The organism is Actinopolyspora biskrensis, assembly GCF_013408175.1.
Lineage (GTDB): Bacteria > Actinomycetota > Actinomycetes > Mycobacteriales > Pseudonocardiaceae > Actinopolyspora > Actinopolyspora biskrensis.
Window position 1 is genome coordinate 346,029 of record NZ_JACBYW010000002.1, and the last position, 115,343, is coordinate 461,371.

The window sequence follows — 115,343 nt, forward strand, 5'->3', positions numbered from 1 at the left end:
TCCGACTCCGAGTCGGTGTCGATCGCGGGTTTGACGCCGAGCGGGAGCAGGCCGACCCGGCTGACCGTGGGAAGATCTCCGGAGACGAGGTGCAGGGCACGACCGGGCAACACATCGGGTGGGGTTGGTGGATCCGTCTCGGGGGGACCGTTCACTCCGGTGAGTCGGTGCCACGTCGCTGCGGTCCCGGCACCGGCAACACCGAGCATTCCGAAGATCCAGCTCAGCGCCTCGAGCATGTTGCGGACGGGACTGCTGTCCTCGAACAGCCAACCGGGGCGGCTCAGCAGGAATCCCGCGACCGTGACGGTCAGGAGACCACCGAGCAGCAGTACCCGGAACCACCGACTCCGCATGATCGCAGTTTCGCACAGGAGCGGGTGCTTTCGGCCGGGATTCGGTGGTCGTGCCGGAGAGATCCAGGAGTGCGCGCGATTTCCGGAGACGGTTCGCAGGCGTACGAGCATGCTGGTTCCGGAAGGGCCGCTCGGTTCGGCCCAGCGTCCGCGTATTGGCCGCGCATTCGCCGTGAACACTCGCACAGGCCCGCGCCGAGCCGGGCACAGCCGCAGAAACCATGATCGGCCGCTGTTCGCTTCGCCCCAGCGCAGCGGCCGTTTTCGGGTGGTGGTGCAGGGTGCCCCCGGTCCGACTCGAACGGACACTACACGGATTTTGAGTCCATGCGTGATCTGGCCCGTGACCTGCGATGTTGCTTCCGCTTGGCTCGGTTTGTCCGTGCATTGGCCGTGTAGCGGGGTGGTGCCGGGGCGCCACTCGTGTTTCTCGCTCGATCGGAACCCTCGGACGGACGTCGATGTGATCATGATGGCCGTGCGAACGACAGCGGTGTGGAAGGCGCTGAATCGAGCTGGGCGATTGCTGCGGCGGGTTTCATGGTCGACGTGGCTGTTGGTGGCCGCAGTGGTGCTGCTGGCCGAGGGAGCCCTGACGTGAGTGCCGCTGGACTGCTCGAAGCTGCTGGCCGGGGTATGGGGCGCCCCGGCTTGGCTACGTGGGGCTTGCTTCGGTTGCCGAGGCTGGCGACTCTCGTCAGCGTCGTGTTGCTGGGTGTCGTTGTGGCGGTGAAGTTTCCCGTTCGACCCTGGCGAGGTGTTACGGCCGATGAGTCGCCGTCGCAGGTAAAGCCGTTGCGGAGGTGGCTGATGGCCCTGGCCGCGCTGGGTAGTGCGGCCAGGGCTGCCACTGCGGGGTGGTTGTTGCTGGATGTGGCGACTCAGGCGCAGGATCCGGCCCTGGCTCTGTCCATGCGGTGTAGGTTGCTACGACTATCGTTTCTGGGGTGATCGGGACAGTGGTGCTGTGGCTGATCGAACGAAAGTGGTGGTGGGCAGAGCATAGATGAGGCAACATCGAAAGATCACCACCGAAAAATACCGCCCAGGGTACTGTCAGACCTTACTAACCGGAACAGTTACCACTTTGTAGTAAATGCTCATTTGGGAGGTTGAAATGGACAATACAGGAGCAATAACCGGAAATATTCAACTCCGACCTGCCCGAATAGGTTTTGTGTTTTGGCCGGACATGGAGATACTCAGATCCACAATAAGATGCCTCACAATAGCTTGGGGTGGAATCTACTGCCCACTTATATCATCTGAATCGCCTGAATTGGCTTCCCGTGTTGCAAAAACACTAGACGTTGACGCCTTGTATCCACTCGACAATTATGAAGCAACGAATAATATTTGTGAAGAAATAGGCTTTACATGGCTAGGAAGGAACCAATCAGGGCCGATTAACCTTAAGGAGCAAGATAATTATATTAAACAGCTAGCAACCCCATATTGGCCTGACCTCCAAACGGAAATGAGTCGAAAGTTTATTCCTGAGTGGGAAGAGTCGGACCCACTTGCCATGCTTTTTTCTGCATGGTTTGGCGAATTTGGAGAATCCGAATTTCATCAAAAATACAGAGATAAATTTCAGAGAAATGCTAGCGTGTTACAAATAGAGGAGAAGTTGGGGCGACATGTAGAAGGGCGTGACAATTCTCCAATTAGATACACGTCCCGCAGTGTTTACAATAATTCTATGCCAGTGCAGTCTGGAATTTATGTCGTAGATCCAGATAATCCATCGGACTTGATGGAGTATTGGAACACGAGAGCATCGGGGCATGATGTATTTCCCTTGCCTAAGCGTTACAGCAGTAGGATTATGGGGGCGCTCAGAAATTGGGTTAATAGTCGATCGGAAGAGGTTTTTGTTTGGTCAAGTCGTATTTATAAAGAGGAAAATTTTGAAGTACACGATGTTCTATCGGAGGTCGGGAAAAGTATTGATGCGGTGGAATGTTCGCCGGAAGTATTTGGGTGGCAAGGTAGTTATCATCCTTTGAGTACCAATTTTGAATCATCTTTTTCGGTGTCAGTTCAAAAACGAAATATGAAGTTCAAGGCGCCCATAAATACGCCGTTTGTGTTCGACAACAAAGATGAACTATTGGAACAGTATAGAGTTGCCGCCGCTCAAATTAGTATCTCATCCGAGCAAGACGTTGATCCACGAATAACTTACAGCGTTCCGAATATACGCAGTATGTCGAGGATTATACCTAGGGACTTGGAAGGGCCAGATGTATTTTCGCGGCCTGCAATGGGAGGTCGAGCTGAAGGTGTCCATATCGGGACTCAAGATATTCAGTTGACTGGACTGAAAATTGAAAATATATTCAGCACTGTATTTGAGAGTGTCGGGTGGAGCAGTGCTCAAACAGACAATGGTAAATTTGCTTCCCGTTTGATAGACATTTTGGGGGGAGTAGAATCCAATGCAGCGAACCAGCCAGGGGTTCGTGCCGTCCTTGATGATGCCGCTCGGACTCCAAAAGGAAAGCCGATCGCAGCCCTTATCCAAAGTGCCAAGAATTACCGTGGTGACTGGCCGTCCACGATCGCAAACGAGAGTATGATCGAGAGGTATCCGACCGACATAGTATATAGTTTGCTTGATAAGCGAATACTCAGACCAGTTCTTCCGGTTTCTTGTCCTAGATGTACGACGCAAGCTACATTGAATCCTGATGAACTAAGTAGCGACATAGTTTGTGACTTTTGTCGCGAGACTTTTCCGCTTGGGTTGGCTTTGGGGACACAAAAGAAAAGCAATTCCGGTTGGCTATATCGCCTTGCTGGAAAGATCCCAAGTGCACAGTTGCAAGAGACATTGCCTGTGATGGCTGCTATTTCCACTTTGGCAGAATTTCATCATCCTTTCAGTAGTTACCATAACCTCCTTGGGGTTGAAGTTGAGAAGCAAAAAAATCCGCTTGAAATAGACATTGCGATGTTTGTTTCAGATCGAGGAAACCCCGCTTTGCTAATTGGGGAAGCGAAGAGTTATCGTGATGACATTACGGCACGTGATCTGGCTAATTTGGGTAGAATGCAGCGCGACCTCAAGGAGAGTAATATTGAATGCCTTGTCCTGGCTGCCTCTTTTCATGAAAATTTTACGGAACAGGAAATAGAGGCGCTTCGTGAGTTTTGCAATAACTCCGCTTACCTAGTTTCAGAGGCTAATCCTAATAGTCCCGTTCTTCCTATAGTGTTAACAGGGCCAGATCTATCGTCACTGCCTCTCAGTGAAGGTCATCCGCAAACCTGGAGAATGTACTCTCATGACAAGGATATATACTCTCTCGCTGTAGAATCATGTAAACGTAACTTAGGGCTTGCTTCCTTTCGGGCACTTACAAATGATCGGGGGATGTACTGGGATTTCGAATGGAAATAATAGTGATTAAAGCTGGTTTTTGGTGGCTACGCATGTAAGATCGGAAATACGAGGGGTTACCCAACAGAAGGGGTAACTAACGACCTGTCGCGAACCGTGCCGAGGAGCTGCGGCACGCTGTGGCTCCCAACGAGCGGGCAACGCTCGTGGTCGCCGCGTGGCTGCACGACATCGGCTACGCCCCTGAGATCGGGCACACGCTGTTTCACCCGCTCGACGGTGCCCGGCTACCTGTACGAGCAAGGTTGACCGGAGACGGTCGTTAACCTCGTGGCTCGTCGCTCCGGTGCCCGTTTCGAGGCGGAGGAGCGCGGGTTGTCGGCCGAGCTGGCCGAGTTCCCGTTCGAGGATTCGCCGCTGCTCGTCGCTGCCGATCTGACCACCGGCCCGGCCGGTGAACGCTTCGGCTACGACGAGCGTATGGACGAGATCCTGAGCCGTTACGCTCCCGAGGATCCGGTGCACCGGACGTGGACACGGGCACGGAGGGAAGACAAGCTGTTGGTGCGTCCTCAAGTCCCATGCGTGCACGCATGAGCGTTATGCATGCATGGAAGCATAATGTTTCCAGGGAAGGAACAGACGCTAGTGAGGGGCGAGCGTGGCTGACCGTGGAACGTACCGCGTGATCGCGGCGGAGCTGGAGCGGCAGATCAAGTCAGGACACTACGCTCCTGGAGCTCTGCTGCCGTCAGAGTCGAGTCTGGCCGGTGAGCACTCGGTGGCTCGGAACACGGTTCGCTCCGCGCTCGAGGTCCTGGAGGAGTCCGGGTTTGTCGAGGTGTTGCCCGGTCATGGCCGTCGAGTCGTAGGGGAGCCCGCATCGCCCGGTGACGCCACGACTGCGTACGAGCGATTGGCCGCTGAGTTCCGAGAGCGGATAGCAGCCGGGGAGTTTCGATCTGAGATGCCGCTTCCCGGCGAGGCACGGTTGGCCAAACAACACGGTGTCTCGCGGAATACGGTCCGCCGGGCCTATCGCTTACTGGCAGACGAAGGCACGATCGTCATTCGGCACGGGGCTGGTGCCTTCGTGGCCCAGCCGGACAAGTGATGTGGCCGCACAGCGGCAGATCGGTGGGAAGCATTCCGATGGAGCAGCCGGGCAAAAGCGGTGAATGGCTCGTACACGGGGAACGGACGATCTACGACAGCGAGTGGGTTCGCCTGGACATGGCCGACATCACTGTGCCGTCCGGGGAGCGCTTCGAGCACCACAAGGTGTGGCTTCCGCCGGCTGCGATGGTCCTCGTGCTGGACGAGGACGAGAGTCACGTCTTGCTCTCGTACCGCCATCGGTTCGTGTCGAACGTGTGGAACTACGAACTTCCCGGCGGGCTGCTCAACGATGACGAACCCGCGTCCGAGACAGCAGTGCGCGAGCTCGAAGAGGAAACGGGATACCGCGCCCGTTCGATCGAACACCTCGTGACGTTCGAACCGATGATCGGGACCGTCACCAATCCGCACCACGTCTATCTCGCTCGGGGCGTCGAGGCGGTTGGCGGCGTTGTGGAACTGGACGAGGGGAAGTTCCAGTGGGTTCCAGTCAGTGAGCTGCGGAACCTGGTCTCAGTCGGTCAGATCGTCAACTCCGGAACGTTGGTCGCGGTGTTGCACTACTTGGCTTTCAACCCCGGGTGAATCCCTAATTCTGCAGCTTCTCGATACGAGCGCGCTGTCGAGCTGATCCGGTGTTCCCGGCCAGCTCCTCAGCGCGTTTCGCATGTTTGCGCGCTTCGTCTTCCTCGCCGCGGGCTTTCAGGGCCAACGCGAGGTCCACACGCATACCGGCTTCCGCACGTCGGAAATCGCCTCCGGCCAAATCGCCCAGCGCGGAGTTCAGGTCGTTGACCGCTTCATCCGCTCCGAGGCGCGCCAGGCAGTGTCCCCGCCAGCGGGCCAGATGCGTGCTGTTCAGGGCGAGGAACGGGAGCTCCGGATCGCTATCCCCGGGTTCCTTCGGCAGCAGCCGCTCCGCCTCGTCCAGAGCTTTGTGCGTACCTGCGTAGTCACCGGTCGCCGCGCGCATCTCTCCCTCCGCGGCGGCGAGCCAACTGCGCATTCGAGGATGTACTCGATTGATGTCCTTGGATCTGGCTCGTTGCACGAGCGAAAGGGCTTCCGACGGGCGTTCGGAGTCCAGCAAGACGTAGGCCTGCTGGGCCGTCACATGGGCGAGGATGGAAGGGTTATCCGACTCGCGTGCTCCGGTTTTCGCCAGTTCGTGCATGCGCCAAGCATCCTGCACATTGCGCATGTCCAGAGCTTGCCAGCCCGAGAGAGCCGAAGCCTCGGCCAGAGCAGCGGCCAGCAAATCCCGTTCGTCTCCGGGAACTGCGTACTTCAGCATTTCCTCGATCTGATGGACATGGCTGCTGGTCTGAGAAAAAAGCCGTTCTGCTCCCAGCCTGCGGTCGAGCAATCGGAAGTTCTGTGTTTGGCTCTCGAAAAGCTCGACAAGCGAGGAATCCACTTCGGAGAAGCGGAGCCTGTCGTCTATCTCGGCTGAGGTCTCTGCGTAGTCCGATGATTCGATCGGCGTGAACCCGAGTTCAGCGGGAGAGCGTCCGTAAGCAGCGCAGAACGGTGCGTGGTACTGCTCCGGGACGATACGAGAACCCTGCTCCCAATACCGCATCTGGCGATTGATGCTTTCGTCGGTGACGAACAGAGGTTGGCCCAGGTCCTCAGCGGAGCGCTTCAGTTTTCGTATGGCCTGCTGCTTCGTGAGTCCAAGTTCCTGTCGCACACGCAGCAGTGGCGTGGCCTCCATGGATCCCTCCAGTCACTCGTCCGGTCTCACTCTGCACAAGGGAGGACTCGGCAGGCAAGCCAGTCCGTCCCCTTTGGTCCCCCTCTCGTCCCGTGTTGGGAAGCCGCCGAGGTCGACAACCTTGGAGATGTCAACGCGATGCGCTTGCTCAAGCCACAGGGTTGACAACCCAAGAAGGCATGTGCCCTACTTGTTCTCAACAGGTTGGGTACCTGTTCAACATAAAGGGTTCCCCGCAGCCGCCACTGCGAGGAACCGATATCGGGCCAGACGAGAGGAGCCGACCCGATGGAGATCTTCCCAGGACGACCGGACCGGGCAGAAGAGCAACTGCACCCGGAGGTCGTGGAACCGACGGCCGAGGAGCTCGCGGCGGTGGAGTCGCCGTTGCCGGAGTGGGAGAGGCTGCGTGTCCAGCGGTTTTACGCGGAGATGATCGAGCAGGAGCTGGGACCGGACCTTCCGGAGGACGTGCCGGCGCGGCGTACTGCTTCGGGAGCTGTGCTGTGGCTGGTGCCTGGCGAGACCGGTCGCTGCGGTGACGAGTTCGCCGGGGGTGAGGCGGCATGAAGGTCGAGGTGTCGTTGGCGCCGCTGGTGCACACCAGCTCGGGCAGCTTCGGGATGTCAGTGCCGGTCGAGGTGGGCGACACGGTGTATCGGGTTCCGCGTCCGATGTCGGTGCTTGAGGGCCCCGTGGTGCTTACTCCGGAGGTCGAGGCATCCGCGGACGCTCGTGCGGTGTCGCTGCGGATGGATCGCTGGATCGTGCTGCACGTGTTCGCCAAGACGACGTTGCCGATCACGACGCCGGATATGGCCACGGCCGTCCGCGCGGGACGGGAGTTCCTGGCCGATCCGGGGATCGGATGGCAGTCCAGCGAGGCCGATCTGTACGCGTGGGCTGCCGCGTGGGCGGAGCGGGCCAACACCGCTGGGGGAAGTGAGCAGTGATGGCGACGGCGGTGCGGATCGCGACGTTTCCGTTTCGGGTGTTGGGGCGGCTGGTCAAGCTGCTGTTTCTGCCGGTGCTGATCGTGGCTGCCACGTGGCTGGTCACCGGTGTGCAGTCGGGGTGGTTCCTCGGCGTTGCCGGTTTCTGTGGCCTGTGGACGTTCGTGGTGGTGCGGCTGTGGTGGCTGCAGACCGTGGGTGAGCTGCGCTCCCTGGGGCGGGGAACGGTGGATGTACGTACCCGCTCCCGCAAGCATTCCGGCTTCCGAGAGGAGGAACGGCGATGAGTGGGCTGTCCACAGCGAGCCGGGCGCTGCTGGAGCTGTTGGGAACGATGCCGAAGCCGTTCGCCGCGGCGGCCGAGCGTGCGGCGTGGCTGCGGGAGAAGGCTCGGGTGTTGGAGCTGATCGCGGCCGACTACGACGTCGGGGCCGCCGCAGGCTCCGAACTTGCCGCCCGGGAAGCCGAGCGGAGCAGGCAAGCAGCGGCCGAGGCCCGCAGTAGGGCCGATCACGTGGCAAATCCTGTCGGTCTGGGAGGTGAGCAGCGATGACGCAGATGCGGTATCGGGACCCGCGTGCGGCGCGGACGGAGGCCAAGGCCGAGGCGGAACGGGCCCGGGCGGATGCCGAGGCCACCAGAGCCGAGACTCAGCGTGCTGCGGCTGAGGCAGCGGACGAGCGTCGGCGGGCACAGCGGGCCGAACGTGCCGAGCGGGCACGGCAACGACGGCACGAGCGTCGGCAGTGGCTGGCCACGGTGGCCCAGTGGGCGGGTTCGCATCAGATCGAGCTGTTGATGAGCCTGATCGTGGTGGTACCGGGGATGCTGGCGTGGTCGGCGATGGCCGCTTACGGCGTCGACATCTACGGCCCGCTCGGCGGGGTGTTGCCGCTGTTTTCCGAGGGCGCGATGTGGGCGTTCGCGTTCGCGGTGCACCTGGCTCGTCGGGAAGGACGCCCGGTGGGTTGGCTGCACGTCGGGGTGTGGACGTTCGCCGCGGTCAACGCGACGTTGAACTTCCTGCACGGTCTCGACGTCTCCAGTGTGCTCGTCGGTGTGGTCATGGCGCTGGTCGCGGTCGGCGGTGTTGTGGCGCATCAGTTGATTACGGCCGCACCGATGCGCACCCGTCGTAGCCGGGCGGAGAAAGACCAAGCCCGAACGCAACGGATCGCGCACCGGCGGGCGGTTCGCATGGAACGGGCCGCGGTGCGGCACGCCATCGGCGAACTGTCCACCGACGGCTCGGTACGACTGCGGTACGCACCCGGTGTGGTCACCCTGCCCCGGTGGGGCCGGCGGCTACGTCCGGCGGTGGTTCCGGGACTGGTTCCTCGCGGTTCCCACCAGACCGAAGAACCCGACACGGGCGAGCAGTTGGCCACCGAGATCACCGACTGGTTGGCCGCCTCGCCCCATGAGCTGACGGGGGCGGTGGAACCGTCGGGAACAGCGAAAACGAGCCCGCAGAGTGCTAGTGAGACGCAGCCGGGAACCACCGAGTACCTGGCCGAGATTCGGCGAGCCATCGCATCCGGCGAGCTGGAACCGAGCCCGACCCGACGCCGGGTGCAGCAGCACCTCGGAGTACGCGCGACTACTGCCCAGCGGGTGCTACGAGAACTGCGCCGGAACCGGGGCGACGGACCGGCCGAGGTCGCCGCGTAACCCACTCCGCTACGGCGGATCCCCACAGATTCGGCAGCCGCTCGGGCTGTCTGGTCGGTAAGTCCCTGGTGTTTTTCGAGAAAGGCGGGTTTGTCATGGCAGAGCAGAGTTTCAGCTTGGGTGATCCGGAGTTCTTCTCGCCGCGGGCGATTCGGGAGTACTGCGAGAACGGCCGCAAGTTGATTCGGCCGCTGTATCACGAGTTGCACGTCTCGGCGGAGGAACTGGAGATGGTGCTGCGCGACGTGCAAAGCAGCAACCCTCAGATGTTCGGGCAGGACTCGAAGGTGCGGGCCCGGATCGTGGCCAAGCATCTGCGGCAGTCGGCCGAGGCGGTCGAGGTGGCCTCTGCCTCGCTGGCGCGGACGTATCAGTCCTTCCGCAAGCACTACCTGGCCGAGGCGAACGCCAAGTCGCGGCCACGCCGTCAGTTCGACGTCACCGACCAGTAAGCCAGTGATCGCGGTGACCGCGAGGCCATCGGGAAAGGAGCGTGCGAACAATGGCCAGTCAGCGTAAGCGTGGCGGTGACCCTGCGGTCACCGGCGGCACCAACTCGGAGTTCGGGTATCAGAAGCCGAAGGGCCACTGGGCCTCCCGGTTGGCTCCCTACGCCCCGGAATGGGTGGGTGGCCTGACGCTGTGGCCGGTGGCGGCCGGAGCGCACCTGTGGTTCGCCTCGGCCGAGGCGATGCCCTGGGCCAGTTCGGGGCTCACGCTGCTGGGCGCTGGGCTGACCGGGTTGACCTACTATTGCTCCCGAGCACGGGCGGCACTGGTGCGCCAGTTCGCCACCGCCACGGTCGGGGTGACCGCCGCGTGGACCACCGCGGCCACCATCGCCGGGCCGTGGCAGACTCCGCTGCTGGAGCTGTGGGCATTCGGCGGTGGTGGTGTCGCGGTGGCCTGGAGCATCCACAAGGCACTCAAACGCGGCGGCGACTCCGACGAAGGATCGTCGAACACCACCTCGGATCTGTTCGACAAGGTCAAACTCTCCGGTGTCAAACCGGGGAAGATGGAGGTGCAGCCGAACAAGGTCACCGGCCCGTTGCAGCTTCCCGCCGGAGAGGTCGACGTATCGGACGTGCAGAAGGCCTCGGACAAGATCGCGGCGATGCTGGGGCTGCGCAAGGGAGCGGTCCGCATCACCGAGAACCCCGACGACGCCTCCAAGGCGACCATGACCGTGGTGGCCGAGGACGTGCTCAAGGATCCGCAACAGTGGCCAGGACCGTCCCACCCGGGCGAGTCCATCCTGAACCCGGTCGAGTTGGGAGTCTACGAGAACGCCGAGGTGGTGCGGCTGTGGCTGCCCGGTGACAAGTCCACCTCGCGCAATGCCACCCACGTGCAGGTCAACGGGATGAACGGCTCCGGCAAGTCCGGAGGGTTCAAGCTGGCCGCGGCCGAGATCCTCACCCGCAGGGACGCGGTACTGATCGTGCTGGATCCCTCCAAAGGCGACCAAACGGTCCAGTTTCTGCAGAACTCGGCGGCGCACCTGGTCACCGACGCCGGGGGCTGCAAGAAACTGCTCAAAAAGCTCCCGCAGGTAATCACCGACCGGGCCTCCCAGCTGGGGCAGTGGGGCATGGATCAGTGGGAACCGGCCGCGTACGAGCAGCACGGCATGCCCTATGTGGTCCTCTGGATCGAGGAGGCCTCCAAGCTGCTCAAGGACGTCGACCAGTTCGACACCATCGCCCAGGAAGCCCGATCCGCGGGGATCTCGTTGGTCATCTCGCAGCAGAAGTCCAGCTTCCGGCAGATGAGCACCGACGTGCGCTCCCAACTCGGCGCGGCCCTGTGCTTCGGAGTGAAATCCACCGAAGACGCCGGATACAGCCTCTCCGACGAAACTCTGGAGGCCGGGGCGCGGCCCGAGCAGTGGCAAAACCGCCGTCCGGGCTGCCTGTACCTGGAAGGCCCCGGCATCGACGAGGAGCTGTTCGCCACCCCGGGCCGTACCTACCTCCACTCAGATGAGGCCCTGGCCGTCGACATCGCCGAACACACCCCCAACGCCGCCGAGTTGGAAGCCTCCACCGCCAAGACCCTCGGCCTGCCGACCAAGTCACACCACGAGAACCACTCCAGCGAGCACAACACGACCGAGCAGGAAGGAGGAACAGTCGTGCCCCTGCACAGCCCCAGCCGCACAGCAGAGCCAGCCAACCACGACTCGGTCGAAACCGATCTCGAACAGCTCGACCAACTCGAAGACGACGACGAAGACGACACCGACGAGAACGTACTCGCGCTGCCCGAACCCCACGAACCCGAACTAGAGGTCGACCCCGACGCCGAACTACCCGCCGAAACCAACACCACCGCGCTTCCACAGCCCCGGCCGAGCCTGACCGAAGCACGGGCCAACCTGCACGACTGGATCGGCCGGCAAACCACCGTGTTCGGCCCCAAAGACGTGCCCACCGAGCTGCACGGCCGCGACCGCTCCTGGTCCTCCCGCGAGCTAGCCCGCCTGGCCGAAGACGGCGTGATCACACCCGCCGACGAGGCTGGCAGCTACTACCCACACCCCGACGACGAGCAACACGCCGCGTAGCCAAGCAGCCGGTGGTGGCTGTGTACACAGCCTGCACAGCCACACACCCCGCCAGCCCGGCCCAACGCGCGAGCGCGCGCACGCGCGCGAAATCCCCTAGTTGATCATGCACACCCGATGTGGTGGCGGCACTGCACACCCCAATGCATACACACATAGTAATCAAACTGGTGACGGAAAGGAGTCCGATCATGCCGGGACTGCCCGAGGTGACCGTGGCCGGAACACTGACCGCCGACCCTGAGATCAAGTACTTCGACTCGGGCGTGTGCGTCGCCAACTTCACCGTGGCGGCCAACGACCGGCGATTCGACAAAGACCAAGGCCAGTGGGTAGACGCTTCGGCCACCTTCCTGCGCTGCCAGATCTGGCGCCAAGAGGCCGAGCACGTCGTCGAATCGCTGTCGAAGGGCAACCGCGTGCTGGTCACCGGAGCGCTGAAACAACGCTCGTGGGAGACCGAGCACGGCGAGAAACGCACCGTCATGGAACTGGCCGTGACCGAGATCGGGGCCAGCCTGAAGTTCGCCACCGCGGCCGTGCGCAAAGCCACCCGCGAAGCGGCCACCGGTGAGCCCGCGGCGCAGCCAGCCGGGCCACCCCCGTTCTGACCACCTGCTGGTTTGTACAGCCCGGCCAGGCCCAGGCCTGACAAGCAACGGCCTGGCCGGGTTCCCACCCCTACAGGAAGGGAAATACCCATGCTGCCAGACATCGCCCTGACGCTGGGCACCGCCGGATGGGCCACGGCCGCCACCACCCTGGCCTGCCGCTACCGCACCCGACTGCACACCGACCCGCTGACCGGGCTCGGCAACCGCACGGCGCTGTACCGCACCGCACGGCGTCCCTGGCGTCGCGGCTTCGTCGGCGTGCTGTTGGTCGACCTCGACCAGTTCAAAGCGATCAACGACGCCCACGGCCACGACACCGGCAACCGCGTGCTGGCCGCCGTGGCCACCCGGCTGGCCGAGACCACCCAGCACGGCGAGCGCGCCGTACGACTGCACGGCGACGAATTCGCCGTCTGGCTCGGAACCACCCCCACCACCGACCATGCCGAAGCCCGCGCCGAGGCCATCACCCACGCCCTGGCCGAACCGCTCTGGATCGACGGGCACCGACTGACCGTGCTCGGCAGCGTCGGCCTGGCCACCGGTCCCGCGCACACCCCGGTGAGCGACCTCCTCAGCCAAGCAGACACGCACATGTACCAGGTCAAAACCACCCGACAACTGACCAGCCTGCCCACCTACTCCACCCGACCCCGTGACCAGCATCCCCACGGAGGTCACGCCGCATGAACCCCAGCCGTCCCCACACAGCCCTGTTCACGGAGGTGAACCGCAGTGAGTAGCCCCTACGATGTGGCCTGTTGGCTGGCCGGACACGACTTCGCCGTGTTCCCGCTACGACCGCACGGTAAGCGTCCGTTCGGCAACTGCCGCTCCTGCGGAAACGGCCGGTGCACACTCCACGAATGCCCGTGCCTGGCGAACGACCGACCTTGCCACGGCCTGCTGGCTGCCACCACCGATCTCGGGCAGGTCACACGGTGGTGGCGCTACACCCCGAAAGCCAACATCGGCATCCACACTGGCCGTTCCGGGCTGGTGGTACTCGACCTCGACCGCAAACCCGGACCACCCGCACCGGCCGCCCGTGACGTGCCCACACCGGTCACCGACGGGCTGCAAGCCCTGCACGCGATCACGGCCGCCGAGCAGGTGCCCTGGCCGGACACGCTGACCGTGTGCACCCCCAGCGAGGGCAGGCATCTCTACTTCCGGTGCCCCGAAGGCCTGTCGGTTTCCAGTGACGCAAGCGGGCGGATGGGGCACCAGATCGACATCCGTGCCGAAGGTGGCTACGTGGTCGCCCCTGGATGTGAAATCTACTCTCCACCCGAAGATCGGGAAGGAACCTACCAGCGCTGCTCGCACACCACCGGCATCGCCGATCTTCCCGAGTGGCTGTGCAACCGGGCGCTGCCACCGCCGCCGGCCCAGCCTGAACCTCGGCAGGCTCCCAACCTTCCCGCGGCGCTGCCGGGGCGGCACACCGAGACCTACTGGCGCCGCATCTGGCACGACGAACTCGACAAGGTCGAAACCCGCCCCGGGGAACGGTGGCGACTGCTCTACGCCGCCGCACGCAGGCTGGCCAACCTCGCCACCCACGACCAAGCCCCCTGGAGCGAAACCGAGGCCACCGAGGCACTGCTGGCCGCCGCACTGCGGCGCCGACAACACACCGGCAAACCCACCGAGGAAGCCATTGCCCGTCGCAACATCACCCGCGGCTGGCAACGCGGCACCCGCGACACCCCCGACAGCCTGCACGGACTCGGCCGCACACGGCCTTCCGGCCGGGCCGAGACACCGGCTGAACCTTCCCGAGGCGGCACAGGCCAACTCAGGAAGCAATCGAGCGGGGCGTGCGGACGGCTGAGCGGCTCCACAACGGACACCGCCGGAAGGGGCGGGTCATCGGACCAGCGGCCAAACACCCCGCCGACAGACCAACACAGCTCCCACGAGGGGGCCGCGTGAGCCTGCCACAACCCCAAACACCCGGGCTGGGGCGCATCCAGCGTCCCAGCCCGGTACCCAAACCCGACGAGGACACCACCACGACCATGCCCACACATCTCACCGCCATCCCCACCCCAACCGAAACAAAGCATGTCCCGGCGTCTCCCGCGGCCGCCGCGGGTTGGGAGCCTCCGGTGCCGCTGGGCGAGACCCGCGCGCGGCCGGAGTTTCCCACCGACGCCCTGACCGGCTGGCTCGGCGACATGGTCGAGGCGGTGGCCGAAGCGACCCAGACACCGCCCGATCTGGCCGGTTGCGTGGGGCTGGCCGCGTTGTCCACCGCTGCCGGAGGCCGTGCCCTCGCGCGCCCCCGCACCGGCTGGGATGAGCCGGTCAACATCTACACCGTGGTCGCCCTGCCCCCGGCAACTCGGAAAACACCGGTGTTTCGAGCCATGACCCGCCCGTTGCAGCGAGCCGAGTCCGAACTACTGGAAAAGGCGCGCCCGCTCATCGAACAAGCTCGGCTGGAACGTAAAACCGCCGAGGCCAACCAGGAAAAGGCCGAACGACAGGCGGTGAGCAAGAACGGTGACGAGCACGAGCAGGCCATGGCCGATGCCCTGGACGCCGCCCTGCAAGCCCAGGACACCGACGTGCCCGCCGAACCGCGGTTGATCGCCGACGACCTCACCCCGGAAACCGCGGCTTCGCTGCTGTCCCAGCAGAACGGGCGCATCGCGGTGCTGTCGGCCGAAGGCGGCATCTTCGCCATCCTGGCCGGGCGCTACTCCGGTGCCCCCAACCTCGACGTGTTCCTCAAGGGCCACGGCGGTGACATGATCCGCATCGACCGCAAGGGGCGTCCCTCGGAATGCATCGACAACCCCGCCATCACCCTAGGACTCACCGTGCAACCGGCCATCATCGACGAGCTGTCCCACACTGCTCTGTTCCGCGGTTCCGGACTGCTGGCACGGTTCCTGTACTCCCTGCCCGACAGCCGCGTCGGCCAACGCCTGGCCGACCCGCCACCGGTGCCCGAGAACATCGCCACCACCTACGACGAACACCTCCGCGGACTCGTCCACACCCTGCACGCCTGGACGGATCCGGCCGTGCTGGCTTTCACGCCGGAGGCCAACCAGATACTCGTCGAGCTGCACAACGAGATCGAACCCAAACTTGACCCGCAACGGGGGGAGTGGGCTCACATCGGTGACTGGGCGGGCAAGCAGATCGGCCAAACCGTGCGGCTGGCTTCGCTGCTGCACCTGGCCGCTCATCCGAGCGAGCCCTGGACCATCCCGGTGGCCGCGGACACCGTCAAACGCGCACGCAGGCTCGCCCGCTACTTCACCGCGCACGCCCTGGCCGTGTTCGATCGGCTCGGAGCCGACCCCGACCTGGAAGCCGCCCGCATCCTGCTCGACTGGATCCAGCGCACCGGCCCGGAAAGCTTCACCAAGCGCGAAGCCCACCGGGCCAACCGCGGCGAACGCTTCCGCCAGGCGAATGACCTCAACCCGGCACTGGCGCTGCTGGAGGACCACGGCCACATCGCCTACGTCGAACCCACACGAACCGGACCGGGACGCCCACCGAGTCCGCGCTACTACACGCACCCCACCTACCGACACCAGACCCCTGGACAGAATGGACACAATTGACACAATCCCGTCAGCAGCGGCGAATATCCAGCGCACAGGCTTACAAAGCTACCGGTGGTTCGCTGGACACAACTGGACAGAATTTGGACACAAATCACCGGCCGCCCCCGTGGGAGGGGCACCGTGTCCAGTCCGAGCCAGCCACCGCGCGGGCCTCGACCTAATTCTGTCCAAATTCTGTCCAATACTGTCCAAACCGGCGCCCGCCACTCCGTGGCTTCGTGACCAGTACAAACGGAGCTGAAACCCGAGTTCTGTCAATTCTGTCCATTCTGTCCAAGCCCCGCGTGTGCTCACCGACCGGGAGACACCTGTGCTCGAACGCCGCTACCGGACGAGCCTCGACTGCTACGACCCGAACGCCGAACACCACCCGATCCCGACGTACCCGTGGAAACGGGCACCGGTGCACCTGGTCACCCGCCGCCAGCTCCGCGAGGCCGGACTCTGCCCCGGCGAGTACCCACCGGTGGCCCAGTGCCTGCGGCCCCGCAAGCGTCGCCCCACCGAACCGCTCCGAGCCTGGCTCTACGACGGGCGGCTGGCAACCGAGAAACGTACTCCCAGCCCCGCCCAACTGACCGCCGTATCGGCCATGAATCGGGCACATCGCATCTGCGGCACCTGCCAGCGCGACGTCGGTTACCGCATTCCGACCACCCCGCCACTGCGGGGCGAATGCCTCGACTGCCACGAGACCCGCACTTGCCTCAGCCAGGCAGCAGCCTGACCGGAAAGGAGACACCCATGCCCAAACGCAGCGGCACCTGGATGACCGTCACCGAATTCTGCGAGGAGATGAGCGTCTCCCGCTCCACGTTCGACGACTGGCGTGCCAAGAACCGCGCTCCCAAGTGCGTCCGACTGCCCAACGGATCACTGCGCATCCGCCGCACCGACTTCGACAACTGGCTCGAGACCCTGGAGGACGACGCCGCATGACCGAGACCACCTACAACGTCCGGGTCTGGAAGATCCAGACTCGTAAGAACGCCAAGGGCAAGGTCACCAGCTATCGAGTCCGTTGGGAAGTCGGTGGGCAAGATCGAGCCGACTCCTTCAAGAACAAGGCCCAAGCCGAGAGCTTCCGCTCGGGTCTGGTCAGTGCTGCACGCAAAGGAGAGGCGTTTCGAGTCGATACCGGTCTGCCGGTCTCGATGAGCCGCACTGTTGAAGAGATGTCATGGTTCGACTTCGCGTGTGCCTACGTGGACATGAAGTGGCCGGAGCAGTCGGGCAACTCTCGGAAGGGCATCGCGGAGACGCTGACCACGGTCACCCCAGCTTTGCTGAGCACCGAGCGGGGCAAGCCCGACGACAAGACACTGCGGGACGCGCTGTTCGGGTGGGCGTTCAACCGGGACCGTCGGGACACGATCGAGCAGCCTCGGCGAGTGCGGGCAGCGCTGAAATGGGTGGCGGCCAACACCAAGCCGGTCAACACGCTGGCCGAGCCCGCGATGCTGCGTGAGACGCTGCAGTTGATCGCCACCTGGTTGGACGGCAAGCCCTCAGCGGCTTCGGTGGTCAGCCGTAAGCGGGCGGTGCTGCACAACGCGCTGGACTACGCCGTCGAACGCGGGCTGCTAGACCGCAACCGGCTTCCGGAGCTGAAGTGGTCGCCGCCGAGGAACGTGCAGGCTCTGGACAAGCGCACCGTGGTCAACCACCAGCAGGCCCTGCGGTTGTTGGAGGCCGTGCGTAGCCAGGGGCCGAGCGGGCCGCGGCTGGTGGCCTTCTTCGCGGTGCTGTACTACGCCGCCGCACGCCCGGCTGAGGCGGTCAACCTGCACCGGCAGGACGTGACCCTGCCGGAATTGGTCGCCGACCCCGACACAGGGCAGTGGCGAGAGCCCGAGGACGAGTGGGGCGAGCTGTTGCTGTCCGAGTCGGCCCCGGAGACCGGGGCGCGCTGGAGCAGCACCGGCAGGCGTCGGGACCGGCGACAGCTCAAACACCGGGGCAGGGGAGACACCCGCCCGGTGCCCTGTCCGCCGCCGCTGGTGCGACTGCTGCGCGAGCACATGCGGGCCTACCCGCCACGGGCCAACGGGCAGCTGTTCTACGGGCTGCGCGGTGGGGAGCTCTCGCAGAGCACCTACGGCCACGCCTGGGAACGAGCCCGCAAGGCCGCGCTGACCCCGGACGAGTTCGCCTCCCCGTTGGCGAAACGCCCCTACGACCTGCGGCACGCGGCCGTGTCCACCTGGCTGGCCGCCGGAGTACCGCCCACTCAGGTCGCCGAGTGGGCCGGACACAGCGTCAACGTGCTGCTGCAGATCTACGCCAAAGTACTCACCGGCCAAGAAGACGCCGCGCGGCGACGCATCCAGCAGGCTCTTGAAGGGAATTAGGCGTTAGCACCACCTGCCGTGATCGACCCACGGACAGGGCCATCGGTGTGATCATGGTCGGGTGCGGGTGGTGATGCAGCGTTCCTGGCAGTGGCTGCGACGGGTACGAGCGTCGAAGTGGGTATTGGTGGCCGCGGTCGTGGCCCTAACGGGTGGGGTGGCCGCCTCGGTGCCGGTGCCTTGGCCGGCGTTGGCCGCGTGGGTCGGAGGCGTTCTCCTCGCCTGGGGCCTGCCGGGGCTGGTCACCCTCGGCGCCACCGGGGTGCTGGTGGTTCTCGCGGTGTTACGGGGTCGCGCGCGAGTTCGAGAGCGGGGCAAGAGGACCGCTGCGGGCTGGGGGCCGGTGCGGCCGATCCCGGGCTGGGCGATCTGGGTTGGCCTGGTCCTGGTGCTGTCTGTAGGCACGCTGACGGCTTGGGGGCTGGTGACAGCCTTCGGCAGCGGTAGTCCGCAGGACAAGGCCCACTTGGAGGCCATCAAGCTGGCCGGCAGCATTGCCGTGGGCACCGGCGGGGCGGTCGCTCTGCTACTGGCGGCCCGGCGGCAACGTGCCACCGAGGTGGGATTGCTGCAGCAGGAGCAGAGAGACGCCAGTGTCCGCCACGATGCCGATGAACGGCGCGCGACCGAGCTCTACACAGCCGCCGCTAACCAGCTGGCCTCGGACAAGGCCCCGGTGCGGCTGGCCGGTTTGTATGCCCTGTCCCGGCTGGGCCAGTACAACCCCACTTACCGGCAAACCATCGTCGATTTGTGGTGTGCCTACCTGCGCATGCCCTACACCCTACCCGGAGTCAAGCCAGACCAGGAAGACAGCTCCGAGCAGTCCGTCCAGGACGAAGCGGGGCAGGACGGTGACAACCAGCCGTTGCTGCTCGATCTCGCCCCCACCCTGGCCGAAGCCGCCGGACTGTCGCTGGACGGGGCCGAGCAACACCAGCAGGAACGCCAAGTACGACTCACCGCCCAACGTCTACTCGCCCACCACCAACAACCCCACCGGGATGAACACGACCAGCCCACCAACCCCGCCTTCTGGGGCGGCGACGACGGAACCGGCCTGGACCTCGACCTGACCGGAGCCACCCTCGACCACGGGAACTTCCGCGGTTGCTCCGTCCGGGCTGCCCACTTCGACGAGGTCCACTTCCATGGCCTCGCCCGATTCGGCGGGGCGCGGTTCCACGGCCGCGCCGGTTTCCGCATGGCGCGGTTCCACGGGTCCGCCCACTTCGGCATGGCGCGGTTCCGCGGGTCCGCCCACTTCGGCATGGCGCGGTTCCACAGCCGTGCCAACTTCGACGGGGCGCACTTCCACGGCCTCACTACCTTCGACGGGGCGCGGTTCCACGGCCGCGTCGGCTTCCTCAGGGCGCGGTTCCACGGCCGTGCTCGCTTCGCCGAGGTGTGGGCACGGCTCGATCACGAAGACTTACTTAGATCGACGTGGCCGAAAGGATGGACAGTGCGCAAGGCCGAGCCCGGCGACGGCCGCCAGGGCCGCTGGGGCAAGTTCGTCCCTGTCAACGACGCGGACCCCGTGACGACGGAGGCAGCGACGGAGTCGGACGTGCCGGAGCCGGGTGGTAAGTAACCCGCAGGGCGGGTCCTGCCGCGGCCGGGCTCAGAGGGTGCTGGATCGCTTACTCGTGCATGACACTTTTATGGCCGGTTGAGGAGCCGCTGTGCTTACGCGAGGGGCTGCCCTGCAGTTACTCAAGCCCTTGATGTGCTTACTGGATCGGTGAGGTCTCTTCCCGCTTGAAGCCGCCTTCTGCTGTTTCGTAGACGCAGGCGATGTTCAGGCTGTGCAGCAGCTTGACGACGTCGTCGCTGGGCCGGTTCGGCAGGAGCAGTGCGAGTTTGAGAGCTGAGCGGGGGATGTGTCGGCTGTAGTCGAGGAGCTGGCCAATTCCGCGGCGGATGTTGTCGCGCGTGGCGTTGCCCTTGGCTTCGTAGAGCTCGTTGGTGTGCTCGTCGTAGACGTCGGTCCAAAACGGGCGTAGTTCTCCGGCCGGTCGGAGTTTCCACCTGTGCAGAACGCCGGCTGGGCGGGCCAAGTGCTCGCGGAAGCGCTGGACGAGCTCGCTCTCTCGCCGCTCGCCCTCGGCGGGGGCTGACCCGGCCGTGGTGAATGTGCGTGTGTCGTGGTTTTCGAGTTCCGCGAGGGTGGCCTCGGAGCCGGTGGCTGGTTCACCTGCTTGACTTCGGTCATCCTCTCGGTGAAGGGCTTGGCCGGCGGGGCGAAGGTGGAACACGATGACCGTGCGCTGCTCACCGGCTGTGTCGGGCGCTTCGAGCTCGCGGTAGGGGTCCTGCTGGTCAACTTCGAACTCGCCGAGGTACCGGTGGTTCTTCTGACTGGTCCTCGGCACAACGCCGTCCGCCACGAACAGGCGGAGAGCCCGCCCGGCACGCTTGTGGTTGAGAACAGAGAGGTTCCGTCTCCGCATGGTCTGTGGGCCTCGCTGCCCATCACCCGTGTAGCGAAATACGGTCTCGTCGTCGGTCCAGCCGTCGTAGCTGTAGCCGAACGCTGCAGCGCGTGCGGGATCTGAGTACAGGAAGATGTTCGGAGTGGTGGTCGACGGCTCAATGCCGCCTTGCACGCTGCCTCCGTACCGGCGCTGGCGCTCCGCGCGGCTCAGCAGGCTTCCGACAGGCACATCCCAGTCCTGGCTCATGCGTCGACCCTATGATCATGAGGCGCAAGCTTGGGGCCGAATCAACCAATCAACTGTGGCCACGCATTGGCCAGAGAGACTCGCACAGGCCCGCACCGAGCCGGACACAGCCGCAGATACCGTGATCGGCCGCTGTTCGCGTCGCCCCAGCGCAGCGGCCGTTTTCGGGTGGTGGTGCAGGGTGCCCCCGGTCCGACTCGAACGGACACTACACGGATTTTGAGTCCGCCGCCTCTGCCTATTGGGCTACGGGGGCCGCTGTTGACGCAAGCATACGACACCGCTGATCACTGATCGCGGGCGGGGTGGCCGCGACCGGCCCGGAAGGGTGATGAAGCCTCCGCCGGATCACGTGGATCGCGCGGCGGCCCGTGCGCGTGGTCCAGCTCTCATCACCCTCCTCGCGCGGCCCCTGCCGCCTTCACCGGGGTGCGCAGGACGATAAGCTGCACTCTCCGGTGCGACCGCACCGGCAGACCCGAGAACCATCCAGGAGGATCCGGTGACCACGCCGGCTGCCGAGGACCCGAACGCGGCGACGAATGCTGCTCAGCACCGCGTGCTCGTGGCCGAGGACGAGGCGCTGATCAGGCTCGATCTTGTGGAGATGCTTCGCGAGGAGGGATATCAGGTCGTCGGTGAAGCCGGTGACGGAGAAGAAGCGGTCCGTCTCGCGGAGGAGCTGCGTCCCGATCTGGTGATCCTGGACATCAAGATGCCGAAGATGGACGGCATCGAGGCGGCCTCCTCGATAGCGGGGGAGCGAATCGCCCCCGTCGTGATTCTGACCGCGTTCAGCCAGCGCGACCTGGTCGAGCGGGCGAAGGAGGCGGGGGCCATGTCCTACCTGGTCAAGCCCTTCGCCAAGCGGGACCTGGTGCCCGCCATCGAGCTCGCTGTCTCGCGCTTCACCGAGGTCCAGGCGTTGGAGGCGGAGGCCGCCAACCTCTCCGAACGTCTCGAGTCGCGCAAGGAGATCGAGCGTGCCAAGGGCCTGCTCATGAGCAACCACGACATGTCGGAGCCGGAGTCCTTCCGCTGGCTGCAGCGTACCGCGATGGACCGGCGCACCACCATGAGGGCGGTTGCCCAGGCAGTGCTCGAGAGCCTGGAGTGAGGGCCCCGGTCTCCGCGGCCCCGCCGCCAGGGCTTGTCCGCACGGACCCGGCCCCAGCGCCGGTTCGACACAGCACCGGTCCGCAAGGACTCCGCTCCCGGACCGGTGCCGACCAGCTCACTCGGAGGGCGGCTTCTCGCGGATGAGGCAGGTCAGCCGTGCCGAACAGGTTCGCCTGTCCTGCTCGTCGGTTATGACGATCTCGTAGGTGGCGGTGCTCCCGCCCCTGTGCAGCGGGGTGGCCACCCCGGTCACGTTCCCCTCGGTGGCGGCGCGGTGATGCGTGCACGACAGTTCCAGCCCCACCGCGATCCGGTCGGCCCCGGCGTGCAGCGCCGCCGCGATAGACCCCAGCTGCTCGGCGAGCACGGCGTTCGCGCCCCCGTGCAGCAGACCGTAGGGCTGCCTGTTGCCGGACACCGGCATGACTCCGACCACACGATCGGGGGCGTATTCGGTCATTCTGATGCCCATCCTGCTCCCCAGCTGCTCCTGCTCGGAAACGGTGGGCATCGCTGCCGGCCCGTCCGCGCCGGACAGCACCGTTCCGTTCGTGTCCTCGGCCACTTCTCACTCTCCTGCCCTGTGCGTAACCGTTGACGGGGGTTGAGCCTAGACTCGCACGCCGTGATGGCATCCGAGCACCGACGCCTGCTGCTGATCGACGGCCACTCCATGGCCTACCGAGCGTTCTACGCCCTGCCCAAGGAGAACTTCCAGACGGGCACCGGACAGCACACCAACGCGGTCTACGGCTTCACCTCGATGCTGATCAACCTGCTGCGGGACGAGCAGCCGACGCATCTCGGGGTGGCCTTCGACGTATCGCGTCAGACCTTCCGATCCGAAACCTATCCGGAGTACAAGGCCAACAGGGGCTCGACCCCCGAGGAGTTCCGCGGTCAGGTGAGCCTGATCCAGGAAGTGCTCGGTGCGCTGAACGTTCCGGTGCTGAGCAAGGACAACTACGAGGCCGACGACGTCATCGCCACCCTGACCAGCCAGGCGGTCGCCGAGGGGCTGGACGTCAGCATCTGTACCGGTGACCGGGACGTCCTGCAGCTGGTTTCCGAGAGCGTCACCGTGCTGTACCCGAGCAAGGGCGTCTCCGAGATGACCCGTTTCACCCCGCAGGCGGTACAGGACAAGTACGGCCTGACGCCGGTCCAGTACCCCGATTTCGCGGCGCTGCGCGGCGACCCCTCGGACAATCTGCCCAAGATCGACGGCGTGGGGGAGAAGACCGTCACCAAGTGGATCCAGCAGTTCGGATCGTTGAACGAACTGCTGGACAGGGTCGACGAGGTGAAGGGCAAAGCGGGCGAGAAACTGCGCGATCACGTGGCGCAGGTGCTGCGCAACAGGGAGCTGACCCAGCTCGTCTCGGACGTCGCGCTGGATGCGCGCCCGGCGGACCTCGAGATGAGGCAGTGGGACCGCGACGCCGTGCACCGGGTGTTCGACGACCTGGAATTCCGGGTGCTGCGTGATCGTCTGTTCAGCACGCTCTCGCCCGAGGAACCCGAGGTTTCCGAAGGGTTCCACGTGTCCGGCGGGATCGCGGAACCGGGGACTCTGCGGGACTGGCTGGACAACCACGCCCGGGACGGTCATCGGGTCGGGCTGGCCTGCACCGGAACCTGGTCGCAGGGCAGCGGGGACCTCGACGGGATCGCCGTGGCCACCGCGTCCGGCGCGGGGACCTACGTGGACGTCTCGGAGCTGACTCCCGAGGACGAGAGCGCTTTCGGCGCGTGGTTGGCGGACGAGTCCGTTCCCAAGTCGGCCCACGACGTCAAGGTTCCCGTGCACGCGATCCGGGAACGCGGCTGGGAACTGCGCGGCGTCACCAGCGACACCGCTCTGGCCGGTTACCTGGTGCGTCCGGGGCAGCGTTCCTTCGAACTTCCCGACCTGGTCGTGCGGTACCTGCAGCGCGATCTCAGCGTGCGCGGCGGCGAGGACAGCGGTCAGCTCTCGTTGCTGGAGGACGAGGACCAGGCCAGGAAGGACGCCGCCGCGGCCGAACTGGTGCGGGCGAAGGCGGTGCTGGAACTCGCGGACGCGCTGGACGGCGAGCTCGAGGAGATCGAGAACCGTGGGCTGCTCACCGATCTGGAGCTGCCACTGCTGTGCGTGCTGGTCGACCTGGAGGAGGCCGGTATAGCGGTGGACCGGCAGCGGTTGGAGGAACTGGGCGACCGCTTCGTCGCGCGAGTGGACGAGGCGGCCGGGCAGGCCTATTCGGTCATCGGCAGGGAGATCAACCTCGGCTCGCCGAAGCAGCTGCAAACGGTGCTTTTCGACGAGCTGGGGATGCCCAAGACGAAGCGCACCAAAACCGGTTACACCACCGATGCCGAGGCGTTGCAGGGGCTGTACGAGAAGACCGAGCACCCGTTCCTGCGGCACCTGCTGGAGCACAGGGACGCCACCAAGCTCAAGACCACAGTGGAAGGCCTGGTGAAGGCCGTCGCCGCGGACGGGCGGATCCACACCACCCTGAACCAGATGATCGCCTCCACGGGCAGGCTGTCGTCCACGGAACCGAACCTGCAGAACATCCCCGTCCGCACCGAGGAGGGGCGGCGGATCCGGGAGGTGTTCGTCGTCGGTGACGGCTACGAGACGCTGCTCACCGCGGACTACAGCCAGATCGAGATGCGGATCATGGCTCACCTCTCCGGCGACGAGGGGCTGATCGAAGCCTTCCGGAGCGGGGAGGACCTGCACAACTACGTCGCCTCCCAGGCGTTCGGGGTGCCGATCGGAGAGGTCGACCACGAGCTGCGCCGTCGGGTCAAGGCGATGTCCTACGGGTTGGTCTACGGGCTGTCCGCCTTCGGGCTGGCTCAACAGCTCCAGATCTCCAACGAGGAGTCCAAGCAGCAGATGGACGCCTACTTCGCCCGGTTCGGTCGGGTGCGCGACTACCTGCACGAGATCGTCGAGCGGGCGCGGAGGGACGGCTACACGTCCACCATCCTCGGGCGACGTCGTTACTTGCCCGATCTGACCAGCGACAACAGGCAGCGCCGGGAAATGGCCGAACGTATGGCGCTGAACGCCCCGATCCAGGGCAGCGCCGCGGACATCATCAAGGTGGCGATGCTCGGCGTGCACCGCGCGCTGGCCTCCGAGGGGCTGTCCTCCAGGATGCTGTTGCAGGTGCACGACGAACTGATCATCGAAGTGGCCGAGGGGGAGACCGCGGCCGTCGAGCGGCTGGTTCGTGAGCAGATGAGCTCCGCGGCGAGCTTGGACGTTCCGCTGGAGGTTTCCGTGGGAACGGGGAGCTCCTGGGACACGGCGGCGCACTGACCCCTCCACCGGGCGACGGGGCCATGCGGTTGTTCACCGGGCGTTTCCGTCCGGGCGACGCCCGGTGAACCGTGCCAGCCGGTTGTCACTCCGAAGAGGTCATGCGGTTAGGCTGCCCCGGATTCAGTTGTGCATCGGCGGTACAGACTCCGTCGGGGGTTCGTTAGCTGTCCCAAGCAGGGGATTCGAGCCGCCGGAGAACTGGCGTACCACGACACGAGAAACCGCGGATGGTCGACGCGTGGTGTTGGGGGCTCCCCGACGTCGGCGAAGGAGGATCATGATCAGCATCGACAGACTGGACCACTTGGTGCTCACCGTGGCCGATGTCGATCGTGCGTTGGACTTCTACGAGAACATTCTCGGTATGGAGACCGTGACCTTCCGGGGGGAGCGGCACGCGGTGCGCTTCGGTCAGCAGACCATCAAACTGCACGCGGCCAGCGACCTGGTGGAACCCACGGCGACGCATCCGGTTCCCGGATCGGCGAACCTGTGCTTCGTCACCGGCAACGTGCTCAGCGAGGTTCAGGAACACCTGAGGGCGAACGACGTGCGCATAGAGGCCGGTCCGGTCGTTCGGACCGGGAGCGTCGGTCCGATCACCTCGTTGTACCTGCGCGATCCGGACGGCAACCTGATCGAGATCGCCCGCTACGACGAGCCGGAGCAGTCGGCGCGGGAGTGACCCGGTGGCCCCTCGGCAGAGGGCCGGTGACGAGTGCCGTGGCATCCCGTCACCGGCTCCTCCGGGGTGCGACCGTGCTGTTTCAACGGTGCGCTCGCGGCGGTTTCACAGTGCCAGTTCCGGCCGGAGCCTGGAGGCCGTCCAGATCCGCTGCCGCATGGCGGCGACCGTGCTCAGCAGCAGTCCACCGACCAGGTAGCAGGCGAGTACCAACGCCGCCTGCGCCGCGTTGTCCGCGCTGCCGCCGTAGAGCAGGTGCCGCAACCCGTCCACGACGTGGCTCAGCGGCAGTATCCGGTGCAGTGGGTGCAGCACGTCGGGGATGGTCTGCCAGGGGAAGGTTCCCCCTGCCGTGACGAGCTGCAGAACCAGGAACACCAGGGCGAGGAATTTCCCGCGTGGACCGAACGCGGCGTTGAGCGAGTGCACCACACCGGTGAACGCGAGCGAGGTCAGTACCAGGAAAGCCAGGGTCAGCCACGGGCGCGCGGGGTGGACCCCGACGCCGAAGACCACGACCAGGTACAGCAGCACGGCCTGGACCGTCCCCACGATCGCGGCAGGCAACCATCCTCCGAGCGCTGTGCGCCACGGTGCGACACCGGCAGCCAACGCGCGGTTCGAAAGGGGACGCATCAGCAGGAACAGCACGAATCCGCCGATCCACAGGGCCAGCCCCATGAAGTAGGGGGCGAGGCCTGCCCCGTAGGTTCCCGCGTCGGTCTGCGCCCGCTCGTCCACGGTGACCGGGTTTCCGATGGTCTCGGCTGTGGCTTCGCGCGTGGACTCGTCCGGGGCCGGGATGTCCGCGGCGCCGTTGTCGAGCTTGTCGGCGAGTTCGTGCGAGCCGCTGGCCAGCTCGTCCGAGCCGCTGGCCAGCCGAGTGGTGCCCGAGGCCAGTTCGTCGGCCCCCGTGGCGAGTTCCTCGGCGCCGGCCACCGCCTCCCGTTGTTTGTCCCGTAGCTCGGTGGCCCCGGAGTGGACCTCGGCCGAGCCGTCCGCGAGCTTTTCCGAGGCCGTGTCCAGCTTCGCGATGCCGTCGGTCAGTTCGGGGGTCCTGTTCGCGAGTTCCCGCGCGTGCGTGGCGACCTGCTCCGCTCCGTCCGAGAGCTTGCGGACCTTGTTCACACGTTGCTGGACCTCCGAGTTGGCCTCGTCCACGGGCTGGTCGAGCTCATCGATCGACTGGGTGATGCGCTCGATCCGCTGCTCCGACAGCCCGAGGCCGCGCAGTTTCTCGGCTATGTCGCTCTTGGCCCCGTCCAGCCCGTCGACTATGTGCTGCGACACGCTCCCGAGCTTCGTGGCCTTCTCGGCGAGTTCGGCGTTGCCCTCGGCGACGCGTTCGGCGCCGTCGGCGAGTCGGTCGCTCTTCTCCGGGAGCTCGGCGGTTTGGTCCCGCAGGCGGCTCAGCCCGCGGTGGAGCTCACCGCTGCCGTTCGCGACCTCCCCCGCCCCCTCGGCGAGCTGGGTCGAGCCGTCGGCCAGCCGGCGTTGGCCGGTTAGCAGTTCGTGCGTTCCCCGGGAAAGCCGCGCGGCGCCGTTGTTGGCGCTGTCCAGCCCTTCGTCCAGGTCCCCGGCCCCGCTCGCGAGTTCTCCGGCGCCGTCGGCCGCTCGTACCGTCTTGTCGTGCACGGTGCTCAGACCGAGCAGCAGCTGTCGCGCGGCGTCGCTTCCCGCGTCGGCCGCGACCCCCTGGCGGACCCGGGTCACCACCTGGTCGGCGATCGTTCCGGCCAGGTAGTTGTTCGCGTCGTTGGTGATCAGCCGGAGCCGGGCCCGCTCCGGGTCGAACTCCCCGGGGGAGAGCAGTGCTTCGGAGAAGCCCTTCGGGATCACGAGGGCGAAGGTGTAGCGCCCTTCCGAGACTCCGTTGGTCGCCTGCTCACTGCTCACCCGGTTCCAGTCGAAGTCCCCGGATTCGGTCAGGCGGTTGTAAACCGTGCTGCCCGCCGTGAGCCTGCTCCCGTCGTCTCTGGTGGCCCCCGTGTCGTCGACTACGACGGCGGCGGGCACGGAGTCCAGCTCTCCGTAGGGGTCCCAGTTGGCGTAGATGTACATCGCTCCGTAGAGCAGCGGGACCAGGGTGACCGCGACGAGAGCGAGCTTGGGCAGTTTGCCGGACGTCAGCCGGCGTAGTTCGGTCCTGGCCAGACGAAACGTGGTCATGGTGCGGTCCTGAGGGGGGTTCCGGCGGTGGGAGCGGTGTGGGGGTGCTCGGATGTGGGCTGTTCGGTGCCCGGGACCTGATCGGATCCGATGCGGAGCGGGCGCACGTTCAGTTCCCGCGCGGTCTGCGGCGCGCACAGCGCCACGACCGCGTATCCGTGGGTGGCCGCTTCGTGCGCGGCGGTGTACCAGCTCAGCGGGTCACCGCCGTGGCGGTCGGGGCAGTCGAGGATCAGGGCCTCGGTGCCGCGCGCGACACGGGCCAGGTCGAGCAGCACCCGCGTCCGGCATTCCGGTGCGAGCTGCTCGAAGCGTTTCCGGGCCGAGCGGTGCAGTCCGTGCTCGGACAGCCACCGGTTCACCGCTCGCTTGCCGAACGGTCTTCCGGCGAGGCCGAGCCCCTCGGCGACCGCTTCGGAGAGTTCGACGGCCCCTTCCGGCTCGGTGATCCCGGCGGAGTCCACCACGGCTGTGGCCCGGCGTAGTCGGGAAGGGGCCGCGTGCCCGTTGCGCAGCACCGTTCCCTTGTCGGGGCGCAGGCGTCCCGCGAGCGCGAGCGCCAGTGCGGTGCGTCCCGATCCGGGCGGCCCCGCGATGAGCAGCAGTTCTCCCGAACGGATGTGTAGCGAGGTGGGTTCGAGTAGCGGCCCGTGCGGACCGGCGACCTCGACCCCCGTTGCGACGATCTCCACGGCTCGGCGTTGCCTTTCGCGTCGCGACCGGCTCCGCCGTCCGAGGCTCAACGCAGCGCGGTAGCCGGTCTGATCTCCCATATCGTCCACAGCGGCCGGTAGCCCTGGCGGTGCCAGAAAACCGGGGACACCGGGTTGGCCGGGTTGTAGTACAGGAAGCTGCCCACGGCGCCCGCCGCCGCGAAGTCGTTGTGGGCCATCGTCATCAGGTCGTGACCGATGCCGGTGCCCCGGTGCTCTTCGCGGACGGAGAGGCAGTTGACGTAGCCCCAGAGTCCGTTGCCGAGTCGGTGTCCACTGTGGTGGTTGTCCGCGTCGACCCAGCCGCACTCGGCGAGTCCGAGCGGGATTTCGCCCCGCTCGGCCAGCCAGACCGGATCGCCGCCCGCGTTGCTGCCCGGAACGTCGGTGTCTCCGGGCGTGCTCCGCGTTCGCAACCGGACTCCGGCGGCGCTGCGCTTGAGTCCGGCCGCGTCGGGACGCAGGACGGAGGCCCCGACCAGCGCGGCGTACTCGAGCTCGGCCATGGCCAGCTCGACGACCCGGTCCAAATCGGGCGGTCCGGCCCGACGCATCTTTACGGTACCAGACAGTTTCGTATCTACTTCCGGAGCCGGTGTTCGCACGGCGAGGCAGGACAACGGGACGAAACCGTGGTCGAGCAGGGACCGGGTGGCCGACACGTCCCGGCTGGGCCAGGTGACCAGGCAGGCGGAGTCCCGTTCGGGGACCGCGCGGGTCGCGAGTTGTTCCCTGAACGCGCGCAGCAGCGCGTCCATGCCCGCGCGCGGGTGCTCGCCGAGCAGGGGGAAGAGTTCGTAGGTGTCAGCCGTGGACCACAGGCTCGGCAGGGAACCGGGGGGCTGGTGCGCATGGGCGGAAAGCCCCGCCACCGCCTCCCCCGCGTCCAGGTGAGCCAGGACCGGTTCGCCGTCGCGCGGCAGCGGGTAGGCCGCGGGCAGGGCGGGGTCCAGCCGCCGGAACCGCTTCTGTTGGGCCTCGAGCAATTCCTGTGCGTTGTTCACGGCGCTTCCGGTGCCTTTGCTCGTATCGGCTCGCGCGGACGCGAGCGGCGGTCGTGGTCCGCTCCGCCCCCGTTACTCCGGTCGTTCGGGAAGCAGGCAGCGAAAGATCACGGTGCCCGGAAGCGTCCTGCCGCGCAACGGACTCCACTGCCCCCACACCTCGGTGTGGTCCTCCGGCCATTCCGGCTCGATCAGGTCCAGCAGGCGGAATCCGGCGGAGGTTATCTGGCTCACGTAGTCGCCGAGCGTGCGATGGTGCTCGACGTAGGTGGCCCTGCCCGTGGCGTTGATCTCGACGTACGGACTGCGATCGAAGTAGGACTGCACGGCCGTCAGGCCGTCCGGCCCAGGGTCGTCCGGGAACGCCCAGCGAATGGGGTGGGTGACCGCGAACACCCAGAGCCCGCCCGGGCGCAGCACTCGGGCGACCTCACGCATCGCCTGCCCCGAGTCGGCGACGAAGGGCACGCCGCCGAAGGCGGAGCAGACGGTGTCGAAGGAGCCGGCCGCGAACGGGAGCATGTCCGCACTGCCCTGGACCAGCGGAACGCTCCGCCCGGAACGTTCGTTGCCTGCGGCGGCGTGGCGCAACATGCCTCCGGAGATGTCCAGGCCCACGGGGCGGGCTCCCCGGGAGGCCAGCCACCGGGAGCACGAGGCCGCCCCGCAGCCGACCTCGAGGACGTGCTTCCCCGCGACGTCGCCCAGCAGGTTCGCCTCACGTTCGCGCAGGCGCTCCGGGCACCACAGGAATTCCACGTCCCCCAGGAACGGGCCGTGCTCGGCCTGGTAGTCGTCGGCGTCGGCGTCCCACCACAGCTTGCTGGCCGAACGGGACTCTGTGGACCCCGCGGCCCGGTCCGCCGTTCCGATGGTTCCGAGAACGCGCTCGGCGGTGGTGTGCTCCGGATCCCCGCCGGAACCGTGCTGCCCCGCTTCGGGAACGGCGGCGGAGGCCGCGGCCCGCCGCCTGTCGTCCTGGTCGGATCCGGTGGTGGCGCGATCGGTCACTGTTGCCTCCGTGGAGTTTTCTCGGTGTTCTCGTGGCTGATCCGGCAGCGGCGGCCACGGAATCGGTGGGGCGATTTGCTCCGCGATCGCCGGGGCGGGTACGCTATCGCTCGCACCAGGAGTATGTCTCCGCCAGGGCCCGTGTTCGAACACGGTGCCGGGGTCACCGTTTTCGCGTGGTCCGTCCACCCACCGGGGCTGGTTCCCGGGGTGGTCATTCTCCGGAAAATACCGCGTGGGAAGCCACCGGCCGTGCTGCTTCCCGCCGGGAGCTGCGGCTTCCGGGTGGTTGGAAAGCGGCCGGGGACAAGGGCCCCGAACGCCGTTCGGACTTTCGGCGTCGTGACGGGCGGGTCCCGTGCGGGGCCACTTCGGGTGCATGAGAACCTTAGACCCGACAACCTACCTATCCGTACCGGAGCAACCCACCTGATGTCCACCGACACCACCACCGTCCCGACTGCAGCCGCCACCAAGCCGCAGGTCGCAGTAAACGACGTCGGGACGGAGGAGGACTTCCTCGCCGCCGTCGACCAGACCATCAAGTACTTCAACGATGGCGACATCGTCGAGGGCACTATCGTCAAGGTCGACAAGGACGAGGTCCTGCTCGACATCGGCTACAAGACCGAGGGCGTTATCCCGTCCAGGGAACTGTCCATCAAGCACGATGTCGATCCCGCCGAGGTCGTGGCCGTCGGCGACTTTGTCGAAGCCCTTGTCCTGCAGAAGGAGGACAAGGAAGGCCGCCTCATCCTGTCCAAGAAGCGTGCGCAGTACGAACGCGCCTGGGGGACGATCGAGGACCTCAAGGAGAAGGACGAGCCCGTGCGCGGCTCCGTCATCGAGGTCGTCAAGGGCGGCCTCATCCTCGACATCGGCCTGCGTGGCTTCCTGCCCGCTTCGCTGGTTGAGATGCGGCGTGTTCGCGACCTGCAGCCCTATGTCGGGCGCGAGCTCGAGGCCAAGATCATCGAGCTGGACAAGAACCGCAACAACGTCGTTCTTTCCCGCCGGGCCTGGCTGGAGCAGACCCAGTCCGCCGTCCGCAGCGAGTTCCTCAACCAGCTGCAGAAGGGACAGGTCCGCAAGGGCGTCGTTTCCTCCATCGTCAACTTCGGTGCGTTCGTCGATCTGGGTGGGGTCGACGGTCTGGTGCACGTCTCGGAGCTCTCCTGGAAGCACATCGACCATCCGAGCGAGGTCGTCGAGGTCGGCCAGGAAGTCACCGTCGAGGTGCTCGACGTGGACATGGACCGCGAGCGGGTCTCGTTGTCCCTGAAGGCGACCCAGGAGGACCCCTGGCGCCAGTTCGCCCGGACCCACGCGATCGGCCAGATCGTGCCCGGTCGGGTCACCAAGCTCGTTCCGTTCGGTGCCTTCGTCCGCGTCGACGAGGGGATCGAGGGCCTGGTGCACATCTCCGAGCTGGCCGAGCGGCACGTGGACATCCCGGAGCAGGTTGCCCAGGTCGGTGACGAGGTCATGGTCAAGGTCATCGACATCGATCTGGAGCGCAGGCGCATCTCGCTGTCGCTGAAGCAGGCCAACGAGGGCTTCACCCCGGACTCGGAGTTCGACCCGACCCAGTACGGCATGGCCGCCGAGTACGACAACGAGGGCAACTACATCTACCCCGAGGGCTTCGACCCGGAGACCCAGGAGTGGCAGGAAGGCTACGAGACCCAGCGCGAGGAGTGGGAGCGGCAGTACGCCGAGGCCCTCGAGCGCTACGAGGCCCACATGCGCCAGGTCGCCAAGGCCGCCGAGGCCGACGCCGCCGCTGCCGCCGCAGGCGGTGGGGAGGAGGAGCCCCAGGAGGGCAACTACACCTCCGCCGCGGAGCCCGCTGCTGAGGAGGAAGAGCAGGAGCCGAGCGCCATGGCCAGCGACGCGCAGTTGGCCGCTCTCCGCGAGAAGCTCTCCGGCGGTGCGTGAACGAACCTCCGGTCGTTGACCGGTTGACCGATCGGTTCGTGGGCGGCCCCGCACCCGGGTGGTGCGGGGTCGCCCTTTTCGTGGTCTCCGACGAGGCTCGTGCGGGGGTTTCCGGATGAGCGGAAACCCCGGCCGGGGCCTCGCCGTGGGAGCCGCGGGGACCGAGGAGACGGCCGCGGAGCTGTGGGTGCGGCGGCCCCGCCGCTCGGTTCTTCCGGAGCTGGCAGGATGGGGCGGATGTTGCGCGTTGGTCTCACAGGAGGAATCGGATCGGGGAAGTCGACGGTCGCGAACAGGCTGGCCGAGCACGGTGCCGTCGTCGTCGACGCGGACCTCGTTTCGCGGGAGGTCGTCGAACCGGGGACCGAAGGGCTTTCCGAGATCGTGGAGCACTTCGGTGCGGAAGTTCTCGACGAGGACGGGACGCTGAACCGTTCCGCGCTGGCGCGGGTGGTTTTCGGCGACGACGCGGCCCGGAGCGTGTTGAACGGGATCGTGCACCCCAGGGTCGCCGTCCGCACCGCCGAGTTGATCGCCGCGGCGCCAGAGGACGCCGTCGTGGTCCACGACGTCGCGCTGCTCGTCGAGAACGGCTACCAGGCCGACTACCACCTGGTCGTCGTGGTGGACGCCCCGGTGGAGCAGCGCGTGCGACGACTCGTCGATCGGGGGCTCTCCGCGGAGGACGCACGGTCCCGTATCGAGGCGCAGGCCGATGAGCGGCAGCGGCGCGCGGCCGCCGACGTTTGGCTGGACAACGGTTCCGAGCAGTGGGAACTCCGCGCCGAGGTGGATCGGTTGTGGGAGACGCGCCTGGTGCCTTTCGAGGCCAACGTGCGGGACCGCGTCCCGCAGTGCCCGAGTGGTCCTCCGGTGCTCGTCGCACCCGATCCGGAGTGGCCCGAACAGGCCCGGCGGTTGGCGGCGCGGATCGCCAGGGCAACGGGAGGGGGAAGTGCCCGGATCGATCACGTCGGCTCCACCTCGGTGCCGGGGCTGGCTTCCGAGGACGTGCTCGACCTGCAACTGACCGTCCGCACCCCGGACGAGGCCGACGCCCTGGCCGAGCCGCTCGCCGCCGCCGGTTTCCCACGCCTGCCCGGACACGACTCGGACGAGCAGTGCACCGAGGATCCGGCGGAGCAGTGGTGGAAGAGGCGGCACGTTTCCGCTGATCCGGGCCGAAGGGTCGAGTTGGATCTGCGGGTGGAGGGCAGGAGCAACTGGCGCCTGGCACTGCTGTTTCCGGCCTGGTTGCGCGCGGAGGAGCAGGCCCGCGCGGAGTACGAGGAGCTCAAGAGCCGGTGCGCGGAGCTGTTCGCCTCGGACGTCGACTCCCGGCGCTACGCGGAGGCCAAGCGTGCCTGGTTCGAACAGGCCCTGCCGCGTGCCGAGCGGTGGGCGGCGCGCACGGGCTGGAGCCCGTACCGGTGACGCTCAAAGTCCGGTGAACATCCCGCGGTGGGCCAGCCACTGTTCGATGTCGCGGTGCAGGCTGACTTCGTCGAAGACGCTGTGCACCGTGCGCAGCGCCAGATCGGCGTCGTCGAGCGTCAGCTGACCTCGGTTTATCGCGGAGGCGTACTCCTCCGAATTGACGATGCGTGGTTGACCCCGTTGCGGGACTTCCAGTCCCAGGCGCAGGTCGGTCGTGATCCAGGAGCGCGCGTCGCGGTCGATGCGGACCGCCGTCAGCAGGCTCCCGTCGGGACGGGCGTGGCGACTGCGTGGCCGGTAACGGGTCAGTCGCAGCCCCGGATCGGGGAGCAGCCAGGTGACCTCGCTGTCGTGAACCGGGTCCTCCGGCGTGCTGCATTCCAGGCACAGCCCCCATCGTTCGAGGTGACAGTCGTCCAGCTGCTGGACGGCTCCGGAACCCAGATGCCGTTGCGCGCTGGGTACGTCGACGATTTCGACGTGCTGAGGAGTGATCACCGAACCCACGGATCCGACAGTAACCCGAAAAAACTGTGAAATAACCAACAAGGCGGATCTGTTATGTAACCTTTGAACGCTGTTCGCGTGACGGTTACACACTTACCAGTGATTTAGCCAGTATGTCGGTTGTTGCACAGGGTGACTTCTGGTAAGCGATCGCTGTTCGAGTTCGGGGCGACCGAGCACGGGACAGCGGGAGTCCCCTCCGGGGCCCGCCTCGTCGAGGGCGAGCGCAGAACCCCGATCAGGGCTCGGGAGTGCGCCGGTCCAGTTCGATGCCGGAGGTCCGCAACCAGGACGCGAGATCGTATTCGTGCCTGGCGAGGGCGTCCACGGTCGTGTGGGTGGCGCACATCGCCCGCTGCGCCGTCTCCTCGTCCAGCAGGCCGGCGCGCAGAGCGGTGACGAACTCGTCGGTGTCGAGCACCTCGGCGAAGCCCGTTGCCGAAACCACGATGTCCAGGTACAGGTCGACGGTTCGCCACCGCCGTGTCCCGCGCTCCACGGAGACGACGTCCAGGTAGAAGTCCTGCACCCGCTCGTGACCGGGCCGCCAGCGGAAATCACTGACCCGAAGGTTCAGCTCGGGAAGCAGCCAGGACTCGACGTAGGTCAGTTTCGGGTGGTCGACGATCTCACGTGCCATGTAGAGCCCGAACGGCTCCAGACGGTACTCGTCCACGGTCCGTACCCGGCCCTTGGAGTCGGTGTTGGTCCGTGCGGCCAGGTCGAAGACCTCCACCTTCGGAGGATGGACCGGAAGGCCCATGCTCTCGGCGATCTCCCGTTGTGACGTCACGCCGACACTGTACGAGAGTTGTGTGAGTCGTGTCGCCGTTTTCCCGGAACACGACCACGAGGCGGAACGCGGCGGCGGAGCGGTGTCGCTCCGAGCTCGTAAGCTGGGGGCGTGGCATTCGCGACTGAGAACCCCGTCCTGGCGCACTCCGAGTTCCGGCCGGTCGGCGAGATCCCGCGCAAGGAGGGAACCTTCCGGGTCGTCGCCGACTACGAGCCTGCGGGAGACCAGCCCGAGGCGATCGACGACCTGGAAAAACGGATCAACTCCGGTGAGACCAACGTGGTGCTGCTCGGCGCGACGGGAACCGGGAAGTCCGCGACCACGGCCTGGCTGATCGAACGCGTACAGCGGCCCACCCTCGTTATGGAGCCGAACAAGACGCTCGCCGCTCAGATGGCCAACGAGCTGCGCGGGTTCTTCCCGGAGAACGCCGTCGAGTACTTCGTCAGCTACTACGACTACTACCAGCCCGAGGCCTACGTTCCCCAGACCGACACCTACATCGAGAAGGACTCCTCGGTCAACGAGGACGTCGAGCGGCTGCGCCACTCGGCGACCTCGAACCTGCTGAGCCGGAGGGACTGCGTGGTGGTCTCCTCGGTGTCGTGCATATACGGCCTGGGGACGCCGCAGTCGTACCTCGATCGCGCGATCGCGCTGTCCGTGGGCGGGGAGACGGACCGCGACGTCCTGCTACGTGCCCTCGTGGACGTGCAGTACCAGCGCAACGACCTGGCCTTCCAGCGCGGGACCTTCAGGGTGCGCGGGGACACGGTGGAGGTCATTCCCGCCTACGAGGAGCTCGCAGTTCGCGTGGAGTTCTTCGGTGACGAGATAGAGCGTCTCTACTACCTGCACCCGCTCACCGGGGACGTCGTCCGCGAGGTGCAGGACCTGCGGATCTTCCCGGCCACGCACTACGTCGCCGGTCCCGAGCGCATGGAACAGGCGATACGCGGGATCGAGGCCGAGCTGGAGGAGCAGCTCGGCAAGCTGGAACGCCAGAACAAGCTGCTCGAGGCGCAGCGACTGCGGATGCGTACCCAGTACGACATCGAGATGATGCGCCAGGTCGGTTTCTGCTCGGGCATCGAGAACTACTCGCGCCACATCGACGGGCGTGAGCCCGGTTCGGCGCCTGCCACGTTGCTCGACTACTTCCCGGAGGACTTCCTGCTGGTCATCGACGAGTCCCACGTCACCGTCCCGCAGGTCGGCGGGATGTTCGAAGGTGACGCCTCGCGCAAGCGCACTCTCGTCGAGCACGGTTTCCGGCTGCCGAGCGCCTTGGACAACCGGCCGCTGACCTGGGAGGAGTTCGCGGACCGCATCGGGCAGACGATGTACCTCTCGGCGACTCCGGGGCCGTACGAGATGCAGCGTTCCGGCGGCGAGTTCACCGAACAGGTCATCCGCCCCACCGGGCTGGTCGACCCGGAAGTCGTGGTCAAACCGACCGAGGGACAGATCGACGACCTGGTCGCGGAGGTCCGCGAACGCGCGGGCAAGGACGAGCGGGTGCTGGTCACCACGCTCACCAAGAAGATGGCCGAGGACCTGACCGACTACCTGCTGGAGCTGGGTATCCGGGTGCGCTACCTCCACTCGGAGGTCGACACCCTGCGCAGGGTCGAACTGCTCCGACAGCTTCGGCTCGGCGAGTACGACGTGCTGGTCGGCATCAACCTCCTGCGTGAGGGGCTGGACCTGCCCGAGGTCTCGCTGGTCTCGATCCTGGACGCGGACAAGGAGGGTTTCCTGCGTTCGGAGACGAGCCTGGTGCAGACGATCGGCCGGGCCGCGCGCAACGTTTCCGGCCAGGTCCACATGTACGCCGACGGGGTCACCGAGTCGATGCGACGGGCCATCGAGGAGACCAACCGCAGGCGGGCCAAGCAGATCGCCTACAACGAGGAACGCGGCATCGATCCGCAGCCGCTGCGCAAGCAGGTGGCCGACATCCTCGACCGGGTTTACACCGAGTCCGAGGACACCGAGGAGACCGTTGCCGAGGGGGGTTCCGCTCGCAACGCCTCGCGGGGCAAGAAGCCGGGCGGGGAGACCTCCGCCGTGAGTTCGGGGGTGCTCAAGGACCGTGACATCGAGTCCATGCCGCGGGCCGAACTGGCCGATCTGGTGCAGCAGCTCAACGACCAGATGATGAACGCGGCACGGGAACTGCAGTTCGAGCTCGCGGCCCGGCTGCGGGACGAGATCAACGATCTCAAGAAGGAACTGCGCGGTATGGACGAAGCCGGGGTGGAGTAGTCCCGGCTCGTCGACCGAGGTGTGGACCCCGCCCGCGCGGAGTGGTGGCACTCCGCGCGGGCGGGTGTTTCCATCCCGGCCGCTCGCCGGTGGCGAGGACCTGTCGGACGCGGTCGCCGCTCGCGGGCGACCGCGGATCCCGGCGCGGCCTCGCCGCGGGCGGGGATCAGGTGAATGCGCTGTGCCCGGTGATGGATTTGCCCACGATCAGCGTGTTCATCTCGCGGCTGCCCTCGAAGGAGTAGACGGCTTCCGCGTCGGCGAAGAACTTGGCCACCTCGTAGTCGAGCACGATGCCGTTGCCGCCGAACAGTTCACGTGCCCAAGCCACGCACTCGCGCATCTTGGTGGTCGTGAAGCTCTTGGCGAGCGCGGCGTGGTCGGCACCGGCGGTCCCGTCGGCCATCTTCTGGGCCAGCCTGGTCACCATGCCGAACATGGCGGTGATGTTGCCGAGCATCTTCACGAGGAGGTCCTGGATCATCTGGAAACCGCCGATGGGCCTGCCGAACTGTTCGCGGTCCACCGCGTACTCCCGTGCCAGCTCGTAGGCGCGGATGGCCACGCCGAGCGCCTGCCAGGCGACGTTCCCCCTGGTTTTGGCCAGCACCTTGGCGGTGTCCCTGAAGGTCTCGATGTTCTGGAGCCGGTTCTCCTCCGGAACACGCACCTCGTTCAGCGAGATGTCGGCGTTCTGCACCGAGCGCAGCGCGATCTTGCCCTCGATCTTGCTCGTGTGGAACCCCGGGGTGTCCTTTTCGACCACGAACCCCTTGACGTTGCCGTCCGACTCGTCCCTGGCCCAGATGACCACCAGATCGGCGAAGGTTCCGTTGCCGATCCACCGTTTCGCCCCGTTGAGCACCCACTCGTCGTTTTCCCTGCGGGCGGTGGTGCGCATGCCCCCTGCCACGTCGGATCCGCCCTCCGGCTCGGTCAGGCCGAAGGCGCCGATCTTGTTCCAGGCGACCATGTCCGGCATCCAGCGATCCCGTTGACGCTGGTCACCGCCTCCGTAGATGCTTCCCATGGCCAGGCCGGTGTGCACGCCGGAGGCCACGGCCAGCGAGGGGTCGGCCTTGTTCAGCTCGATGCTGAGGAAGCCGTTGAACAGCGGCCTGCGCGTCCGTCCGTCCCCGTACTCGGGGTACTGGAACCCGGCGATGCCCGTCTTCGCGAAGGTCTCGATCGCTTCGAAGGGGAACTCGGCCCGGTCCCAGGCTTCGTTGGCCAGCGGTTTGATCTCGCGCTGGACGATCTCGCGGATCTCGGCCAGTTCGGAGCGCTCACCCTCGGTGAGCAGTTCCTCGAAGCCGAAGAAGTCGGGGTCGGTTTTGACGTTCTTGGGCATTGTTATCAACCTCTTCCAGTGGAAACCGGATCTGTGCGCGCCGGTGGTCAGTCCGTGTTCTCGGTTCGGCGGAGGGCTTCGGTGATCGCGAGTTGCTTGCGGTCACGCTGTGCGGAGCGCGCGCGGTACGCTTCGGCGTCGCCGCCGTAGGCCCGTTCGGTCTGCTCGGCCAGGGTGTCGATGTTCGCGGCGTCGAGCTCGGGGGTGCCGAGGTCCTTCCAGCGTTCGGCCATTCCCCGGCCGAGGTGCTCGACCATGTGCCGGATCCCCCCGGGGCCCCCTCCGAGGTGGAAGCTCTCGAAGGGACCCACTGCGGCCCAGCGGTTGCCGAGGGAGTTCTTCACGATCGTGTCCAGCTGCTCGGCGTCGACCACACCGCGCAGCACGAGGTCGAACGACTCGGCCAGCACGGCGCTCTGCAGCCGGTTGGCCACGAACCCCGAGGTTTCGCGATGCAACCGCACCGGAGTCTTACCGAGGCTCCGGTAGAACTCGAAGGCCGTTTCGCCGACGGATTCGGCGGTGCGCTCCCCGGGGACCACCTCCACGAGCGGGACCACGTGCGGTGGGTTGAAGGGGTGCGCGACCAGTGTCCGGGCCGCGGCCTCGTCCGACAGCCGCGCGGCGATGTCGCTGGGCAGCAGCCCCGAGCTCGAGGAGGCGAGCACGGCCTCCTCCGGGGCCGCGTCCGCGACGCGCCGGAACAGCTCCCGTTTGGTCTCCACCCGCTCGGGGCCGTTCTCCTGGACTATGTCGGCGTGTTCGGCGGCCCATTCGGGATCGTCGCCCAGCTCGATCCGTTCGCGCGGGTCGGAGCTCCCGAGCTCGGGAAGGCCCGCGCTCAGCGACGGCAGGGCGGCTTCCAACGACTCCCGCAGGTCGGTGCGCGGGTCGGACAGCCGCACGCGCATTCCGTGAGCCGCGAAGAGCGCGGCCCAGGCGAGCCCGATGGTCCCCGCCCCGATGACCGCGGCGGTCTCGAAGCGAGCGGACGGTGAATTCGGTGAATCCGTCATGATGCCTTCCTTCTGCGCTCACCGCTCGTGCAGGTAGTCGTGAACCGGGTGCGCCGGTCCGAGCGTCAGGTCCGTGAGGATGTGGCTCGCCGAGACGATTCCGCGTACCGGAAGATCGGCGAGCGGCGCCAGCGCGTGCTCGAAGAGCTGGAGGCGAGCCGGTGCGGTCCAGGCCTGCTTGACCGTGATGTCGGTGATCTCGGTGCGCACCAGTTCGCACACGCGTGGCGTCCGGTCGTTGCCGGGGACGATGTTGAGCATGTAAGTGGGAACTGTGATCTGCTCCCCGGCGCGGTCGGCCTCCAGCGGCTGGTGCTTGTACCCCATGGTGGCCGTGGCCACGCGTTGGCTACCGTAGTCCAGAGTTCCGACCAGGGCAGCGTGCTCGGTGTGCAGCTCGGGTGTGGCCAGCACCTTCGGGTAGGCGCTCAGCTCGCGTCCCGAGGCGATGGCCGGGAAGTTGTCCAGGTACATCGCGTGCAGGTACTCGCCGTGTTCGTCCCCGAGACGTACCGGGACGGCCTGGCCCGCTTCGGTGTAGGGACCGAAGGAGGTCACCTCGTTCATGCGCATGATCTCGAAGCGGACCAGTGGCTCCTCGACGACCAGCGGCTCCGGCACGACTGCTCGCAGCGCGTCGTAGTCGGTGCGGTAAACGACGTTCAGGTACTCGCGGTCGGTGAAACGGGGGACGCTGGCCGCGAAAGCCGGGTTGGTCAGCGGTGTGGTCAAAGCCTGGCGGACTTGTTCCGAACGCATGCCGGACCTCCTTACCGCGCGGACCAGTTCGGTGAGCGACGTTCCGCGAAGGCACGTGCTCCTTCGGCGAAGTCCTCGGAGGCAAGCAGTGTGCGGAGCTCGTCGCGTTGGGCCGTGAAGGCCTGCTGCTCCGAGTCGCGTGCCGCCGTCCGGGAGACTCGTTTGGCGGACTTGACCGCGAGGGGGGCGTTCCGCGAGATTCCGGCGGCCAGTTGCAGAGCCGTGGCTTCGGCAGCGCCGTCCTCCGCGGTTCTGTTGACCACGCCGAGTTCGGCCGCGCGCTCGGCCGTGATCGTCTCCCCGGTGAGTATCAGTTCCATCGCCAGGTGGTACGGAATCCGGTTGGGGAGGCGTACGGCTCCGCCCCCACCCGCGATCAGCCCGCGCTGGACCTCGGGAAGGGCGAACTTCGTGCTCGATCCGGCGACGACGATGTCGCAGGCGAGGGCGAGCTCGAATCCTCCACCCATCGCGAAGCCCTCGACCGCCGCGATGAGCGGCTTGTCGGGCTCGGCCTCGGTCAGCCCCGCGAATCCCTTGCCCGCGATCGAGGCGGACTCCCCGTTGGCTGCGGCTTTGAGGTCCATGCCCGCGCTGAACATCCGTTCCGCCCCGGTGAGCACCCCGACACGCAGTTGCGGGTCCTCGTCCAGGCGCCGCACGGCTTCGGCGATGCCTTCGGCCACCGCGGTGTTCACGGCGTTGCGGGCCTTCGGCCGGTCGATCGTGACCACGAGCGTGCTCTCGTGAACCTCCGTGCGCACCGGTTGGTTCTCGGTGTCCGTCATTCGTTCACTCCTGTGTCTCGTCCGAGTGGTCGGAGCCGCCGAGCACCTCGGCGGTGTCCTGTCCGGGCAGGGGGGCGTGCCTGCGGACGGAGGCGGGGGTGCGGGAGAAGTTCACCGGGATCCCCACGACCCGGTAACTTCCCTCCGTCGGGTGCTCTGCCACGTCCAGCAGGTGTCCTTCGCGCACGTAGGGGTCCTCCGTGGCGTCGTCCAGGCGAAGGACCGGGCCGACGGGGATGCTGTGCTTCGTTCCGACTTCGATCCACTCGTCCGAGGTCAGTTCCGGGGTGACTGATTCGATCAGTTGCGCCAGGTCCTGGCCGTCCTCGCGGACGTCGATGAACTCCCCGTTGACCCTGGGGTCCTCCACCAGGTCGGGGCGCCCCGCGGCGGCGAACAGGTCGCGGAAGTTCTGCGGGGTGTACGGAATGATCATGACCAGTCCGTCCTTGGTGGGCCGCGCCCGGTGGCCCTGGTTCAGCGAGTTGGGGAACCCGGTGGGTCCCATCGGGGGGTCGAAGGCGTTGCCCTGCAGGTGTTCGATCATGTTGAAGGACAGCAGCGTGTCGGCCATCGGGACCTCCACGCGCTGGCCCTCACCCGTGGCTCGCTGGTGCAGCAGCGCGGCCATGGTGGAGTAGGCGATCGTGAGGGCGGTGACCTTGTCGGCGAGGATGCTGGGCAGCACCGCGGGCGTTCCGATGTCACCGGCCCGTTGGGCCAGGTCGATCATTCCGGAGGCCGCCTGGACGGTTTCGTCGTAGGCGGCCAGCTCGGCTCGCTCCGAGTCGGGGCGGAAGCCCTGCGCGTGCGCGTAGACCAGCGCGGGGTTGCGCTGCGCGAGGTTCTCGTAGTCCATGCCGAGCCGTTGCAGTGCTCCCGCCCGCATGTTGGTGATCAACAGGTCGGCCTCGTCGATCAGCCCGAGTGCGCGTTCCCGCTCCTCGGGGGCTTTGAGGTTGAGCTCCACGCTGCGCTTGTTGCGGTTGACGTTGAGGTGCAGCGGAGTCATTCCGGGGGTGCGGTGGGTGGTGCCGAGGCGTGCGCTGTCCCGGGGTGATTCGATCCGGATCACGTCGGCTCCGAGGTCTCCGAATATCTGGGCCGCGTACGGGCCCATCACCACCGTGGACATGTCGATGACTCGAACTCCCGCCAGCGGCCCGGAGGAGTTCCGCTTTTCCCCGTTGGGGCGCGTACCGGTGGTATCCGACATGGTTTCTCCCCGTCGATCATTGAAACTTATTAACCTCACTAACGACAGTACGACCGTACTGTGTCCGTTTCAACTGATCCGCTGGATCGTCTCGCGAAAAACTGCGTGACCGCTGTGGTCACGCCTTTCGTGAAAGGGGCGGGGGGTGGTGTTCGGAAATTTTTCGGGGAATCGTCCGTTTTTCGGCGGGGAGGGCGCTCCGGTCTCTCGCGCGGGGGCGGTCTACCGGTCCGGCAGCGTCCCTTTTGCCTCTTCCACGGGTTCTCGCAGTTCGCAGCCCTCCGCGGCCCGGTCGAGCCGCCAGATCAGCCCCGTGGCGAGCGCGGGGGAGAAGTCCTCGAACGGAAGGACTATCTGTTCGTCCGTGCGGTACTTGTGCATTCCGCTTTCCGGGTCGAGCATGGAAATGGCGAATGCCGAACCGTTCGCGACGAGCTCGCTGACAGCGGAATAATCCCCGGTGCTCAGATGGATTCTCTTCTTGATTCCCGCGTTGTCCAGGCGCTTTTCCAACTGCTCGAAGTAAAGGGGTGCGGTGGCGGGGGCGGGCACGACGTAGGAGTGGTCGGTGAGTTCGTCCAGGGAAACGCTCGTGTGGTCCCCGAATTCGGCGCGCGGCAGTACGGCGCCGAGCGGTTCGCGCGCCACCTCCACGATCCCGAGGGAACTCGCGTGCACGGGGAGGTGCACCAACGCCATGGCCAGCTCGCCGCGGGAGACCGACCGCACCAGCTCGTCGGTGTTCGCGGGCCAGCGCTTGATCCGGAAGTCCTGCGCGCACCGGCGCTCCAGTCGTATGAGCCTGTCCCGGACCCGGGAGTGCAAGCCGGGGGCGACGCCGATGGAGACGGTCGGTGTGGAACTTCCCACCGCTTGACGCATTCGCCAGGGGATGTCGTCGAACCGGTGCACCACGTCCTTGGCAGTGGGCAGCAGGTGACGGCCCGCCTCGGTCAGCTCCACGTTGTGCGAGTCCCGTTCGAGCAAGGTCATGCCCAGCTCTCGCTCCAGGTCGCGAATACGCTGGCTCAGCGGTGATGTCGCCATGTGGAGCTGGCGGGCGGCCCGCGAGAAGCTCAGGTTCTCCGCGACCGCCACGAAGTAGCGCAGGTGGAAGATCTCCATCACGATCGAGACTACTCGGAGCCACTGGTGCTTTCCGACCACTCGTCTCCCCCGAACGGATCAGGGGCGCGCCGCGCGGGAGGGCGCCCGCCGGGACGGCGCGGCTCATCCGGCCTAGGATTCCGGTGTGGACGAGCGTGCGACGAACGATCGGAAAGGTGTGCACCCGTGCCGAAACCGCCGGTTCCCGAACAGGTCAGCAAGTTGCTCTCCGCGGCCAACCCCTCCGTGATCACCACGGTGCGCTCGGACGGACAGCCGGTGTCGGTGGCCACCTGGTACCTGTGGGAGGAGGGGAGCGTCCTGGTCAACATGGACCGGGGGCGAAAGCGCCTGGACTACATGAGGGCCGAACCCAGGGTGAGCCTGACGGTGCTGGCCTCCGGCAACTGGTACACCCACGTCAGCCTGCAGGGGCGTGTCGTCGAGCTGCTGGACGACCCGGAGCTCACGGACATAGACCGACTCGCCCGGCACTACACCGGCGAGCGGTACCACATCCGCGATCGGCACCGGATCAGCGCGCGGATCGCGGTCGACCGCTGGCACGGCTGGGGAGCCGCGGAGAACACCGACGTCGTTCACCACTGAACGCTGCCGGGGCCCGTGTCCCGGGAGGCGGGCTTCGCCGTCCCGTGCGCCCGCGGGGAGCGAGTCAGCTCGTGATGTCGCTTCGCTGGAAGCGCACGAGCGCGGCGGTGGTGAACACCGAGGCGTAGACGGTGGCCGACAACGCTCCGTTGGCCATGCTCGTCCAGTCGATCCGGGAGTCCAGCAGGTCCACCCACGCCGTGGCGTGGTGCGTGGGCAGCAGGAGCCGCAGCTCCCCCAGCCTGGAGATGTTGTCGAGGAGCTGGGAGAGCACCGAGATCCCCACGCTCGCACCGACGGCGGCCAGCGGGTTGCTGGTGCTCACGCTGAAGAGCAGTGCCAGGCTCGCGACCCAGGTGAGGTGCACGGCGAGGTAACCGCAGACGGCGGGGAGCACGAACGCGCTCCACGGCCCCGTCAGCACCCCGTTGTCCGGGGTGATCAGCGCACCCGTGCCGTACCAGGCCGTGCCCATGGCGAGTGCGGACAGAGCGAGCACGCACAGCCCCAGCCCGGACAGCAGCCCGGCAACAATGGCTTTCTGCCGCAGCAGCCGGTGTCGAGGTACCGGAATCGTGGCCAGGTAACGCAAGCTCGCCCACGAGGACTCGCTGGCCACGGCATCGCCGAAGAACAGCGCCACTGTCAGAACCAGCAGCAAGTGGGTGCACAGCAGCAGGGTGAAGACGGCGAAGTTCGACCCGTTGAGCACGGCGAGGTCGCCCAGGTCGGTGGCCCGTTGCCCGGGCCGCCCGTCCCCACCCAGCGCGAAAGCGGCTATCAGCAGCGCCGGAAGGGCGATGAGGCATCCCAGCACCACCCGGGTGCGCTTGCGGGACAACTGCCTGCGCAGCTCCACGTTCAGCGGCAACGTCCGGTTCGCGCGGTATCCGGGGGCGCTGCCGTCCGCCCCGGACGTGCGCCCGATCTCTTCCACGGCCTCCGGAGCGAGGTCCGACTTCCCCCGCATCAGCGCTCCTCTCCGACGAGTTCCAGGAACGCGTCCTCGAGCTTGCGGTGAGGTCCCACACGGTTGATCGAGACCTCGGAGTTCACCAAGGCGTTAACAGCGAGCGCGGTCGGGTGACCGGCGAGTTCGGCGTAGACCGCATCGGAGCGGACCTCCACCTTGCCGATCCCCTCGATCCCCTCGAGCGTCCGCGCCGCGCGTTCGGGCTGGTCGACGTGGAACGCGGTGACCGAATCCGCGGCGATCAGCTCCTCGGTCGTCCCCCCGGCCACGCGGCGCCCTTCACGGAGCACCACCACGTGGGTGCAGGTCTTTTCGACCTCGTCGAGCAGGTGGCTGGACAACAGCACCGAACGTCCCGTGCTCGCGTATTCGCGGATCACCTCGCGCATCCGCTGAGTGTGTGCCGGATCCAACGCGTTCATCGGCTCGTCGAGCACCAGCAGGTCGGGCATCCCCAGCATCGCCTGGGCCAGGGCGACGCGCTGTCGCATCCCCGGTCCGTAGGTGCGTGCCTTGTGGTTGGCGAACTCGCCGAGAGCGGCGATGCGCACGACCTCGTCCAGCCTGGCCTGCTCGAGGGGGCGTCCGGTGGCCTCCCAGTGACTGCGCAGGTTTTCCAGCCCCGTCAGGTGCGGCAACAGCCCGGGGGACTCCACCACGCCGCCCACACGGGACAGCACAGGGGCGCTCGGTGTGATTCCGTGTCCGAATATCCGGACCCGCCCCTCCTCGGCCCGGGTCAGTCCGAGGACGATGCGCAGCAGGGTGGTCTTTCCCGCGCCGTTCGGTCCGAGCAGTCCGACTATCTGTCCCGGTTCGACGCGCACGGACAGGTCCCGTACGGCATCGGGGCTGCGCGGGTAGGACTTGCCGACCCCCTCCACGGACAGGGGGACGTGTGTGAGCTCCGGCTCGGGTGGTCGCCTGCGTGAACGTTCGAACCGGATCGCCAGTACCGTACCGGCGATGATCAGAATCGTGAACGTGCCGATCCCGATCAGAGCCCCGTAGGGAGGTGATGTCTCCTCCACGGGTTCCGCGGGCACCGAGGGCAGTGAAATCGTGTTCCTGCCTGCTGGTGCGACCCGGTGGACGGCTGCCTCCTCGGGGGAGGAGTAGGCCGCGTCCGTCGTGCTCAGCCGTAGTCGTAACCGGTGACCGCTCTTGAGGGTGTGCACCGTCGGGGGTAACGCGACATCGACAGTGCCCGGCGCGCCGTTCTCGGCGAGATCGGTCACGCGGATGGCGGCACTGCTCCCGCCGAGAGGTGTTCGTGAGCCGTCCGGTCCGACGTCGAGGAGCCGGGCGAAGAGCACGGCGGTGTCGTCGCCGGGTTGACCCGGTACGGAGGTCACCGACAGCTCGGTCTGCGGAACTCCCGTTATGCGCACGTCCTGCTCCGAGCGCCGGCTCTCGAAAACGGCCGTCTGCGCCGCGGGCCGTTCGTCCCCCTCCGGGCTCGGGGTGTTCGGGGGGGAGGTGGCCACTCCGGAGGACGCGCCGTCTTCCTCGGCCGAGTCGTTGTTCCGCGGGGCGGGGGGCGAGTTGGCGCTGCCGCCGGGAGGGTTGATCACTTTCGTCGCTCCTCCCCGGAGCGGGAGGGCGAAGCGTGGCACGGACTTCTCCTCGAGCCCCGGGTAGCGTTCGGCCACCAGAGTGCTCCGCTCCGTTTCGGAGCCCTCGTCGGTCTTCTCGGCCAGTTGGTACGAGAACGAGGCCGTGGGGCGATCACCGCGGGCTCCGCCGGCTTCGTGCAGATGGCGGGAGAACCAGTCCCCGACCTGTTCCCAGACCGATGGGGGGAATCCCCGGCCCGCGCGCTCGTCGACCCAGAGCATCTTCACCGTGCCGCCCGCCGCGGTGATCTGCCGTGCGTTCGCGTCGGCCTGTTCGAGCCCGAACAGGGCGTTGTCCTGGCGCTGGACCAGCAGCGTCGGTACGTCTATGTTGTCCGTGACGCTCGAGGGGGAGGCCGCTGCGAGCATCCGTGACGTACTTTCGCCCGCTTCTCCGGTCCTGGCCAGTTCCGTGTAGGCCCTGCAGAGCTGTTCGACGAAGTTCTCGCACGTCAGTGGTTCGTCGCCCGGCGCCGTGCTCGGAGGAGGCGCCGTGGAGCTCGACGATGTCGTGCTCGGGGGGGAAGTGGATCCGGAGGTCGGGTCCCCCGTGGCCATCTCGAACAGCTTGCGAGCCCAGAGGTGTCTGAACACCCCCGGAACGCCCTCGGCTCCGTGCGCGGCGGTCGAGGCCGGGATCGGGTTCCTCGAGGCCGCGTTCGGCAGCATCGTTTCGGAGAGGTCGTTGTAGGTCGCCATCGGAGCTATGGCGTCGACTCGCGGGTCGCTTCCGGCCAGCAGCATGCTCAGCGCGCCGCCGTAGGAGGTCCCGCCGACGCCGACCAGCGGATCTCCCTCGTCCTGAGTGGCGATCTCGGGTTGCCTGGCCATCCAGTCCAGCAGCTGCCGCGCGTCGGTGACCTCGTAGTCCGGAGAGTTCAAAGCGATCTTTCCCGTGCTGTCCCCGAACCCGCGCGAGGAGTACGTCAGCACGGTGAACCCCCGGGCGGCGAGTCTTCGGGCCGGGCCGGCGAGGTCCGATTCGTCCCCGGTGAAGCCGTGCGCCAGCACCACGGCCGGGGCCGGGGTGGAGGAGGGGACGAACAGCGTGAGGTCCAGTTGGACACGCTGCTGCCGTTGTGGTCCGTCCAGTACGTCGATCTGCGCGTGGCGCGCGCTGATGCGCGGCGGCTGTCGAACCGATTCGTCGTCCGAGGACCACAGGGCCGTTCCGGCCACGATCAGGGCGATCAGGACGACCGAGAGCAGCGTGAAGCTCGGAGCATGCCGACGGGACGGAAACACGCGAACGACCCTAGGGCAACAGGGGCGTCGGTGGGACTCCGAGAACCCGGTAGGTGCGAAGACGCTACGAATTAGATACAGCGCCGAAATCGCATCGCTATCGGAGTGTCCCGATCACTGCTCCCACGGCCCATTTAACCACTCGGTGGTGATGTTGGCTACATGAAAATTGTTCGTATCATGTGTCCCGTGTCCGGACGGCGCGGACGCTTGCCGCTCCGGTGCGGAAGCCTCACCTTCCCCGAGTAGCAGTTCGCGCGTACCTGTGTCCGCCCGTGGTGCCGACCGCCACACCCGCTTGCCCGCCGCCCGCGCGCATGAGTGAGAATCTCGAGGAGGTTGTGGAGGGGAGTATTCCTACACGACGGCATCGTCATCACGGACCGACGACGCGCGTTGCGCTGAATCGTGCCCGGTGCCGTCGGCCGGTTCGACCGGTGGGAGAGACCTCCGGTCCTTGGCAATGCCCTGTACCGGAGGTGGTCGATGCGTATCGGAACGCAAGTGCTCGCTCAGGCTGCGGAGCGGAATCAGCAGGAAACGCTGGGTGTTCCTTGGTGGGTCTGGCTGGCGACCCTGGGCGGCCTGGTCCTGCTGCTGTTGTTGGATCTGGTCATCGTCGACAGGAAGCCCCACGAAGTGGGGATGGCGGAAGCCGCCCGCTGGGTGATTTTCTACGTGTGCTGCGCGCTTCTGTTCGGGGTCGGGGTCTGGCTGCTGGGCGGTCACGAATTCGCCGTGCAGTATTTCACGGGTTATGTCGTTGAATACTCGTTGAGCGTGGACAACTTGTTCATCTTCATGGTGATCATGTCCAGCTTCGCGGTTCCCTCCATTCACCAGCACCGCGTGCTGCTGATCGGTATCGTCCTCGCGTTGATTTTCCGCGGGTTCTTCATCGCGGTCGGAGCGCAACTGATCGCGAGGTTCGTCTGGGTGTTCTTCGTCTTCGGTGCTTTCCTGCTCTGGACGGCGGTGAACATGCTCCGGAACAAGGAGGAGAGCGAGGACCCCGAGAACGCCGTGGTGCGCTGGGTGCGCAAGGCCTACCCGGTTACCGAGCGTTTCCACGGCACGAAGATGTCGGTGAAGATCGACGGCAAGCGGTGGCTGACCCCGATGTTCGTCGTCATCGTCGCCATCGGGAGCTCCGACGTGATGTTCGCGGTGGACTCCATTCCGGCGATCTTCGGAATCACCAAGGAATCCTTCCTGGTGTTCACGGCCAATGCTTTCGCCCTGATGGGTTTGCGCCAGTTGTACTTCCTGCTGGGAAATCTCGTCGACCGGCTCGTTTATCTGTCCGCCGGTCTTGCGGTGATTCTGGCCTTCATCGGTTTCAAGCTGATCGTGCACGCCCTGCACGAGTACGGCTGGGTGCCCGAGTGGCTCGAGATCGGGAACTTCCTCTCACTCGGTGTCATAGTTTCCGTTCTGCTGGTGACCGCGCTGGCGAGCTTGCTGAGGTCCCGCGGGGAACAGCACTCCAAGGAGCGGGCCTGACCACCTGATCGCGTTCTCCGGTTCTCCGTCGTCGCCCGCACGGCGAGTGCGACGGAGAACCGGGGACGGGGATTCCGGGAGCGGGTGCTCCCACCGGAGTTTTCCGTCCCCCCGCCGTGGGTGCTCGCTCGGCGGAACCACCCGCGGTCTCGTGGGTGGGCCCGGCATCGGGTAGCGGTTCGTCGGGGCCGTCCTCGCGGGAGCACCGCGGGAGAACCCGCGGCGGTGCCGACGACCAGGGTGTGCCCCGGCGCTGCCCGCTCCGGTGGAAGAACCCCGTCCCACCGACAACTCGACCGGGAGACCTCGGTCAGCTGCCGAGCCGTCAGCTGAGCATCGTGTAGCTGAGCTCCTTGCACACCCGGCCGAGCGGAAGATCGAGCCCGGGGTTCTCGAGCGGGAGCAGCAGGTCCGGCGAGTCCGGTAGCACCGTTCCGGCCGGGGGGTCCCACAAACACACCGAGGGATGTCCGGCGTCCATGGAGGAGCGGTACCAGAGACCGTCCAGTTCGGGGTAGGCAGCCCGGATGCAACGTGCCCAGGCCTGGGTGCGCTCCTTCGTGCCGTTGCTGATCGCCTGGGAGGCGCCGGCCCTGGTGGGCCAGAGCCCGGACAGGTCCAGCAGCCGTACCGTGCGGCGTGGCCGGAAGATCACGAGCTGCGGGGCGCGCGTTTTGCGATCCACAGTGGAGGTGGCCTGGAACACTTCGGCTATGCAAGTGCGTACGGAGAGGGAGAAGTACAGCACGCCGTGTTCCCTGGTCACGGCGGGACCGCCCTGCGGGGTGGGCGGGTGTGGGTCGAATCTCGCGTGCGGAAGCGGGCCGGCGTAGCGAAAACTGTCCCACTGCTGGGGGTGGTTACCACCGGAGGTGAAGACCCTGACGAGTCTCGTGCCGGCCGGAAGCGCTACGACGTCCTCGGTCCGCCGGAGCATGGCCTGCAGTGCAGCGGGAGCGGGTGGCTGGGGGAGCCGGGCCATCTGTGGTCCTGTCTCCGTCGGCGACTACGCGGGAGTTCCGATGACCGAGGCGAGTTCGGCCACTCGCTGTGGATTGCCGTAGGCCATCAGCCACTCCCGCGGACTCACGGGCCGGTCTCCCAGTTCCAGGTCCTCCTGGGGGGTCGTCATGAAATTGGCCAGAACCAGAGCGGGCTGATCACTGGGCATCGCGGCCAGCACCGTCTCCAGGCCGGGCAGCACGTCGTCATCGGTGAACTGCCAGGCGGGGAGCCGCCACCCTCCGCGGTCCTTCCATCCGATCAGTCTGCGCGAGGCCACGCGGTGCCGGATGCGGCTGCCGTCCACGCCGACGCGTTCGGCGGCCTGCCCCACCGAGAGCGCCGTGTCGCGCAGTACCGTCTGCTCCGCGACGGAGCGCGCTCTGGGGTCGGCCTCGTCCTCGCCGAGCGGACTCAGATCCAGCCCCGTCTCGGTCAGCGCGACCCGTTCGGACTCGTCGAAGTGCGCGCCGGGGTCGGCCTGGGCGGGAGTGAGCCGTTTGGCCGCGTCCTCGACCAGCGTGAGGAATTCGTGCGCGGTCACCTTCAAACCGGCTCTCGCCAGCACGGTCTCCAGCGCGACTGTCATGCTTCCAGCCTAACGCTTTTCCCGGGCCCGTGTGCGCCGTTGTGCGAACTGTGTCATGATTATCACATAACGTGTTCATTCCAGCGCGTTGCGTGATTGAGGGAAAGTGGACAACTTCCCACGAATCGTGTGGTGAAGTCGTCCACTTTCAACCGGATGGGACGCCTCGCGGGGTGTCAGCTGCTCGGCAACGTGTCCAGGTGATCGGCAACGGTCCGGGAGAAGCTCCTCCCGTTGCTGACGTCCCAGTTGATCGACCACGTCATGACTCCGCTGACGGAGGGGTACGTCTCCCCGGGGGAGAAGTCGCCGCAGTTGGTGTTCTCGGCCAGGCAGTCCAGCGCGTCGGTGACCACGGAGGGGTCGACGTACCCGCTTCCCGCGGCGGAGGGCGATGCGGGCAGGCCGAGCGAGATCTGGTCCGCTCGCAACGTGTCGAGCAGGTTGCAGGCCTGGGCGGTGATGAAGTCGACGGATCCCTGGCTGTGGACGTTGCCGTCGCAGCCGAACATCGAGCCGGAGTTGTAGTACTGGGTGTGCACCACGGTGATGATGTCGCTGAGATTGTTGATCAGCGGCATGTACGACCCGTCCGGCTGCACGTACAGCGTCTGCGGGGCCATGGTCAGGATGAAGTCCTGGCCGAAGTGCTGACGCAGCTGCCTGGTCGCGCTGGTCATCCCGGCCGTGTCGAAGGTGCTTTCCAGATCGATGTCCAGGCCGTCCAGGTCGTAGTTCTCGATGATTCCGATCATCGAGTCCACGAAGTTGTTCACGCGTTGCTCGGTGCTCAGGTCGACCGAGCCCTTGGCTCCGCCTATCGACATCACGAAATCCGTTCCTTGGGATTTCTTGGTCGCGATGTCCGACTTGAGCTGGGCGTCGGTGTAACCGCCGAGGGCGTTGGACAGGTCGGAGTCCACATTGAACTTGACCGCCCCGGGGCGCGTCGGGTCGCTCTGGGCGAACGCGAGCGCGACCAGGTCGTAATCGGAGGGGACGTCGCTCATGCGTAACGGTTCGGCGTTGTTGACGAAGTTCTGCCAGTAGCCGGTGAGCTGGTGTTCGGGCAGGGCGGAACTCCCGATCGCCGTGCTCTCGGGGGCGTCGTGCTCGGGGGCGGTGGCCGCAGTCGCCGGTGTCGCGGCGAACGCCAGCGGAAGGGCGGCCGCTGCCAGGGCGGCTGTGATTCGGCGAAGGCGCATCGGTACCTCCGTGATCGCTTTTTGAGACACCCAAAGTGGACTAGACCAGTAATCGTGGTCAAGGGGGCGACGTGTTTTGGTCATCGCACGGGTTGACGTCCGCCGGTCGAATCAGTTGACTGTCCGTACCGACTGGTCGGTCTCGCGGAGGTGTGTCGATGTCCGGTGTCTACGATGAGCGCCCATGGCTGGCTCGCTACGCCGAGGGCGAGCAGGGGGACATAACTCCCCCGCACGGGGACATGATCTCCGTGCTGGAGGACACGCGCGGCCGCTTCCCGGAGCGCGTCGCCTTCACCTACTTCGACACCGAGATCAGCTACCGCGAGCTGGACGAGCTCGCCGACGCGCTGGCCACGTACCTGTCCGAACGCGGAGTCGGCGGAGGGGACCGGGTCGCGCTGTACCTGCAGAACGTCCCGCAGTTCGGGATCGCGCTGCTGGCGAGCTGGAAGATCGGGGCCATCGTCGTACCGCTGAACCCGATGTACCGCAGTCACGAGCTCACCACCATCCTCGCCGACGCGCAGCCCTCCGCCGTCGTTTCCTCGGAGGACGGTTGGCACGACGTGCTCGCGGCCGTCCTCGCGGAGCAGAGCGTGCCCGTCGTGCTCACCACCAGCGAGCTCGACTTCGCGGGCAGCGGCGAGGCCGCACCACTGCGGAACTCCGCGCGCAGGCGTCCCGAGGGAACCGACGACCTCGTGGAGACGGTGCGAGCCCGCGAGGGGAGTGAGCCCCAGCGCGCGCGCCTGCACCCGGACGACGTCGCGCTGCTCACCTACACCTCGGGGACGGGAGGAGCGCCGAAGGGCGCGACGAACACGCACCGCAACATCAGCTTCAACACCCAGGCCTTCACGCAACGGGCCGACGCCACGGGCGGGGGCATCATCGCGCTGGCACCGTTGTTCCACATCACTGGGCTGGTCTGTCAACTGGGAGCGGTTCTCGCCCTGGGAGGCAGGCTCGACCTGCTGTACCGGTTCGAACCGGACACGGTGCTCGAAGTGCTGCGGCGACGGCGACCGCAGTACATGATCGGGCCCTCTACGGCCTATATCGCCCTGCTGGACCACCCGACCGCCTCGGCCGAGGACTTCGCCTCTTTCGAACAGGTGTACTCGGGAGGCGCTCCTCTGCCCGCGGCGCTGGTGGAGCGGTTCCGATCCCGCTTCGGTGTCTACATCCGCAACGGCTACGGACTCACCGAGACGACGGCGACCGCGACCTCGGTCCCACCGCATCTCGAAGCCCCCGTGGACGAGGCGACCGGCACCATCAGCGTCGGCATCCCGACCTTCAACTGCGTGCTGCGTGTGGTCGACGACGAGGGGCGGGAACTGCCCGTCGGTTCGACCGGGGAGATCGTCGTCGAAGGGCCGATGGTGGTACCGGCCTACTGGAACAGCCCGGAGCGGACAGCGGAAGGAATCCCGCGGGGACGACTTCACACCGGTGACGTCGGATTCATGGACGAGGGCGGTTGGTTCTACGTAGTCGACCGGAAGAAGGACATGATCAACGCCTCCGGATTCAAGGTGTGGCCGCGCGAGGTGGAGGACGTGCTCTACGGCCACCCCGCTGTGCGGGAGGCGGCCGTCGTCGGGGTTCCCGACTCCTACAGGGGCGAGACGGTCAAGGCATACGTCAGCCTCGTCGTCGGTGATCACGCCACCGAGACGGAACTGGCGCAGCACTGCAGACAGCAACTGGCGGCGTACAAGTACCCGCGGGAGATAGTGCTCGTCGACGAGCTCCCGAAGACGGCAACGGGCAAGATCCTGCGACGCCGTCTTCGGGAGGGGGCGAGCAACGAGTGAGCACAACGACGGAGGGAAGTCGATGAGCAAGCGGTTCGACGGCCGAGTGGCGATCGTCACCGGGGCCAGCCGGGGAATCGGGTTCGGCATAGCGCAGCGTCTCGTGGAGGAAGGGGCGCGGGTGTGCCTCACGGCCCGCAAGAGCGAAGCGCTGGAGGAGGCCGTCCGCGACCTCGGTGGTCCCGAGCACGCGATCGCGGTCGCGGGCAAGGCCGACGACAGCGAGCACCAGGCGGAGACGGTGTCCCGCGTCCTGGATGCTTTCGGCCGGGTCGACATGCTGGTCAACAACACCGGCATCAATCCGGCCTACGGCCCGTTGATCGAACTCGACCACGGGGTCGCCCGTAAGACCTTCGAGGTCAATGTTCTGGGGGCGTTGGCGTGGACCCAGCTGGTCCATCGGGAGTGGATGGCGGAGAACGGCGGTTCCGTGCTCAACGTGACCTCGGTGGCCGGTTCGGACCCCGCGCCGGGAATCGGTTACTACGGTGCGACCAAGGCGATGCTGAGTCACATGACCCGTGAGCTCGCGGTCGAGCTGGGACCCGGCGTGCGCGTGAACGGAGTCGCGCCCGCCGTGGTCAAGACGCAGTTCGCCACCGCCCTGTACGAGAACAACGAGGAGGAGCTCTCGGGGCAGTACCCGATGCGCAGGCTCGGCGTGCCCTCCGATGTGGCAGGAGCCGCCGCCTATCTGCTCTCCGACGAGGCCTCCTGGGTGACCGGCCAGATTCTGACTCTGGACGGCGGAGTGACACTCACCGGTGGGATGTGATCCGCGGTGGTCGGCACGGAACGGGAGAACGGCGGTACCGGTATGCGACTCGACGGATCCGTGGTGGTGGTGACCGGCGCGGGCAACGGCATAGGCGCGGCCATGAGCCGTGAGTTCGCGGCGCGGGGAGCGCACGTGGTGGTGAACGACATCGATGGTCACGCGGCCGAAAGCGTGGCGGCGGGGATCGGTGGGACCGCCGCGGCGGGGGACGCCGCCAGCGATGCGGGTGCGCGGGAGCTCGTGTCCGGGGCTCTGGGCGAGCACGGGCGCATAGATCTGTTCTGCGCCAACGCGGGGACCGCCACGGCCGGTGGTCCGGAGGCACCCGATGAGGACTGGGACCACGCCTGGCAACTCAACGTGATGGCACACGTGCGCGCGGCTCGTGCCGTGTTGCCGCACTGGCTCGAGACGGGCGGTGGGCACTTTCTGGCCACGGTTTCCGCGGCGGGCTTGCTGACCATGCTCGGGGCCGCGCCCTACTCGGTGACCAAGCACGCGGCCATCGGCTTCGCCGAGTGGCTCGCGGTGACCTACGCCGACAGGGGAGTCACCGCACAGGCGTTGTGCCCGCAGGGCGTGCGCACCGGGATGCTGGCCGGGAGCGGGGAAACCGGGCAGCGGCTGCTGGCGGAGGACGCGCTGGAACCCGAGCGCGTGGCGGAAGTGGTCGCCGACTCCCTCGGCGGGGATTTCCTGGTGCTGCCGCATCCGGAGGTCGCGGACCGTTACGCGCGCCGCGCGGCGGATCCGGACCGCTGGCTCGCCGGGATGAGTTCGCTGCGGCGACAGGTCGAGCAGCACGGCTAGGGAAGTGCGCTTCGCGGTCTCGCGCGGAGCGTGCCCACCACGCGGCCCGTGGGTGCGGTCGTTCGGATGACTGTCGCGACGCGGCGGCGTCGGAGCGCCGAGCCCGGACAGCGGCACGGATGGGCCGGAGGGAGCACTGCCTGCCGCTGACACCGCGGTCCTTCGGGCATCGGCCGGTCGGTCGGCGGAGGACCGACCGGTCGGTACCCTGGAACAGTTCGACCGGTCCGACGAACGGGGAGGAAAGATGGCACCGGGCTCATCCATCGGCGGGGCGGAGGATCCCGCTGCGCAGGTGTCGGAGAACGAGCCGGAGCCGGTGCCGCAGCGGCTGTTGACGGCTGCGACCCGGTTGTTCGCCGAGAGGGGGTTCGAGACGACCTCCGTTCAGGAGATCGTGGACGCGGCCGGGGTGACCAAGGGGGCCATGTATCACTACTTCGGTTCGAAGGACGATCTGCTCTACGAGATCTACGCGCGGGTTCTGCGGGTGCAGACCGCGCGGATGGAGCGGGCCGTCGACAGTGCGGAATCGGTCCAGCAGCGCCTGCGGGCCGTGGCGGTCGACGTTGTGGTCACCACTGTCACGCACCTGGACGACACGGTGATCTTCTTCCGTTCGATGCATCTGCTGCATCCGGACAAGCAGGCCGAGGTGCGCGCACAGCGGCGGCACTACCACGAGCGCGTGCGCCAGCTGATCGAGGAAGGGCAGTCCGCGGGGGTCTTCCGGACCGATCGCTCGGCCGAGCTCGTGGTCGACTTCTTCTTCGGGGCGGTGCATCACCTCGGCTCCTGGTACCGCAGGGACGGCCCGATGAGCGGCCAGCAGGTGGGTGAGCAGTTCGCGGACCTGCTGTTGGACGCGCTGCGGCCGGAACCCGCCGGGTGATCCGGAGGCCGACCCGCGGTGGTGCCTCGCGGGTGTACAGCGAGACGTGGAGGCACTAGCATACCGACTAGTCGGTATAGCCAATTGTGGCAATTGCGTTCTCTCCCGCGGGGTTCTCACCGCGACGGGAGGGGGTACGGAGGTGTGCTGTGCGGGCATTGCGAGTCACCGAACTGGGCAAGCCGTACGAAGTGCTCGAGCTCGCCCGGACCGAGGTCCCCGAGCCGGGGGCCGATCAGGTCGTCGTGCGTGTGGCGGCGAGTCCGGTGAACTTTCCCGACGTGCTGATGTGCCAGGGGCAGTACCAGGTCAAACCCGATCCGCCGTTCACCCCGGGAGTCGAGCTGTGCGGCGAGGTGGTGGCCACGGGTTCCGACGTTACCGGGCTGGCGCACGGTGACAGGGTTGTCGGGGCGGGCGCGGTGCCGGCCGGAGGGTTCGCGGAGTACGCCCTGATGGACGCGGGACGGACCTTCCACGCCCCGGAGGCCCTCGCCGATGCCGAGGCGGCTTCCCTGTTCATCGGTTACCAGACCGGTTGGTTCGGGCTGCACCGGCGGGCCGGGCTGCGCTCCGGTGAGACGCTGCTCGTGCACGCCGCTTCCGGAGGAGTGGGCAGCGCGGCGATACAGCTCGGCAGGGCCGCGGGCGCCACCGTGATCGGCGTGGTGGGTGGCCGGGAAAAGGCCGAGGTGGCTCGTGAGCTGGGCGCGCACGTGGTCGTGGACCGGCACACCGAGGACTTCGTCAGCGTGGTCAAGGAAACCACCGGAGGCAAGGGGGCCGACGTCGTCTACGATCCGGTCGGCGGGGACACCTACGGTCGTTCGACCAAGTGCGTCGCGTTCGAGGGGCGCATCCTGGTGATCGGATTCGCGAGCGGGGACATCCCGACACCGGCGCTGAACCACGCTCTGATCAAGAATTACTCGATCGTGGGACTGCACTGGGGGCTGTACAACGAGCGGGACCCACGTGCGGTGCGTGAGGCCCACGAGGATCTGTGCCGCATGGCCACGTCCGGGGAAATCGATCCGCTGGTCAGCGAGCGAGTCGGGCTCGAGGAGCTTCCCGCCGCCGCGCAGCGGGTTGCCGACGGGCACACCGTGGGGCGCGTGGTTTACACGAGCACGTGATCGCCGGGAAATCACCGGCCCGGTTCGTGCGGGGGCCGCCCGACGGATCCCCCGCGGGACGGGCAGCCGACGAACGGCGGAACGGCACCCCGGCCGAAGCCACGGCCGGGGTGCCGTTTCCGTGCGGAAAGCCGCTGATCAGAACATCACCCGGGAGAGGACCTCGGCCACGCAGGCGGGCTTGTCCGCGCCCTCGATCTCCACGGTGGTGTTCAGGGTCAGCTGCAGCGCTTCACCGCTCTCCGCGACCTCGGCCAGTTCGGAACTGGCGCGCACCCTGCTGTCGACCCGCACCGGAGTGGGGAAGCGCACCTTGTTCAACCCGTAGTTGATCACCATGCGCGCGCCCTCGAAGCCGTATATCTGCGCGTTGAGCGCGCTGACCATGCTCAGCGTCAGGAACCCGTGGGCGATGGTGGTCCCGAACGGCCCCTCGGCCGCCCGTCGCGCGTCGACGTGGATCCACTGGTGATCTCCGGTCGCCTCGGCGAACTGGTCGATCATCCGCTGTGTGATCGTCCACCACTGGCTGGTGCCCAGCGTCGTTCCCCGAGCCGAGTACAACTGCTCCGCGTTGGCGAATACGGGCATGCTCACCTTCCTGGTTCGGTGCTTCTCACGGACGTTCCCCCTGTTCGTCGGGGACGCCGTGCGGTTCTTCCCAACTGTGGGTGTGGAGTCGTCACCGGTGTTTCGACAGCTCGCGGCGGGCCAACGAACGACGGTGGACCTCGTCGGGCCCGTCCACGATGTGCAGGGTCCGTGCGTGGGCGTACAGGTTGGCGAGCGGAGTGTCCTGGCTGACCCCCGCTCCACCGTGCGCCTGTATGGCCCGGTCGATCACCGTGGTCGCCATCTCGGGGACGGAGACCTTGATGGCCTGGATCTCGGTGTGCGCCCCGCGGTTGCCCACCGTGTCCATCAACCAGGCCGTCTTGAGCACCAACTGGCGCACCGATTCGATCCGCACCCGCGCGTCGGCGATCCAGTGCTGGACCATGCCCTGGTCGGCGAGTGGCCTTCCGAAAGCCTCCCGGTGGACGACTCGCCGACACATGAGCTCCAGCGCGCGTTCGGCCATGCCGATGGCACGCATGCAGTGGTGGATCCGGCCGGGCCCCAGGCGCGCCTGCGCGATGGTGAATCCCTCGCCCTCGCCGGAGATGATGTTGGAGGCCGGAACCCGGACCTCGTCGAAGTCGATCTCGGCGTGTCCACCGTGGTCCCCGTCGGAATAGCCGAACACGCTCATGCCGCGGCGAATGTCGACCCCGGGGGTGTCGACCGGGACGAGCACCATGCTCTGCTGACGGTGCCGTTCGGCCTCCGGGTCGGTTTTGCCCATGACGATCAGAATCCGGCAGGCCGGGTTCATCGCCCCGGAGGACCACCACTTGCGACCGGTGATGACGTATTCGTCGCCCTCGCGGCGAATACGGGTCGCTATGTTCGTGGCGTCCGAGGAGGCGACCTCCGGTTCGGTCATGCAGAAAGCGGAGCGGATCTCCCCGTTCAACAGCGGGGTGAGCCACTGTTCGCGTTGCCGTTCGTCACCGAACATGGACAGTACTTCCATGTTGCCCGTGTCCGGTGCTGCGCAGTTCAGCGCGGGTGGGGCCAGGTGGGGGCTGCGTCCGGTGATCTCGGCGAGGGGGGCGTACTGCAGGTTGGTGAGCCCGGCTCCGTGCTCACCGGGCAGGAATAGGTTCCACAGCCCCCTGGAACGTGCCTCGCGCTTGAGCTCCTCCACGATCCCGGGAACCTCCCAGGGCGAGGAGGAGTTCGCCTGGCGCTCGAACTCCTCCTCCGAGGGGAACACGTGTTCGTCCATGAAGGACTCGAGTTCCGAACGCATGCTCTCGGTTCGTTCGTCGAAGGCGAAATCCATCAGCTCTCCCTGATCTTGGAAAGTCCCTGGCGCACCAGCGGTTCGACCATGGAACCGACGTGCTCGAAACCCTCCCCGACGGTCTTTCCCCGGGTGTAGCGGTAGTGGATCCCCTCGAGGATCACCGCTATCTTGAAGAACCCGAAGGCGATGTACCAGTCCAGCTCGGACACGTCCGTCCCGCTGTGCTCCGCGTAGTGCCGAAGCAGTTCCCGCGCTGTGGGGAACCCGAACTCCGGTCCGACCCCCTTGGCGATCGGGTTGTTCCGGATGCCGTTGAACCCTTCCCAGTAGACGACCAGCAGTCCGAGGTCGGTGAGGGGGTCGCCGAGGGTGGCCATCTCCCAGTCCAGAACGGCACGGATCTCCCCGTCGTCCCCGACCAGCACGTTGTCCAGCCGGTAGTCTCCGTGCACGATCGCGGTGCGCCCGCCGGTGGGGATCGTGCGGGCTAGGCGGTCCCGCAGTTCGGACACCCCCGGTAGCTCCCTGTCCAGCGAGGCCTCGAGCTGCTTGCTCCAACGGCGGACCTGCCGTTCGAGGAAGCCCTCGGAGCGGCCGAAATCGGAAAGACCCACGGTCTCGGGGTCGACGGCGTGCAGCCGTGCGAGCACTTCGATCATGCGCAGCGAAAGGCCACGACGTTGCGGTTCGCTCAGCCGCTCGACCTGTTCCTGCGAGCGGTAGACCCGCCCCTCGACGAACTCCATGACGTAGAAGGGCGCTCCGAGCACGTTCTCGTCCGAGCACAGCAGATGGGTCCGTGGCACGGGCACCGCGGTGTCGGCGAGCGCGGACATGACGCGGTACTCCCTGCTCATGTCGTGCGCGGTCGCGAGAACGTGCCCGAGGGGCGGGCGCCGCAACACCCAGCTGCCGCTTCCGTCCGTCACCCGGTAGGTGAGGTTGGAGCGCCCGCCCTGGATGAGCTCGGCGCGCAACTCCCCCCGGCACAGGTCCGGACGCTCGGCCTCCAGATAGGCACGCAGGCTCGTCGGGTCGAACCCGGGTGGCGGGCCTTCGGCGGTGTCTTCCGGCATCGCTACTACCTCCGGTCGTTTTTGTCGAGGTCGCCGACGAGTTCGCGCAGCGCCTGCTCGGTGCGCGTCGCGTCCCGGTGCAGGACGGCGTGCATTCCCAGTCGTTGTGCCGCCGTCACGTTCGCCCGGACGTCGTCGACGAACACAGCGTTCTCGGGGAGCAGGTCCATTCGGTCCAGGAGGAGTCGGTAGATCTCCGGATCGGGTTTGCGCAGCCCCACCGAGCCCGAGACGACCGCGTGTTCGAACAGCCCGTCGAGCTGCTCCCAGGGGTAGGTGTTCCCCCAGCTGTTGGACAGCAGAGCCGTGCGCAGACCGGTCCGGCGCAGTTTCGTGACCAGGCGCAGCGTTCCCTCGTCCGGGTGCATGAACGAGAACAGTCGTTGCAGCAGCCCTTCGGGCTCGATCCGGTCCTCCTCGCGTCTCCGCAGTCGTGCGGCCAGCAGGTGGTTGAAGTCCTCGATGGGAAGCAGGCCGGTCTCCAGCCGGTGCAGCGGCGTGTCCTCGGCGGCTTCGCTGCCCACCCATTCCCGCAGCAGCGCCGAGAAGCTCTCCGGTCTGATGCCCTCGGCGCGCGTCCAGGACTCGACCGCCTGTCTGCCGGGGGTGGTCAGCACTCCGCCGTAGTCGAACACCACGGCGTCGACAGTGGGCTCCCTCCTCATGGGAGGTCAGCATACCGACTAGACGGTATGCTGGCTAGAGGGAGCGTCGGTGCGCGCGGTGCCGGAGATCGCCGGGAAAGGAGTTCCGGTGCTGCGGAGCTTGCCGGTTCGTCGGCTCGCGTGCGGAGCGGAAAGTCCAAGAACCCCCGGATGGCCCATCGCGTGCACGAGAAGTGACCGAAGGAGGCGTGGCGGCCTCCCCCCGGGTGGCGGGTTACTGCTTTGTTTCGGTGAAATCGAGCAGTAGTTTTTATCACGATCAGTGCCCGTTTTTCGGTTTTGTTTTTCCGTAATATTCGCGCTGTTGTTGACGAAATGGACTACTGGTCGGTAAACATCTCGGTTGTCGCGCGACATTTCTCGTGAAATCAACGTGTTTCGCTTTGTTTCAGAGGTGAGATCGATGGCAAGTTCCAAGCGTTCGGGCACACGCTTAGTGGCGGCCGCGGCCTTCGCGATAGCTCCGGTGGTCGCTTTCGCGCAGCCCGCGGCCGCGGAGAGCTTCTCGCACAACTTCGCGTGCTCGGGTGATTCCCCGCTCGGCGAGCAGCTGTTCAGCTACCAACAGGATTCGGACGTATCCGCCCCGTCCAGCGTCGCCGCTGGTGACGAGTTCGAGGTCGTCATCGATCCCGCGGTCAACACCGTTCCCTCCGAAGTGAACGGTTACGAAGTGGAACAGATGCAGGGCATGGACCTGAGATTACCGATCCCGGACAACTCCACCCACGTTTCCACCCGGTTGGAGGGAGGTTCCAACCTCGGTAGTGCGGAACCGACCGTGGATGTTTCCGACGGAATCGCCACGCTCCACGTGGAAGGTCCCATCGCCGGGGGGGCCGAGTTCGAACTCCCGACCGTGACGGCCACGCTGCAGGCGGGCGACTCGGGAGTGATCGAAACACAGCTCCACGGGACCAGCTACTCCGATCCCGGTTTGACGTTCGACGCCGACGTCTCGACGGTGCTCGGCACGGTCAACGTTCCGACCTCCTGCTACCCGGACCCCAACCCGGTGTTGACGACCACGGAGATAAGCTGACGCACAAAAATGGAGGGCTCCCCGGCCGGGGAGCCCTCCATTTTTTGTCACGCAGGAGGGAGGAATATCCGTGTCAGGATTTCTGCGCGGCGTCCTCCTTCAACATGTCGGAGCACTTCTCGCCGATGGCCATGGTGGTGATGTTCGGATTCACCGCGACGAGGAAGGGCATCGCCGAGCCGTCCGCCACTCGCAGCCCGTGCACACCCTTGACGCGCAACCTGGAGTCCAGCGGAGCGTTCGGATCGTCCGCGGCGCCCATCGGAACCGAGGCGGCCGGGTGGTACACGGTGTTGTGCGTCTTCCGCAGGTAGTCCGCGATCTCGTCGTCGGACTGCACGTCCGGCCCGGGGTGGAGCTCGGCTCCGGCCCATTCACGCATGGCGGGCCTGTTCACGATCTCGCGCGCGAGCTTGATGCCGTGGGTCATGACCCTGATGTCGTGCGGATCGGTGAAGTAGCGCGGATCGACGGCGGGCTTGTCCCGGAAATCGCGGCTGCGCAACCGGACCGTGCCCACGGAGCGACTGCGGGTGACGTTCGGAGTCAGGCAGAAACCGTTCTCGGTGCTCGGGTAGCCCTGCCGCACTGTGTGCATGTCGAACGGGACCGAGCCGAAGTGGAACATCAGGTCGGGACGGTCCAGTCCGGGCTCGGTGGTGGTGAAGATACCGATCTCCCACCACTGGGTGGAGTCCTCGACCATCGGCTTGGCCGCGTCCCAACCGATGACTCCCTCGGGGTGGTCCTGCAGGTTGGAGCCCACTCCGGGGGAGTCGACGAGAACGTCCACACCCACCGAGCGCAGGTGCTCAGCCGGGCCGATGCCGGACAACATCAACAGCTTCGGGGTGTCGATGGCGCCGGAGCTGAGCACCACCTCCCGGCGTGCGGTGACCCGCTTGTTCCGCAGTCCGTCCGGAGCGAGGTACTCCACGCCCGTGGCGCGGTTGCCCTCGAACAGCACCTGCTTGGCCCGGGTGTCCGTGCGCACCTCCAGGTTCGGGCGATTCCCCAGGACGGGGTGCAGGTAGGAGACCGAGGAGGAGGCCCGGGTCCCGTCCTCGAACGCGTTGATCTGGAACCAGTTGGCGCCGTGCGTGACGGTCTTCCCCGAGTTGAACTCCGTGATCGGGATGCCCTGCTCCTCGCACGCCCGCAGCAGCGCGGCTCCGCAGGGGTCGTTCGACGGCACGCTGCGCAGCCGGACGGGGCCGCTCCGGCCGTGGTGCTCACCGGGGGCGTCGTTGTTCTCCAGCCGCTGGTACAGCGGGAAGATATCGGCGGAGCTCCAGCCGGTGGCACCCAACGACTCCCATTCGTCGAGGTCCTCGGCCGGAGCCCAGAAAGCGATGCAGGAGTTGTGCGAGGAACAACCGCCGAGCACCTTGGCGCGGGCGTGTCGCATGAAGGAGTTGCCCTGCTCCTGCGGTTCGATCAGGTAGTCCCAGTCGAAACCCGACTCCAGCAGGGACATCCACTGCTTGAGTTCGAGGACCTCGCGTTTGTCCTGGTCCGTTGGGCCGGCTTCCAGCAGGCACACGGTGGTGTCGGGGTCTTCGGACAGCCGCGCGGCCAGGGCGGCCCCGGCGCTGCCGCCACCGACCACGACATAGTCGAAAGTGGTCGCCTCGTCGCTCATCGTCGTTCTCCTGTTCTGTTCACGACGGCACGAATCCCCGGGCGGGGCGTTGCGGGCCGGAGGACCGTCGCCGTGGGACGACCGGATGTCGTGCCGGGCCGACGACTGCGGCGATCACCCCGGCACGACGGACTTCGTCTCCGGTCGTGGGCTCACTCGGCGGCGAACAAGTGCTGCGGTTCGGGCCGTAGGTTCTGGTAGATGTGCTTGGCTTCCTGGTACTCGCGGAGTCCGCCGCCACCGAGCTCGCGCCCGATGCCGGACTGCTTGAAGCCGCCCCACTCGGCCTGGGGCAGGTACGGGTGGAAGTCGTTGATCCACACCGTGCCGTGGCGCAGCCTTCCCGCGACGCGTTGCGCCTTGCTCGCGTCGGAGGTGAAGACGGCACCGGCCAGTCCGTAGTGCGTGTCGTTGGCGATGCGCACGGCGTCGTCCTCGTCCCGGAAGCGCTCGATGGTCAGCACCGGCCCGAAGGACTCCTCGACCACGGCCTGGGATCCCTGCTCGACCTCGTCGAGCACGGTGGGCAGGTAGAAGTGGCCCGACTCGAACCGCTCACCTTCCGGGCGACGTCCACCGGTGCGCAGCACGGCGCCCTCCTCGACCGAGCGCCGCACGTAGTCCTCGACCTTGGCGCGGTGCTCGGCGGAGATGAGCGGTCCCGTCTCGGCGTCCTCGTCGAAGGGACCGCCCAGCTTGATGGACTGCGCCCTGCGCACGATCTCGTCGACCAGCGCGTCGTGGATCTCGTCCTGCACGATCAGGCGTGCTCCCGCCGAGCACACCTGCCCGGAGTGCAGGAAGATCGCCGTCATCGCGTAGTCGACCGCCGTTTCGAAGTCGGCATCGGCGAAGACGACGTTCGGGTTCTTGCCCCCGAGCTCGAGAGCGACCCTCTTGACGTTGGAGGCAGCCGAGGCGGCGATGGCACGACCGGTGTGCAGACCGCCGGTGAACGAGACGAGGTCGACGTCGGGGTGTTCGGACAGCAGCGCGCCCACCTCGGAGCCCTTGCCCAGCACCAGGTTGCCGACGCCCGCGGGCAGTCCGGCTTCGTGCAGCGCGCGCATGAGCAGCATCGCCGTGCTGGGGGTGAGCTCGCTGGGCTTGAGGACGAAGGTGTTGCCCGCGGCGATGGCCGGAGCGACCTTCCAGGCCACCTGCAGCAGCGGGAAGTTCCACGGCGTGATCAGGCCGCAGACGCCGACCGGCTCGTAGCTCACCCGGCTGATGGCGTCGTTCGAGCCGGTGTCGACGACGTGTCCGGGGTCGGTGCCCGCGATCTTGCCGTAGTACCGGAAGCAGGCGGCGATGTCGTCCATGTCGTAGCCGCTCTCCACCAGCCGCTTGCCGGTGTCCAGCGATTCGGCTCGCGCGAACTCCTCGCGGTCGCGCACGAGGATGTCGCTCACCCGCAGCAGCAGGTCGCCGCGCTCCCACGGGGAGGTGCTCGGCCACGTTCCCTCGTCGAAGGCCGCGCGCGCCGCCGCGATGGCTCGCTCACCGTCGGAGCGGTCCCCCTCGGCGACCGTGGCTACCGGGGAGCTGTCGGCGGGGCAGCGGATCTCGCGGGTCTCCCCCGCCGCGGCTGCCTGCCACGTGCCGTCGATGTACAGGCTCTCCGCCGCCGTGGAGGCCTCCGCGGAGGAGGCTGTGGCGTTCGGCGGGCCGTGGGTCTGCGACATAGTAAAGCTTCCTGTCGGTGCTGCTTGACTGCTGGAGCGGTATCGCCGGTGGCGGATGCCGACCCGGGCGGGCCGTGTGCGGGATGTTCCGCAGCGGTGCGGCAGCGCGCACGGTCGAGTCCCGTGTCGTCCCGTTCCGTGTTCAGCCGGGTGGAGTCTTGGTGACCGACCTTCGGAGTGCCGTACGCCGGAGGAGGTGTGGTCCCCACCGCACCGCCACGCGCTCGGAGTTCCCCGGGGGCGAGCACGAGGGCGGCGGCTGCTACGCGCTGACTCTAGCAGGTTTTGTGTACATCTGTACATAAAATTGCCGCGGCGCGGCGGGGCGCGATCTTTATTGGCGCCTTGACCAGCTATTATGTCCACGAGTGAGGTGGATCGCATCGCCGGAGAGTCGGTTCATGGCAGTGTGTGTTCGTTCGGGAGGGAACTCGTCCCGGCGAACGAGGTGAGACGCACGCGACGGTGGGAGGAGCACGGCAGGCGATGACGACTACGGATTCCGAGCAGCTCGATGCCGCGGGGAGCGGTCGCCGTGGTCAGAGCGGTGGTTCGCGCAAGGATCCGGGGCGCCGCGAACGAATCGCCCGTGCCGCCATCACAGTCGTCGCCGAGCGCGGCATAGAGCGGTTGACCCACCGCGCCGTCGCCGCGGCGGCCGAGGTTCCGCTGGGTTCGACCACCTACCACTTCGCCACCCTGGACGACCTGCTGGCCGTGGCGCTGCGCCAGGCGGCGCAGGACAACGTCGCCGAGCTGCGGGAGTACGCGGACCGGATGGACTCCGGCGGTGACCTCGCGGCCGTGCTGACCGATCTGGTGCTGCGCTACCTCGGCCCGGAGAGGCGGCGCACCGTGGTCGAGCACGAACTCTACGTGGCGGCTCTGCACCGTCCCGCGCTGCGGTCCGCGAGCACGGAATGGGACGCGGCGCTGCGCGACCTGTTCACCGCTTACACCGACGAGGTTTCGGGCAAGATGCTCGCGGCGGTGTTCTGCGGCCTGCTGTGGCAGGGAATCGTTCGCGAACCTGTTCCGGAGCGCGATGAGATCGAGATGATCTTCCGGCGGGCGCTGGGAACCTCCGTGGTGTCCTGATCCGGCCGGAAGCGCGTTGACTTCGGTGACATCGGACGGTTACCCGGTTTTTGACCCCTGCCGTTGATTCTCCTGGCCACCTGTGTGGACAATAGCGGAAGCGATCCGCTGTCTCCGTGTGCTCAGAGTGACGTGACCGCCCCGTAGTTCAGCCGGGTGGAGCACATCGTCGGGTGCTTTTCGGGTGTACAACGGAAAATGCCGCGTCGGGGGCGTGGCTCGCTCCAACCGAATGCAATCGCTGTTCGCCAGGGATGGGGTGAGACCGTGGGCCACAACGAGAACCGTGAACTCGTGCCGCTCAAGTCCGATTTCGACGTCGTTTGGCGTGGATTTCGGCGATCGCAGGTGCAGTTCTACATCCAGCAGACCGAGAGCGAAGTCCGGATGCTGACCGAGGACCGGGATTCCGCGCTCAGTCAGGTGTCCGAACTCAACGCACAGCTCGAACAGGCTCGTGAGGAAATCGAGTCGCTGCGCAGGCAACTGGACGACGTCTGCCGTACGCCGATCGACGAGTCCGCGCTGTCCGACCGGTTACGTCGGATGGTGCAGCTCGCCAACGACGAGGCCGCCGAGATCATCGCTTCCGCGCGCGCGACCGCCGAGCACGAGTGGTCCCGCTCGGAGCAGGCAGCCTCCGAGCTCAGGAACAGGTACGAGAGGCTGGTCGCCGAGGCCGACGACTGGAGGAAGCAGGCGCAGGAGCAGCGTCAGGAAGCGCTCGAACAGACCAGTCGCGAGATCGAGCGGATGGCCGCCGAGGCCGAACAGCACCGGCGCAAGCAGGACCGCGAGGCCGAGCAGCGTCGCAACGAGATCGAGCACGACTTCGAGGTTTCGATGGCCGCACGCCGCGAGGAGGCGATGCGGGAGATGGCCGAACGCGACCGGGCGAGCAGAGCGGAAGCGGAACGGCGCCTCAACGAGGCCGCGGCAGAGGCCGAACGCCGCACTCAGCGGGCGAACGAACAGGTCGAGGCGATGCGGCAGCTGCGTCGCGGGCTCGCCGAACAGGTCCGGACCGGACAGCGTCTGCTCGACGAGGCCGAACCCTTCCTGGCTGCTTCGGTGACTGGAACGGAGTCCCAGCGCTCCGACGCCTACGTGTGGTCGGACTCGAACGTGGAACGGGAGGACGCGGACGAAGTGGACCGGGTGGACGTTCCGAAGCAGCGCGCTCTCGAGAGTGCTCCGGGCTCGGCCGAGAGCGCGGAGGGCGGTGTGCTTTCCGGGACCTCGGGTGCGAGCGGGGAGCCCGGCTGAGGCACTTGCCCCGGAACCGGGTTCCGCGGTGGTTTCCGGATCGTGCGGTGGATAGAGTCGAGAGAACGCGGAACTCCTGGCGCGCGGTGTCCGTTCGGCGCCGCTACGAGCGGGCACCGGGCACGATCGGAGCCGCCGCGTTTCTCGGTGGGACGCCGCTGATCGTGGAGGAACTCCCGTCGGCGGGAGCGGGCGGGAGGTTCCGCCGGATGGGCCTCCACGACCGGCCGAACGGAAACCTCGAACGGAAACGGAGTGGACGAAATCCCGGCGCGGAGTCCGCAAACTCCCCGAACGGAAGGTGGTCGTCGTGGTCTCGACCCTGCGTGGTCCGGTGAGTCCCGAAAGCCTGGGACGGGTGCTGATGCACGAGCACGTCTTCGTGGTCGGGGAGGAACTGCGCCGCAATTCCCTCACCGCGTGGGACGAGCGGCATCGCGTCGAGGACGCGGTGGGCAAACTGCGCGAGCTGCGCGTCGCGGGAGTCGAGACCATAGTCGATCCGACCGTGATCGGGCTCGGGCGTTACCTGCCGCGACTGCGGGAGATCAACGACCGGGTCGATCTCAACATCGTCCCCGCCACCGGCGTCTACACCTACAACGATGTTCCGCTGCAGTTCCGGTTCCGCGGTCCCGGACTCATGTTCGACGTCGCCGAACCGATGACCGAGCTCTTCGTCGCGGAGCTCACCGAGGGAATCGCCGACACCGGAGTCAAGGCCGCGTTCCTCAAGTGCGCGATCGACAGCCCCGGGCTGACCCCGGGGGTGGAACGGGTCATGCGTGCGGTGGCGGCCGCGCACCGTCGTACGGGTGCCCCGATCACGGTGCACACGCATCCGCAAAACGGTTCGGGGCGCACCGCCGTGCGACTGCTGCGCTCCGAGGACGTGGACCTCACGAAGGTCGTCCTCGGGCACAGCGGGGACACCACGGATCTCGACTACCTGACGGAGCTGGCCGACGCGGGATGCCTGCTGGGCATGGACCGTTTCGGCCTGGACGCCGTGCTGGGCTTCGAGCAGCGGGTGGACACCGTGGTTCGTCTCGTCCGGCGGGGCTATGCCACCAGCGTGGTGCTCTCGCACGACACGTCCTGCTTCATCGACTGGTTCGGCGAGCAGGAGCTGGAGCGAGCCGCCCCGAACTGGCACTACCTGCACATCAGCCGGGAAGTGCTGCCCGCGCTGCGTGCCAGGGGAGTCACGGAGGAGCAGATCCACACCATGCTGGTGGACAACCCGCGAAGGTACTTCGCCGAAGCTCCGTGACCCGTTCCCGGTCGCCGGCGGTGTCCGCCGGTCACGTCCCGTTCCGCGCTCTCGGGGTCGCTACGGCCTCGAGGGCGGCTCGGCCCGCGTCCGCGTCCCTCCACGCGCCCCGGAAACGGAGCACGGCGATCGCCGAGGTCCTGAGCTCGGCGTCCTCCCCGGCCAACAGCCCGACCATTTCCTGCAGGCCGGGGTTGTGGGCGATCAGCACGGCCGTGCGGATCTCGTCGGGAAGGTCGTGGACCACTTCCAGCAGCCCGCCGACGTCCGCGTCGTACATCCGGCGGTCGAAAAGCACCCCGGGGGAGTCGTCGACCTCGGAGAGCACCAGCTCACTGGTTCGACGTGCTCTGGCGGCCGTGGAGCACATCACGCGATCGACGGTGTAACCGTGCTCCCTCAACCAGGAACCCGCCAGCGGAGCCTCGGTCCGGCCGCGTTCGGCCAGCGGGCGTTCGTGGTCTCCTGCCGAGGAGTGCCGGTCCGCTTTCGCGTGCCGAAGCAGAATCAGCCGTCGTTCCTCTCGGTTCATGCCGTGTACTCCGTTCACGGGATCCGGGCACCACGGACCGGTGCCGTGCTCCAAGAACTTCTGACAAGAGGTTCGTCCGGGCCGGGGGCTTCGAGTCCTGGAAGCGCGTGGCTCGGCGTGCGTGCGCCGGAGGCGTCGCACGCCGGCAGGGCACGTGGTGTCGGTGCCTGCTCGAGGTGTCCCGCCACGACGCTGCCGGAGCGCCGGCTCACGTGCCGGCCTCCACCCCCGCACAAAGTTCCGTCCCGAGTCCCGGGGGTCAGGTCAGTGCGCTCGGGTCGGCGGGAACGTCGACGGCGTGCTCACGCAGCGAGTCCAGCGGCACGACCTCGACCGCCCGTTCGTGGGTGGCCGCCAACACCACGGGAGGTGCCGCTCCCGCCCGGTAGGCTTCCAGCCAGCGTGTGGCGCACACGCACCAACGGTCCCCGGCCTGCAGTCCGGCGAAGCCGTACTGCGGAAGGGCGGTGGTGAGGTCGTTGCCCGCTTCCCGTTGCTGTTCGAGGAATTCCCGGGTCACCACGGCGCACACCGAGTGGTTGCCGGTGTCCTCCGGGCCGGATGTGCAGCACCCGTCGCGGTAGAAGCCGGTCACCGGATCGGTGCCGCACTGTTCGAGCGGTTCGCCGAGTACATTGCGTTCGTCGGTCATGGTCCCAGGATGGCAGTTTTGCCGACACGGATCACCGGATGAGTGGAGTGCGTTTCCGACCCGGGGCTCGGAACGGTCCTCGGGCGGGTACTCGGTCGCCGGCGTGCGGGGGCGGCGGCACCTCGGGCGCCGCGGGGCTCTCCCGAGCGGGGATCCACGACACGTGCCTGAGGGCCGGCGCGGCATCCACCGCCCCACCGGAGCGTCCCGTTTCCGCGTCGGCGGGCGCCCGGGTCGAACGGACCGCTCAGGCGAGCTCGTCAGGAGCGCCGGGTGGGGTGCTGCCGGACTCGGCGCCTCGTGGTCCCCCGTGCTGGAGTCCGCATGAGCGATCGAGAACACGCACTGTTTTCGAGTGCCTCTCGAACGTGGCCCGAGGGGGCTAATCTAGGTAGTCGACTACGTGTTTTCCGGCGGTTACGTGCACGGTAAGTGCTGGGAGTCTGGGGACCTGTGAATCCCCCCGGCCAAAATACTCCCGAAGAAGAACCCCGAGAACCGGTCGGCTCTTCGGAGCCGGCGGACGCCACCGAGCGTCGGACGTCCCCGGAGCGCCCCCCGAACGCCCCGGGCGACGAGACCTTCCGCCAGCGCGCGGCGCGACGCACCGAGCGAGTCGCGCACGAAACCGCCGAGTGGGCACGTCCTGCCGCTCAGCGCACCGGTGACCGGATCGTGCGCTGGGTCCGACGGTTCCTGGCGCTGCTGGCCGCACTGACCGAACGAGTGGTGCAGTGGGCCTCCCCGCGTATGCGCCGCGCCCACGAGAGGCTGGTGCCGTTCGTCGAGCGTGTCCGCGACGGGCTCTCGCCCGCGGCGCGCCGCGTTCGGCAGTGGCTGAGCCCCGCGGTCGAACGACTCCGCGAGTGGTGCGCGCCGGTTGTCCGAAAGGTCCGGCGGCGGCTTGCTCCGGTGGTGGAGCGCGCCAGGGCCGTGCTCGAGCCGCACCTCTCCCGGCTACGCGCGAAACTGCCCGCGACCGGAGGCAGGCACCGGGTCTCCCCCCGCGCGCGTTCCGTCCAGCTGACCGCCGCGGCCGCCGCGGTGGGCGTGCTGGCCATCATCGTGGGCACAGCCGGTCAGGGAACCGGTGGGCAGACGACCACTCCGGCCGCGCACACGGTCGACATCCCCTCCCAGGAGCGGACCCAGGCGGACGAACCCGGAGTGCTGAGCGCCCCGTCCCCCGGCAAGGACGACGGTTCGGACAAGAGCTCGGGCGGGAACTCGGACAAGGGCGAGAAGCAGTCCCGCTCGGGTAACAGGATCTCCCCGGAGGCGGCCGCAGCGATCGGTCCGAACGCCAACGGCATCGACGTGTCCAACCACAACGGGCCCATCGACTGGAACCAAGTGGCGGCCTCCGGACAGCGGTACGCCTTCGTGCTGGCCACCGACGGCGGGAGCTTCACGAACCCGATGTTCCAGCAGCAGTTCCAGGGGGCCAAGGACGCGGGCATGCTCGCGGGCGCCTACCACTTCGGCAGGCCGACCGGATCGGCCGTCGCGCAGGCCGACCGGCTGCTGAACAACATGGGATCCGTGAACGACGGCCGCACCCTTCCCCCGGTGCTCGACCTGGAGGTCTCGCCGAACACCGGCGGGTGCTACGGCAAGACGAGCGGGCAGATGCACGCCTGGACCCAGGCGTTCCTCGACCGCGTGAAGTCGCAGACCGGGCAGCAGGGCATCGTCTACGCCAGCCCCTCGTTCTGGAGCAACTGCATGGACGGTTCCCAGGCCTTCGCGGACAACCCGCTGTGGCTGGCGTCCTACGGGGTCTCCCAACCGAACGTGCCCGGTGGCTGGAGCAACTACTCGTTCTGGCAGTACACCAACAAGGGCACCGTTCCGGGCATCAGCGGGCCCGTGGACATGAACCGGTTCCAGGGCAGCGGTGCCGATCTGCTCCGACTCACCAAGTGATCCCGGACCGGAAAACCTCGTGGGGCGCTCACCGGACGGTGGGCGCCCCACGTTTTCGTGCGTGCCCTCGCGACGGTGTTCGCGGGCGCGCTCGGGAGGTGCGCACGGCCGATCCGGCGGCGTTCCGGCTCTGTTCCCAGGAGGGTGACCGGTTCGAGTTACTACCGGGTAAGCTTAGCCCGGTTCCGGAACCGAAACACGTTTCGGTTCGCCGGTCCCGTGATCTTCCGGGTACGTGAGGTGAATCGTGCGAATCGCTCTGCTGTCCTACCGAAGCAAGCCGCACAGCGGCGGGCAGGGGATCTATGTTCGCCACCTCAGCAGGGGGCTGGCCGAACTGGGGCACGAGGTGGAGGTCTTCTCCGGCCAACCCTATCCGGAACTGGACCACGGAGTGCGCCTGACCGAGGTCCCGAGCCTCGACCTCTACCGTGAGCCGGACCCCTTCCGCACGCCGCACCCTCGTGAACTGCGTGGCCCGCTCGACCTCGCGGAGCTGGGCATCATGTGGACGGCGGGGTTCCCCGAACCGCTCACCTTCAGCCTGCGTGCCGCGCGGATACTGCGCGACAGGGCCCACGAGTTCGACGTCGTACACGACAACCAGTCCCTGGGCTACGGGCTGCTCGGCCTGCGCCGTGCGGGGATCCCGCTGGTCGCCACCGTGCACCACCCGATCACGCACGACCGCCGCGTGGAACTGGAGGCGGCCAGGGGCTGGCGCAAGCTGACCGTGCGGCGCTGGTACGGCTTCCTCCGCATGCAGCGACGCGTGGCGCGGCGGGTTCCGCGGGTGCTGACCGTTTCGCGGTCCTCGGCCGAGGACATCGTCAACGACTTCGGGGTGCCCGGGGACAACCTGCGGGTCGTTCCGCTCGGGGTCGATCCCGGGGTCTTCCGGCCACCGGAGCGCCCCCGCACACCCGGCAGGATCGTCGCCATGGCCAGTGCCGACACCCCGATGAAGGGGATCGACACCCTCCTCGAGGCGGTGGCCAAGCTGCGCACCGAGCGTTCGGTGGAGCTGGTGCTGGTTTCCAAGCCCGTCCGGGGCGGTCCGACCGAGAGGCTGATCGAGGAACTGGGGATCGGCGACATCGTCCACACGGTCAGCGGACTGACCGACACCCGGTTGGCCGAACTGTTCGGTTCGGCCGAGATCGCCTGCGTCCCCTCGCTGTACGAGGGGTTCTCGCTGCCGACCGTCGAGGCCATGGCCTGCGGCACCCCGTTGGTGGCCAGCCGCGCGGGAGCGATTCCCGAGGTGGTCGGAACCGACGGGACCACGGCCGAGCTGGTGCCGCCCGCCGATGTGGAGGCGCTGACCGGAGGGCTCGGTGCCCTGCTCGACGACCCGGACAAGAGGGCAGCACTGGGGCGAGCGGGACGAGCTCGGGTTCTCGCACGTTACAGCTGGGCTTCGGTGGCCGCGGCCACGGTCGACTGCTACGCCGAAGCCATCGAATCGAGCAGGAAAGGGCAGTGAGGCTTTGCTGACGGTGGATTTCGACACGCTCGGGGTGCGGCCGGGTCAACGGGTGTTGGACCTGGGTTGTGGCGCGGGCCGCCACGCCTTCGAGCTTTACCGCAGGGGACTGCGGGTGGTCGCCTTCGACCACGCGGAACAGGACCTCGCCGAGGTGTCCGCGATGTTCGGCGCCATGGAGCAGGAGGGCGAGGTCCCGGACGGAGCGGAAGCCACCACCGTGCAGGGCGACGCCCTCGACCTGCCGTTCCCGGACGAGTCCTTCGACCACGTGATCGCCTCGGAGATCCTCGAACACATTCCCGAGGACGACAAGGTCATGCACGAGCTGGTCCGCGTGCTCAAACCGGGCGGGCGAGTCTCGGTGACCGTGCCCAGCCGGTTCCCGGAGCGGGTGTGCTGGGCGCTGTCCGAGCGGTACCACAACGTCGAGGGCGGGCACGTGCGGATCTACCGCAGGACCCAGCTGCTCGACCGGCTGCGGGCCGCCGGACTGCGCCCGGTTCACCACCACCACGCGCACGCGCTGCACTCCCCGTACTGGTGGTTGAAGTGCGCGGTCGGGGTGGAACGCACCGACCACCCGCTGACCGGGCTCTACCACCGCATGCTGGTGTGGGACATGCTGCACGGGCCGTGGTTGACCCGGACGTTGGAGCGGTTGCTGAACCCGGTGCTGGGCAAGAGCGTGGTCACCTACCTGTACAAGCCCGCGGGGGTGTCAGTTGCCTGAGCTCCCGGCCGTCGACGGAGTGCTGTCGGCGAGCGAGGTGGAGGTCACCGTCGAATCCATCTCGGCGGCCCAGGAGGGTTCCGGGGCGATCCCCTGGTACCCCGGCGGGCACGTGGATCCCTGGGACCACGTGGAGTCGGCCATGGCGTTGTCCGCCGGCGGCATGTTCGAGGCGGCGGAACGCGCCTACGAGTGGTCCGCCCGCACGCAGCGCCAGGACGGGTCGTGGCCGATCCGGATCCGAGCGGGGGAGGTCGAGGACTCCGGCGCGGACACCAATTTCTGCGCTTACCTGGCCGTGGGAGTGTGGCACCACCTGCAGGTCACCGGGGATCTCGCGTTCGCGCGACGGCTGTGGCCGAGCGTGCGGGACGCGATCGACTTCGTGCTCTCCGCGCAACGGCCCCGGGGTGAGATCGCCTGGGCGCTGGGCGCGGACGGCCGGGCGCTGCCGGAAGCACTGCTGACCGGGTGCTCCAGTATCCACCACAGCCTGCGTTGCGCGCTCGCGCTGGCCGACAGGCTGGGGCTGCCCCAGCCGAGTTGGGAGATGGCGCTGGGGCGTCTCGGCCACGTGCTCCGCGAACACCCGGAGATCTTCACCGCCAAGGAGCGCTACTCGATGGACTGGTACTACCCGGTCCTCGGAGGCGCACTGCGCGGGGAACCCGCGCGCGAGCGACTGCGGCGGCGGTGGGACGAGTTCGTCGTGGACGGGCTGGGCGCGTTGTGCGTGGTCGACCATCCCTGGGTCACGGGCGCCGAGACGTGCGAGCTGGTGCTGAGCCTGGACGCGGTCGGCTTCCGCGCGGCGGCGCGCGAGCTGCTCGCCGCCGTCCAGCACCTGCGCGAGCGGGACGGGTCGTACTGGACGGGTTTCGTCTACCCCGACGGGAAGAACTGGCCGGTGGAGCACACCACCTGGACGGCCGCCGCGGTGGTGCTCGCCGCCGACGCGCTTTCCGGAAGTACCCCGGGATGCGGTGTTTTCCGCGCGGAGGAACTGCCCGCGGGCCTGATGGCCGACGGGGCGGAGTGCGGATGTCTAGGGGGAGTCGACACCGCCACCGACGCGCTGCAGCACCCGCAGTGAACCGGTGGCCGAGACCTCCCGGAAGTCCCCGCTGTCGAGGGCCCTCCGGTATATGTGAAACGGAGGGCGTCCCCCATCGGCGGGGTCGGGGAACACGTCGTGGATCAGCAGGGCGCCGCCCTCCCGTATCCGGGGTGCCCAGTTCGCGAAGTCGGCCTGGGCCGCGGACTCGGTGTGACCGCCGTCGACGAACAGCAGGGTGATCGGGGTGCTCCAGATCGAGGCCGTGGTGACCGAGTCGCCCACGACGGCCACGACGTGGTCCTCCAGGCCCGCCTCGGTCATGGTCCGGCGGAAACGTCCCAGGGTGTCCAGCCGTTCGCTGTGCGGGTCCACCAGCTCGGGGTCGTGGTACTCCCAGCCGCGCTGGTGCTCCTCGGAACCGCGGTGGTGATCGACCGTCACGACGGTCCCGCCCGTTCTCCGCGCCGCCGCCCCGAGGTAGACGGTCGACTTCCCGCAGTAGGTGCCGATCTCCACCCCCACGCCGTCGGCGAGGTACTCCACGGCGGCGTCGAACAGGGCCCTTCCCTCGTGCTCCGGCATGAATCCCGTGGCTCGGCGGGCCACGTCGAGCAGCTCCGGGGGAATGGGGACGGCCGGTGAGTCCGGTGACTCGGTCCCGGCGGGCGGCCGTTGTCGTGAGGCGCGGTTCACCCGGTTCCCTTCGTCGCGTTCGGGCTGTTTCGTGAACGGCCCGGTGCTCCGGTGCCGGAGCGACTCGTCCGGTCCGAGCCGGGGGCCGGAAAGCCGGTTCGTCGAAACAGGAGTGCCCCGAAGTCTAGTCCACGACCGCGGCGGGGAGACCGGACGCGTCGGTGCTCTTCAGGTCGGCGGGACGGGGCCGTCGAAGTCGGCGCGCCTGAGCCGGAAGACCTGCAGGTGCAGGCCGTGGTACTTGGTGGTCTCGCCCACCCAGTCCATGCCGATGTTGCGTGCCGTGGCTATGGCCCGCGAGTTCGCGGCCCGCGCCACGGCGAACACCTCGTCGACGTCCTGGGCGAAGGCCCAGCCGAGCAGCGCACGTGCGCCTTCGGTGGCGTAGCCCCTGCCCCATTCGTCCTGGCGTACCTGCCAGCGGATCTCGAGGTCCTCCTCGTAGGGGGGCAGCAACCGGAGGCCGAGGCCTCCCACCAGGACGTTGTCGGAACGACGCACCATGGCCCACCTCCCGGTGGGAGGGGCCAGATTGGGGGCGGCCTCGACCCAGGCGTCCAGCACCGCACGCATCGCGTCCAGGTCGGGGACCCGTTGCATGACCGGAGTGAGCCACATGGCGATCTCGGGGTTGCCGTAGATACGGAAGGCCGCCTCGGCGTCCTCGGCGGCCCAGTCGCGTATCAGCAGTCGTTCGGTTTCCAGCGACAACGACGCCATACCGCCACGCTACCCGCGGAAGGCCCGCGCGGCTGGCCGGTTACCGGATCGTTGTCCGGCGTTTCGCGCTGCCGGTTCGGGCGGGCAACCGGGGCGGAGGAGTGAAGGGATTTCGCCTTCCGCTTTGGTTCCGGGCGGGGTTTCGCGGCGGTTCGCCCTTCGTTCCGCCGTTTTTCTCCGCCTTTCCTCGGTGCGCGGTTTTGTTCGTCGTTCACGTGCTTCCCCGGGGGGACCTTCGGGGGTTTCCACCGGTAGTGGCCCGTCCTCCGGGATGAACCCGGGTCGGGAGGAGCTCGGAGCGGCGAATCGGAGGTGTGCGCGTGGCGCGTGATTATCAGCGGTGTGACAAGAACGCTTTCTCCCGCGCGCAGCGAAATGCGTCGTGGAAAATGTTGCGAATGTTTCCCGTCGGTTGTTGTTGACAGTGGTCGGGCTTCGTGAAATCTTCGAAAAGCGCCGGGTCGCGAATTTCCCGAATAATTGTTATCCGGTTTTCCCGCTCGTTTTTGTCGCACCTCGGGAAGGTTTTATGGAATCAACGACCGCGGAGTTCCCGTCGCGGCGGGACGAAGTCGTGCTGACCGACTACCTGGTTCGGTTCGCGCGGGAGCGCGGGGACAGCACCGCCGTCACGTTCGTCGACTACGCGGTGAGCAAGGACGGACTCGTGCAGTCGACGACGATGCGGGAGCTGCACCGGAGGGTGTGCGCCGTGGCCGCGTGGCTCGGACGGCGCTTCGACCGTGGCGAAAGGGTCGTGATCACGGCTCCGCAGAGCACCGAGTACGTGATCGGTTTCCTCGGGGCGATCCACGCCGGACTGATAGCGGTGCCGCTGTTCTCCCCGGACGCGGCCGGATCCGGGCGGCTCGACGGTGTCCTCGACGACTGCGCCCCCTCCTGCGCGCTCACCGTGAAAGCGGACTTCGACAGGGTCAGGGAGGTGTTGCGCGAACGCGGGGGACGCGGTCCGGGGGAGTGCGTGGCGGTCGACACGATCTCCGACGCGCTGGCCGAGGAGTACGAACGTCCGTCGGTGGGGGACGAGGACGTGGCCTATCTGCAGTACACCTCGGGGTCGACCCGGACACCGGCCGGAGTGGAGATCACCCACGCCAACGTGATCGCCAACGCCGAGCAGGCCCTCGAGGCCTACGTGGGCGGCGACCCGCGGACGAGCACCGTGAGCTGGCTGCCGCTGTTCCACGACATGGGGCTCGTGCTGTCCGTGGCCGCCCCGCTGGTGGGAGGTATCTCGACGGTGCTCATGGATCCGGCCGCGTTCCTGCGGCAACCGGGACGGTGGCTGCGGCAGCTCTCGGTGAGCTCCCCGGCCGTGACGGCGGCCCCGAACTTCGCCTTCGACTACTGCGCGGCCAGGGTCACCGACCGAGAGAAGGCGTGGTTGCGGCTGGACCGGGTCGTGTCGGTGATCAACGGCAGTGAGCCGGTCCGCCCGGCCACGATCGAACGGTTCAACGAGGCGTTCTCCTCCTGCGGGCTTCCCCCCGAGAGCCACCGGTCCTCGTTCGGTCTGGCCGAGGCGACCGTGTTCGTGTCGGTGAGCCCGGCCGGGAACGCGCCGCGAGCGGTCCGCTTCGACCGCGCCGCCCTCGGCGCGAACAGGGCCAGGCCCGCCGAGCGGGGTGTGGAAGCAGGCGAACTGGTCTCCTGCGGGAGGCCCCTCGGCCAGCGGGTGGCCATCGTGGACCCCGACGCGCACCGCCCGCTGGAGGAGGGGGCGGTCGGGGAGATCTGGGTGCGCGGCCCCAACATTGGGCGGGGGTACTGGGGAAGATCCCGGGAGGAGTCGGCGAGCGTGTTCGACGCGCGACTCGCCGAGCCGGGGGAGCTGCCGGAGCGCGGTTGGCTGCGCACCGGCGACCTCGGGGTGTTCCACGAGGGCGAGCTCTACGTGACGGGGCGGATCAAGGACCTGATCGTCCTGGACGGTCGCAACCACTACCCCCAGGACGTCGAGGAGACCGTCGAAGGGTTGGAGCGGTTGCGCAAACACCACACCGCCGCGTTCGCGGTCACCGTCGAGGACGTCGAACGCCTGGTCGTCGTGGCCGAGTACGCGCGTTCGCTGCCGCGGGAGCAACGGGATCCGGTGGAAACAGCCGCGGCGGTGCGCGGGGCGATCGTCGCCGCGCACGGCGTCTCCGCCTACGAGGTGCTCCTGGTGGAACCGGACACGATCCCCCGCACCTCCAGCGGAAAGGTCGCCCGTCGGCCCTGCAGGCAGCGTTATCTGGACAACGAGCTGGTTCCCGAGGACGCACATGATTGAGCACTCCGAGATCCGGGAGTGGCTGGTTCACCGGATCGCCGAGCACACGGGGCAGGAACCGGAGCGGGTGGACACCACTCGCCCCTTCGACGAGTTCGGACTGTCCTCCAGGGACGTGGTGGGGATCTCGGGGGAGCTGGAGAACCTGCTCGGAAGGGGGCTTTCGGCCACCCTGCTCTGGGAGTTCCCCACCGTGGAGCGGTTGGCCGAGGCGTTGGAGGGGACCGAGGCGCGGCCCGGAGGGGAAACCTCGCCCGAACCGGGAGAACCGGTCGCGGTCGTGGGCCTGGGGTGCCGTTTTCCGGGAGTGGACGGGCCCGAGGAGTTCTGGCGGCTGCTCGACGACGGCGCCGACACGATCGGAACCGTCCCGGCGGGGCGGTGGGAGCAGTTCGCCGCGGGGCAGCCGGACCTCCTGGAGGGACTGCCCCGCGCGGGCGGCTACTTCGACGACGTGTCCGGTTTCGACGCGGGCTTCTTCGAGATATCGCCGCGGGAGGCCGAGGTGATGGATCCGCAGCAGCGCCTGCTGCTGGAGGTGGCCTGGGAGGCGCTCGAGCACGCGGGCAGTGCTCCCTCCCGGCTGCGCGGTTCGGCCACGGGAGTGTTCGTGGGGGCTTCCGCGACGGAGTACAGTCACCTCACCGCCGGGGACATCGCGGCGGTCGACGCCTGGACCGGCACCGGCGGCGCCATGAGCGTCATCGCCAACCGGATCTCCTATCTGCTGGACCTGCGTGGCCCGAGCATGGCCGTCGACACCGCCTGCTCCTCCTCGCTGGTCGCGCTGCACCAGGCCTGTGCGAGCCTGCGTTCCGGGGAGAGCAGCACCGCCCTGGCGTGCGGGGTCAATCTGCTGCTGTCCCCGGCGGTCACGGCCAACTTCGCCAGCGCGGGGGCGCTGGCCCCGGACGGGCGCTGCAAGCCCTTCGACGCCGCGGCGGACGGGATCGTCCGCGGCGAGGGCTGCGGCGCCGTGGTGCTCAAACCGCTTTCCGCGGCCGCTCGCGACGGTGACAGGATCCACGCCGTCATCCGCGGGTCCGCCGTGAACTCGGACGGCCGGTCGAACGGCTTGATGGCACCGAACCCCGCCGCGCAGGCGGAACTGCTCCGCACCGCCTACGGGGCCGCCGACCTCGATCCCACCGTGGTGGACTACGTGGAGGCGCACGGGACAGGAACTCTGCTGGGCGATCCGATCGAGGCGCAGGCACTCGGATCGGTGCTGGGAGCCGAACGCGGGGAGCGGCGCCCGGTGCTGCTCGGTTCGGTCAAGGCCAACCTGGGACATCTGGAGGCCGCGGCCGGGATAGCGGGAGTGATCAAGGTCGTGCTCGCGATGCGGCACGGCAGGCTGCCCGCCACCCCCAACCACACCACTCCCAATCCGCACATCCCGCTCGAGCGGGACAACCTCGAGGTCGTGGGACGGACACGTCCCTGGCCCCGCTACTCCGGTGCGGCGCGGGCCGGAGTGTCCGGGTTCGGGTTCGGCGGTACCAACGCCCACGTGGTGCTCGAGTCCTGGGAGGCTCCGCGCCCGGACGGCGCGGGGACGAGCGCGCCGCACACCTTCCTGCTCTCGGGAAGCGGGACCAGGCGGTTGTGCGACACGGCGGGGAGGCTGGCCGACTGGCTGCGCCGGCCTGCCGGTGAACGCACTCCGCTCGGCGACGTGGCCCGCACGCTGCTGCACGGACGCCAACACCATGCCGAGCGGGCGGCGGTGGTCACCGATGACCGTTCCGAGCTGGCCGAGAGGCTGCGCTCGCTGGCGGCGGGGGAGACCGGCCCCGGGGTCCTGCGTGGCAGGAAGGACCCCGGTGGGAACGGGCCGGTCTGGGTGTTTTCCGGATACGGCTCGCAGTGGCCCGGCATGTGTCGTGGACTGGTGCGCTCCGAACCGGCCTTCGCCGGCTTCCTGGAGGAGCACGATGCGGAGTTCCGCGCCGTCGCGGGGTTCTCGCTGCTCGACGCGCTGTCCGCGGGGGAGGAGCTCGGGGGGCTCTACCGTTGCCAGCTCGGCCTGTTCGGGACCCAGCTCGCCCTGGCGCGGCTGTGGCGCTCGCGAGGAGTGCGGCCGAGCGCGGTCATCGGCCATTCGATGGGGGAGGTGGCCGCTGCGGTGGCGGTCGGGTCCCTGGAGCACAGGCAGGGACTCGAGGTCATGGACACCCGGACACGTCTGCTGAGCGAGACGGAGCTCGCAGGCGGGGGTGCGATGGCCGCTCTGGAGGGGTCGGCCGAGGAGGTCGAGGAGTTGAGCGACTGGTTCCCCGGAGTGGTGCCTGCCGTGCGAACCTCCTCCCGGAGGTGCACCGTCGCCGGACCGGCGGACGAGATCGAGCTGATCGCGAAGCACTTCCGGCGGAGGGACCGCACGGCGAAGGTCCTCGACGTCTCCGGCGCGGGGCACACGGCGGCCGTGGAGCCACTGCTGGAACGACTGCGCGCGGAACTCGCCGAGCTGACCCCCTCCGAACCGGACGCGCCCGTCTACAGCACGGCGCACGAGGACCCGCGCGCTCTTCCCCTCTTCGACGGCCCCTACTGGGCACGGAACCTGCGCTCGCCGGTGCGGCTGGACAGGGCCGTGCACGCGGCCGCGGCCGACGGGTTCGACACTTTCCTGGAGATAGCTCCGCACCCGATCGTCTCCGGAGGGCTGGAGGAGTCGTTGACCGACGCGGGGGTCGCTTCGCCGCGGATCGCGTTCAGCTGCCTGCGGGACACCGACGACACGGTGACCTTCCGCGAGAACCTGGCTCGACTGTGGGTGGACGGGCACGTGCCCGAGCAGCAGGGCGAGGGCGCTCCTCCGGAGGAGCTCGCCGAACTGCCGCCCGCCGCGTGGCGGCACGAGAGCTTCTGGGTCTCCCGGCGGAAGCGGGCCACCGGATCCGCGGAACATCCACTGCTCGGCGAGCGCGTGGAACTCCCGACGGGACAGCTCGTTTGGCGGGGCGATGTGGGCACCTCGCTCCTGCCGTGGCTGGGCGATCACCGGGTGCACGGGACCGGGGTGCTGGCAGGATCCGCCTACCTGGAGATGGCGCTGACCGCGGCGCTGCGGACGTGGCGTGCCGAACCGGCCGCACCGGTCGTCCGGGAACTGGAACTGAGCGATCTGCTCGTGCTGAGCGAGGAGGTCGCGGTCACGACGGTGGGCACCCCTCACGAGGCGGGGGTGACGGTCGAGGTTTTCTCCCGCTCGGCCTCGGGGGAGTGGACCCGTCACGCCGCGGCGGAGGTGGTTCCGGACGGGCAGCGGCATCCCGGCACGGTGGAGGACGAATCGGCCTCGGCGGAGAACGTCGAGATCTACCGCGCGCTGCGCGCCGGGGGGCAGGACTACGGTCCGGCGTTCCGGCCGATAGAGACGGTACGGGCCCGCGCGGGACGCGCCGCAGCCGAACTGGCCCTCCCCGACGAGGCGGGGCCTTCGAAAGGTTTCCGCGCACATCCGGCGCTGGTCGACGGATGTCTGCAGAGCCTCGTCGCCGCGGCTCTCGCTCCGGAGAGCCCGCTGTCCACCACCGAGCTGTTCGTCCCGGTGCTTTTCCGCGACGTCCGCGTGTTCGACGAGTTGCCGGAACGGCTCCGGTGCTCTTCCACGCTGGACGGTTATGTCGACGACACGCACGTGAGTGGTTCGGTGCTGGTCACCGACGAGCGTGGCCGGGCGGTGCTGGAGATCGGCGAGGTGCGGGCCCGCCGCGTCGGGGCGACCCCGGTGCCACGGGAGCTCTCCGAGGCGTTGCTGCGGCACGAGTGGGAACCGGCCCGGGCGCCGGAGCGGGCAGCTCGCGCGGGGAAGTGGCTACTGCTCGGTGACCTGCCCGAGTTGGCCGAACAGCTGCGGCGGAGTGGTGAACGGGTGTCGCTGCGGGCCCGCTTGGACGATTCCGGGACACCGGAAGCGCCGGACGAGCTCACCGCCGCCCCCGAGCTTCCGTTCCGCGGGGTGGTCCTCGCGGCCCACGAGAGCGATCCGGAGCCCGCGCACGAGGAGCGGCAGCGTTCGCTGCTCCGGCTCTCCGAGCTGGTGCGGTGGTCGCGGGCCCGTCCCGACCCACCCGAACGACTGTGGATCCTCAGCTCGGCCCGGCACAACGCGGAGCTGCGAGCCCTGGTGCGCGTGCTGGCCCTCGAAGCCCCGGGGCTGCGCGTCTCACTGGTGGAGGGGGAGCCGGCGGCGCGGTCGCTGGCGGCCGAACTGTGCGCCGAGGAGTCCGAGGACGACGTCCGCTGGGTGGGCGAACAGCGTCACGTGGCCAGGCTGCGCCGCGGATTCCCGGACCACGGGGGAGCCGGGTTCGGGGTGCGCCCGGAGGGGTACGTGATAACCGGCGGGCTGGGTGGTCTCGGACTGACCTTCGCGCACTGGCTGGTGGATCGCGGAGCGCGTCGCGTCGTGCTCAACGGGCGCGGGCGACCGTCTCCCGCCGCCGAGCGCCAGATCGAGCTGCTGCGGGACAAGGGCGCGGAGACAGCGGTGGTCCACGGGGACATCGCCGAGCCGGGGGTGGCCGAGCGGCTGGTCACCGCTGCCACCGAGGGATCCACGGCACTGCGCGGAGTGCTGCACGCCGCCGGTGTGCTGGCGGACGCGGAGTGCGCGGAGCTCGACGGGACGAGTCTGGAGCGGGTCTGGCGCCCCAAAGTCCGTGGCGGGCAGCGGTTGCACGAGGCGACCGAGGGGGTGGAACTGGACTGGTGGGTGGCGTTCTCCTCCGCGGCCGCGCTGCTCGGTTCTCCCGGTCAGACCGCCTATGCGGCGGCCAACGGGGCGCTGGACGACCTGGTCCGCCTGCGGAGGGAGCGGGGACTGGTCGCCACGAGTGTGCAGTGGGGCGTCTGGGGCGAGGTCGGTGCTGCCGGTGGGAACTTCGACGACGTGCTCCCGCCGTTGTCCACGAAGTCCGGAGTGGAGGCGTTCGAGAAGTTGCTCGCCCCGCGGGAAGCCGTCACGGGGCTGGCCTGGCTGAACGGGAACCGGGCCGCCGCGCGTTTTCCCGAGCTGGGGCGGCGCCCGTTCTTCCGGGAGTTGGTCACCGGCGCTTCGCCCCGGGCGGGCGAGTTCGACGACGCGGAGGGGTTGAGCGAGCTGCCCCCGGAGGAGGCCCTGGAACGGCTCACCGTGGTGCTGACCGAGCTGCTCGGAGCGGTATGCGGAACCGCCTCCGGGGAGATCGACGCGGACGCCGCGCTCACCGAACTCGGGTTCGACTCGTTGATGGCGATGCGTGCGCGCAACGCGGTCGAGAGCCGTTTCGGGGTGTCCGTGCCCGCGGCGCTGTTGCTGCGCGGGGCGAGCACCACCGAGCTCGCGGTGCACCTCGCGAACAGGCTCGGCGTCGAGACGGACGGTGCTCCCGCCACCGGCCGGACTTCGGTCGGCCCGCGGGACGCCACCGAGCGCTGGATCGCCCACCTGTGGCGGCAGGCCCTCGGGCTGGACGCGGTCGGGGTCGACCGGGACTTCCGTTCCGTCGGAGGCGACGACTCGGCGGCCGCGGAAATATCGGCCGCGGTCGGGGAAAGGCTCGGCGAGCCGGTGCCGGGGCTTTTCGAGCACCCGACGATAGAGCGGATGTCCGACCTGGTGCGGGAGCGCTTCGAGTCGGCGGGCGGGCCCGTGCGCGAGCTGCGTTCCGCGGGCGGTGCGACCCCGCTGTTCCTGTTCCACCCGGCGGGCGGTCCCACGAGCGTCTACCAGCCGTTGACGGAGCTGCTCGGCGCGGACCAGCCCTGTTACGGCCTCGAGCGGCTGGACCGGTTCGACACCGTGGAGGACAAGGCCTCCGAGTACCTGTCCCTGATCCGCGGCATCCAGCCGCACGGCCCGTACCGCCTGGGCGGTTGGTCGTTCGGCGGCTGTCTGGCCTTCGAGACGGCACGCCGGATCGAGCAGGCGGGCGAGCGGGTGGAGCTGGTGGTGCTCATCGACACGATCCTCCCGCTGCCCTCGGAGGAGGAAAACCGGGGTGAGCTGGTCACGCGGCGTTTCGGGAGGTTCGTCGAGCACGTCGAGCACACCTACGGCGTTTCGCTCGGGATCTCCGTCGAGCGGTTGGCCGAGTCCGACGAGCGGGAGCAGCTGGAGCACGTCATGAACGCTCTGGCCGAGTCGGAGGCGAACATCGGCCACGGGGTGCTGCGGCACCAGTACACCTCCTACGTGGACGCCCGGATCGCCGAGCGCTACAGGCCGGCGAACCACGAGGGACCCGTGGTGCTCTACCGCGCGGAGAGGGCCGAGCACACCACCACCAAGCTCGATCCGCGGTACCTGCGCTCGGACGAGACGCTCGGCTGGGACGAGTTCGCGAGCGCTCTCGAAGTCGTCCGCGTTCCCGGGGACCACCTCTCGATGATCGACCCGCCCAACGTGGAGCGGATCGCCGAGCACCTTCGCGGTCTGCTCGGCGACGGAGGCAGCGGCCCGGTGAGGGAGTGACCATGTCGGACGAGGACGCACGCGGCACGGCCGGACGCATCGCGGACCTGGAGCGCAGGCACCGCGCGGCGACTTCCGAGGCGGACGAGAGGGCACGCGGCAAGCAGCACCCGAGGGGCAAGGGCACCGCCAGGGAACGCGTCGAGTCGCTCGTGGACGAGGGGTCCTTCGTGGAGACGGGCGAGTTCGTGCTGCGGCGCGACGACCGCCGCGGCGGTGAGGACGAACGGGTCTACGGGGACGGGGTGGTCACCGGACACGCCACCGTGGATGGGAGGCGGGTCTGCCTGTTCTCGCACGACTTCACCACGTTCGGCGGAAGCATGGGCGAGGCCTTCGGAGAGAAGGTGCTCAGGGTCATGGACCTGGCGCTGAGCACCGGCTGCCCCGTCATCGGCATCAACGACTCGGGAGGGGCCCGCATCCAGGAAGGGGTCACCTCGCTGGCCTACTACGCGGAACTGGCCCGGCGGAGCTCCAGCGCTTCCGGGGTGGTGCCGCAGATATCCGTGATCACGGGACCGTGCGCGGGCGGTGCCGTCTACACCCCGGCGATCACCGACTTCACCGTCATGGTCGAGGGGACCTCGCGGATGTTCGTCACCGGTCCGGAGGTGGTCCGCTCGACGACCGGCGAGGAGGTGACGGGTGAGGAGCTCGGCGGGGCCGGTGCCAACGCCGCGGCGGGCAACGTCCACTACGTCGCCGCGGACGAGGAGGACGCGTTCGACTGGGTCAGGGCGCTGCTGGCCCACCTGCCCGCCAACAACCTGGAAGCCCCTCCCGAGTTTCCCGAGAGCGCCGCCGCGCCCGCCGAAGAGCTCGACACGGTGATCCCCGACTCCCCGAACCGTCACTACGACATGTTCGGCGTGCTCAGCCGCGTGCTCGACGAGGGGGAGCTGCTGGAGGTGCAGTCCTCGTCCGCGCCGAACATGCTGTGCGGGTTCGGGCGGTTGCGGGGGAGAACCGTGGGGGTGGTGGCCAACCAGCCGATGTGCCGTTCCGGAATCATCGACATAGCCGCCAGCGAGAAGGCGGCCCGGTTCGTGCGGTTCTGCGACGCGTTCAACGTCCCCCTGCTGACCTTCGCCGACGTGCCCGGATACCTGCCGGGCAGCGAACAGGAGCGCGGGGGGATCATCCGGCGCGGGGCCAAGCTGGTCTACGCGTACTCGGAGGCCACCGTTCCCAAGATCACCGTGGTCACCAGGAAGGCCTACGGCGGTGGGTACGCGGTGATGGGCTCCAAGCATCTCGGTGCGGACATGAACTTCGCCTGGCCCACCTCCGAGATAGCCGTCATGGGAGCGGAGGGCGCCGTGGAGCTGCTCCACCGCGACGAACTGGCAGCGGCCACCGCGAACGGTTCGGTGGAGGAGGTGCGCGCCAAGCTCGTCGAGGAGTACCGCGAGGTGTTCGCCAACCCGTACACGGCGGCGGAGCGGGGGTACGTGGACGCGGTGATCAGGCCTTCGCGGACGCGGGCTGAGCTGGACGCCTCACTGCGGGTGCTGGAGTCCAAGCGCGAGCAGGGGCCTCCGAGAAAGCACAGCACGATGCCCCTGTGAGCGTCCGCGTGAGCGACGCCCCTGCGACGGTGCCGTGCTCCTGCCGGGGAGGTTTCCGGGGTGCGCGGCCGGCGAGCCGGTCGGCGGTTCAGCCGCCCGGCCACTCCGTGCCGGTCCCGTCGTCTCCGGTGAGCATGTTCGACGCGCGCAGCGCGATCTCCATGTCGAATCGCACCTCGGGGTCGTGCAGGTCCTGCCCGAACAGCTCGTCCAGCTGACGCAGCCGGTAGCGCACGGTCTGCGGGTGCACCCGCAGGCGCTGGGCCACCTCGGGCGCTCCGCCCCGGGTCTGCAGCCAGCTCAGCAGGGTCGCGGCGAGACGCGCCCGCTGCTTGGGGCGCAGTTCGGTCAGCGGGGAGAGCCTGCGCCTGGCCAGTTCCCGGACCAGGTGCTCGTCCTGGAGCAGCAGAATGCTGGACAGGTCCTCGTGGCAGTGGTTGACGCGTCTGTCCGGCCAGGCGCCGGAGCGGATCAGCCCCATGAGGCTGCGGCACCAGCGCAACGACTTGTCGGCCCGGTGCAGCGGGACGGGAGACCCGAGCACGACCCGCCAGCCGGCGAGTTCGGCGGCCCAGTCGATCCGATCGGGTTCGCCGTGGTCGCTGGGGACGAGCACGTGCGGCTCGGCGCATTCCAGGTCCACCAGGGCGTTCCACTGGGCCAGGGGAGTGGTGGTGCTCGGATCGGTCCTCTCGTACTGCTCCAGCGCCGCCACGGTCACCTGCCCGGGCAGCTTCCACTGCGCCGTGCTCGCCGCGTCCTCGACGGTTCGTGCCGGTGCCTGCGGTTCCGAGACGAGCAGTTCCAGGAGTCTTCTGCGTCTGCGGGCGATGGTTCCCGCCGCTCTGGCCTGGGCCGCGGCGTAGCCCTCCACCGACAGGGTGGTGAGCTCGTCGATGTGGGCGAAGATGGCCTCGCCGAGCAGCAGCGTGGTGCGCGGGGCTATGCGTACCCGTTCGCTCAGGTTGGCGACCCGGCGCCAGGCCAGTCTGGCCCCGATGCGGTAGGCGGCCTGCAGGCTGTCCAGGCTGCGCCCCTCGCGCATCTCGGCCTTGCCGAGGGCGCGGTGCACCTCGGCGCAGCGCCGCAGCGGGGTGGCCGGGTCGGCGATGCGTTCGACGAACCGGCCGAGGGCCTCCTCGATTCCGCGGCGGATCGCGTACACGTAGTTCCGGTCGAGCGGCCTGGCGTACTCGGGTATCTGCCGTTGGATCTCGGTCAGGATCTGGTTGGCCAGACTGGGGATCTCGGGACGCAGCAGTGGTGCCAGGTCGTCGGGGAGCGCCGCCCACAGTCGTCTCGTCTCGGTGCTGTTCGCCGGTTTCGTCATGACACTCCCTCTCGGGGCGCAGCGTTGTGCGGCCCGGTCCGTGTGCCGTCTCCGTACTACTGATGAGTAACCACTCTAGTGACTGTTTCTCCCGATGCTTAATCGCCCGTACGGGTGAGGGTTGTTGTTCGTGTCGTGCCACCGGAAAAGCACGTGGCTCTTGTGCGCTCGACTCGTTTCGGGAAAACGGCACTATGAAGTGCAACTGCATTTGCACGGTTCCTCGGGCGGAGCTTCGGAAGTGTGCTCGTCGTCCGCCGAAGAAATGCCTCACGACGAAGAAATCGTAGGTCGGAGAGTACGGTGCGCTTCCCGTGCGAGGATGCGCTCGTGGTCAATCAACCGGTCGACATCGCCGAGGAGCTGTCCCTGGTCTCCGAGCACTGGTCCCCCAAGGTGGTGAGCCGGCTCAACGACTACGAGATCAAGGTGGTGAAACTGGAGGGGGAGTTCGTCTGGCACACCCACGAGGACACCGACGAGCTGTTCCTGGTGGTCAGCGGGGAGTTGACCATCCAGCTGCGGGACGGGGACGTGCACCTGAGCCCCGGCCAGCTCCACGTGGTCCCGCGCGGGGTGGAGCACTGCCCACTCGCCGAGGGCGAGGTGCACGCGGTGCTCGTCGAACCGACCGGGGTGGTCAACACCGGTGACGCGACCGACGGCTCGTTGAGGGCCTCCTACGACGACTCGCCGGCGGAGGGGAGTTCCTGAACCGGCCGGGTCGGCTCCGCCGCGTCACCGGCCGTTCGGTGGGGTGAACTCCCGTGGTGTTTCCGGACCGGTCGCCAGATCGGTCCGGGCGCGGACAGCTCGACACGGCGTTCGTCGCTCAGTCCCGGTCGAAGGTGCCGCGACGCGTGGTACTCAGGAAGCTGTTCCAGCGTGGGTGGTCGAACACCAGCACGGCGCCGTCGGGGTCCTTCGAATCCCGCGTAGCTACCCCGCCGGTCGGGTAGGCGACCTCGACGCAGTTACCGCTCTGGTCCGAGCTGTGGCTGCTCTTCCGCCAGTTCGACTGCTGTAGCTCTGTACGGATCATGAAAGTCCTTCGACTGCGTCTGCGAGCAGAGACAGTGAATCAGACGGGCCCAACGCCAGGCCCTGGAGATGTTGAAACGCGATCTCGTGCTCTTTGAGCTCCCACGGTTCTTCGAGGTACAGAGATCCGGTGCGATGTTCCGGGTAGACGACACCGGGGTCGGTGCTCTCGGGAAACTTCAAGATCGTGAAGCTGCCGAGCATACCGGGATGAGCCCCGCTGGAGGTCCTCAGAACCTGCACTGCCACACGAGGAAGCTCGGCCATGGCGACGAGGTGTTGCAACTGCGCATGCATCACTGCTGCGCCGCCGACGTTTCGGTGCAGTGCTGCTTCGTCGAGTACAACCCAGAGTCGCAACGGGTTCGAATCTTCGAACGCTGCTCGTCGCTGTAGCCGCAGTTCGATGCGACGCTGGAGAGCGGCATCGTCGATCTCTGCCGTGCCACTCCTCGGCCACTTCTCCGCGTTCGGGTGCGGCCTCCTTGCGCAGGCGCGTCAGCTCGTGAGCCAGCCACCTGCGCCACACGGTCGGACTCGAGACCACGCCGGACCTGCGCTCCTGTGCCTGTCTGACCAGATCTCCCACCACGCGCGTGTGCTCGCCAACAGTGTCTCCTGTACTGGGAGGGCCGTAGCACGCCATCCGATCAGGCGATAGCAAAACTTAGTCGCTAAGTTTGGCGTCTAATTTATGTCGGAGATCGTATCCGCTCCTTCGGAGCGCGCTCCGGCTCGGATCAGCAACTCTCGCGTGTCAGGAGGTGGTCATGAGCGACAACGAGATCCTCGGGGTCGAGGCCGAGCAGCTGGAACCGCTCGGCAGCTTCTCCTCGGCGGAGAGCGCCCGCGACCTGTTCGGGCTGACCCGCGAACTGCGCCTGGTGTGGCTGCCCGAGGCGTGAGCCGTCCGAGCGGGGAGGGAAGTAGGTCAGGCCCTCGGTTGCTCCGGCCGCGCGCACGAAAAGCCCGCTGACCCGCCGCTTCCGGTGGATCAGCGGGCTTCGCCGCTGGTCGGGACGGCGGAATTCGAACCCCCTGGCCCAGCAGTGTGCGGATGAACGCTTGCCCTGCGGATCTCGTCGAGTTAGTGAAGTACCGTTGATTCGGCGCAGTGGTCCGATCCTGCCCGGAACGAACGAACTGAGGATTTTTCGTGGAGTTCGTGGACAACGTGGGATCGAAGTGGAAGGTGAGTCGCCAGTGGATCGTCTGGCCACGTAAGTTTCGTTTCCGGGGGGCGGGGCGAGCCGTCCTTGTTCGACGGAGTCAATGATCTGTCCGGTTTTGTCGTTGCGCTCACAATCATGTTCTTGATTTCATTTCCAAGTCCGTTCGAGGTGCCTGCTCAAATGATTCTGGCTCCGTTTGTGTTTCTCTTGCTGGTCGTGGGGGCGTGAAAGCTCCCGTGTTGATCTACTGTCTCGGCAAGGTCGTACGGTCGGATGAAGGTGGTCGTCGGCCCGTGCGGCGGAGCGGGCCCCTTGAGTCGTGGTTTGTCAAGATTACTGGATTTCACAGTGCCGGGATGTTCAAGGAAGCGGTCGCAGGCTTCATCGAGGAACACGGTCGCAGGTGCTGATGTCCGAACGTTTCTGCGCAAGCTCAGCGCGCGACCCGGACGCAGGGGCAGAGGTTCTCTTCCCGAGACCGTGCGCTTCATCAACGCAGTCCTGCACAGCGCACTGTGACCTGCGGTGCGTGGGGAGCTGAGCGGACGCAACGTCGCCAAGCTCGTGCCGTCCCGAGCATCGCTGATCACGAAGTCGCACTGGTGGAACCTCGCGAGGTCCCCGCCGGTTGATCGTGGACGTCCAGCAGCCCGCTCCCATCCGGGCCGGACGGGAGCGCAGGGCAGGCATCACGTCACGAGTGTGGTGTCCGCCCTGGTGTGATCACTCGACGCGTGCGGTGGGGGTTGTCCGAGGCACGGACATGAGGGTGTGTGTCCGTTCGCGGGTCGCGGTGCCCGGCTTCGGAAGCAGGACAACCACGCGCAGATCCGGGTGGTCGGCGATCTGCACGGTCGTGCGTTGGAAGACCAGCCGCCCGGCCGCTGAGTGTTGGACGACTTTCTCGCCCAACGCCGTCTCTTCGACATCCTGCTGTTCCCAGAGCCGGGCGAACGCCGGGCTGTGCTCCAGAAGACGGCTGATGATCTCGTCGAACCTCGGATCGTCCGGATATCGAGCCTTGTTCGAGCGGAACTCCGCGACGAGGGACGGTGCCATCGCCTCCCACTCGGGAAGCGACTGGTGCGGGCCGTGCTCGTCGACAAAGCCGTCCAAGCAGCTCCGCAGCTGTCCCACCTCGCCGAAGAGCACCTCGACGGCGGCGTTGCCGTGGAGGTACCGCCAGTAGCGGTCCAAGACGTAGGCGGGGTTCGGGAACCATTCCTCGACGAGCGAGACGACATGCTTCGGGACGGGTGGTGCGGACGGGGCCTCCGCCTGAGCAGTGGAGGCTGGAGTGTGCCCGGCCAGACGGTAGAGGTGTGCCTGCTCGGCACTGTTGAGCCGGAGAGCGTCGCTGACCGCGTCGAGGATGCTTGTCGTGACGGTGATTCGACGCCCCTGCTCCAGCCATGTGTACCAGGTGAGACCGATACCGGCGAGCGAGGCGACTTCCTCGCGTCGCAGCCCCGGCGTCCGTCGCCGCCCCGCGGCGGGGAGTCCCACTTCTTGCGGTGAAAGCCGGGCCCGGCGGTTTCGCAGAAAATCCCGGAGAGCGTTCCGCCGTTGTCCCGCTTCTGCTTCTGGGGTGGTAGTCACACCAATAGCATAAATTGCAACTCGGCCTGCGTGATCGAGGGTGAGAGGCTGACAAGGTGTCGGTCGTTTCGCTCAGCACGGCGAAGCAACCGTGAACAGCGGTGCAAACATTGCCGGCTCACGTGCGGGACGCCACACCGAATTCCGGGAACGAGTCAACGGAGCGGGGAGATCAGCCACTCTGGATTTCCTCTGCTGCGTACCGGATGAATTTCCCGCGTCCATCGACGTGAACTACGCGTTGAGCTGGACAGAAGAAAGGAAAACGCGTTTGTTCAGGAAAGGAAAATCGTTGGGGAACAGTGTTGCCGAGGCTCGGGGCGAGAGGAACGGTCCTGTGTCGCCGGCCGCTACCGCGGCACAGTGGGGCGCGGTTTGGATCCTGCTGCTCGGCGCCTTCATGGGGTTTCTTGACATCTTCATCGTCAATGTCGCCAACCCCTCGATCCAGGCGGCGCTGAACGCCGGGTTCGCCGAGATCCAGATGGTGACGGCCGGCTACACTCTCACCTACGGAGTGGGGCTGGTCGCGGGAGGCAGATTGGGGGACATCTTCGGTCGCAGGCGCGTGTTTCTCATCGGTGTTTTCGCCTTCGCCGTGGCCTCGACGGCATGTGCTGCGGCCCCAAACGCCGAATTCCTCATCGGAGCGCGGATCGTGCAGGGATTGGCGGCGGCGGTCATGCTGCCGCAGGTGCTCGCCCTCATCCAGGTCACCTTCCACCGCGATCAGGAGCGCAGCCGCGCCATCGGCTTGTACGGAGCCGTCATCGGTGTCGGCGTCGTCGCCGGCCAGATCGTCGGCGGATTGCTGATCGCATGGGACTTCGTCGGGCTCGGCTGGCGCTCGATCTTCCTGGTTAACGTGCCGCTGTGCGTCATGGCATTCATCGGTGGGCTGGTTTTGGTGCGCGACGGCGGGGAGCACACCCGAATGAAGCTGGACCTGCCGGGCGTCGTCATGCTCGGCCCGGGATTGCTGGGCCCGGTGCACAGTTTGGTCATCGGCGCGGAGCAGGGATGGTCGGGATTGCTGGTTGGTGAGATGGCCGGCGGGATGGTCCTGCTGATCCTGTTCATCTTGTGGGAACGTCGTGTGGCGGCCTCCGGGGCAACACCGCTGCTGCCGCCTCGTCTGTTCAACCAGCGCGGTTTCTCGCTGGGCTTGCCCACGGCACTGTTCTTCTACGGCACGAACGGCGCCTTTGTTTTCCTGCTGGCCTTCTACCTGCAGCAGGCGGAAGAATTCTCACCGTTGGCATCCGCACTGACGTTCACGCCCATGGCGATCTTGACTTCTGTCTTCTCGGTGCTGTGTGGCAAGTTCGTGGCACACTTCGGCCGATGGGTAGTACCTGGGGGTGCGGTGGCTATGGCGCTTGGCCTGTCGCTCGTGTGGATGGGCGTTGAGCTGCTGGACGGTACTAATCCGACCGTAGCTCTGATGCCCGGCCTCGTGTTCTACGGAGCCGGCGGCGGCATCGTGGCGACCTCGCTGATAGGTACGGCTCTTTCGGGAGTCGCATCGGAGGACGCGGGTGCCGCCTCCGGCGGTATTCTCACGGCGGTTCAGGTGTCTGAAGCCGTCGGCGTAGCGGGTATCGGTGCGTTGTTCGCCAGCCTGGCATCCGGGGGCGGTGGAGCGTACGGCTTTGCGGTCTCCTCCGTGGTGCTGACCGTGCTGTCACTGCTGACGGCCGTGCTGCTGAACCTGCTGGGGCGTCCCCGGCAGCCGGTATCCGCAGCCGAGCCCACATGAGCCCACGACCGTAGCCGGCACGGTTCCGGCCACGACCGTCGCCACACAGTCCGCGGCGAGATGTTCGGACAACGGTGGGAACGCGTCGCATCTGGTGGGTTCTTGTGGCAGGTGAAGAAAAGAGGGGCCGGAGGAGGAAGATGGTAGCTCGAGGAAGCGCGTGAACTCGTACAGCGACGTATCGCAGAGACCGGCGGGGACCTCGACTCACATATGCTCACCGATCCCCGCGGGGCGAAGCACCACCGCGGTGCTGCGGGACGCGACGAACTGGGACGAGGTCATTGCCAAGCCCGGCTACGAACACTTGCGGCGGCACGATCCGCGGCACACCGAGCTGACGTGGATGGCCGGTGCCGGAACCGCTCTGTCCACCTGCTCCAAGGGAGGCGGTGCCCCTCTGAGGACGGTACGGCGTGGCTCCGTGATCTCGGCCGAAAGGGAAAAGCCCGCTGACCCGCCGCTTCCGGTGGATCAGCGGGCTTCGCCGCTGGTCGGGACGGCGGGATTCGAACCCACGACCCCCTGACCCCCAGTCAGGTGCGCTACCAAGCTGCGCCACGTCCCGTTCTTCCTGTTGAACTGTGATCAGCTTACACCACCCCGAGACGGCCTCGGCACAGGGGGTGGCACGCCGCGCTTCCCGGACCCGTCCCGGGACGGGCCCGTCTCCGGTCCCACGAGCTATGGTCGGGACGATGGGAAAGCACAGGCCCAACGCGCTGCAGTGGGTCTGGTACACGTTCGGCGGAAAACTACCGGCACACCTGTCCGAGTGGGTGCTGCACGACGTCACCTGCCGGACCTGGGTGCTGCGCCACATCCTGCGCGCGCTGACCCAACTCGCCCCCTTCTGCGTCGCGGTCCTGCTGCTGCCCGGCCCGCTCCAGATCAGGGTGAGCTCGATGCTGCTCGGGCTGCTCGTCGGGTTGTTCTACTCGATGAGCGCCATGGTCGAGACGAACGAGCACCGGTTGATCAAGCACGGCTACCCGCCGGGAATCGGACGGGAGACCAGGGCCATCCACCGGGACCTCCGGAGGACCACCCGCGAGGAGGCACGCAGGCGCAGGCAGGGGTACTGATCGGGGTCTCGCTCCGCTGCGGGGCCGGTGTTGAAGCCGCGTCAACCCGCGGCCTAGGTTCGGAACCGACACGAACACGAGACTCCGCGGAGCGGGACGACAACGGCGCGGTGGAAGGACGGAACATGGGTGCCAACGCCGATTCCGGTGCGGCAGAGGGCGAACACGCGCGGCTGGCGCGGCGGCGCGCGGCGGTGCTGCCGTCCTGGCTCGGCACGCTGTACTCCGAGCCGATCGAGATCGAGAGCGGCTCGGGCAGACACGTCCACGACGCCGAGGGGAACCGCTACCTCGACTTCTTCGGCGGGATCCTGACGACGATGACCGGCCACGCCGTTCCGGAGGTGACCGAGGCCGTCACCGAGCAGGCGGGCAGGATCCTGCACTCGTCGACGCTGTACTTGAACGAGCCGATGATCGAGCTGGCCGAGCGGGTCGCGGAACTGTCCGGCATCGAGGACCCCCGGGTGTTCTTCACCACCAGCGGCACCGAGGCCAACGACACCGCCCTGCTGCTGGCCACGGCGTACCGCTCCTCCAACCAGGTCCTGGCCCTGCGCAACAGCTACCACGGGCGTTCGTTCGCCTCGCTGTCGGTCACCGGGAACAGGGCCTGGTCACCGAGCAGCCTCTCGCCGGTGCAGACGAGCTACGTGCACGGCAGCCGCAGGCGCGGCACGGTGCTCGAAGGGCTCGACGACGCCGAGTTCACCGCGGCCTGCGTGCGCGACCTCGAGGACGTGCTCGACCAGCTGCACGGCAACGTCGCCTGCCTGATCGCGGAGCCGATCCAGGGAGTGGGCGGTTTCGCCGCACCACCGGACGGTCTGTTCGCGCGTTTCAAGGAGGTGCTCGACCGGCACGGCATCCTCTGGATCAGCGACGAGGTGCAGACCGGCTGGGGACGTACCGGTGAGCACTTCTGGGGCTGGCAGGCGCACGACGCGAACGGCGCGCCGGACGTCGTCACCTTCGCCAAGGGGATCGGCAACGGGCTGCCCATCGCGGGTGTGGTCGCCCGCGGGGAGGTGATGGACAGCGTCTCCGCGAACTCCATCTCCACCTTCGGCGGAAGCCCGCTGACCGCGGCGGGAGCCCTCGCCAACCTCGAGTACCACCGGCGCAACGACCTGTGGGGGAACGCCCGCAGGGTCGGGGCCGTGCTGCGCGACGAACTGTCCGCCGCCGAGTCGCTGCCCGGCGTGGGGGAGCTACGCGGCAAGGGGCTGATGCTCGGCGTCGAACTCCTCCGCCCGGACGGTTCACCCGCGCCGGAGCTCGCCGCCGAGACGACCGAGCAGGCCCGCTCCCGCGGGCTGCTGATCGGCAAGGGAGGCCTCGAGGGCAACGTGCTGCGGATAGCGCCGCCGCTGAGCCTGACGGACCGGGAGGCCGTGGAGGGGGCACGCGTCCTGCTCGAAGCGCTGCGCGCCTCCGGAGCGGGCGAGTGATCGGGGCCACGGACCACCCACCCCGGTGCCCCGCGCCAACGGATAGGCTGGCAGTGGGCGAAGTCGCCGAACGCGTGCCGAGCACTCGGAACGTGCGGCGACCGCCGCAGAACCGGACCCCATGCCGTGGCCCGTACCGCCCGGACGGCGTGGTTACGGGTACGGAGACAGCACCCGAGCAGAAGGCCACCCTTGACACGATCCCAGTCCCCGCAGCAGTCGTCGCCCGAGAGTCCCGGCAGCGATGCCGTGACCCAGCGCGGGAGTTCCCCGCTGGCCGAATACCGCACGTTCGTCACCAGAGCGGTGCGGGAGCCCTCCACCATCGGGGCGGTGCTGCCCAGCTCGCCGGTACTGGCCAGGGAGATGGCCGCCGTCGTGCCGAGCACCGACCGGCCGGTGGTCGTCGAACTGGGGCCGGGCACCGGCGCGCTCAGCGGGGCGATCGCACAGCGGGTTCCGGAGGGAGGACGGCACGTGGCCGTCGAGGTGGACCCCGGCATGTGCGAGCACCTGCGCAGCACCTGCCCCGGGCTCGAGGTCATCGAGGGCGACGCGAAGCGCTTGGGACAGCTGCTGGCCGACTCGGGAATCCGCTCGGTCGACGCGGTGGTCAGCGGACTGCCCTGGTCCATCTTCGCCGGTGAGTCGCAGCGGCGGATCCTGCGCGAGGTCGGGAGCGTGCTCGCTCCGGGCGGAGGTTTCACCACCATCGCCTACGCCCACGCGCTCGGTCTGCCGGGCGCCCGCCTGTTCCGCCGCAGGCTGGGATCGCTCTTCGACGAGGTGATCACCTCACGCACCGTGTGGCGCAACGTGCCGCCCGCGCGGGTCTACGTCTGCCGCAGGCCCGTTCCTTCCGAGTGGTGAGGTTCCGCCACGGAGAAGGCCCGGTCACCGGCTCGGCGGGAAAGCAGCGGCCGAGCCGGAACGGGCGCTAGAAAGCCCTGACGCGGGGCCACAACTCGGACCAGGGAACGTCCGGTTCCGTGTACAACGTGACCGGAACGCCGCGCGCGATGTTGACCACGTCGTGGTCGCTCGGCACCGTGGCCATGCGCCGTCGTTCGTGGAAGTGGCGGGTCAGCGGGTCCCGGCCGCCCACGTAGATCATGGCCCGTGCCGAGTCCGGCGGTGCCCCGAAGAACCAGTACCCCCGGTGCGGGCTGTAGGCGCGGGGCAGCCCCAGTTTCCTGCCGTGCACGTCCAGTGCCGCCGCTATCGGATAGCTCGATCCGACGACCACGGTGTCCGCGCGCAGCTTCGCGGGCAACCGGTCGTAGGCGGCGGCCGCGGTGCGGGCCAGTTCGGGCCAGCCCGTCTCGTACATGCGGCTGTAGTTGACCGCTTCGGGGTGCTCGGCGAGCAGCGGGAGCGGGTAGACGGGAAGCAGCGCCAGCGGCAGCAGCGCCGAGATCGGGTACGCCACCCAGGGGACCCATCGGAAACGGGCTCTCCGCTGTGCCGCCCTGCGGTGCTGCAACCCCACGGCGGCCGCGGCGAACAGCAGCCCGAACAGCCCCGCGGGGTAGTTCGGCCTGCCGCTGGCGATCAGGTAGAAGCCCGCCACCCCCAGCACCGTCCAGCCGAGATACCGGTACTCGTGGAACTCGGGGCCGCGCAGCAACCTCCAGAACCCGTAGCAGCAGAGCACCGCGCCGACCACGACACCGGAGAACAGCAGCGCGTTCGGCACGAACAGCAACCGGTTCGTCTCGGAGGCGACCACGGTTCCCATGTCCAGCGCGGGCCAGCCGTTGCGGTGCTGCCAGATCAGCGTGGGGACGGCAGTCACCGCGGCGACCGCGGCACCCGACCACAGGGCCGGTCTGCGCAGCAGCGCCCGTGGTCCGAAGCTGAGCACGGCGAGCAGCAGCATCACGCAGAGGACGAGTATCTGGAACTTCGTCTGAACCCCGACCGCCACGAGTAAGGCGGCGGCGAGCAGCAGCCGGTCCCGCCGGTGCCCGAGGCGGTGCAGCCGGGTCCAGCGCAGAACCAACCACAGCACGAGCCCCCACTCCGGCGGAGCCAGCGTGGCCGCGGCCAGCCAGTGACCGCTGAGCAGCAGCCACGGCGAGAGCGCGTAGGCGGCCGCGGCCAGGGTCTGGGCCCGGCGGTCGCCGCCGAACTCCCTGGCGATCAGTGCGGTGACGAGGACACCGAGCACGGTGAGCAGCGCGGGCAGGACGCGCAGCGCCACCAGCGAGCCGGGGAACGCGGCGTCGGTCCAGCGGGCGAGCAGCGGGACCAGCGGCTGCTGGTCCATGTACCCCCAGTCCGGGTAGTACTTGCCCGCGGCGAGGAAGTACAGCTCGTCGGAGAGGTAGCCGTAGCGTCCGCTGAGCAGCAGCAACAGCACCCCGGTGGCACATCCCACCGCCAGCACGGGGCCGCGGGCGAGGGCGGGTTCCACTGCTCGGCCGGACTCCGCACGATCAAGTCCGTCCGCCCTGCCCGCCAGGAAGGTGGACACGGTACCTCCTCCAGTGCTCACAGCGGAGCTTCGCACGAGTGCTCGGTCCCGATCAGCTTAGGACCTCTGGTAGCGGGCTCCGTCCGGCTCGGGTGCTTCAGCCCGAGCAGCGCGTGGGCCCCCGGCGCGTGAGCCGGACGCGTCGCGAGGCGGCAGCGCACGTGGCCACAGGCCGTTGCTCGAGGTTCCCTCCGACGCTGCCGAGGCGCCGTACTCACGTGACGGCTGCCCGGCCGGCCACGCAGGGTTCCGCCCGGCCGGTGCGCCTCCGGTGCCCGCTTAACCGTTCGCACGTGCGGTTCGCCGCTGCGATCCGGCCGCGGTGACGGATAATGCGGGTAATGGTCGGCCGAGACGCAGCGGAACCACCCGTGACTTCTCCGGAGGGGGGTTCCGGACGCAGGGCGCAGTTGTTGTCCATCGCGGCCGAGCTGTTCGCCAGGCGTGGCTTCGCGGCGACGACGGTGCGCGAGATAGCCGAGAGCGCGGGCATCCTCTCCGGCAGCCTGTACCACCACTTCGAGTCGAAGGAGGCGATGGTGGACGAGGTGCTGCGTGCCTACCTCGACGAGCAGCTCGCTGCCTTCAGGGGGGCCGTGGAGGCAGGCGGCGACCCGCGTTCCAAGCTCGAGGGGTTGATCCGCGCGTCCTTCACCGTGCTGCGCAAGCACCGTTGGGCGATGGCGATCCTGCACAACGAGACCGGATACCTCGCGGGATTCGAGCGGTTCGCCTATCTCGAGCAGGCGAGCAGGGAGTTCGAACGGATCTGGGTTCGGGTGTTGCGCGAGGGGCGGAGTCGAGGGGTCTTCCGGACCGAACTCAACCCGAGGTTGACGCACCGGTTCATCCGCGACTCGATCGCCTCCACCGTGCGCTGGTACAACCCGCGGGGGCGCATGAGCGCGCAGACGATCGCCGAGCAGTACATCCGGATCTTCTGCGACGGTGTGGTGATACCCGGCTCGACCTGATCCCCTCCTTTCCGATCCCGGGCCGGATTTTCCCGCATTCTGGGAAGCGCGGGCCCGTCCGGGGGGTTCCGGCGGGCGGCCGCGAGGGGAAAAAGAGGTCGCCGCCCGGTATGTTCGAAGTCACACCGGGCGTTTTTTCCGTGATTTCCCGGTCCGCTCCTGCGTCGTGCGTCTCGTCGAAAGGGTGTGAGCCGGCGGGATTTCCACGGTTTCCCCGGGGGTTGTTTCGGCGGTGGTGGAGTGCCTTTCCGGTGTCCGGGAGTGATCGTCCGGCGGGACCGCGCTCGGGGCGGAGGGTGCTCGACCCCGGTGGGACCGCGCCCGGTGAGAGGGTGGGTGCGGAGCGGTTTCGCGGTTAGCCCGCTCGGAGCGGGCCGATGTGCCCGGCCTCGCTCGGCGCGTGCGGGCCGGGGCTGTGCGGGGAGCCGGGGACCGGGTGGTGCGAGAACTCCGCGGTTCCGCGTTTTCCCGGACGACGAGCGCCTCCGTGGGCGAAAAGGAATTCCGCTTCGACGATTGTTTTTCCCCATTCGTGCTCGAAGAGGTGGCGGTGGAGCGTCCTGCCGTTTTTCTCCCGGGTGCTTTCCGGGTACGATTTCAGTATCGGTATGGAAGAGGGTACGAATGTGCCAACTGCCGGAATCGGTGTACCGCGAGTATGCTGCGGACGGGCTGTGACTTGATCGCCGGACGCGGCCCACGGTACGAACAGCGGCAGGGGACGAGGGTCCACGCACAGGGTGGATGCTTCCCTGCACGGTGAAGGGGAACTGGTCAAGTGGTGGCGACGAACGGGCAACGACCCGCGGGACAGGCGGAGTCCGGTCCCGACGAGCAGGCGGACACGCCGCGCAAGGCGAATCGTGTGGTGATTCGGTTCGCCGGTGATTCGGGTGACGGTATGCAGCTGACCGGTGATCGTTTCACGTCGGAGGCCGCGGCGTTCGGGAACGACCTGGCCACGCTGCCGAACTACCCGGCCGAGATCCGTGCGCCCGCCGGGACGTTGCCGGGGGTGTCGAGTTTCCAGCTGCACTTCGCCGACTACGACATCCTCACTCCGGGGGACCGGCCGGACGTGCTGGTGGCGATGAACCCGGCGGCGTTGAAGGCCAATCTCGGTGATCTGTCCGACGGGGCGACGGTGGTGGTCAACACCGACGAGTTCACCAAGCGCAACCTGAAGAAGGTGGGCTACGAGACCTCCCCGCTGGATTCGGCGGAGCTGGACCGTTTCACGGTGCACCGGGTGGCGATGAGTGAGCTCACCAAGGGTGCGGTGGCCGAGACGGGGTTGACCCGCAAGGAGGCCGAGCGGTGCAAGAACATGTTCGCGCTGGGCCTGCTGTCGTGGATGTACTCGCGGCCGACGGAGGACACGGAACGGTTCCTGCGGGAGAAGTTCGCGGGTAAGCCGCAGGTGGCCGAGGCGAACGTGCTGGCGTTCCGGGCGGGCTGGAACTACGGGGAGACCACCGAGTCGTTCGCGGTGACCTACGAGGTGGCTGCCGCGAGTCTGCCGGAGGGCACGTATCGGCAGGTCACGGGCAATCTGGCCCTGGCCTACGGGCTGGTCGGCGCGGGGCAGCGCAGCGAGCTCCCGGTGTTCTTGGGCAGTTATCCGATCACGCCTGCCTCGGATGTGCTGCACGAGATGGCCAAGCACAAGAACTTCGGTGTGACGACCTTCCAGGCCGAGGACGAGATCGCCGGTGTGGGGGCGGCCCTGGGGGCCTCGTTCGGTGGTTCGCTCGGCGTGACCACCACCTCCGGGCCGGGACTGGCGCTGAAGTCGGAAACGATCGGGTTGGCCGTGGCCCTGGAGCTGCCGCTGCTGGTGTGCGACATCCAGCGCGGTGGGCCGTCGACGGGCCTTCCCACCAAGACCGAGCAGGCCGACCTGCTGCAGGCGTTGTACGGGCGCAACGGTGAGTCGCCGGTGGCGGTGCTGGCGCCGCGGTCTCCGGCGGACTGCTTCGACATCGCCATGGAGGCCGCGCGGATCGCGCTGACCTACCGCACCCCGGTGCTGCTGCTGTCGGACGGGGCCACCGCCAACGGTTCCGAACCCTGGTTGGTTCCGGACGTGAACGAGCTGCCCGATCTGCGGGTGTCCTTCGCGTCCGAGGCCAACGCCCCGGACGGTTCGGGCGAGTTCTGGCCGTACGTGCGGGACCCGGAAACGCTGGCCCGCGATTGGGCGGTGCCGGGCACTCCGGGGCTGGAGCACCGCGTCGGAGGGTTGGAGAAGGTCGACGGCAAGGGCAGCATTTCCTACGACCCGGACAACCACGACGAGATGGTGCGGCTGCGGCAGCGCAAGATCGACGGTGTCGAGGTGCCCGAGATGCCCGTGGACGACCCGAGCGGGCGCGCCCGGGTGCTGGTGCTGGGCTGGGGCTCCTCCTACGGGCCGATCGGGGCGGCCTGCCGCCGAGTGCGCCACCGCGGGATGGAGATCGCGCAGGCGCACCTGCGGTACCTGAACCCGATGCCGCCCAACCTGGGTGAGGTGCTGGCCGCCTACGACCGGGTGATCGTGCCGGAGATGAACACGGGCCAGCTGGCGATGCTGTTGCGGTCGCGGTACCTGGTGGACGCGCGATCCTACACCAAGGTCGCCGGGTTGCCGTTCCAGGCCGAGGAGCTGGAAAACGTGCTGTCCGATGTGGTGCAGGGGAGCGAACTGTGACGACGGATCTAGGGTTTCCCACCGACGGGCTGGCCGAGGTGCCCGCCAGTGGTGAGGAATTGTCGGCGAAGGACTTCACCAGCGACCAGGAGGTTCGCTGGTGCCCCGGCTGCGGGGACTACGCGGTGCTGGCGGCGGTGCGCGGTTTTCTGCCCGAGCTGGGCATCGCCCGGGAAAACACCGTGTTCGTGTCCGGGATCGGCTGCTCGGCCCGGTTCCCCTACTACATGAACACCTACGGGATGCACTCCATCCACGGGCGGGCCCCGACCATCGCGACCGGGCTGGCCACCACGCGGCCGGACCTGAACGTGTGGGTGGTCACCGGTGACGGGGACGGGCTGTCCATCGGGGGCAACCATCTCGTGCACGCGTTGCGCCGCAACGTCAACATCACCATCCTGCTGTTCAACAACCGCATCTACGGGCTGACCAAGGGGCAGTACTCGCCGACCAGCGACCAGGGCATGGTCACCAAGTCCACCCCGGCCGGTTCGGTGGACACCCCGTTCAACCCGGTCTCGCTGGCGCTGGGGGCCGAAGCCAGCTTCGTGGCCCGCACGCTGGACTCCGATCGGGCGCATCTGACCGAGACCCTGCGGGCGGCCGCCGCCCACCGGGGGTCCTCGCTGGTCGAGATCTACCAGAACTGCCCGATCTTCAACGACGGCGCCTTCGACGTGCTCAAGGACAAGGACGAGAAGCAGCGCAGGCTGATCCAGCTGCACCACGATCAGCCCATCACCTTCGGTCCGGAGCACGAACGCTGCGGCGTGGTCCGCGACGAGAACGGCGAACTGCAGGTCGCGAAGCTCTCCGAGGTCGACGAGCACGAACTCGTGACTCACGACGCCCACCGCGACGACACCAGTCACGCCTTCGCCCTGTCCCGCCTCGGCGGCCAACACCTCGACCCCACGGTCACGGGAGTGTTCCGCCAGGTCTCCCGGCCCACCTACGACGACCAGGCCAGGGCTCAGCTGAGCGAGGCCGCCGAACAGAAACCGCCCGACCTGCAAAAACTCCTCACCGGAAACAACACCTGGACAATCTGAGGTAGCGCGGCTACCTCGCGTGCCGGATCCGTCGCCGACGGAGGTGGTCTACCGTTCCCCCGCGCAGTCGCTGTAGTGGGGGGACCATGACCGATCCGGAAACCGTGGTGGAGCAGCGAGCGCAGCTCCGGCTGCCGCCGGTGTTGATGTACCACTCCGTGGCGGAGTACGACAGCGATCCCTACCGGGTGACCGTGCGCCCCGCGCGGTTCGCGCGTCAGCTGCGTTGGCTCCGGCTCCGGGGGTGGACCGGGGTCGGGATGAGTCGGCTCCTCCGCGCGCACCGTGCCGGGAACGCGCGTGGACTGGTAGGTCTCACCTTCGACGACGGCTACGTCGACTTCGAAACCACCGTGGTCCCGGCCCTGCGCGAACAGGGGTTCACGGCGACCGTCTTCGTGCTGCCCGGCCGTCTCGGTGGGCACAACGGCTGGGACGGCGGCGGTCCGACCAAACCGCTGATGACGGCGAACCAGATCCGGAACGTGGCCGAGCAGGGGATGGAAGTGGGCTCGCACGGCCTGCTGCACCAACCGCTGTCCACGTTGCCCTTCTCCGGGATGGCCGACGAAGTGCACCGCAGCCGTGTCGAGCTCGAGGAACTGCTGCAGGACGAGGTCGCCGGTTTCTGCTATCCCTACGGGGACCTCGACGGGGACACGGAGGAGGAGGTGCGGGCGGCCGGTTACTCCTACGCCTGTGCCGTCCGGCCTCCCCCCGGGGGAAGCGTGTTCGCGCTGCCCAGGATCTACGTGGGTGATCGGGACAACGGTCCCCGGATCGAGGCCAAGAGGTGGCGCGCGGCGTGGAAACGGGTGGGTTCCTCCCGAGTGGGTAGACATTCTCACCACGGCGTATGAGGTGGAAGGCCCCGACGAGGTGTCATCGTCGATTCGCGTGACGACGTGGCACCGTCGACCCGGGGAGGGACCGTGGAAGGTTTTCCGCTCTCATTGGCGGTCAACGGCCGGGAACACGAGTTCGCCGACCGGCTGGTGAGTTACTCCGCCGTGCAGGACACGGGAACGGGACGGCCTGCGACGGCACCGGATTCCGTGGCGGTGGTCGGACTCGGCTACGTGGGGCTGCCCACCGTGGTCGAGTTCCGCTCGAAGGGCGTCGGGGTCACGGGTATCGACGTGAGCGGTTCGCGTTTGGACGCCATCCTGGCGGGCGACGTCGAACTGGCCGAGTCCGACCGTGCCCTGCTGAGCTCGGAGCTGGAAAGCGGCGGGATCCGGGTCACCACGGACAGTGCGCTGCTCGGGTCCGCCGAGGCCGTCGTCATCTGCGTTCCCACCCCGGTCGGGGCCGACGACACACCGGACCTGAGCGCGCTGCGCCGCGCGTGCGTGGACGTGGCCGAACACGCCCGCACCGGTCAGACGGTGATTCTGACCTCGACCAGCTACGCGGGCACCACCAGGGAGCTGCTGCTCGGACCGTTGCGGGCACGGGGGTTCGAAGTGGGACGCGACGTCCACGTCGCGTTCAGCGCCGAGCGCATAGACCCGGGAAACCCGGATCACCGCCAGCAGGACACGCCGCGTGTGGTGGGCGGAGTGACCGAGAGCTGTTCCAAGCGGGCCGCGAGCGTGATCAGTTGCGTGACCGAGTCGGTCTTCCTGGTCAGCTCTCCCGAGGCGGCGGAGCTGACCAAGTTGTACGAGAACGTGTTCCGGGCCGTCACCCTGGCCGTGGCCAACGAGTTCGCCGAGGTGTGCCGGGAGCTGTCCCTGGACCCCATCGAGGTGACCCTGGCCGCGGGAACCAAACCGTACGGTTTCCTCGGCGGGTTTCCGGGTCCGGGAGTCGGTGGGCACTGCATCCCCTGTGATCCGTACTACCTGTTGTGGCAGCTGCGTGACCGGGGAAGCCGGGCTCCGCTGCTCGAACGGGTGATGCACGAGATCAGGCAGCGGCCGCAGCAGGTGGTTCGCCGCGTCGACGAGCTGCTGCGGGAGCACGGGCAGCACTCGGAGCGGCCGGGGGTCCTGCTGGTCGGGGTCAGCTACAAGGCCGGGGTGGCCGATCTGCGCGAATCACCGGCCCTGCCCATTCTGTCCGGGTTGGTCGACGCGGGGATCGAGGTCGGCTACCACGATCCGCTGGTGCCGCGTCTCGAGCTCTCCGACGGAACCGAACTGATCAGCGAGGAAAACCCGGAGGACGAGAAGTGGGACCTCGTGCTGATCCACACGGTTCATCCCGGCGTCGACTACGACTGGGTAATCGATTATCCGCTCGTGCTGGACGCCACCTATCGGTTCGACCGGGTTCCACACCGGCTGCTGCTGTGAGGGGGCCACCATGCGCGCTCGACGAGACATCCCGCGACAGTGGACAGCGGAGATCGACACGACCACTCCGGCCGTGGTGCTCAAACTGGACGACAACCCGTTCCACCACGGTGGTCTGGGAGTGATTCGAGGACTGGGCAGGCTCGGAGTCCCCGTGTACGGGGTCTGCGAGGACCCGTTCGTTCCGGCGGCACGTTCGCGTTACCTGCACGGGCACTGGAGGTGGCGCACCGGAGCAGCGCCGACGGACGACGTGGTGGACGGACTCGCGCGGATCGCGGAGCGGCTGGGACGGCCCGCGGTGGTGCTGCCGACCGACGACGTGGGGGCCATTCTGCTCGCCGAGCAGTCCGAGCGACTGCACCCGTGGCTGTTGTTCCCGCGTCCTCCCACCGAGCTGCCCCGCAAGTTCGCCGGCAAGGACACTCTGCACCGACTGTGCCGCGGTCACGGGATTCCGAGCCCCGACACCGAGACGGTGACGACCTGGCCGAGAGCACGCGCGTTCGCCTCCGCGGTGGGATATCCCCTGGTGGCGAAACTGGCGATGCCGTGGCTGGCCTCCGGACGTCCGCGCCCGCCGAGCACGAGCGTGATCCACGGCCCCGGGCAACTGGCGGAGCTGTACGAGAAAGCGGGCCAGCCCCTGGTGCTGCAGGAGTTCCTGCCCGTGGGGGCCGGTGAGGCGGGGAGGGGTCAGGACTGGTTCTTCCACGGCTACCGGGGCGTCGGTTCGAACGAGGTCGCGGGGTGCACCGGCTTGAAGGAGCGCTCCTATCCCAGTCCGGCCGGGTTGACCAGTTTCGGGCGCTGGGTCGCCAATCCGGAACTGGAGCGAACCGCGACCGAGCTGCTGCGGAGGACGGACTACCGCGGCATCGTGGACATGGACTGGCGTTGGGATCCGCGCGACGGTCACTACAAACTCCTCGACTGCAATCCCCGGCTGGGGGCCCAGTTCAGGCTCTTCAGCGACACATCCGGGTTCGATCTCTCCGTGGCCGCCTACCTCGACCTGACCGGGCAACCGGTACCGGAGATGGCACCGGTGCGGGAGCGCCGATTCGTGGTGGAGAACTACGAGCCACTGGCCGCCTTCGGCGGTTGGCGCAGCGGCCGGTTCACTCTCGGGGAATGGGTGGCGTCGGTGCGCGGGACTGAGGAGACGGCCTGGTTCGCGCGGGACGATCTCGTTCCGTTCGGATTGATGTGCCTGCGCACGGGCTGGAGGGCGCTGACACGCCGTGTTCCGCGTCGCGCCGCGGGCAGTGGGCGGACCTCTCCGCCGAGGTTTTACAGCGGTCGTGCCGCCGGTATCTCGAACAGCGCGTCGCCCGGCAGGAGATCGGGTGGGGCGAAGCACGGAGTTGAGGGGGTCCGAGGATGAACGAGACAGTCGACGTAGCCGTCATCGGCGCCGGTCCGTACGGGCTGTCGTTGGCCGCGCACCTCCGGGCGGCGGGCGTCAGTTACCGTCAGTTCGGAGTGCCGCTGAACCTGTGGCGCACCGCGATGCCGCGCGGCATGTACCTGAAGTCGCAGGGGTTCGCCTGCAGCCTTTCCGACCCGAACTCCACGCACACCCTGGAGAGGTTCTGCCGGGAGACCGGGCGTGCCTACGCGGACATCGGAGTTCCGGTCTCCCTGGACACGTTCCTCGAGTACGGCACCTGGTTCGAGCGCAACCACGCTCCCGACGTGGAACAGGTGCTGGTCGAGCACCTCCGCCGGAACGGCGACCGCTACGAGCTCGAACTGACGGACGGGCGCGTGGCCACCGCGCGGCACGTGGTCGTGGCCACCGGGGTGGAGCACTTCGTGCGGGTTCCGGACGTCCTCTCCCAGCTGCCTGCGCATCTCTCCTCGCACGCCAGCGCCCATGTCGATCTGGGAGTGTTCCGTGATCGCGAGGTCGCGGTGCTGGGGGCGGGACAGTCCGCCCTGGAGACGGCGGCCCTGCTGCGGGAGTCCGGTGCCTCGGTCCGGATCGTCGCGCGCAGGAACGGAATAGTGTGGAACGGGTTGCCGCCGACCGAGGAGAGAAGCCTGCGACGTCGGCTCCGCGAGCCGGAGGCCGGGCTGGGAACCGGCTGGGCGACCTGGTTCTATTCCGAGCACCCCGAGCTTTTCCGCAGGTTGCCCGCAACGACCAGGGTCCGGCTGGCACGCACCGCGCTGGGGCCCGCGGGTGCCTGGTGGTTGAGGGACAGGGTGGACGGACGAATTCCACTGCTGCTGCAACGGCAGGTGGACTGGGCGGACCCGACGGGGGACAGGGTGCGGCTCGGGCTGCGCCGCGGCAGCGAGACCACCACGCTCTCGGTCGACCACGTCATCAGCGCCACCGGTTACCGCCCGGACATCGCCAAGCTGTCGTTCCTCGATCCCGAGCTCCGGGGCAAGGTGACCACGCTGGACCGCACCCCTCGGGTCGGTGCGGACTACCAGTCCGACGTTGCCGGGCTGTTCTTCGTCGGTCCCGCCGTGGCGCCGACCTTCGGGCCGGTGATGCGGTTCGTCTACGGTGCCGACCACGCCTCCCGCGCCGTCACGGCACGGATCTCCCCGGCCCGTGAGCGCGGGGTTTCCGTGATGCCGGGGGCGGGCAGATGAGCTGGCAGCTCGTTCCGCGGCGGGGAGGTGCCGGAGGACCGCTCCGTGTGGATCGAGCTGCCGAGCCCGGCGACCTCGGGAGGGCGTCGCGGGCGGTTCGATCCGCCGAGACTCCGTTGTCCGCGAACTGGATCCGCCTGTTGCCCGGTCGGTTGCTCCCGTGCACCGACGTGGTGGCGCTGTGCGCGGTGCTGGTGCTGCTTCGTGTGGGAGTGCTGGCGGCGTTCTCCTACTCCTGCGGCGTACTGGCGATCCTGGCTGTTCGTGGGGCGCATCGTCTCCGGTTGTGCCGGAGAGTGTCCGACGACGTGGGAAACGCCCTGGTCGCCACCGCATTGCCGTTGCTCGCTTTCCTGCCTTGGTCGTCCGCTCGGCGTCTGCTCCTGGTCGGGGCGTGTGCCGCCGGTGCGCTCCTCTGCATGCGTGCGACGGCCGCTGTCGTGCTGCGTTCGCTGCACAGGCGGGGGGAGCTGTCCGAACCGGTCCTGATCGTCGGGCGTTCGGACCCCGCCGGCGCGCTCGCCGAGGCGGTCGGAAAACGCCCGGAGCTCGGCCTGCGCTTCGTGGGGTTCCTGGACCGGACGGAGGGGAGGCGCTCCGAACCCGAGGTGCTGGGGGACCCGGCCGAGTTGGCCGTGTTCGTCCGCCGCTATCGGGTCACCCGCGTGGTGCTCTGCCCGTCCGGGGAGAGCACGGCGGAGGTCACCGATGTGGTGCGACGCTGTCGCGCATTGTCGGTGGACTTCTGCGTGGTCCCCCGGCTGCCGGAACTCGGGCTCGCGGTGCCGAGGGCCGCCCTGGACGAGGTGTGGGGCATTCCGCTGCTGCCGATCAGGCGGTCCGCGCACACCGTGGCGGCGCGGGCGGTCAAACGCCTCTTCGACTGTCTGCTCGCTTCGGTGCTGCTGGTGCTGGTCGCTCCGCTGCTGTCGGTGCTCGCCACCGCCGTGCGGTGGAGTAGCGGTGGAACGGTCCTGTTCCGCCAGGAAAGGGTCACCAGGGAAGGAGCTATTGTCAGGGTGACGAAATTGCGCACGGTCGCCCCGGCGGTCGGACAGCATCTCGGCTGGAGACCGTCACCGGAGCAGTGCGGCCGGTTGGGCACCTGGCTGCGTCGTTCGCACCTGGACGAGTTACCGCAGTTGTTGGACGTGCTGCGTGGCGGCATGTCGTTGGTCGGCCCGCGTCCCGAACGGCCCTACTACGCCGTGCGGTTCGCCGAGACGATCCCCCACTACGCCGATCGACACCGTGTGCGGGGCGGGATCACGGGATGGGCTCAGGTGCACGGGTTGCACGGAGACACCTCCATCACCGAAAGGGCCCGTTTCGACAACCACTACGTCGAGTACTGGTCACCGTGGATGGACCTGGTGGTTCTCGCCCGCACGGCGGGAGCCGTGCTGGCCGGGTTCCGCCGGGTGGTCAGCGACTACGAGGAGGGCAACAGTGCGAGTCCTACACGTGATCACCGGGTTGAAGGTCGGCGGTGCCGAACTGCAGTTGTACGAACTGGTGCGGCGCAGCAGACACGAGTGCGAGGTGGCGGCGCTGTACAACGCGGGTGAGGTCGCCGAGATGATCTCCGAGGCCGGGGTCACCGTGCACGACCTGGGCATGTCCAGCAACACGGAGATCAGCGCCCTGGGGCGGCTGCGCTCCCTGATGCGTGCTCGTCGCTTCGACGCGGTGCACACCCATCTGTACCGCTCCTGCGTCTACGGCCGGATCGCCGCGTGGTCGGCCGGTGTGCCGGTCATCGTCGCCACCGAGCACTCCATAGGAGAGACCCACCTCGAGCGCAGACGCATGAGCACCGGGGTGCGGCTGCTCTACCTGGCGACCGACAGGTGCGCGCACACCACGATCGCGGTTTCGGAGACGGTGGCGGAGCGACTGCGGCAGTGGGGAGTTCCCGGCAGGAAGATACGGGTGGTTCCCAACGGGATCGACTTCGACCGGGTGACCTTCGACCCGGCGGCACGCTCCCGCACCCGTGAGGAGCTCGGACTGTCCGAACACCATCGTGTGGTGGGAGTGCTGGGCAGGCTCGACCCGAACAAGCGTTTCGACCTGCTCATCGAAGCGGCGGCCCCGTTGCTCGACGAGAACACCAGGCTGCTGTTGGTGGGGGACGGACCCGAGCGGCAACGACTGGAGGGAATCGCGCGCGAGCACGGCGTGGCCGATCGGGTGGTGTTCGCGGGGCAGCGCAGCGACGTGGCCGCGGCGCTCTCGGCCTTCGACCTTTTCGTCGCCTGCTCGAAGCAGGAGACCTTCGGGCTTTCCGTGCTGGAGGCCCTGGCCAACGGGCTGGTCGCGCTTTACACCACGTGCCCGGCCCTGGACGGCGTCGACACGGACCGTGCCGTCGAAGTGCCGGGGGATCCGGAAGGACTGCGTGCTGCGCTGCGGAAGGAGCTGGACGCGGCCAGACCGCGTGCGCAGGTTCCCCGGCTGCGCGAACTCTACGGCATGGAGGCGGTGACCGAACGGATCGACGGTTTGTACGAGCGGTTGCTCGCTAAGCGGAAAGAACCGCTCGACCGTGGGACCGCGGAGACCGCGGAGACCGCGGCCGGTCCCGCCGCCGGACAGGGGGTGCACGGATGAGGGCCGTGGTCACCGGAGCCGCGGGGTTCGTCGGATCGCACCTGGTGCGCTATCTGCTGGACGAGGGACACGCGGTGGTCGCGCTGGACGACGAGAGCACCGGCGACTGGCGCAACCTGGGGGCCGACGTCGACGGCGGGTTGAGCCGGATCCACGGCAGTGTGCTCGACCGGGACATCGTGGAGGACGCCGTTGCCGGTTGTGACGTGGTCTTTCACCTGGCCGCCGCCGTGGGCGCGTTCGTCATCCGCGACCGCACCCTGGACAGCCTGCTCACCAATATTCACGGAACCCAGCACGTGGTGGAGGCGGCGCGGCGGAACAGCGCGCGGGTCCTGCTCGCCTCCACCAGCGAGATCTACGGCAAGAACGACAAGGTCGGCCTCACCGAAGAGGACGACCGCGTCGTCGGTTCCCCGTTGAAGTCCCGGTGGTCCTATTCGGAGGCCAAGGCCATCGACGAGAGCCTGATCCAGGCCTACGTCGCCGAACGCGGGATGTGGGCCGTCATCGTGCGCCTGTTCAACACTGTGGGGCCGCGGCAGAGCGGCAGGTACGGCATGGTGCTGCCCCGTTTCGTCTCCAAGGCCCTGCACGGCAAGCCGCTCCCGGTCTTCGGCACGGGGGAGCAGATCCGCTGCTTCTGCCACGTGGCCGACGTGGTCCCGGCGATGGTGGCGCTGCTCGGGACGCGGGAGGCACGCGGCCGGGCCGTCAACCTCGGCAGCACCGAGCAGGTTTCCATAACGGAGCTGGCGCACCGGGTGATCGCGCTGACCGGTTCGCACAGCGGAATCGAGCACAGCCCCTACGAAGCGGTTTACGGCTCCGGTTACGAGGACATGCTGCGGCGGGTTCCCGACTGCGCTCTGGCGCGGCAGCTGGTCGGTTTCCGTCCCGCTCACGATCTCGATTCGATCATCCGCGCGATCGTCGACGAGCACACGCGAGCCGCGCGGAACAACACGGTCACTTCTCCGCGGAGCGTGCACAGTGGCTGACCCGAGGATTGGGGAACGTTGATGCGCGGTGATTCCCGGAGCCCTGGGCGTTTCGGCGCCGCCTCCCCCCGGGGCATCGGTGTGTTCGCGACCGTGCTCGTGCTGTCCCTCGCCCTGGTGCTGCTACTGCTGTCGGTGCGTTCCGAACCGGAGTCGCGTCCGCGTGCCCCGAGCACCGACGTGGTCGCCGCGCTGCCCTTCTGGAACCTGGACCGGGGGGAGGAGACGGTGCTGCGGCACAGCGAGGTGTTCAGCGAGATCTCGCCGTGGATGTACGGGCTGGACTCACGAGGTGGGGTGGTCAACCAGATACCACGTGACCGGGCCGCGGACGCGGAGTCCACGATGGGCCGCATCAGGCGGACCGAGCTGCGTTTCACCCCGACCGTGGCGAACATGACCAACGGGAAGTGGTCCTACGGCTCCGTGGCTCCGATGCTGCACGATCCCCGGCGCATGCAGGAGCACGTGCGGGAGATCGTTGACCTGGTGCTGACCAACGACTACGCCGGTGTCGACATCGACTACGAGGAGCTGAGAGCGGGGGACCGGGCCGCGTTCAGCGAGTTCGTCCGGCGGTTGGCCGACGCGCTGCACGCCCACGACAGATCTCTTTCGGTGGCGCTGTTCGCGAAGGCCTCCGAGAACGGCTACGACCAGCGCAACGCGGCCCAGGACTACGCGGCTGTCGGCCGTGCCGCCGACCAGGTCCGGCTGATGGGCTACGACAGGCACTGGTCCACTTCGCCGCCAGGGCCGGTGGCCCCTGTGGACTGGATACGCGAGGTGCTGGCTTACGCGCGAAAGACCATCCCGCCCGAGAAGATCGTCCTGGGGGTCCCGCTCTACGGCTACGACTGGTCCGGGGGACGGGGGAAGCCGGTCACCTGGTCGGAGGCCGTGCGTTCGGCAGAGGAGCACGATGCCCGAGTCCGGTTCGACGAGTCGAGCAGGACGCCGTGGTTCCGGTACACCGACGCGGAGGGCGAACGGCACGAGGTCTGGTTCGAGAACGCGGCCAGCTCGCTGGCGAAGTTCGAAGTGGCCGATCGCGCCGGGATAGGAGGGGTCTACCTGTGGATGTACGGTGCCGCGGACCCGGAGACCTGGACCAGGCTGCGGCGGACCTTCCCCGGGGCGGGCGGCCCCAGGAAGAGGGGGGCTGACTGATGCCTTCCGTTCGGACCGTCGCAGGGGGCTGCTGAGCGGGACCTCCCGCAACGGTGCCGATGGGGAGGGTGGTCAGCGTCGAAGGGGAAATCCCGATCCAACCGACAACTCGACCGGAAAGCCTCTGCGAGGTCCGGCTCGTCCCCGGTGGAGGTGACTGCGGTGGTTCCGTGGTGGCTCATGGCAGTGCTGGTGTTCGGTGCGAACTTCATGTTCTGGGGCGGGATCGGGCTGCTGCGTGCGACGGTCGCCTGCGGAGGGTGGTTACGCAGCCGGGTGTCGTGGAGATCCTGGTTGTTGCGCGCCCTGGCCGATTTGCGGGATGTCTGGTCCGCGCTGCCGGAAAGGCGGAGGAACCGGCGACACGACGACCCGCCGTGCGGGAGCATCGGGGTGGACCGGGTGGCCGTGCTCATGCCGGCGCACAACGAGGAGCTCGTGATAAGCGAGAGTCTCGAGTCGGTGACCGCTCTCGTGCCGAGGAGCAACATCCACGTCGTTTCCGACGGCTCCACGGACCGGACGGTCGAACTCGCCGAGCGGGCCGGAGTGAACGTGATCAGCACCCATGCCAACGTCGGCAAGGCGGGCGCCCTGCGGGAGGCGGTCGAACGTTTCGGCCTGGTCGAGCGCTACCCGATCGTGCTGCTGCTCGACGCCGACACCAGGCTCGACGGGAACTACTTCCGCGCGGCGCTGCCCCTGTTCGACAATCCCGAGGTGGCGGCCGTGGCCGGGTTCGTCCGCAGCGACTGGGACCGGTCCGGCCTGTCCGTTCTCGGCAGGCTGCTCGTGTGTCACAGGCAGCGCATCTACGCGCTGGGGCAGTACCTGCTCAAGTTCGGCCAGACCTGGCTGCGGTGCAACGCGACGCACATCGTGCCCGGGTTCGCCAGCATGTACCGCACGGCGGTCCTGCCGTAC

General features: G+C 67.7%; 99 protein-coding genes and 2 tRNA genes (2 of these 101 cut by a window edge). 63 read left to right on the top strand and 38 right to left on the bottom strand.

Features of this window, described 5'->3' with window-relative positions; genetic code table 11:
- Positions 1 to 356, bottom strand: partial view of a hypothetical protein gene (locus FHR84_RS07265; protein WP_179534689.1) — the start only. The gene continues 1,150 nt to the left of window position 1, outside the view; the window shows 356 of its 1,506 coding nt (coding positions 1-356); the start codon lies at positions 354 to 356; its stop codon lies off the left edge, out of view.
- Between the two features lie 478 nt (positions 357 to 834).
- Between FHR84_RS07265 and FHR84_RS22820 the strand changes: the two genes are divergently transcribed.
- The 6 genes from FHR84_RS22820 (at position 835) to FHR84_RS07290 (ending at position 5,406) form a co-directional block, all read left to right on the top strand.
- On the top strand, positions 835 to 957 hold the full coding sequence (locus FHR84_RS22820; protein ID WP_281361256.1) for a hypothetical protein: 123 nt from the start codon (positions 835 to 837) through the stop codon (positions 955 to 957).
- A 194-nt stretch (positions 958 to 1,151) separates the two neighbouring features.
- A complete protein-coding gene (locus FHR84_RS07270; protein ID WP_179534690.1) occupies positions 1,152 to 1,307 on the top strand; it encodes a hypothetical protein in 156 nt (51 codons plus the stop codon).
- A 166-nt stretch (positions 1,308 to 1,473) separates the two neighbouring features.
- A complete protein-coding gene (locus FHR84_RS07275; RefSeq protein ID WP_179534691.1) occupies positions 1,474 to 3,762 on the top strand; it encodes a hypothetical protein in 2,289 nt (762 codons plus the stop codon).
- A 270-nt stretch (positions 3,763 to 4,032) separates the two neighbouring features.
- The gene (locus FHR84_RS23490) at positions 4,033 to 4,299 is read left to right on the top strand and encodes a hypothetical protein (protein WP_246300312.1); all 267 of its coding nucleotides are present in this window, start codon (positions 4,033 to 4,035) and stop codon (positions 4,297 to 4,299) included.
- An 88-nt stretch (positions 4,300 to 4,387) separates the two neighbouring features.
- Entirely contained in the window at positions 4,388 to 4,816 is a 429-nt protein-coding gene (locus FHR84_RS23495; protein WP_179534692.1) for a winged helix-turn-helix domain-containing protein, read from the top strand.
- Positions 4,816 to 5,406: an NUDIX hydrolase gene (locus FHR84_RS07290; RefSeq protein ID WP_179534693.1), complete on the top strand. Its 591-nt coding sequence runs from the start codon at positions 4,816 to 4,818 to the stop codon at positions 5,404 to 5,406. The genes FHR84_RS23495 and FHR84_RS07290 overlap by 1 nt, the downstream gene beginning before the upstream one ends.
- A gap of 4 nt (positions 5,407 to 5,410) precedes the next feature.
- On the opposite strand, the gene FHR84_RS07295 is transcribed toward FHR84_RS07290, so the two are convergent.
- Positions 5,411 to 6,538 (bottom strand): NsdA family TPR-like regulatory protein, encoded by a 1,128-nt coding sequence (locus tag FHR84_RS07295; protein WP_179534694.1) that lies wholly within the window; start codon positions 6,536 to 6,538, stop codon positions 5,411 to 5,413.
- Positions 6,539 to 6,826: 288 nt separating this feature from the next.
- Between FHR84_RS07295 and FHR84_RS07300 the strand changes: the two genes are divergently transcribed.
- The 15 genes from FHR84_RS07300 to FHR84_RS23185 all read left to right on the top strand — a co-directional run bounded on the left by FHR84_RS07300 (position 6,827) and on the right by FHR84_RS23185 (position 19,883).
- The gene (locus tag FHR84_RS07300; protein WP_179534695.1) at positions 6,827 to 7,108 is read left to right on the top strand and encodes a hypothetical protein; all 282 of its coding nucleotides are present in this window, start codon (positions 6,827 to 6,829) and stop codon (positions 7,106 to 7,108) included.
- The gene (locus FHR84_RS07305; RefSeq protein WP_179534696.1) at positions 7,105 to 7,491 is read left to right on the top strand and encodes a hypothetical protein; all 387 of its coding nucleotides are present in this window, start codon (positions 7,105 to 7,107) and stop codon (positions 7,489 to 7,491) included. Before FHR84_RS07300 ends, FHR84_RS07305 begins: the two co-directional genes overlap by 4 nt.
- On the top strand, positions 7,491 to 7,778 hold the full coding sequence (locus tag FHR84_RS07310; protein ID WP_179534697.1) for a hypothetical protein: 288 nt from the start codon (positions 7,491 to 7,493) through the stop codon (positions 7,776 to 7,778). Before FHR84_RS07305 ends, FHR84_RS07310 begins: the two co-directional genes overlap by 1 nt.
- The gene (locus tag FHR84_RS07315; protein WP_179534698.1) at positions 7,775 to 8,044 is read left to right on the top strand and encodes a hypothetical protein; all 270 of its coding nucleotides are present in this window, start codon (positions 7,775 to 7,777) and stop codon (positions 8,042 to 8,044) included. The genes FHR84_RS07310 and FHR84_RS07315 overlap by 4 nt, the downstream gene beginning before the upstream one ends.
- On the top strand, positions 8,041 to 9,162 hold the full coding sequence (locus FHR84_RS07320) for a DUF2637 domain-containing protein (protein WP_179534699.1): 1,122 nt from the start codon (positions 8,041 to 8,043) through the stop codon (positions 9,160 to 9,162). Before FHR84_RS07315 ends, FHR84_RS07320 begins: the two co-directional genes overlap by 4 nt.
- Positions 9,163 to 9,257: 95 nt before the next feature.
- Entirely contained in the window at positions 9,258 to 9,614 is a 357-nt protein-coding gene (traA, locus tag FHR84_RS07325) for a plasmid transfer protein TraA (protein WP_017974398.1), read from the top strand.
- Positions 9,615 to 9,664: 50 nt separating this feature from the next.
- A complete protein-coding gene (traB, locus tag FHR84_RS07330; protein ID WP_179534700.1) occupies positions 9,665 to 11,731 on the top strand; it encodes a plasmid transfer protein TraB in 2,067 nt (688 codons plus the stop codon).
- A 191-nt stretch (positions 11,732 to 11,922) separates the two neighbouring features.
- Complete coding sequence (gene ssb, locus FHR84_RS07335; RefSeq protein ID WP_179534701.1) at positions 11,923 to 12,342, top strand: single-stranded DNA-binding protein; 420 nt, start codon at positions 11,923 to 11,925, stop codon at positions 12,340 to 12,342.
- Between the two features lie 90 nt (positions 12,343 to 12,432).
- On the top strand, positions 12,433 to 13,035 hold the full coding sequence (locus FHR84_RS07340) for a GGDEF domain-containing protein (RefSeq protein WP_179534702.1): 603 nt from the start codon (positions 12,433 to 12,435) through the stop codon (positions 13,033 to 13,035).
- 45 nt (positions 13,036 to 13,080) lie between these two features.
- Positions 13,081 to 14,283, top strand: a complete 1,203-nt coding sequence (locus FHR84_RS07345) for a bifunctional DNA primase/polymerase (protein WP_179534703.1) — start codon at positions 13,081 to 13,083, stop codon at positions 14,281 to 14,283.
- Between the two features lie 176 nt (positions 14,284 to 14,459).
- Positions 14,460 to 15,935 (top strand): DUF3987 domain-containing protein, encoded by a 1,476-nt coding sequence (locus FHR84_RS07350; RefSeq protein ID WP_179534704.1) that lies wholly within the window; start codon positions 14,460 to 14,462, stop codon positions 15,933 to 15,935.
- A 313-nt stretch (positions 15,936 to 16,248) separates the two neighbouring features.
- The gene (locus tag FHR84_RS07355; protein ID WP_218862336.1) at positions 16,249 to 16,665 is read left to right on the top strand and encodes an RRQRL motif-containing zinc-binding protein; all 417 of its coding nucleotides are present in this window, start codon (positions 16,249 to 16,251) and stop codon (positions 16,663 to 16,665) included.
- A gap of 17 nt (positions 16,666 to 16,682) precedes the next feature.
- Complete coding sequence (locus tag FHR84_RS07360; RefSeq protein WP_017974406.1) at positions 16,683 to 16,877, top strand: helix-turn-helix transcriptional regulator; 195 nt, start codon at positions 16,683 to 16,685, stop codon at positions 16,875 to 16,877.
- Complete coding sequence (locus FHR84_RS07365) at positions 16,874 to 18,289, top strand: tyrosine-type recombinase/integrase (RefSeq protein ID WP_179534705.1); 1,416 nt, start codon at positions 16,874 to 16,876, stop codon at positions 18,287 to 18,289. Before FHR84_RS07360 ends, FHR84_RS07365 begins: the two co-directional genes overlap by 4 nt.
- 61 nt (positions 18,290 to 18,350) lie before the next feature.
- Entirely contained in the window at positions 18,351 to 19,883 is a 1,533-nt protein-coding gene (locus FHR84_RS23185; RefSeq protein WP_179534706.1) for a pentapeptide repeat-containing protein, read from the top strand.
- Between the two features lie 139 nt (positions 19,884 to 20,022).
- Here FHR84_RS23185 and FHR84_RS07375 read toward each other — a convergent pair whose 3' ends face one another.
- Complete coding sequence (locus FHR84_RS07375) at positions 20,023 to 20,973, bottom strand: SRA domain-containing endonuclease (RefSeq protein WP_179534707.1); 951 nt, start codon at positions 20,971 to 20,973, stop codon at positions 20,023 to 20,025.
- 182 nt (positions 20,974 to 21,155) lie between these two features.
- Positions 21,156 to 21,229, bottom strand: a tRNA-Leu gene (locus FHR84_RS07380).
- Positions 21,230 to 21,475: 246 nt separating this feature from the next.
- On the opposite strand from FHR84_RS07380, the gene FHR84_RS23190 reads away from it, so the two are divergent.
- A complete protein-coding gene (locus FHR84_RS23190; protein WP_179534708.1) occupies positions 21,476 to 22,090 on the top strand; it encodes a response regulator in 615 nt (204 codons plus the stop codon).
- A gap of 117 nt (positions 22,091 to 22,207) precedes the next feature.
- Here FHR84_RS23190 and FHR84_RS07390 read toward each other — a convergent pair whose 3' ends face one another.
- Complete coding sequence (locus tag FHR84_RS07390; protein ID WP_218862522.1) at positions 22,208 to 22,603, bottom strand: PaaI family thioesterase; 396 nt, start codon at positions 22,601 to 22,603, stop codon at positions 22,208 to 22,210.
- 117 nt (positions 22,604 to 22,720) lie between these two features.
- Here FHR84_RS07390 and polA point away from each other — a divergent pair, with 117 nt between their 5' ends.
- A complete protein-coding gene (gene polA, locus FHR84_RS07395) occupies positions 22,721 to 25,411 on the top strand; it encodes a DNA polymerase I (protein WP_179534905.1) in 2,691 nt (896 codons plus the stop codon).
- Positions 25,412 to 25,691: 280 nt separating this feature from the next.
- A complete protein-coding gene (locus FHR84_RS07400; RefSeq protein ID WP_179534710.1) occupies positions 25,692 to 26,099 on the top strand; it encodes a VOC family protein in 408 nt (135 codons plus the stop codon).
- 105 nt (positions 26,100 to 26,204) lie between these two features.
- On the opposite strand, the gene FHR84_RS07405 is transcribed toward FHR84_RS07400, so the two are convergent.
- The 4 genes from FHR84_RS07405 to FHR84_RS23195 form a co-directional block, all read right to left on the bottom strand.
- Complete coding sequence (locus FHR84_RS07405) at positions 26,205 to 28,268, bottom strand: YhgE/Pip domain-containing protein (protein WP_179534711.1); 2,064 nt, start codon at positions 28,266 to 28,268, stop codon at positions 26,205 to 26,207.
- Complete coding sequence (locus FHR84_RS07410) at positions 28,265 to 28,960, bottom strand: ATP-binding cassette domain-containing protein (protein ID WP_179534712.1); 696 nt, start codon at positions 28,958 to 28,960, stop codon at positions 28,265 to 28,267. The genes FHR84_RS07405 and FHR84_RS07410 overlap by 4 nt, the downstream gene beginning before the upstream one ends.
- 47 nt (positions 28,961 to 29,007) lie before the next feature.
- Positions 29,008 to 29,985, bottom strand: a complete 978-nt coding sequence (locus tag FHR84_RS07415) for a GNAT family N-acetyltransferase (protein WP_179534713.1) — start codon at positions 29,983 to 29,985, stop codon at positions 29,008 to 29,010.
- 72 nt (positions 29,986 to 30,057) lie between these two features.
- A complete protein-coding gene (locus FHR84_RS23195) occupies positions 30,058 to 30,996 on the bottom strand; it encodes a class I SAM-dependent methyltransferase (protein WP_179534714.1) in 939 nt (312 codons plus the stop codon).
- A gap of 432 nt (positions 30,997 to 31,428) precedes the next feature.
- Here FHR84_RS23195 and rpsA point away from each other — a divergent pair, with 432 nt between their 5' ends.
- Complete coding sequence (gene rpsA / locus FHR84_RS07425; RefSeq protein ID WP_179534715.1) at positions 31,429 to 32,934, top strand: 30S ribosomal protein S1; 1,506 nt, start codon at positions 31,429 to 31,431, stop codon at positions 32,932 to 32,934.
- 237 nt (positions 32,935 to 33,171) lie between these two features.
- Positions 33,172 to 34,368, top strand: a complete 1,197-nt coding sequence (coaE, locus tag FHR84_RS07430) for a dephospho-CoA kinase (protein WP_179534716.1) — start codon at positions 33,172 to 33,174, stop codon at positions 34,366 to 34,368.
- Between the two features lie 3 nt (positions 34,369 to 34,371).
- On the opposite strand, the gene FHR84_RS07435 is transcribed toward coaE, so the two are convergent.
- Together FHR84_RS07435 and FHR84_RS07440 are read right to left on the bottom strand one after the other, a co-directional pair.
- A complete protein-coding gene (locus FHR84_RS07435; protein WP_179534717.1) occupies positions 34,372 to 34,878 on the bottom strand; it encodes a ribonuclease FAU-1 family protein in 507 nt (168 codons plus the stop codon).
- A 238-nt stretch (positions 34,879 to 35,116) separates the two neighbouring features.
- The gene (locus FHR84_RS07440) at positions 35,117 to 35,641 is read right to left on the bottom strand and encodes a ribonuclease FAU-1 family protein (RefSeq protein ID WP_179534906.1); all 525 of its coding nucleotides are present in this window, start codon (positions 35,639 to 35,641) and stop codon (positions 35,117 to 35,119) included.
- A gap of 141 nt (positions 35,642 to 35,782) precedes the next feature.
- Between FHR84_RS07440 and uvrB the strand changes: the two genes are divergently transcribed.
- On the top strand, positions 35,783 to 37,942 hold the full coding sequence (gene uvrB / locus FHR84_RS07445) for an excinuclease ABC subunit UvrB (RefSeq protein WP_343075186.1): 2,160 nt from the start codon (positions 35,783 to 35,785) through the stop codon (positions 37,940 to 37,942).
- Positions 37,943 to 38,108: 166 nt separating this feature from the next.
- Here the strand turns inward: uvrB and FHR84_RS07450 are convergent, their stop codons facing one another.
- The 6 genes from FHR84_RS07450 to FHR84_RS07475 all read right to left on the bottom strand — a co-directional run bounded on the left by FHR84_RS07450 (position 38,109) and on the right by FHR84_RS07475 (position 44,197).
- Complete coding sequence (locus FHR84_RS07450; RefSeq protein WP_179534718.1) at positions 38,109 to 39,293, bottom strand: acyl-CoA dehydrogenase family protein; 1,185 nt, start codon at positions 39,291 to 39,293, stop codon at positions 38,109 to 38,111.
- A 47-nt stretch (positions 39,294 to 39,340) separates the two neighbouring features.
- Complete coding sequence (locus tag FHR84_RS07455) at positions 39,341 to 40,309, bottom strand: 3-hydroxyacyl-CoA dehydrogenase NAD-binding domain-containing protein (protein ID WP_179534719.1); 969 nt, start codon at positions 40,307 to 40,309, stop codon at positions 39,341 to 39,343.
- Positions 40,310 to 40,327: 18 nt separating this feature from the next.
- Positions 40,328 to 41,068, bottom strand: coding sequence for an acetoacetate decarboxylase (locus FHR84_RS07460; RefSeq protein ID WP_179534720.1), 741 nt, complete (start codon positions 41,066 to 41,068; stop codon positions 40,328 to 40,330).
- 11 nt (positions 41,069 to 41,079) lie between these two features.
- Positions 41,080 to 41,856, bottom strand: coding sequence for a crotonase/enoyl-CoA hydratase family protein (locus FHR84_RS07465; RefSeq protein WP_179534721.1), 777 nt, complete (start codon positions 41,854 to 41,856; stop codon positions 41,080 to 41,082).
- A gap of 4 nt (positions 41,857 to 41,860) precedes the next feature.
- A complete protein-coding gene (locus FHR84_RS07470; protein WP_179534722.1) occupies positions 41,861 to 43,072 on the bottom strand; it encodes a CaiB/BaiF CoA transferase family protein in 1,212 nt (403 codons plus the stop codon).
- Between the two features lie 222 nt (positions 43,073 to 43,294).
- Entirely contained in the window at positions 43,295 to 44,197 is a 903-nt protein-coding gene (locus tag FHR84_RS07475; RefSeq protein WP_179534723.1) for a LysR family transcriptional regulator, read from the bottom strand.
- A 168-nt stretch (positions 44,198 to 44,365) separates the two neighbouring features.
- Here FHR84_RS07475 and FHR84_RS07480 point away from each other — a divergent pair, with 168 nt between their 5' ends.
- On the top strand, positions 44,366 to 44,788 hold the full coding sequence (locus tag FHR84_RS07480) for a TIGR03618 family F420-dependent PPOX class oxidoreductase (RefSeq protein WP_179534724.1): 423 nt from the start codon (positions 44,366 to 44,368) through the stop codon (positions 44,786 to 44,788).
- A gap of 64 nt (positions 44,789 to 44,852) precedes the next feature.
- Here the strand turns inward: FHR84_RS07480 and FHR84_RS07485 are convergent, their stop codons facing one another.
- Positions 44,853 to 45,758: an ABC transporter permease subunit gene (locus tag FHR84_RS07485; RefSeq protein ID WP_179534725.1), complete on the bottom strand. Its 906-nt coding sequence runs from the start codon at positions 45,756 to 45,758 to the stop codon at positions 44,853 to 44,855.
- Positions 45,758 to 48,622 carry an alpha/beta fold hydrolase gene (locus FHR84_RS07490; protein ID WP_179534726.1) on the bottom strand — a complete coding sequence of 955 codons (2,865 nt, stop codon included), beginning with the start codon at positions 48,620 to 48,622 and terminating at the stop codon, positions 45,758 to 45,760. Before FHR84_RS07490 ends, FHR84_RS07485 begins: the two co-directional genes overlap by 1 nt.
- Positions 48,623 to 49,108: 486 nt before the next feature.
- On the opposite strand from FHR84_RS07490, the gene FHR84_RS07495 reads away from it, so the two are divergent.
- Positions 49,109 to 50,125: a TerC family protein gene (locus FHR84_RS07495; RefSeq protein WP_218862342.1), complete on the top strand. Its 1,017-nt coding sequence runs from the start codon at positions 49,109 to 49,111 to the stop codon at positions 50,123 to 50,125.
- Positions 50,126 to 50,450: 325 nt separating this feature from the next.
- Here the strand turns inward: FHR84_RS07495 and FHR84_RS07500 are convergent, their stop codons facing one another.
- The 3 genes from FHR84_RS07500 to FHR84_RS07510 form a co-directional block, all read right to left on the bottom strand.
- Positions 50,451 to 51,107, bottom strand: coding sequence for an RES family NAD+ phosphorylase (locus FHR84_RS07500; protein WP_179534727.1), 657 nt, complete (start codon positions 51,105 to 51,107; stop codon positions 50,451 to 50,453).
- 24 nt (positions 51,108 to 51,131) lie between these two features.
- A complete protein-coding gene (locus tag FHR84_RS07505) occupies positions 51,132 to 51,716 on the bottom strand; it encodes a DNA-binding protein (protein ID WP_179534728.1) in 585 nt (194 codons plus the stop codon).
- 176 nt (positions 51,717 to 51,892) lie between these two features.
- The gene (locus FHR84_RS07510) at positions 51,893 to 52,921 is read right to left on the bottom strand and encodes a chitinase (protein ID WP_179534729.1); all 1,029 of its coding nucleotides are present in this window, start codon (positions 52,919 to 52,921) and stop codon (positions 51,893 to 51,895) included.
- 158 nt (positions 52,922 to 53,079) lie between these two features.
- On the opposite strand from FHR84_RS07510, the gene FHR84_RS07515 reads away from it, so the two are divergent.
- From FHR84_RS07515 to FHR84_RS07535, 5 genes are all read left to right on the top strand, one after another.
- Positions 53,080 to 54,744, top strand: a complete 1,665-nt coding sequence (locus FHR84_RS07515) for a class I adenylate-forming enzyme family protein (RefSeq protein WP_179534730.1) — start codon at positions 53,080 to 53,082, stop codon at positions 54,742 to 54,744.
- A 22-nt stretch (positions 54,745 to 54,766) separates the two neighbouring features.
- Positions 54,767 to 55,522, top strand: a complete 756-nt coding sequence (locus FHR84_RS07520) for an SDR family oxidoreductase (RefSeq protein ID WP_179534731.1) — start codon at positions 54,767 to 54,769, stop codon at positions 55,520 to 55,522.
- Between the two features lie 42 nt (positions 55,523 to 55,564).
- Complete coding sequence (locus FHR84_RS07525; RefSeq protein WP_179534909.1) at positions 55,565 to 56,335, top strand: SDR family oxidoreductase; 771 nt, start codon at positions 55,565 to 55,567, stop codon at positions 56,333 to 56,335.
- Between the two features lie 247 nt (positions 56,336 to 56,582).
- Complete coding sequence (locus FHR84_RS07530; RefSeq protein ID WP_246300315.1) at positions 56,583 to 57,227, top strand: TetR/AcrR family transcriptional regulator; 645 nt, start codon at positions 56,583 to 56,585, stop codon at positions 57,225 to 57,227.
- A gap of 149 nt (positions 57,228 to 57,376) precedes the next feature.
- Positions 57,377 to 58,363: a zinc-binding dehydrogenase gene (locus FHR84_RS07535; protein ID WP_179534732.1), complete on the top strand. Its 987-nt coding sequence runs from the start codon at positions 57,377 to 57,379 to the stop codon at positions 58,361 to 58,363.
- A gap of 138 nt (positions 58,364 to 58,501) precedes the next feature.
- On the opposite strand, the gene FHR84_RS07540 is transcribed toward FHR84_RS07535, so the two are convergent.
- The 4 genes from FHR84_RS07540 to FHR84_RS07555 all read right to left on the bottom strand — a co-directional run bounded on the left by FHR84_RS07540 (position 58,502) and on the right by FHR84_RS07555 (position 61,956).
- Entirely contained in the window at positions 58,502 to 58,954 is a 453-nt protein-coding gene (locus FHR84_RS07540; protein ID WP_179534733.1) for a MaoC family dehydratase, read from the bottom strand.
- 91 nt (positions 58,955 to 59,045) lie between these two features.
- A complete protein-coding gene (locus FHR84_RS07545; protein ID WP_179534734.1) occupies positions 59,046 to 60,251 on the bottom strand; it encodes an acyl-CoA dehydrogenase family protein in 1,206 nt (401 codons plus the stop codon).
- On the bottom strand, positions 60,251 to 61,291 hold the full coding sequence (locus tag FHR84_RS07550; RefSeq protein WP_179534735.1) for a phosphotransferase family protein: 1,041 nt from the start codon (positions 61,289 to 61,291) through the stop codon (positions 60,251 to 60,253). The genes FHR84_RS07545 and FHR84_RS07550 overlap by 1 nt, the downstream gene beginning before the upstream one ends.
- A gap of 5 nt (positions 61,292 to 61,296) precedes the next feature.
- Positions 61,297 to 61,956, bottom strand: a complete 660-nt coding sequence (locus FHR84_RS07555) for an HAD family hydrolase (protein ID WP_179534736.1) — start codon at positions 61,954 to 61,956, stop codon at positions 61,297 to 61,299.
- A gap of 403 nt (positions 61,957 to 62,359) precedes the next feature.
- Between FHR84_RS07555 and FHR84_RS07560 the strand changes: the two genes are divergently transcribed.
- Positions 62,360 to 62,998, top strand: coding sequence for a cyclase (locus FHR84_RS07560; protein WP_179534737.1), 639 nt, complete (start codon positions 62,360 to 62,362; stop codon positions 62,996 to 62,998).
- 73 nt (positions 62,999 to 63,071) lie between these two features.
- Here the strand turns inward: FHR84_RS07560 and FHR84_RS07565 are convergent, their stop codons facing one another.
- Both FHR84_RS07565 and FHR84_RS07570 read right to left on the bottom strand, forming a co-directional pair.
- On the bottom strand, positions 63,072 to 64,640 hold the full coding sequence (locus FHR84_RS07565; RefSeq protein WP_179534738.1) for a GMC family oxidoreductase: 1,569 nt from the start codon (positions 64,638 to 64,640) through the stop codon (positions 63,072 to 63,074).
- Between the two features lie 152 nt (positions 64,641 to 64,792).
- Positions 64,793 to 66,325: an aldehyde dehydrogenase family protein gene (locus FHR84_RS07570; protein WP_179534739.1), complete on the bottom strand. Its 1,533-nt coding sequence runs from the start codon at positions 66,323 to 66,325 to the stop codon at positions 64,793 to 64,795.
- A 486-nt stretch (positions 66,326 to 66,811) separates the two neighbouring features.
- On the opposite strand from FHR84_RS07570, the gene FHR84_RS07575 reads away from it, so the two are divergent.
- From FHR84_RS07575 to FHR84_RS07585, 3 genes are all read left to right on the top strand, one after another.
- On the top strand, positions 66,812 to 67,423 hold the full coding sequence (locus FHR84_RS07575) for a TetR/AcrR family transcriptional regulator (RefSeq protein ID WP_179534740.1): 612 nt from the start codon (positions 66,812 to 66,814) through the stop codon (positions 67,421 to 67,423).
- 267 nt (positions 67,424 to 67,690) lie between these two features.
- Positions 67,691 to 68,689 (top strand): coiled-coil domain-containing protein, encoded by a 999-nt coding sequence (locus tag FHR84_RS07580; protein ID WP_179534741.1) that lies wholly within the window; start codon positions 67,691 to 67,693, stop codon positions 68,687 to 68,689.
- A gap of 310 nt (positions 68,690 to 68,999) precedes the next feature.
- Positions 69,000 to 69,962, top strand: a complete 963-nt coding sequence (locus FHR84_RS07585) for a phosphotriesterase family protein (RefSeq protein ID WP_218862343.1) — start codon at positions 69,000 to 69,002, stop codon at positions 69,960 to 69,962.
- A 31-nt stretch (positions 69,963 to 69,993) separates the two neighbouring features.
- On the opposite strand, the gene FHR84_RS07590 is transcribed toward FHR84_RS07585, so the two are convergent.
- Positions 69,994 to 70,494, bottom strand: coding sequence for a SixA phosphatase family protein (locus tag FHR84_RS07590; RefSeq protein ID WP_179534742.1), 501 nt, complete (start codon positions 70,492 to 70,494; stop codon positions 69,994 to 69,996).
- A 259-nt stretch (positions 70,495 to 70,753) separates the two neighbouring features.
- Entirely contained in the window at positions 70,754 to 71,146 is a 393-nt protein-coding gene (locus FHR84_RS07595; RefSeq protein ID WP_179534743.1) for a DUF2237 family protein, read from the bottom strand.
- Between the two features lie 675 nt (positions 71,147 to 71,821).
- On the opposite strand from FHR84_RS07595, the gene FHR84_RS07600 reads away from it, so the two are divergent.
- From FHR84_RS07600 to FHR84_RS07615, 4 genes are all read left to right on the top strand, one after another.
- Positions 71,822 to 73,072, top strand: coding sequence for a GH25 family lysozyme (locus FHR84_RS07600; RefSeq protein ID WP_343075188.1), 1,251 nt, complete (start codon positions 71,822 to 71,824; stop codon positions 73,070 to 73,072).
- A 247-nt stretch (positions 73,073 to 73,319) separates the two neighbouring features.
- A complete protein-coding gene (locus FHR84_RS07605; protein WP_179534745.1) occupies positions 73,320 to 74,558 on the top strand; it encodes a glycosyltransferase in 1,239 nt (412 codons plus the stop codon).
- 4 nt (positions 74,559 to 74,562) lie between these two features.
- On the top strand, positions 74,563 to 75,291 hold the full coding sequence (locus tag FHR84_RS07610) for a class I SAM-dependent methyltransferase (protein WP_179534746.1): 729 nt from the start codon (positions 74,563 to 74,565) through the stop codon (positions 75,289 to 75,291).
- Positions 75,284 to 76,384: a glucosidase family protein gene (locus tag FHR84_RS07615; RefSeq protein ID WP_179534747.1), complete on the top strand. Its 1,101-nt coding sequence runs from the start codon at positions 75,284 to 75,286 to the stop codon at positions 76,382 to 76,384. The genes FHR84_RS07610 and FHR84_RS07615 overlap by 8 nt, the downstream gene beginning before the upstream one ends.
- Here the strand turns inward: FHR84_RS07615 and FHR84_RS07620 are convergent.
- Together FHR84_RS07620 and FHR84_RS07625 are read right to left on the bottom strand one after the other, a co-directional pair.
- Positions 76,337 to 76,930: a class I SAM-dependent methyltransferase gene (locus FHR84_RS07620; protein WP_343075196.1), complete on the bottom strand. Its 594-nt coding sequence runs from the start codon at positions 76,928 to 76,930 to the stop codon at positions 76,337 to 76,339. The two genes, FHR84_RS07615 and FHR84_RS07620, sit on opposite strands and share 48 nt — an antisense overlap.
- Positions 76,931 to 77,209: 279 nt before the next feature.
- Positions 77,210 to 77,761: a GNAT family N-acetyltransferase gene (locus FHR84_RS07625; RefSeq protein WP_179534748.1), complete on the bottom strand. Its 552-nt coding sequence runs from the start codon at positions 77,759 to 77,761 to the stop codon at positions 77,210 to 77,212.
- A gap of 529 nt (positions 77,762 to 78,290) precedes the next feature.
- On the opposite strand from FHR84_RS07625, the gene FHR84_RS07630 reads away from it, so the two are divergent.
- The 3 genes from FHR84_RS07630 to FHR84_RS07640 are packed head-to-tail and all read left to right on the top strand — an operon-like array spanning position 78,291 to position 88,088.
- The gene (locus FHR84_RS07630; protein WP_179534749.1) at positions 78,291 to 80,054 is read left to right on the top strand and encodes a fatty acyl-AMP ligase; all 1,764 of its coding nucleotides are present in this window, start codon (positions 78,291 to 78,293) and stop codon (positions 80,052 to 80,054) included.
- Complete coding sequence (locus FHR84_RS07635) at positions 80,047 to 86,517, top strand: type I polyketide synthase (RefSeq protein WP_179534750.1); 6,471 nt, start codon at positions 80,047 to 80,049, stop codon at positions 86,515 to 86,517. Before FHR84_RS07630 ends, FHR84_RS07635 begins: the two co-directional genes overlap by 8 nt.
- A 2-nt stretch (positions 86,518 to 86,519) precedes the next feature.
- Positions 86,520 to 88,088, top strand: coding sequence for an acyl-CoA carboxylase subunit beta (locus FHR84_RS07640; protein ID WP_179534751.1), 1,569 nt, complete (start codon positions 86,520 to 86,522; stop codon positions 88,086 to 88,088).
- An 88-nt stretch (positions 88,089 to 88,176) separates the two neighbouring features.
- On the opposite strand, the gene FHR84_RS07645 is transcribed toward FHR84_RS07640, so the two are convergent.
- Positions 88,177 to 89,418 (bottom strand): PucR-like N-terminal domain-containing protein, encoded by a 1,242-nt coding sequence (locus tag FHR84_RS07645; protein ID WP_179534752.1) that lies wholly within the window; start codon positions 89,416 to 89,418, stop codon positions 88,177 to 88,179.
- A 330-nt stretch (positions 89,419 to 89,748) separates the two neighbouring features.
- Here FHR84_RS07645 and FHR84_RS22325 point away from each other — a divergent pair, with 330 nt between their 5' ends.
- A complete protein-coding gene (locus FHR84_RS22325; RefSeq protein ID WP_179534753.1) occupies positions 89,749 to 90,132 on the top strand; it encodes a cupin domain-containing protein in 384 nt (127 codons plus the stop codon).
- A 118-nt stretch (positions 90,133 to 90,250) separates the two neighbouring features.
- On the opposite strand, the gene FHR84_RS07655 is transcribed toward FHR84_RS22325, so the two are convergent.
- Both FHR84_RS07655 and FHR84_RS07660 read right to left on the bottom strand, forming a co-directional pair.
- Positions 90,251 to 90,460: a DUF397 domain-containing protein gene (locus FHR84_RS07655; protein ID WP_179534754.1), complete on the bottom strand. Its 210-nt coding sequence runs from the start codon at positions 90,458 to 90,460 to the stop codon at positions 90,251 to 90,253.
- Entirely contained in the window at positions 90,457 to 90,894 is a 438-nt protein-coding gene (locus FHR84_RS07660; protein WP_343075197.1) for a DUF5753 domain-containing protein, read from the bottom strand. The genes FHR84_RS07655 and FHR84_RS07660 overlap by 4 nt, the downstream gene beginning before the upstream one ends.
- Positions 90,895 to 91,229: 335 nt before the next feature.
- Here FHR84_RS07660 and FHR84_RS22835 point away from each other — a divergent pair, with 335 nt between their 5' ends.
- The gene (locus FHR84_RS22835) at positions 91,230 to 91,364 is read left to right on the top strand and encodes a hypothetical protein (protein ID WP_281361258.1); all 135 of its coding nucleotides are present in this window, start codon (positions 91,230 to 91,232) and stop codon (positions 91,362 to 91,364) included.
- A gap of 990 nt (positions 91,365 to 92,354) precedes the next feature.
- Here the strand turns inward: FHR84_RS22835 and FHR84_RS07665 are convergent.
- Entirely contained in the window at positions 92,355 to 93,230 is an 876-nt protein-coding gene (locus FHR84_RS07665) for an MmyB family transcriptional regulator (RefSeq protein ID WP_179534756.1), read from the bottom strand.
- A 337-nt stretch (positions 93,231 to 93,567) separates the two neighbouring features.
- On the opposite strand from FHR84_RS07665, the gene FHR84_RS07670 reads away from it, so the two are divergent.
- Entirely contained in the window at positions 93,568 to 94,989 is a 1,422-nt protein-coding gene (locus FHR84_RS07670; protein ID WP_218862344.1) for an MFS transporter, read from the top strand.
- 491 nt (positions 94,990 to 95,480) lie between these two features.
- Here the strand turns inward: FHR84_RS07670 and FHR84_RS07675 are convergent.
- Positions 95,481 to 95,557, bottom strand: a tRNA-Pro gene (locus tag FHR84_RS07675).
- 130 nt (positions 95,558 to 95,687) lie between these two features.
- On the opposite strand from FHR84_RS07675, the gene FHR84_RS07680 reads away from it, so the two are divergent.
- The 3 genes from FHR84_RS07680 (at position 95,688) to FHR84_RS07690 (ending at position 98,395) form a co-directional block, all read left to right on the top strand.
- Complete coding sequence (locus tag FHR84_RS07680; RefSeq protein WP_179534757.1) at positions 95,688 to 96,074, top strand: DUF5313 family protein; 387 nt, start codon at positions 95,688 to 95,690, stop codon at positions 96,072 to 96,074.
- A gap of 125 nt (positions 96,075 to 96,199) precedes the next feature.
- Positions 96,200 to 97,525, top strand: coding sequence for an aspartate aminotransferase family protein (locus tag FHR84_RS07685; RefSeq protein ID WP_179534758.1), 1,326 nt, complete (start codon positions 96,200 to 96,202; stop codon positions 97,523 to 97,525).
- Between the two features lie 249 nt (positions 97,526 to 97,774).
- Positions 97,775 to 98,395, top strand: coding sequence for a class I SAM-dependent methyltransferase (locus FHR84_RS07690; protein ID WP_343075198.1), 621 nt, complete (start codon positions 97,775 to 97,777; stop codon positions 98,393 to 98,395).
- A gap of 67 nt (positions 98,396 to 98,462) precedes the next feature.
- Here the strand turns inward: FHR84_RS07690 and FHR84_RS07695 are convergent, their stop codons facing one another.
- Positions 98,463 to 100,001 (bottom strand): glycosyltransferase family 39 protein, encoded by a 1,539-nt coding sequence (locus FHR84_RS07695; RefSeq protein ID WP_179534759.1) that lies wholly within the window; start codon positions 99,999 to 100,001, stop codon positions 98,463 to 98,465.
- A gap of 371 nt (positions 100,002 to 100,372) precedes the next feature.
- Here FHR84_RS07695 and FHR84_RS07700 point away from each other — a divergent pair, with 371 nt between their 5' ends.
- From FHR84_RS07700 to FHR84_RS07755, 12 genes are all read left to right on the top strand, one after another.
- Positions 100,373 to 100,975: a TetR/AcrR family transcriptional regulator gene (locus FHR84_RS07700; RefSeq protein WP_343075189.1), complete on the top strand. Its 603-nt coding sequence runs from the start codon at positions 100,373 to 100,375 to the stop codon at positions 100,973 to 100,975.
- 778 nt (positions 100,976 to 101,753) lie between these two features.
- Complete coding sequence (locus tag FHR84_RS07705; protein WP_179534761.1) at positions 101,754 to 103,667, top strand: 2-oxoacid:acceptor oxidoreductase subunit alpha; 1,914 nt, start codon at positions 101,754 to 101,756, stop codon at positions 103,665 to 103,667.
- Positions 103,664 to 104,722, top strand: a complete 1,059-nt coding sequence (locus tag FHR84_RS07710) for a thiamine pyrophosphate-dependent enzyme (protein ID WP_179534762.1) — start codon at positions 103,664 to 103,666, stop codon at positions 104,720 to 104,722. Before FHR84_RS07705 ends, FHR84_RS07710 begins: the two co-directional genes overlap by 4 nt.
- Positions 104,723 to 104,808: 86 nt before the next feature.
- On the top strand, positions 104,809 to 105,582 hold the full coding sequence (locus tag FHR84_RS07715; protein ID WP_179534763.1) for a polysaccharide deacetylase family protein: 774 nt from the start codon (positions 104,809 to 104,811) through the stop codon (positions 105,580 to 105,582).
- Positions 105,583 to 105,654: 72 nt separating this feature from the next.
- Positions 105,655 to 107,022, top strand: a complete 1,368-nt coding sequence (locus FHR84_RS07720; protein ID WP_179534764.1) for a nucleotide sugar dehydrogenase — start codon at positions 105,655 to 105,657, stop codon at positions 107,020 to 107,022.
- A gap of 10 nt (positions 107,023 to 107,032) precedes the next feature.
- Positions 107,033 to 108,409, top strand: coding sequence for a carboxylate--amine ligase (locus FHR84_RS07725; protein WP_218862345.1), 1,377 nt, complete (start codon positions 107,033 to 107,035; stop codon positions 108,407 to 108,409).
- Positions 108,406 to 109,635 carry an FAD-dependent oxidoreductase gene (locus FHR84_RS07730; protein WP_179534765.1) on the top strand — a complete coding sequence of 410 codons (1,230 nt, stop codon included), beginning with the start codon at positions 108,406 to 108,408 and terminating at the stop codon, positions 109,633 to 109,635. The genes FHR84_RS07725 and FHR84_RS07730 overlap by 4 nt, the downstream gene beginning before the upstream one ends.
- A 116-nt stretch (positions 109,636 to 109,751) precedes the next feature.
- The gene (locus tag FHR84_RS07735) at positions 109,752 to 111,203 is read left to right on the top strand and encodes an exopolysaccharide biosynthesis polyprenyl glycosylphosphotransferase (protein WP_246300317.1); all 1,452 of its coding nucleotides are present in this window, start codon (positions 109,752 to 109,754) and stop codon (positions 111,201 to 111,203) included.
- Positions 111,085 to 112,248, top strand: coding sequence for a glycosyltransferase (locus FHR84_RS07740; RefSeq protein WP_343075190.1), 1,164 nt, complete (start codon positions 111,085 to 111,087; stop codon positions 112,246 to 112,248). The genes FHR84_RS07735 and FHR84_RS07740 overlap by 119 nt, the downstream gene beginning before the upstream one ends.
- Positions 112,245 to 113,249, top strand: a complete 1,005-nt coding sequence (locus tag FHR84_RS07745; protein ID WP_179534767.1) for an NAD-dependent epimerase/dehydratase family protein — start codon at positions 112,245 to 112,247, stop codon at positions 113,247 to 113,249. Before FHR84_RS07740 ends, FHR84_RS07745 begins: the two co-directional genes overlap by 4 nt.
- A 21-nt stretch (positions 113,250 to 113,270) precedes the next feature.
- The gene (locus FHR84_RS07750; RefSeq protein ID WP_179534768.1) at positions 113,271 to 114,419 is read left to right on the top strand and encodes a glycosyl hydrolase family 18 protein; all 1,149 of its coding nucleotides are present in this window, start codon (positions 113,271 to 113,273) and stop codon (positions 114,417 to 114,419) included.
- A 162-nt stretch (positions 114,420 to 114,581) separates the two neighbouring features.
- A protein-coding gene (locus FHR84_RS07755) for a glycosyltransferase family 2 protein (protein WP_343075191.1) crosses the window boundary here: on the top strand, positions 114,582 to 115,343 show its 5' portion. The gene runs 639 nt beyond the window's last position; only the first 762 of its 1,401 coding nucleotides appear in the window; it begins with the start codon at positions 114,582 to 114,584; its stop codon lies off the right edge, out of view.

What these genes read in the sequence shown, in the direction of transcription:
- coaE (WP_179534716.1), top strand. Translation starts at nt 33,172, where the DNA reads ATGTTGCGCGTTGGTCTCACAGGAGGAATCGGATCGGGGAAGTCGACG.
- FHR84_RS07485 (WP_179534725.1), bottom strand. Translation starts at nt 45,758, where the DNA reads ATGCGGGGGAAGTCGGACCTCGCTCCGGAGGCCGTGGAAGAGATCGGG.
- polA (WP_179534905.1), top strand. Translation starts at nt 22,721, where the DNA reads ATGGCATCCGAGCACCGACGCCTGCTGCTGATCGACGGCCACTCCATG.
- FHR84_RS07310 (WP_179534697.1), top strand. Translation starts at nt 7,491, where the DNA reads ATGGCGACGGCGGTGCGGATCGCGACGTTTCCGTTTCGGGTGTTGGGG.
- FHR84_RS07715 (WP_179534763.1), top strand. Translation starts at nt 104,809, where the DNA reads ATGACCGATCCGGAAACCGTGGTGGAGCAGCGAGCGCAGCTCCGGCTG.
- FHR84_RS07340 (WP_179534702.1), top strand. Translation starts at nt 12,433, where the DNA reads ATGCTGCCAGACATCGCCCTGACGCTGGGCACCGCCGGATGGGCCACG.
- FHR84_RS07575 (WP_179534740.1), top strand. Translation starts at nt 66,812, where the DNA reads ATGACGACTACGGATTCCGAGCAGCTCGATGCCGCGGGGAGCGGTCGC.
- FHR84_RS07400 (WP_179534710.1), top strand. Translation starts at nt 25,692, where the DNA reads ATGATCAGCATCGACAGACTGGACCACTTGGTGCTCACCGTGGCCGAT.
- FHR84_RS07500 (WP_179534727.1), bottom strand. Translation starts at nt 51,107, where the DNA reads ATGGCCCGGCTCCCCCAGCCACCCGCTCCCGCTGCACTGCAGGCCATG.
- FHR84_RS07495 (WP_218862342.1), top strand. Translation starts at nt 49,109, where the DNA reads ATGCGTATCGGAACGCAAGTGCTCGCTCAGGCTGCGGAGCGGAATCAG.
- traB (WP_179534700.1), top strand. Translation starts at nt 9,665, where the DNA reads ATGGCCAGTCAGCGTAAGCGTGGCGGTGACCCTGCGGTCACCGGCGGC.
- FHR84_RS07530 (WP_246300315.1), top strand. Translation starts at nt 56,583, where the DNA reads ATGGCACCGGGCTCATCCATCGGCGGGGCGGAGGATCCCGCTGCGCAG.
- FHR84_RS22835 (WP_281361258.1), top strand. Translation starts at nt 91,230, where the DNA reads ATGAGCGACAACGAGATCCTCGGGGTCGAGGCCGAGCAGCTGGAACCG.
- FHR84_RS07655 (WP_179534754.1), bottom strand. Translation starts at nt 90,460, where the DNA reads ATGATCCGTACAGAGCTACAGCAGTCGAACTGGCGGAAGAGCAGCCAC.
- FHR84_RS07570 (WP_179534739.1), bottom strand. Translation starts at nt 66,325, where the DNA reads ATGTCGCAGACCCACGGCCCGCCGAACGCCACAGCCTCCTCCGCGGAG.
- FHR84_RS07630 (WP_179534749.1), top strand. Translation starts at nt 78,291, where the DNA reads ATGGAATCAACGACCGCGGAGTTCCCGTCGCGGCGGGACGAAGTCGTG.
- FHR84_RS07520 (WP_179534731.1), top strand. Translation starts at nt 54,767, where the DNA reads ATGAGCAAGCGGTTCGACGGCCGAGTGGCGATCGTCACCGGGGCCAGC.
- FHR84_RS07320 (WP_179534699.1), top strand. Translation starts at nt 8,041, where the DNA reads ATGACGCAGATGCGGTATCGGGACCCGCGTGCGGCGCGGACGGAGGCC.
- FHR84_RS07640 (WP_179534751.1), top strand. Translation starts at nt 86,520, where the DNA reads ATGTCGGACGAGGACGCACGCGGCACGGCCGGACGCATCGCGGACCTG.
- FHR84_RS07515 (WP_179534730.1), top strand. Translation starts at nt 53,080, where the DNA reads ATGTCCGGTGTCTACGATGAGCGCCCATGGCTGGCTCGCTACGCCGAG.
- FHR84_RS07645 (WP_179534752.1), bottom strand. Translation starts at nt 89,418, where the DNA reads ATGACGAAACCGGCGAACAGCACCGAGACGAGACGACTGTGGGCGGCG.
- FHR84_RS07290 (WP_179534693.1), top strand. Translation starts at nt 4,816, where the DNA reads ATGTGGCCGCACAGCGGCAGATCGGTGGGAAGCATTCCGATGGAGCAG.
- FHR84_RS07390 (WP_218862522.1), bottom strand. Translation starts at nt 22,603, where the DNA reads ATGCCCACCGTTTCCGAGCAGGAGCAGCTGGGGAGCAGGATGGGCATC.
- FHR84_RS07455 (WP_179534719.1), bottom strand. Translation starts at nt 40,309, where the DNA reads ATGACGGATTCACCGAATTCACCGTCCGCTCGCTTCGAGACCGCCGCG.
- FHR84_RS07460 (WP_179534720.1), bottom strand. Translation starts at nt 41,068, where the DNA reads ATGCGTTCGGAACAAGTCCGCCAGGCTTTGACCACACCGCTGACCAAC.
- FHR84_RS07450 (WP_179534718.1), bottom strand. Translation starts at nt 39,293, where the DNA reads ATGCCCAAGAACGTCAAAACCGACCCCGACTTCTTCGGCTTCGAGGAA.
- FHR84_RS07295 (WP_179534694.1), bottom strand. Translation starts at nt 6,538, where the DNA reads ATGGAGGCCACGCCACTGCTGCGTGTGCGACAGGAACTTGGACTCACG.
- rpsA (WP_179534715.1), top strand. Translation starts at nt 31,429, where the DNA reads ATGTCCACCGACACCACCACCGTCCCGACTGCAGCCGCCACCAAGCCG.
- FHR84_RS07525 (WP_179534909.1), top strand. Translation starts at nt 55,565, where the DNA reads ATGCGACTCGACGGATCCGTGGTGGTGGTGACCGGCGCGGGCAACGGC.
- FHR84_RS07745 (WP_179534767.1), top strand. Translation starts at nt 112,245, where the DNA reads ATGAGGGCCGTGGTCACCGGAGCCGCGGGGTTCGTCGGATCGCACCTG.
- FHR84_RS07505 (WP_179534728.1), bottom strand. Translation starts at nt 51,716, where the DNA reads ATGACAGTCGCGCTGGAGACCGTGCTGGCGAGAGCCGGTTTGAAGGTG.
- FHR84_RS07405 (WP_179534711.1), bottom strand. Translation starts at nt 28,268, where the DNA reads ATGACCACGTTTCGTCTGGCCAGGACCGAACTACGCCGGCTGACGTCC.
- FHR84_RS07680 (WP_179534757.1), top strand. Translation starts at nt 95,688, where the DNA reads ATGGGAAAGCACAGGCCCAACGCGCTGCAGTGGGTCTGGTACACGTTC.
- FHR84_RS07750 (WP_179534768.1), top strand. Translation starts at nt 113,271, where the DNA reads ATGCGCGGTGATTCCCGGAGCCCTGGGCGTTTCGGCGCCGCCTCCCCC.
- FHR84_RS07305 (WP_179534696.1), top strand. Translation starts at nt 7,105, where the DNA reads ATGAAGGTCGAGGTGTCGTTGGCGCCGCTGGTGCACACCAGCTCGGGC.
- FHR84_RS07550 (WP_179534735.1), bottom strand. Translation starts at nt 61,291, where the DNA reads ATGCCGGAAGACACCGCCGAAGGCCCGCCACCCGGGTTCGACCCGACG.
- FHR84_RS07635 (WP_179534750.1), top strand. Translation starts at nt 80,047, where the DNA reads ATGATTGAGCACTCCGAGATCCGGGAGTGGCTGGTTCACCGGATCGCC.
- FHR84_RS07300 (WP_179534695.1), top strand. Translation starts at nt 6,827, where the DNA reads ATGGAGATCTTCCCAGGACGACCGGACCGGGCAGAAGAGCAACTGCAC.
- FHR84_RS07555 (WP_179534736.1), bottom strand. Translation starts at nt 61,956, where the DNA reads ATGAGGAGGGAGCCCACTGTCGACGCCGTGGTGTTCGACTACGGCGGA.
- FHR84_RS07465 (WP_179534721.1), bottom strand. Translation starts at nt 41,856, where the DNA reads ATGACGGACACCGAGAACCAACCGGTGCGCACGGAGGTTCACGAGAGC.
- FHR84_RS07275 (WP_179534691.1), top strand. Translation starts at nt 1,474, where the DNA reads ATGGACAATACAGGAGCAATAACCGGAAATATTCAACTCCGACCTGCC.
- ssb (WP_179534701.1), top strand. Translation starts at nt 11,923, where the DNA reads ATGCCGGGACTGCCCGAGGTGACCGTGGCCGGAACACTGACCGCCGAC.
- FHR84_RS07475 (WP_179534723.1), bottom strand. Translation starts at nt 44,197, where the DNA reads ATGGAGATCTTCCACCTGCGCTACTTCGTGGCGGTCGCGGAGAACCTG.
- FHR84_RS07365 (WP_179534705.1), top strand. Translation starts at nt 16,874, where the DNA reads ATGACCGAGACCACCTACAACGTCCGGGTCTGGAAGATCCAGACTCGT.
- FHR84_RS07560 (WP_179534737.1), top strand. Translation starts at nt 62,360, where the DNA reads ATGGCAAGTTCCAAGCGTTCGGGCACACGCTTAGTGGCGGCCGCGGCC.
- FHR84_RS07315 (WP_179534698.1), top strand. Translation starts at nt 7,775, where the DNA reads ATGAGTGGGCTGTCCACAGCGAGCCGGGCGCTGCTGGAGCTGTTGGGA.
- FHR84_RS07590 (WP_179534742.1), bottom strand. Translation starts at nt 70,494, where the DNA reads ATGAACCGAGAGGAACGACGGCTGATTCTGCTTCGGCACGCGAAAGCG.
- FHR84_RS07625 (WP_179534748.1), bottom strand. Translation starts at nt 77,761, where the DNA reads ATGGCGTCGTTGTCGCTGGAAACCGAACGACTGCTGATACGCGACTGG.
- FHR84_RS07595 (WP_179534743.1), bottom strand. Translation starts at nt 71,146, where the DNA reads ATGACCGACGAACGCAATGTACTCGGCGAACCGCTCGAACAGTGCGGC.
- FHR84_RS07565 (WP_179534738.1), bottom strand. Translation starts at nt 64,640, where the DNA reads ATGAGCGACGAGGCGACCACTTTCGACTATGTCGTGGTCGGTGGCGGC.
- FHR84_RS07725 (WP_218862345.1), top strand. Translation starts at nt 107,033, where the DNA reads ATGCGCGCTCGACGAGACATCCCGCGACAGTGGACAGCGGAGATCGAC.
- FHR84_RS07470 (WP_179534722.1), bottom strand. Translation starts at nt 43,072, where the DNA reads ATGTCGGATACCACCGGTACGCGCCCCAACGGGGAAAAGCGGAACTCC.
- FHR84_RS07440 (WP_179534906.1), bottom strand. Translation starts at nt 35,641, where the DNA reads ATGGGCCTTCCGGTCCATCCTCCGAAGGTGGAGGTCTTCGACCTGGCC.
- FHR84_RS07540 (WP_179534733.1), bottom strand. Translation starts at nt 58,954, where the DNA reads ATGCCCGTATTCGCCAACGCGGAGCAGTTGTACTCGGCTCGGGGAACG.
- FHR84_RS07375 (WP_179534707.1), bottom strand. Translation starts at nt 20,973, where the DNA reads ATGAGCCAGGACTGGGATGTGCCTGTCGGAAGCCTGCTGAGCCGCGCG.
- FHR84_RS07360 (WP_017974406.1), top strand. Translation starts at nt 16,683, where the DNA reads ATGCCCAAACGCAGCGGCACCTGGATGACCGTCACCGAATTCTGCGAG.
- FHR84_RS07730 (WP_179534765.1), top strand. Translation starts at nt 108,406, where the DNA reads ATGAACGAGACAGTCGACGTAGCCGTCATCGGCGCCGGTCCGTACGGG.
- FHR84_RS07545 (WP_179534734.1), bottom strand. Translation starts at nt 60,251, where the DNA reads ATGGATTTCGCCTTCGACGAACGAACCGAGAGCATGCGTTCGGAACTC.
- FHR84_RS07620 (WP_343075196.1), bottom strand. Translation starts at nt 76,930, where the DNA reads ATGCCGGAGCACGAGGGAAGGGCCCTGTTCGACGCCGCCGTGGAGTAC.
- FHR84_RS07510 (WP_179534729.1), bottom strand. Translation starts at nt 52,921, where the DNA reads ATGCGCCTTCGCCGAATCACAGCCGCCCTGGCAGCGGCCGCCCTTCCG.
- FHR84_RS07685 (WP_179534758.1), top strand. Translation starts at nt 96,200, where the DNA reads ATGGGTGCCAACGCCGATTCCGGTGCGGCAGAGGGCGAACACGCGCGG.
- traA (WP_017974398.1), top strand. Translation starts at nt 9,258, where the DNA reads ATGGCAGAGCAGAGTTTCAGCTTGGGTGATCCGGAGTTCTTCTCGCCG.